The organism is Desulfovibrio sp. SGI.230 (assembly GCF_050313065.1).
GTDB lineage: Bacteria > Desulfobacterota > Desulfovibrionia > Desulfovibrionales > Desulfovibrionaceae > Desulfovibrio.
This window is the reverse complement of the sequence record NZ_JBNPKS010000003.1, coordinates 55,798-170,296: the sequence shown is the minus strand read 5'-3', so window position 1 is coordinate 170,296 and position 114,499 is coordinate 55,798. Positions and strand designations below refer to the sequence as shown.

At 62.9% G+C, this 114,499-nt stretch carries 91 protein-coding genes, 12 tRNA genes and 1 CRISPR repeat array (2 of these 104 running past the window's edge); of the genes, 37 read left to right on the top strand and 66 right to left on the bottom strand.

The features are described 5' to 3' along the window. Both glpX and ACQRAG_RS04590 read left to right on the top strand, forming a co-directional pair. Positions 1–470 carry the 3' portion of a class II fructose-bisphosphatase gene (glpX, locus tag ACQRAG_RS04595; protein ID WP_006006325.1) on the top strand. 514 nt of this gene lie to the left of the window's left edge, so 470 of the gene's 984 nt are visible here — the last part of the coding sequence; its start codon lies beyond the left edge, outside the window; its stop codon occupies positions 468–470. Positions 471–487: 17 nt separating this feature from the next. Next, on the top strand, positions 488–970 hold the full coding sequence (locus tag ACQRAG_RS04590) for a hypothetical protein (protein WP_168934462.1): 483 nt from the start codon (positions 488–490) through the stop codon (positions 968–970). Positions 971–1,520: 550 nt separating this feature from the next. Here the strand turns inward: ACQRAG_RS04590 and ACQRAG_RS04585 are convergent. Genes ACQRAG_RS04585 through ACQRAG_RS04570 form a run of 4 tightly spaced genes read right to left on the bottom strand, consistent with a single transcriptional unit; the run spans position 1,521 to position 7,341 of the window. Further along, positions 1,521–3,962 carry a hypothetical protein gene (locus tag ACQRAG_RS04585; RefSeq protein ID WP_427803651.1) on the bottom strand — a complete coding sequence of 814 codons (2,442 nt, stop codon included), beginning with the start codon at positions 3,960–3,962 and terminating at the stop codon, positions 1,521–1,523. Beyond that, positions 3,959–6,001 carry a hypothetical protein gene (locus ACQRAG_RS04580; protein WP_427803676.1) on the bottom strand — a complete coding sequence of 681 codons (2,043 nt, stop codon included), beginning with the start codon at positions 5,999–6,001 and terminating at the stop codon, positions 3,959–3,961. Before ACQRAG_RS04580 ends, ACQRAG_RS04585 begins: the two co-directional genes overlap by 4 nt. 32 nt (positions 6,002–6,033) lie before the next feature. After that, positions 6,034–6,831, bottom strand: coding sequence for a nucleoside triphosphate pyrophosphohydrolase (gene mazG / locus ACQRAG_RS04575; protein WP_168934459.1), 798 nt, complete (start codon positions 6,829–6,831; stop codon positions 6,034–6,036). A 21-nt stretch (positions 6,832–6,852) separates the two neighbouring features. Continuing rightward, positions 6,853–7,341 carry a CvpA family protein gene (locus tag ACQRAG_RS04570; RefSeq protein ID WP_168934458.1) on the bottom strand — a complete coding sequence of 163 codons (489 nt, stop codon included), beginning with the start codon at positions 7,339–7,341 and terminating at the stop codon, positions 6,853–6,855. Positions 7,342–7,527: 186 nt separating this feature from the next. Here ACQRAG_RS04570 and ACQRAG_RS04565 point away from each other — a divergent pair, with 186 nt between their 5' ends. From ACQRAG_RS04565 to ACQRAG_RS04485, 17 genes are all read left to right on the top strand, one after another. Further along, positions 7,528–8,310: a class I SAM-dependent methyltransferase gene (locus ACQRAG_RS04565; protein WP_204624979.1), complete on the top strand. Its 783-nt coding sequence runs from the start codon at positions 7,528–7,530 to the stop codon at positions 8,308–8,310. A gap of 315 nt (positions 8,311–8,625) precedes the next feature. Next, the gene (gene nikR / locus ACQRAG_RS04560) at positions 8,626–9,045 is read left to right on the top strand and encodes a nickel-responsive transcriptional regulator NikR (protein WP_006006341.1); all 420 of its coding nucleotides are present in this window, start codon (positions 8,626–8,628) and stop codon (positions 9,043–9,045) included. Next, a complete protein-coding gene (folE2, locus tag ACQRAG_RS04555) occupies positions 9,045–9,836 on the top strand; it encodes a GTP cyclohydrolase FolE2 (RefSeq protein ID WP_006006345.1) in 792 nt (263 codons plus the stop codon). Before nikR ends, folE2 begins: the two co-directional genes overlap by 1 nt. 275 nt (positions 9,837–10,111) lie before the next feature. Next, the gene (locus ACQRAG_RS04550) at positions 10,112–10,987 is read left to right on the top strand and encodes a C40 family peptidase (protein ID WP_289615876.1); all 876 of its coding nucleotides are present in this window, start codon (positions 10,112–10,114) and stop codon (positions 10,985–10,987) included. A 71-nt stretch (positions 10,988–11,058) separates the two neighbouring features. Then, a complete protein-coding gene (locus tag ACQRAG_RS04545) occupies positions 11,059–11,568 on the top strand; it encodes a rhodanese family protein (protein WP_006006353.1) in 510 nt (169 codons plus the stop codon). 118 nt (positions 11,569–11,686) lie between these two features. After that, complete coding sequence (gene gluQRS / locus ACQRAG_RS04540) at positions 11,687–12,781, top strand: tRNA glutamyl-Q(34) synthetase GluQRS (RefSeq protein WP_427803650.1); 1,095 nt, start codon at positions 11,687–11,689, stop codon at positions 12,779–12,781. Between the two features lie 81 nt (positions 12,782–12,862). Then, positions 12,863–13,246: a hypothetical protein gene (locus ACQRAG_RS04535; RefSeq protein ID WP_168934455.1), complete on the top strand. Its 384-nt coding sequence runs from the start codon at positions 12,863–12,865 to the stop codon at positions 13,244–13,246. A 62-nt stretch (positions 13,247–13,308) separates the two neighbouring features. Continuing rightward, positions 13,309–13,384 (top strand) — tRNA-Thr (locus ACQRAG_RS04530). Between the two features lie 773 nt (positions 13,385–14,157). Then, complete coding sequence (locus ACQRAG_RS04525; protein WP_427803649.1) at positions 14,158–14,691, top strand: very short patch repair endonuclease; 534 nt, start codon at positions 14,158–14,160, stop codon at positions 14,689–14,691. Further along, entirely contained in the window at positions 14,688–15,776 is a 1,089-nt protein-coding gene (locus tag ACQRAG_RS04520; RefSeq protein ID WP_427803648.1) for a DNA cytosine methyltransferase, read from the top strand. Before ACQRAG_RS04525 ends, ACQRAG_RS04520 begins: the two co-directional genes overlap by 4 nt. 3 nt (positions 15,777–15,779) lie before the next feature. Next, positions 15,780–18,686, top strand: coding sequence for an ATP-binding protein (locus ACQRAG_RS04515; RefSeq protein WP_427803647.1), 2,907 nt, complete (start codon positions 15,780–15,782; stop codon positions 18,684–18,686). A gap of 1 nt (position 18,687) precedes the next feature. Continuing rightward, positions 18,688–20,313 carry a response regulator receiver domain gene (locus ACQRAG_RS04510; protein WP_427803646.1) on the top strand — a complete coding sequence of 542 codons (1,626 nt, stop codon included), beginning with the start codon at positions 18,688–18,690 and terminating at the stop codon, positions 20,311–20,313. 617 nt (positions 20,314–20,930) lie between these two features. Then, complete coding sequence (locus ACQRAG_RS04505) at positions 20,931–22,217, top strand: thioesterase, FlK family (protein ID WP_427803645.1); 1,287 nt, start codon at positions 20,931–20,933, stop codon at positions 22,215–22,217. A gap of 1 nt (position 22,218) precedes the next feature. Further along, positions 22,219–22,644 (top strand): hypothetical protein, encoded by a 426-nt coding sequence (locus tag ACQRAG_RS04500; protein WP_168934454.1) that lies wholly within the window; start codon positions 22,219–22,221, stop codon positions 22,642–22,644. Positions 22,645–23,097: 453 nt separating this feature from the next. Further along, a complete protein-coding gene (gene ilvA, locus ACQRAG_RS04495; protein WP_168934453.1) occupies positions 23,098–24,639 on the top strand; it encodes a threonine ammonia-lyase, biosynthetic in 1,542 nt (513 codons plus the stop codon). A gap of 307 nt (positions 24,640–24,946) precedes the next feature. Beyond that, the gene (locus ACQRAG_RS04490) at positions 24,947–27,106 is read left to right on the top strand and encodes a RelA/SpoT family protein (RefSeq protein WP_168934452.1); all 2,160 of its coding nucleotides are present in this window, start codon (positions 24,947–24,949) and stop codon (positions 27,104–27,106) included. A gap of 338 nt (positions 27,107–27,444) precedes the next feature. Next, positions 27,445–28,203, top strand: a complete 759-nt coding sequence (locus ACQRAG_RS04485) for a carboxymuconolactone decarboxylase family protein (protein WP_427803644.1) — start codon at positions 27,445–27,447, stop codon at positions 28,201–28,203. Between the two features lie 169 nt (positions 28,204–28,372). Here ACQRAG_RS04485 and ACQRAG_RS04480 read toward each other — a convergent pair whose 3' ends face one another. Continuing rightward, positions 28,373–29,314, bottom strand: coding sequence for an AraC family transcriptional regulator (locus ACQRAG_RS04480; protein ID WP_427803643.1), 942 nt, complete (start codon positions 29,312–29,314; stop codon positions 28,373–28,375). A gap of 279 nt (positions 29,315–29,593) precedes the next feature. Between ACQRAG_RS04480 and ACQRAG_RS04475 the strand changes: the two genes are divergently transcribed. Beyond that, positions 29,594–30,001: a cupin domain-containing protein gene (locus tag ACQRAG_RS04475; protein WP_204673850.1), complete on the top strand. Its 408-nt coding sequence runs from the start codon at positions 29,594–29,596 to the stop codon at positions 29,999–30,001. A gap of 161 nt (positions 30,002–30,162) precedes the next feature. Here the strand turns inward: ACQRAG_RS04475 and ACQRAG_RS04470 are convergent, their stop codons facing one another. Together ACQRAG_RS04470 and ACQRAG_RS04465 are read right to left on the bottom strand one after the other, a co-directional pair. Beyond that, complete coding sequence (locus ACQRAG_RS04470; protein WP_427803642.1) at positions 30,163–31,677, bottom strand: outer membrane homotrimeric porin; 1,515 nt, start codon at positions 31,675–31,677, stop codon at positions 30,163–30,165. A 34-nt stretch (positions 31,678–31,711) separates the two neighbouring features. Beyond that, complete coding sequence (locus tag ACQRAG_RS04465; RefSeq protein ID WP_168934448.1) at positions 31,712–32,146, bottom strand: squalene cyclase; 435 nt, start codon at positions 32,144–32,146, stop codon at positions 31,712–31,714. A 410-nt stretch (positions 32,147–32,556) separates the two neighbouring features. Here ACQRAG_RS04465 and ACQRAG_RS04460 point away from each other — a divergent pair, with 410 nt between their 5' ends. From ACQRAG_RS04460 to ACQRAG_RS04450, 3 genes are read left to right on the top strand one after another with little or no spacing between them, the layout of a single operon-like run. Continuing rightward, the gene (locus tag ACQRAG_RS04460) at positions 32,557–33,534 is read left to right on the top strand and encodes a DMT family transporter (RefSeq protein WP_168934447.1); all 978 of its coding nucleotides are present in this window, start codon (positions 32,557–32,559) and stop codon (positions 33,532–33,534) included. 40 nt (positions 33,535–33,574) lie between these two features. Next, positions 33,575–35,263, top strand: coding sequence for a hypothetical protein (locus tag ACQRAG_RS04455; protein ID WP_320620349.1), 1,689 nt, complete (start codon positions 33,575–33,577; stop codon positions 35,261–35,263). Then, on the top strand, positions 35,253–36,260 hold the full coding sequence (locus tag ACQRAG_RS04450) for a glycosyltransferase family 2 protein (protein ID WP_303740060.1): 1,008 nt from the start codon (positions 35,253–35,255) through the stop codon (positions 36,258–36,260). Before ACQRAG_RS04455 ends, ACQRAG_RS04450 begins: the two co-directional genes overlap by 11 nt. Before the next feature lie 91 nt (positions 36,261–36,351). On the opposite strand, the gene ACQRAG_RS04445 is transcribed toward ACQRAG_RS04450, so the two are convergent. The 3 genes from ACQRAG_RS04445 to ACQRAG_RS04435 all read right to left on the bottom strand — a co-directional run bounded on the left by ACQRAG_RS04445 (position 36,352) and on the right by ACQRAG_RS04435 (position 42,272). After that, entirely contained in the window at positions 36,352–36,732 is a 381-nt protein-coding gene (locus ACQRAG_RS04445) for a GtrA family protein (RefSeq protein WP_204673845.1), read from the bottom strand. 318 nt (positions 36,733–37,050) lie between these two features. Continuing rightward, positions 37,051–41,001: an AAA family ATPase gene (locus ACQRAG_RS04440; protein WP_427805286.1), complete on the bottom strand. Its 3,951-nt coding sequence runs from the start codon at positions 40,999–41,001 to the stop codon at positions 37,051–37,053. Further along, positions 41,001–42,272, bottom strand: a complete 1,272-nt coding sequence (locus tag ACQRAG_RS04435; RefSeq protein ID WP_304019803.1) for a metallophosphoesterase family protein — start codon at positions 42,270–42,272, stop codon at positions 41,001–41,003. Before ACQRAG_RS04435 ends, ACQRAG_RS04440 begins: the two co-directional genes overlap by 1 nt. Before the next feature lie 139 nt (positions 42,273–42,411). Between ACQRAG_RS04435 and ACQRAG_RS04430 the strand changes: the two genes are divergently transcribed. Further along, positions 42,412–43,497 (top strand): glycosyltransferase family protein, encoded by a 1,086-nt coding sequence (locus ACQRAG_RS04430; RefSeq protein WP_204624989.1) that lies wholly within the window; start codon positions 42,412–42,414, stop codon positions 43,495–43,497. Positions 43,498–43,912: 415 nt separating this feature from the next. Here ACQRAG_RS04430 and ACQRAG_RS04425 read toward each other — a convergent pair whose 3' ends face one another. The 14 genes from ACQRAG_RS04425 to ACQRAG_RS04360 form a co-directional block, all read right to left on the bottom strand. Continuing rightward, positions 43,913–44,617 carry an ABC transporter ATP-binding protein gene (locus ACQRAG_RS04425; protein ID WP_006003506.1) on the bottom strand — a complete coding sequence of 235 codons (705 nt, stop codon included), beginning with the start codon at positions 44,615–44,617 and terminating at the stop codon, positions 43,913–43,915. Then, entirely contained in the window at positions 44,610–45,398 is a 789-nt protein-coding gene (locus tag ACQRAG_RS04420) for an ABC transporter ATP-binding protein (RefSeq protein WP_006003508.1), read from the bottom strand. The genes ACQRAG_RS04425 and ACQRAG_RS04420 overlap by 8 nt, the downstream gene beginning before the upstream one ends. Next, complete coding sequence (locus ACQRAG_RS04415) at positions 45,395–46,627, bottom strand: ABC transporter permease subunit (protein ID WP_168935224.1); 1,233 nt, start codon at positions 46,625–46,627, stop codon at positions 45,395–45,397. The genes ACQRAG_RS04420 and ACQRAG_RS04415 overlap by 4 nt, the downstream gene beginning before the upstream one ends. Before the next feature lie 9 nt (positions 46,628–46,636). Further along, positions 46,637–47,545 carry an ABC transporter permease subunit gene (locus ACQRAG_RS04410; RefSeq protein ID WP_320861622.1) on the bottom strand — a complete coding sequence of 303 codons (909 nt, stop codon included), beginning with the start codon at positions 47,543–47,545 and terminating at the stop codon, positions 46,637–46,639. A gap of 88 nt (positions 47,546–47,633) precedes the next feature. Beyond that, entirely contained in the window at positions 47,634–48,764 is a 1,131-nt protein-coding gene (locus tag ACQRAG_RS04405; RefSeq protein WP_297158967.1) for a branched-chain amino acid ABC transporter substrate-binding protein, read from the bottom strand. 167 nt (positions 48,765–48,931) lie between these two features. Next, positions 48,932–50,287 (bottom strand): ribosome biogenesis GTPase Der, encoded by a 1,356-nt coding sequence (der, locus tag ACQRAG_RS04400; RefSeq protein ID WP_297137499.1) that lies wholly within the window; start codon positions 50,285–50,287, stop codon positions 48,932–48,934. Between the two features lie 408 nt (positions 50,288–50,695). Further along, complete coding sequence (locus tag ACQRAG_RS04395; protein ID WP_427803641.1) at positions 50,696–51,838, bottom strand: sensor histidine kinase; 1,143 nt, start codon at positions 51,836–51,838, stop codon at positions 50,696–50,698. Between the two features lie 104 nt (positions 51,839–51,942). Further along, a complete protein-coding gene (locus ACQRAG_RS04390) occupies positions 51,943–52,416 on the bottom strand; it encodes a response regulator (protein ID WP_006003526.1) in 474 nt (157 codons plus the stop codon). A gap of 41 nt (positions 52,417–52,457) precedes the next feature. Further along, positions 52,458–53,114 (bottom strand): sensor histidine kinase, encoded by a 657-nt coding sequence (locus tag ACQRAG_RS04385; protein WP_297137492.1) that lies wholly within the window; start codon positions 53,112–53,114, stop codon positions 52,458–52,460. A gap of 1 nt (position 53,115) precedes the next feature. Continuing rightward, positions 53,116–53,526: a response regulator gene (locus tag ACQRAG_RS04380; protein WP_168935213.1), complete on the bottom strand. Its 411-nt coding sequence runs from the start codon at positions 53,524–53,526 to the stop codon at positions 53,116–53,118. 1 nt (position 53,527) lies between these two features. After that, positions 53,528–55,249 (bottom strand): sensor histidine kinase, encoded by a 1,722-nt coding sequence (locus ACQRAG_RS04375; RefSeq protein ID WP_204673840.1) that lies wholly within the window; start codon positions 55,247–55,249, stop codon positions 53,528–53,530. 43 nt (positions 55,250–55,292) lie between these two features. Beyond that, positions 55,293–55,712, bottom strand: a complete 420-nt coding sequence (locus ACQRAG_RS04370) for a DUF1634 domain-containing protein (RefSeq protein WP_168935211.1) — start codon at positions 55,710–55,712, stop codon at positions 55,293–55,295. Between the two features lie 27 nt (positions 55,713–55,739). After that, the gene (locus ACQRAG_RS04365) at positions 55,740–56,828 is read right to left on the bottom strand and encodes a sulfite exporter TauE/SafE family protein (protein WP_168935210.1); all 1,089 of its coding nucleotides are present in this window, start codon (positions 56,826–56,828) and stop codon (positions 55,740–55,742) included. Positions 56,829–57,575: 747 nt separating this feature from the next. Beyond that, on the bottom strand, positions 57,576–58,928 hold the full coding sequence (locus ACQRAG_RS04360) for an alanine/glycine:cation symporter family protein (protein WP_168935209.1): 1,353 nt from the start codon (positions 58,926–58,928) through the stop codon (positions 57,576–57,578). 207 nt (positions 58,929–59,135) lie between these two features. On the opposite strand from ACQRAG_RS04360, the gene ACQRAG_RS04355 reads away from it, so the two are divergent. Then, positions 59,136–60,089 carry an alpha/beta fold hydrolase gene (locus tag ACQRAG_RS04355; RefSeq protein ID WP_427803640.1) on the top strand — a complete coding sequence of 318 codons (954 nt, stop codon included), beginning with the start codon at positions 59,136–59,138 and terminating at the stop codon, positions 60,087–60,089. A 250-nt stretch (positions 60,090–60,339) separates the two neighbouring features. Here ACQRAG_RS04355 and ACQRAG_RS04350 read toward each other — a convergent pair whose 3' ends face one another. After that, a complete protein-coding gene (locus tag ACQRAG_RS04350; RefSeq protein WP_321032172.1) occupies positions 60,340–61,596 on the bottom strand; it encodes a competence/damage-inducible protein A in 1,257 nt (418 codons plus the stop codon). A 38-nt stretch (positions 61,597–61,634) separates the two neighbouring features. Further along, positions 61,635–62,333, bottom strand: a complete 699-nt coding sequence (locus ACQRAG_RS04345) for a glutamine amidotransferase (protein WP_427803639.1) — start codon at positions 62,331–62,333, stop codon at positions 61,635–61,637. A 153-nt stretch (positions 62,334–62,486) separates the two neighbouring features. Between ACQRAG_RS04345 and ACQRAG_RS04340 the strand changes: the two genes are divergently transcribed. Then, on the top strand, positions 62,487–64,178 hold the full coding sequence (locus ACQRAG_RS04340) for a diguanylate cyclase domain-containing protein (protein WP_427803638.1): 1,692 nt from the start codon (positions 62,487–62,489) through the stop codon (positions 64,176–64,178). Then, a complete protein-coding gene (locus tag ACQRAG_RS04335) occupies positions 64,168–65,169 on the top strand; it encodes an RluA family pseudouridine synthase (protein ID WP_168935204.1) in 1,002 nt (333 codons plus the stop codon). Before ACQRAG_RS04340 ends, ACQRAG_RS04335 begins: the two co-directional genes overlap by 11 nt. A gap of 128 nt (positions 65,170–65,297) precedes the next feature. On the opposite strand, the gene ACQRAG_RS04330 is transcribed toward ACQRAG_RS04335, so the two are convergent. The 6 genes from ACQRAG_RS04330 to ACQRAG_RS04305 form a co-directional block, all read right to left on the bottom strand. Then, on the bottom strand, positions 65,298–65,693 hold the full coding sequence (locus ACQRAG_RS04330) for a PaaI family thioesterase (protein WP_168935203.1): 396 nt from the start codon (positions 65,691–65,693) through the stop codon (positions 65,298–65,300). 90 nt (positions 65,694–65,783) lie between these two features. Beyond that, entirely contained in the window at positions 65,784–66,686 is a 903-nt protein-coding gene (locus tag ACQRAG_RS04325; RefSeq protein WP_300705791.1) for a Tim44 domain-containing protein, read from the bottom strand. A gap of 168 nt (positions 66,687–66,854) precedes the next feature. Beyond that, a complete protein-coding gene (locus ACQRAG_RS04320) occupies positions 66,855–67,838 on the bottom strand; it encodes a DUF4198 domain-containing protein (protein ID WP_427805285.1) in 984 nt (327 codons plus the stop codon). Positions 67,839–67,921: 83 nt separating this feature from the next. After that, the gene (locus tag ACQRAG_RS04315) at positions 67,922–68,680 is read right to left on the bottom strand and encodes a ComF family protein (protein ID WP_427805284.1); all 759 of its coding nucleotides are present in this window, start codon (positions 68,678–68,680) and stop codon (positions 67,922–67,924) included. 59 nt (positions 68,681–68,739) lie between these two features. Then, positions 68,740–69,327: a flavodoxin family protein gene (locus ACQRAG_RS04310; protein ID WP_427803635.1), complete on the bottom strand. Its 588-nt coding sequence runs from the start codon at positions 69,325–69,327 to the stop codon at positions 68,740–68,742. Next, the gene (locus tag ACQRAG_RS04305; protein WP_303876834.1) at positions 69,327–69,950 is read right to left on the bottom strand and encodes an MBL fold metallo-hydrolase; all 624 of its coding nucleotides are present in this window, start codon (positions 69,948–69,950) and stop codon (positions 69,327–69,329) included. The genes ACQRAG_RS04310 and ACQRAG_RS04305 overlap by 1 nt, the downstream gene beginning before the upstream one ends. Before the next feature lie 145 nt (positions 69,951–70,095). Here ACQRAG_RS04305 and ACQRAG_RS04300 point away from each other — a divergent pair, with 145 nt between their 5' ends. Then, positions 70,096–72,600 carry a tetratricopeptide repeat protein gene (locus tag ACQRAG_RS04300; RefSeq protein WP_289615861.1) on the top strand — a complete coding sequence of 835 codons (2,505 nt, stop codon included), beginning with the start codon at positions 70,096–70,098 and terminating at the stop codon, positions 72,598–72,600. 359 nt (positions 72,601–72,959) lie between these two features. Here ACQRAG_RS04300 and ACQRAG_RS04295 read toward each other — a convergent pair whose 3' ends face one another. Together ACQRAG_RS04295 and ACQRAG_RS04290 are read right to left on the bottom strand one after the other, a co-directional pair. Then, a complete protein-coding gene (locus ACQRAG_RS04295; protein ID WP_204625004.1) occupies positions 72,960–73,454 on the bottom strand; it encodes a protoporphyrinogen oxidase in 495 nt (164 codons plus the stop codon). Positions 73,455–73,524: 70 nt separating this feature from the next. After that, positions 73,525–74,454: a hypothetical protein gene (locus tag ACQRAG_RS04290; RefSeq protein ID WP_427803634.1), complete on the bottom strand. Its 930-nt coding sequence runs from the start codon at positions 74,452–74,454 to the stop codon at positions 73,525–73,527. Positions 74,455–74,717: 263 nt separating this feature from the next. Between ACQRAG_RS04290 and ACQRAG_RS04285 the strand changes: the two genes are divergently transcribed. The 3 genes from ACQRAG_RS04285 to queE all read left to right on the top strand — a co-directional run bounded on the left by ACQRAG_RS04285 (position 74,718) and on the right by queE (position 76,533). Then, positions 74,718–75,299, top strand: a complete 582-nt coding sequence (locus ACQRAG_RS04285; RefSeq protein ID WP_168935197.1) for a manganese efflux pump MntP family protein — start codon at positions 74,718–74,720, stop codon at positions 75,297–75,299. Positions 75,300–75,439: 140 nt separating this feature from the next. Beyond that, positions 75,440–75,856, top strand: a complete 417-nt coding sequence (locus ACQRAG_RS04280) for a 6-pyruvoyl trahydropterin synthase family protein (RefSeq protein WP_006003584.1) — start codon at positions 75,440–75,442, stop codon at positions 75,854–75,856. After that, positions 75,856–76,533, top strand: a complete 678-nt coding sequence (queE, locus tag ACQRAG_RS04275; RefSeq protein ID WP_303740050.1) for a 7-carboxy-7-deazaguanine synthase QueE — start codon at positions 75,856–75,858, stop codon at positions 76,531–76,533. Before ACQRAG_RS04280 ends, queE begins: the two co-directional genes overlap by 1 nt. 286 nt (positions 76,534–76,819) lie before the next feature. Here queE and ACQRAG_RS04270 read toward each other — a convergent pair whose 3' ends face one another. The 13 genes from ACQRAG_RS04270 to ACQRAG_RS04210 all read right to left on the bottom strand — a co-directional run bounded on the left by ACQRAG_RS04270 (position 76,820) and on the right by ACQRAG_RS04210 (position 84,988). After that, positions 76,820–77,755 (bottom strand): LysR family transcriptional regulator, encoded by a 936-nt coding sequence (locus ACQRAG_RS04270; protein WP_304025264.1) that lies wholly within the window; start codon positions 77,753–77,755, stop codon positions 76,820–76,822. A gap of 111 nt (positions 77,756–77,866) precedes the next feature. Further along, entirely contained in the window at positions 77,867–79,261 is a 1,395-nt protein-coding gene (locus ACQRAG_RS04265; RefSeq protein ID WP_303740048.1) for an SLC13 family permease, read from the bottom strand. A 68-nt stretch (positions 79,262–79,329) separates the two neighbouring features. After that, complete coding sequence (locus ACQRAG_RS04260) at positions 79,330–81,021, bottom strand: FAD-dependent oxidoreductase (RefSeq protein WP_300646117.1); 1,692 nt, start codon at positions 81,019–81,021, stop codon at positions 79,330–79,332. After that, entirely contained in the window at positions 81,018–81,263 is a 246-nt protein-coding gene (locus tag ACQRAG_RS04255) for a 4Fe-4S dicluster domain-containing protein (RefSeq protein ID WP_300646120.1), read from the bottom strand. The genes ACQRAG_RS04260 and ACQRAG_RS04255 overlap by 4 nt, the downstream gene beginning before the upstream one ends. A 746-nt stretch (positions 81,264–82,009) precedes the next feature. After that, positions 82,010–82,663: a GntR family transcriptional regulator gene (locus ACQRAG_RS04250; protein ID WP_427805283.1), complete on the bottom strand. Its 654-nt coding sequence runs from the start codon at positions 82,661–82,663 to the stop codon at positions 82,010–82,012. A gap of 230 nt (positions 82,664–82,893) precedes the next feature. Further along, positions 82,894–82,968 (bottom strand) — tRNA-Gly (locus tag ACQRAG_RS04245). A gap of 58 nt (positions 82,969–83,026) precedes the next feature. Then, positions 83,027–83,101: transfer RNA gene (locus ACQRAG_RS04240), tRNA-Gly, on the bottom strand. Between the two features lie 19 nt (positions 83,102–83,120). After that, positions 83,121–83,195 (bottom strand) — tRNA-Gly (locus tag ACQRAG_RS04235). A 32-nt stretch (positions 83,196–83,227) separates the two neighbouring features. Then, positions 83,228–83,302 (bottom strand) — tRNA-Cys (locus tag ACQRAG_RS04230). Between the two features lie 8 nt (positions 83,303–83,310). Beyond that, a tRNA-Gly gene (locus ACQRAG_RS04225) sits at positions 83,311–83,385 on the bottom strand. Between the two features lie 33 nt (positions 83,386–83,418). Further along, a tRNA-Cys gene (locus tag ACQRAG_RS04220) sits at positions 83,419–83,493 on the bottom strand. Between the two features lie 8 nt (positions 83,494–83,501). Continuing rightward, positions 83,502–83,576, bottom strand: a tRNA-Gly gene (locus ACQRAG_RS04215). A 107-nt stretch (positions 83,577–83,683) separates the two neighbouring features. Further along, a complete protein-coding gene (locus ACQRAG_RS04210) occupies positions 83,684–84,988 on the bottom strand; it encodes a phenylacetate--CoA ligase family protein (RefSeq protein ID WP_040368905.1) in 1,305 nt (434 codons plus the stop codon). Between the two features lie 193 nt (positions 84,989–85,181). Here ACQRAG_RS04210 and rsfS point away from each other — a divergent pair, with 193 nt between their 5' ends. The 4 genes from rsfS (at position 85,182) to ACQRAG_RS04190 (ending at position 88,846) form a co-directional block, all read left to right on the top strand. Beyond that, complete coding sequence (gene rsfS / locus ACQRAG_RS04205; RefSeq protein WP_168935194.1) at positions 85,182–85,574, top strand: ribosome silencing factor; 393 nt, start codon at positions 85,182–85,184, stop codon at positions 85,572–85,574. Continuing rightward, a complete protein-coding gene (gene gpmI / locus ACQRAG_RS04200) occupies positions 85,571–87,106 on the top strand; it encodes a 2,3-bisphosphoglycerate-independent phosphoglycerate mutase (protein ID WP_427803633.1) in 1,536 nt (511 codons plus the stop codon). The genes rsfS and gpmI overlap by 4 nt, the downstream gene beginning before the upstream one ends. Continuing rightward, positions 87,096–87,338 carry a hypothetical protein gene (locus tag ACQRAG_RS04195; RefSeq protein WP_168935192.1) on the top strand — a complete coding sequence of 81 codons (243 nt, stop codon included), beginning with the start codon at positions 87,096–87,098 and terminating at the stop codon, positions 87,336–87,338. Before gpmI ends, ACQRAG_RS04195 begins: the two co-directional genes overlap by 11 nt. A 92-nt stretch (positions 87,339–87,430) precedes the next feature. Then, entirely contained in the window at positions 87,431–88,846 is a 1,416-nt protein-coding gene (locus ACQRAG_RS04190) for a mannose-1-phosphate guanylyltransferase/mannose-6-phosphate isomerase (RefSeq protein ID WP_168935191.1), read from the top strand. 480 nt (positions 88,847–89,326) lie between these two features. Here the strand turns inward: ACQRAG_RS04190 and ACQRAG_RS04185 are convergent, their stop codons facing one another. The 19 genes from ACQRAG_RS04185 to ACQRAG_RS04095 form a co-directional block, all read right to left on the bottom strand. Continuing rightward, the gene (locus ACQRAG_RS04185) at positions 89,327–90,925 is read right to left on the bottom strand and encodes a (Fe-S)-binding protein (RefSeq protein WP_168935190.1); all 1,599 of its coding nucleotides are present in this window, start codon (positions 90,923–90,925) and stop codon (positions 89,327–89,329) included. Positions 90,926–90,935: 10 nt separating this feature from the next. Next, positions 90,936–91,859 carry a respiratory nitrate reductase subunit gamma gene (locus ACQRAG_RS04180; protein ID WP_168935189.1) on the bottom strand — a complete coding sequence of 308 codons (924 nt, stop codon included), beginning with the start codon at positions 91,857–91,859 and terminating at the stop codon, positions 90,936–90,938. Between the two features lie 676 nt (positions 91,860–92,535). Continuing rightward, positions 92,536–96,705 (bottom strand): DNA-directed RNA polymerase subunit beta', encoded by a 4,170-nt coding sequence (gene rpoC, locus ACQRAG_RS04175; protein WP_278882259.1) that lies wholly within the window; start codon positions 96,703–96,705, stop codon positions 92,536–92,538. Between the two features lie 120 nt (positions 96,706–96,825). Beyond that, a complete protein-coding gene (gene rpoB, locus ACQRAG_RS04170; RefSeq protein ID WP_300646347.1) occupies positions 96,826–100,962 on the bottom strand; it encodes a DNA-directed RNA polymerase subunit beta in 4,137 nt (1,378 codons plus the stop codon). A gap of 624 nt (positions 100,963–101,586) precedes the next feature. Beyond that, a complete protein-coding gene (gene rplL / locus ACQRAG_RS04165; protein WP_006003610.1) occupies positions 101,587–101,973 on the bottom strand; it encodes a 50S ribosomal protein L7/L12 in 387 nt (128 codons plus the stop codon). Between the two features lie 59 nt (positions 101,974–102,032). Further along, positions 102,033–102,557, bottom strand: coding sequence for a 50S ribosomal protein L10 (gene rplJ, locus ACQRAG_RS04160; protein ID WP_006003612.1), 525 nt, complete (start codon positions 102,555–102,557; stop codon positions 102,033–102,035). Positions 102,558–102,744: 187 nt separating this feature from the next. Further along, positions 102,745–103,452, bottom strand: coding sequence for a 50S ribosomal protein L1 (rplA, locus tag ACQRAG_RS04155; RefSeq protein ID WP_040368907.1), 708 nt, complete (start codon positions 103,450–103,452; stop codon positions 102,745–102,747). A 109-nt stretch (positions 103,453–103,561) separates the two neighbouring features. Beyond that, the gene (gene rplK / locus ACQRAG_RS04150; protein WP_006003616.1) at positions 103,562–103,984 is read right to left on the bottom strand and encodes a 50S ribosomal protein L11; all 423 of its coding nucleotides are present in this window, start codon (positions 103,982–103,984) and stop codon (positions 103,562–103,564) included. A gap of 50 nt (positions 103,985–104,034) precedes the next feature. Beyond that, the gene (nusG, locus tag ACQRAG_RS04145) at positions 104,035–104,610 is read right to left on the bottom strand and encodes a transcription termination/antitermination protein NusG (protein ID WP_006003618.1); all 576 of its coding nucleotides are present in this window, start codon (positions 104,608–104,610) and stop codon (positions 104,035–104,037) included. 8 nt (positions 104,611–104,618) lie between these two features. Then, positions 104,619–104,855 carry a preprotein translocase subunit SecE gene (gene secE, locus ACQRAG_RS04140; RefSeq protein WP_006003620.1) on the bottom strand — a complete coding sequence of 79 codons (237 nt, stop codon included), beginning with the start codon at positions 104,853–104,855 and terminating at the stop codon, positions 104,619–104,621. 23 nt (positions 104,856–104,878) lie between these two features. Continuing rightward, a tRNA-Trp gene (locus ACQRAG_RS04135) sits at positions 104,879–104,955 on the bottom strand. 45 nt (positions 104,956–105,000) lie between these two features. Further along, a complete protein-coding gene (rpmG, locus tag ACQRAG_RS04130) occupies positions 105,001–105,150 on the bottom strand; it encodes a 50S ribosomal protein L33 (RefSeq protein WP_072334080.1) in 150 nt (49 codons plus the stop codon). A gap of 4 nt (positions 105,151–105,154) precedes the next feature. Next, the gene (gene tuf, locus ACQRAG_RS04125) at positions 105,155–106,348 is read right to left on the bottom strand and encodes an elongation factor Tu (RefSeq protein WP_297138364.1); all 1,194 of its coding nucleotides are present in this window, start codon (positions 106,346–106,348) and stop codon (positions 105,155–105,157) included. 173 nt (positions 106,349–106,521) lie between these two features. After that, positions 106,522–106,597 (bottom strand) — tRNA-Gly (locus tag ACQRAG_RS04120). Between the two features lie 145 nt (positions 106,598–106,742). Beyond that, a tRNA-Tyr gene (locus tag ACQRAG_RS04115) sits at positions 106,743–106,828 on the bottom strand. Between the two features lie 258 nt (positions 106,829–107,086). After that, positions 107,087–108,355 (bottom strand): PqqD family peptide modification chaperone, encoded by a 1,269-nt coding sequence (locus ACQRAG_RS04110; RefSeq protein WP_427803632.1) that lies wholly within the window; start codon positions 108,353–108,355, stop codon positions 107,087–107,089. A 2-nt stretch (positions 108,356–108,357) separates the two neighbouring features. Next, complete coding sequence (locus ACQRAG_RS04105) at positions 108,358–108,762, bottom strand: hypothetical protein (protein ID WP_300646350.1); 405 nt, start codon at positions 108,760–108,762, stop codon at positions 108,358–108,360. A 353-nt stretch (positions 108,763–109,115) separates the two neighbouring features. After that, entirely contained in the window at positions 109,116–110,552 is a 1,437-nt protein-coding gene (locus tag ACQRAG_RS04100) for a sodium:solute symporter family protein (RefSeq protein WP_303740045.1), read from the bottom strand. A 48-nt stretch (positions 110,553–110,600) separates the two neighbouring features. Continuing rightward, the gene (locus ACQRAG_RS04095) at positions 110,601–111,038 is read right to left on the bottom strand and encodes a MarR family winged helix-turn-helix transcriptional regulator (RefSeq protein WP_302261277.1); all 438 of its coding nucleotides are present in this window, start codon (positions 111,036–111,038) and stop codon (positions 110,601–110,603) included. Positions 111,039–111,405: 367 nt separating this feature from the next. Here ACQRAG_RS04095 and ACQRAG_RS04090 point away from each other — a divergent pair, with 367 nt between their 5' ends. Together ACQRAG_RS04090 and ACQRAG_RS04085 are read left to right on the top strand one after the other, a co-directional pair. Next, positions 111,406–113,193: a 3'-5' exonuclease gene (locus ACQRAG_RS04090; RefSeq protein WP_303876857.1), complete on the top strand. Its 1,788-nt coding sequence runs from the start codon at positions 111,406–111,408 to the stop codon at positions 113,191–113,193. A gap of 117 nt (positions 113,194–113,310) precedes the next feature. Then, a tRNA-Thr gene (locus tag ACQRAG_RS04085) sits at positions 113,311–113,386 on the top strand. Positions 113,387–113,601: 215 nt separating this feature from the next. After that, positions 113,602–114,499: direct repeats of the CRISPR family, unit length 32 nt; unit sequence GTTTCAATCCACGCACCCGCGTGGGGTGCGAC; it runs 887 nt beyond the window's last position.

Here is a 114,499-nt window from a genome sequence, read left to right as displayed (position 1 = left end):
ACAAGAAGCTCATCGAAGACATCCGCAGCACGGGCGCCCGCATCCAGCTGCATACCGACGGTGACGTGGCCGGCGCCCTGATGGCCGTGGATCCGCGTTCCGAAGTCGACGTCATGATGGGCACCGGCGGCACCCCCGAAGGCGTGCTGGCGGCCTGCGCCATCAAGGGGATGGGCGGCCAGATCCTGGCCCGTCTGGATCCCCAGTCCTATGTGGAGAAGGAAGCCATCAACGAGGCCGGCATCGACATCCGCGAAGTGCTGACCGTGCACGACCTGGTGCGCAGCGATGATTGCTTCTTTGCCGCCACGGGTATCTCCGGCGGCGATTTCCTGCGTGGCGTGCGCTACAGCGCCCGTCATGCGGTGACCCATTCCCTGGTGCTGCGCGGCAAGACCGGGACCCTGCGCTATGTGGAATCCTACCACAATATGGACAGGCTCTCCAAGATCAGCGCCGTGCAGTACTAAGCGAGGCTTGTTGCTTGATGAGAAAAACAGGATGCCAAGGCTGGCTGGCCAGCGGGCTGCTTTGCGGCCTGCTGCTGTGCGGCCTGACCGTGGTCGCCCCGGTGGACGTGGAAGCGGCCGCCGTGACGACGGTCTATGACGGGCAGAGCCCGGTGGAAGAAAAGGAACTGCTGCGCTTTCTCGATGTGCTGCCCCAGTTCCGCAGCTGGGCCCGTGAGAACAGGATCGAGGCCCATCCCGTGGCCCGCAGGGGCAAGGCGGATTTCCTCTATCCTGAGGATGCCGCCCGCTGGGTGGAAGCCAAGGGCTGGGATGCCCGGCGCTTCTTCTGCGTCATGGGCCGTATGGCCGCAGCGCTTGTCATCGTGGAAGACGGCAATGACCTGCAGGCCCGTCCCAAGGATATGCCCGTCGTGGACAAGAGCGAAGTGGAGCTGGCCCGCAAGCATCTGGGCAGCCTGCTCAAGGTGAGCATGCCTGACGAGGGCATGTCCCACTAGCATCGCAGGCCCTGCCTGCTGTTCTGAAAAAAAGGCGTCCGTCCCGTGAGGGATGGGCGCTTTTTTCATGCCGTTTGGCTTTGTTCCGTTTGCATCCTCCCTGCTGGCAGGCGGATGTGGGACACGCTCTTCTCGCACGGCGAGGCCTTCAGAGCCTTAGCGGCGGCGACGGACGGAAGCGCCAAACGAAGGAGAGCTGTTGCCCAAACAGAGGGCCGGGACTGGTGGCCTCCCTGCTTTACAGTACGATATGGAGGCAGGTCCGGTACGTTCGCATTTGTTGGTGTGGTGTCGTGTCGCTAGGGGAGATCCGCCATATCGGACGGCATCCTTTCCGAATGTTTGCGGATACGTCGTCCGGCAGGGATATAGAGATGCTGTCACAGTCCCGCTGTCCGAAATGTGGGCGGCAGGCAGTCCGGCAGCAGACAGGTGCGGGAGTCTTTGCCGAAGCTGGCGGGTGGAGTTCCCGCTGGGCAAGGAAACAGGAAACGCAAAAGGGGAGGGCCTTGGCAGGCTCTCCCCTTGTTTTTGGTCTATGGACGGGCGCTTACTGGGCCGGAACGGCTTCCGGCGGGATGGGCGCGCCGTGTTCGGGGCCCGCGGGCAGGGTCTGCACGGCGGGCGCCTCCTGCGCGGGGTCGGCAGGCTGCGCGTTTTCCGCAGGCGCGGGCGTGCCTTCCGCGGGAGCAGGGACCGCAGCCTCCTCGGCCGGGGCAGCCTGCGTTTCCGCAGGAGCGGCGGCATCAGCCGCGGGAGCGGTGGCTTCCGGCGTTTCCGGGGCCTGGGCGGCTTCAGCCGGAGCAGCGGCCTCAGGGGCCGGGGCCGCTTCAGCAGCTGCCGCATCAGCAGCGGGCGTTTCCGGTGCGGCCGTTTCGGCAGCAGCTTCGGGGGCCGCAGGAGCCGCGCTTTCCTCAACAGCGGCCGGAGCGGCAGGGGCAGCGGCGTTCAGGGGCTGGGCGGCGGCGAGCTTGAGCTCGGCATGTCCGGCCAGCTGGGGAGCCAGCCACAGGTGGGCGGGCTGGGCCAGGAGGATGGCGAACAGGGTGCAGACCAGCAGGGAGCCGCCGGGCCAGGCGCGGCGGGTGAAGCGGGCCAGCAGCACGGCAAAGACGATGCACAGGCCGCCCAGGACGGGCAGGGCATCCAGACTTGTCAGCAGGGCCTCATACTGCTGGGGGATGGCCAGCGAGGTGGACGTACGGAGCCATTCCAGCGCCACGGGGAAGTGCAGGGCGGCCAGCAGCATGCCCGCATGCAGGAAGAGCAGGGCGATGACCAGATAGAAGAACTTGCTGCCCAGGCTGCCCATGCGGACCAGGGCGCGGCCCAGCAGGATGGCCAGCAGGCAGAGCGCGGGCGTGGCACCGGCAAGACCGGAACCCAGCAGGGACAGGGGCAGGGAGAAGAACAGGGCGATCCAGAGGAAGGAGCTGCCGCTGTTTTCCTTGCGGCTGGCCCGCAGGGTCTTCCAGCTGGTGGCGAACACGCGGCCCCAGTTGACGCCGGTGACCACGAAGAGCCAGGGCAGGAGGCCGAGCACGGCCAGCGCCGGGGCCAGCCACCAGAAGGCGGGCAGGGGCCAGGGCAGGCTGATGAACTTGCCCGACACGGCCTGGGCGTAGCCTTCGGCCTGCACCCAGAAGATGATGGCGGCGGCCCAGAGGGTACCCAGCAGCAGGAGCAGGAGGAAGCCCGCCAGCGCGTCCAGACGTTGGGCGCGACGGATGCGCCAGGTCCAGAACAGGTGGACGAGGCTGGTCAGCAGGGGCAGGATCAGGAAGACCAGGCCGCCGGTCAGCGCGGCCAGACCGGAGGTCAGGAAGGCCAGCGGCAGGGAGATCCAGGCGTGTTCCTTTTTCCAGCCCATGCAGAAAAAGGCCATGGAGAGCAGGCACAGACCGGTGGCCAGCCCCTGCGGGCCCATGAAATGCGCCAGCTGCGGGAACAGCAGGCTGGAGAGCAGGATCAGGCCGGAGGCCAGAGCGGCCTGCGGGCCGAAACCGGCGGCACGGCTCAGGGCCCAGGTGCCCCACAGACAAGCCAGCCCGCCCAGAGCGGCGCCCGCCGGCCAGACGAAGGCCGAAAGCTGTGGCACCATGCGGGCCACCAGGTCGAGGGCGGCCAGCATCCAGACGAAGACGGGCAGCTGGGCATCACCGTTATGCAGGGGCGCGAACCACTGTCCACTGGCCAGCGCTTCACGGACGGTATCCATCAGTTTCATTTCCGGCGGGCAGTACAGGCCGCCGGTCAGGAAGGTGGGCCAGAGCTGGCAGGCCAGGAGCAGGAGCAGGGCCAGGGGGCCCATCTTGGCCAGCACGGCAAAGGCCTTCTGGGCAGGCCCGGCTTCCAGCACGGCCACCGGCGCGGCAGCAGGCGCGGCGGGAGCGGCCGGGGCTTCTGCCTGCGGGGCGGGCGCCTGGCCTTCTTCCGGCAGGGGAGCTGCTTCGGCTGCCGGGATCTGTTCATCCATCGCAGCGGGCTGCATGGTGGCCAGACCGCGACGTCCGCTGCGGGGCGCTTCGGCCATGGCGGCAGCTGCGGCGGCATCGGCAGGGGCTTCGCTGCCGTCGGCCTTTTCTTCGGCGGTGACGGCAGGCTCGGTCGCGGGTACGGGCCGTGCAGTCTCGGCAGGGGCCGCAGGCGCTTCCCCGGCTTCCATGCTCAGGGGCGCTTCGGGCGTCTGGTCCGCGGCAGGGTCTTCCACCGGCGCGGCAACGGGCGCGGCGGGAGCGGCCGGGGCGTCCTCAGCCTGCACGGCCTCTGCGGCGGGCATGGGGATGGGGGCCTCTTGCTGCGGGGCGGGCGCCGGTTCCGGGGCCACAGACGCTGTGCCGGGGGCCGGGCTCTTCTGGCCGTCGGCAGGGGCGGGGCGGCTTACCCGGGCCCGGGCCTCTTCATCCAGCTGGGACCAGGGCGTCATGCCCATGGGGATCTCCTCTTCAGGGCAGGCCAGCTTGCTGGCGGCATCGGGATTTTTTTCTGTCATGATGGCTCCTTGGGCGATGCGGCGGCTCCGACCAGATAATGCCGGGCAGAACGGCCGTTCAGGGTCACGGTCAGACCTCCCTGGACAGCCAGGGACGTCTGTTCAACGATATCTTGCGCTGCCCCGGAAACGGGCAGGGGGATGCGAAGGGTGGCGCTGTCGCTGCCGAAGTTGGCGGCCAGCACCCAGCAGCTGCCGTCAGGCAGACGGGTGACGGTGGCCAGAGTCCCGGCAGGGCCGCTGACCACGCGCAAAAGCCGGCCCCGGGCCACACCGGAGACGGCGCGGGCATGCAGCAGCCGCGCCATGATGCTTGCCGGGCTCCGGGGCAGGCGCAGCTCTTCCGAAAGCGGGCCAAAGGCCAGGGGCGCGGGCTCCACTTCTCCGGCGGCGGTCTCCGGCTCCAGCAGGGGGACGAGACCGGCGCTGGCAGCCGTGCCCGGCGTGGACTTGGGCAGGGGCAGGGCGCCCTGCAATTCCTGCGGGCTCACGAAGGCCAGACCGGGCAGGCCCACACGCCAGGCAAGCAGCAGCAGGCAGGCTTCTTCCAGCTCCGTGTCGCGCCGGTCGCGGGCGGGAACGGCATCGGGCTTGCGCCCAAGGGCTTCCCGGGCCAGTCCGGCGGGCGTGGTGGGCCAGAAATATTCGTCGTCATGCAGGCCGGCAAGACGGCAGGCACGCTGGAACAGGGCCTCGCCACCGGGCAGGTCGCGCAGGGGACGCCAGTCCACGCCCCGCCACTGGTGCAGACCGCGGGCCAGACCTTCCTGTCGGACACCGCTGCTCATGGACTGGCGCAGCAATGCGGCCAGAGGCGCGGCATCGCCGGTCAGCAGGGCATATTCGGCGGCGGGGCTGGTGACGGTATCGCGGGTCAGGTCCACGGGGGCCCGCTGGATAAGGGGCGTCAGCGACGGGGGCAGGATGTCGGCCTGCATGGCCCAGCCGCCGTAGCGGTGGATCTCGCGGGCAAGGGCATCCAGGGCCTCCAGACCGGGGGCCAGCTGGTCACGGGGGGAGGGAGCTCCGCCGTCGGGCGGCACGTCCAGGCCCATGATGGCTTCAAGGTGCAGCCCGGCCAGGGTCTGCTGCTGCAGGCCGGTATGGCGGATGACGGCGGCGGAGAGCACGCGCCGGGCCTGTCCCGAGGGATCCTGCCAGAGCAGCACGGGGCGCAGTACGTTGCCCGCATAGCGGTAGAGCCAGCGCCGGGGCTTGCCGTCGGCCCCGCGCACTTCGCCGGTGATGGCCCAGCCGCCGGGCGTGGCCCAGGGCAGGCTGTCGCGCAGCAGGGCCGGGGGCAGCAGGCCCTTGTCGGTGAGGGCGCGGCATTGCCGGGCGTTGAGGGGGAGGCATTCCCATTCCTGGGGCGAGGCGGGCAGCGTGCTCCAAAGAGAGGAGGGGGCCTCCATCATGGCGTACAGACCGCTGAAGCGGCTGGCGTGGCGGGCCTGGAGGAAAAAGTCCGGGCCCAGGCCTGTGGCGGCCGGGGGCAGGGAGCCGCCCAGCTGGAAGCCGCTGGTGGCGGCACGGGCGTTGAGCCGGGCGAACTGTTCGTCATCGCCGCTGCGGGCGTCGAAGGCCAGGGACGTGGTGCCCGTGCCGAAATCGGGGCGGAGCTGGTTGTGCCAGAGGGCGCCCTGTTCCTGGGACGGGGACAGGTAGAGGCCGGAAAAGCCCATCCGCCGGAAGGCTTCCAGGGTGCCGGAGCGGGCCAGGGACTGCATGGCCGTGGCCTTGCCCCGCAGGGTGTGGGGATTGACCTCCAGCCAGCAGGGGGCGGCGTCCAGCAGCAGGGGCAGGCGGTCATTGCTGCCGCTGTTGCCCCACAGGCGTTCCGAGCCCGAGACCTCGGCGGCCAGGTCGTCGGCATTGCCCAGCATGGACTGGCGTTCCAGCCACTGGATATAGCCGGGATCGGCGCGCAGCAGGCTGCCGGGGGCCCTGTCGGGGCGTTCCGTCCCGGACAGGAGCATCGGCTTGCGGCCGTGCGGGCCCATGACCTCCTGCGAACAGGCGCAGAGCAGCAGGGCCAGCACGACCGCCAAAAGCCGCCAAAGGGCAAAGGTCGCTAATGGGCGGCCTTTTCTTCTTCCTTGGCCGCGTTCCACAGCTCGTCCTTCTCATCCAGCGACAGGTCGGGGAAGTCCTTCCCCTGCTGCCGGGCCAGTTCTTCCATGCGGGCAAAGCGACGCAGGAAGCGGGCCGTGGCCAGGTCAAGGGCTTCGCTGGCCTTGATGCCCTTGCGGCGGCCCATCTCGGTGATGCTGAAGATCAGGTCGCCCAGTTCGTGCTTCTGGGCTTCGGCGTCGTCGCCGGCGGAGGCGTCCAGCCATTCCAGCCATTCGGCTTCCACCTGCTGTTCCACTTCTTCGTCCTCGGGCCAGGTGAAGCCCACGCGGGCGGCCTTGGAGTGGATGCGGTAGGCCTTGGTCAGCGGCGGCAGGCTGGAGGGCAGGGAGTCGAACAGGCCCTGGGGCTTGCCTTCGGCATCGGTGTGCTCGGCGCGCTTGATCTTTTCCCAGGTCTTGAGCTGCTCGTCCAGATTGTCGAAGGTCACGTCACCGAACACATGGGGATGGCGGCGCACCATCTTGGCCCGGTTGTTGTTCAGGGCGTCGTCCAGGCTGAACTGGCCGCGCTTCTGGTACAGATGGGCCACGAAGAGCAGCAGGAAGGCCACGTCGCCCAGTTCTTCGCACACGTCGGCCGTGTTGCCGGAGCGGATGGCGCTGACCAGCTCGTGGCTTTCCTCGATGAGGTATTCGGTCAGGCTTTCGGGGGTCTGCTCCTTGTCCCAGGGGCAGCCGTTCTCGGCATCGGTCAGCCGTTCGATGACGGCCTGCAATTCTTCCAGAGCGCTTTTCATGAAACTGTTCCTTGTGGAGGGTTAAAGTCCGAAACGGCTGATGAGGTCAGGCGGCAGCCAGCCGCGCACCTGGCTTATCAGGGAATTGAAGTAGGGCAGGGCGCGCGAATGGCGCAGGAACTCGGCATCGCCGAAGAGCTTTTGCAACAGCAGCAGGACCACGGCGCAGAGCAGCACGCCCTTGGCCAGGCCCAGCAGGCCGCCGGTGAGCTTGTCGATCCAGCCCACGAAGGAGAAGGCCAGCAGCTTTTGCAGCAGCCGCGCCAGCAGGCCCACGGCGATGAGCACGCCCAGGAAGAGCAGCACATAGCTGGCGATGTTGCGCCAGGCCGGTTCGGTGATGAAGGTGAGGTGCGGGGCCAGCACGGTGTGGAAATGGTGGGAGACCCAGAAGCCGCCCACGATGGAGATCAGCCCGGCGACCTCGCCCACGAAGCCGGTCCAGAACCCGCGGGCCGCGAAGGCCGTGAGGACCAGCACGATGATGACGTCGAAAATATCCTGTCCCATAAGCTTCCTGTAGGAAAAGATCCTCCTGCGGCCGACGGGGCGGCGGGTCGCGGGGCGCCGGGATCTCCGGCAGCCTGCGGCGGGCCGCATCCGTGCGTGCAGGTACGGGCGCAGCATAGCAAAAGGGGGGGCAGGACACAATCCGTCCGTCTGTACAGATGGGGGCCGATACGCTATGCTTGCGGGATGGATACGCGATTGGGAAACTTGCTGGAACAGGCCGGACTGGCCTGCAACAGTACGGAAGCTCCGGCGGCGGAGACCGCTCCCGGAGCCGAAGAGGAAAGCCACGGCCTGACGGCCTATACGCCCTTCATCTCCGTGCGGGCCTGCGGCCGTTTGTGGCGCCTGCAGCGCGCCGCCGACCTGGAGACCCTGTGGAACGCCATGCTGGACGATCCGCAGAACTTCGAGGACGAACGCCTGCCTTACTGGACGGAACTGTGGCCGTCCAGCATCGCCCTGTGCCGCTGGCTGGAAGAGCGCCGCGCCGAGATCGCCGGGCGTCCCTGCCTCGACCTGGGCTGCGGCCTGGGCCTCACGGCCATGGTGGGCCAGTGGCTGGGCGCGCAGGTCATCGGCATGGACTATGAGGAAGAGGCCCTGCACTTCGCCAGCCTCAACGCCCGGCACAACGGGGTGACCTCGCCCCTGTGGACCGTCATGGACTGGCGGCAGCCCGCCGTGCGGCCCCGCAGCATCTTCCGCCTGTGGGGCGGCGACATCATGTACGAAAAGCGCTTCGTGGCGCCGGTGATGCACTTCCTTTCCCACGTGCTGGCCGACGACGGCGCGGCCTGGGTGGCCGAGCCCGGGCGCGGCGTGTACGAGGCCTTCTTGCAGGCCCTGCACGGCGGCGGTCTGGAAGGGCGGCGCGTGTTCACCGAGCGTGTGGAACCCCTGTATGCCCAGCCCGTGCCCGTTACGGTGGCCGTATGGGAGATACGCCGCCGCGTCCGGCCCGCGTAGGCCCGGATCGTGGGCCCTGGAGCCCTCCCGCCCCGGTAGCCGGCCCCCGTTGCCTGCGTGAGGGGCTTGTCCCCGCAAGGCATACGGCAACATGCGCAGGCAGGGGCCTTTTGTATCCCTTGCCGCAGCGGCCCGGCATGACGGGCGTGCACCTGTGCCGACATCCGGCCTGTCCGCCCCTTTCCCGGCACGTTTTTTCGTGAAAGGCGCCCCTCCGGCGGGCAGGGGGGGAAAGGCCTCTGGATTTTCAGGAAGATTTTGCTAGATTCACCACCGGGCACCGCCGGACGGTGTCCCGGCCGCATGAGGCGAACAATGGGAAAACTGACACGTTTTGGTGTTTCTCTGGATGAAGAGCTGCTGGAACCTTTCGACGCCCTGTGCGCCGTCAAGGGCTACAGCAACCGCTCCGAAGCCATCCGTGACCTCATCCGCAAGGCCCTTGTGGCCGAGGAGTGGCAACAGGCCGACGGCCAGGGCGCAGGCACGCTGACCCTGGTCTATGACCATCACAAGAACGACCTGGCCCGCCGCCTGACCCAGATGCAGCACGACGAGCATGACATCATCATCGCCACCCTGCATGTGCATCTGGACCATCATAACTGCCTTGAGGTGCTCATCCTCAAAGGCGAGGCCGCCCGCGTGCGGGCGCTGGCCGACAAGCTCATTTCCTGCAAGGGTGTCAAGCACGGCACCTTCAGCGGTACAACTACAGGACAGGATCTCGCATAATGGAAGACGTGCAACGCCATGCCCCCAAGGTTCCCATCAATATCGACCGCGTCGGCATCCGCGGCATCACCGTGCCCCTGCTGGTGCGCGACCGCGCCCAGGGCAGCCGCCAGACCGTGGCCCGGGTGGACCTTGGTGTGGATCTGCCCGCCTCGTTCAAGGGCACGCACATGAGCCGCTTCATCGAAGCGCTGGAAGAATGGAACGACGAAATCAACTACCAGTCGGTGCGCCGCCTGCTGGCCACGGTCAAGGAACGTCTGGAAGCGCGCCGTTCCTATGTGCGCTTCTGCTTCCCCTATTTCGTGCACAAGCCCGCGCCCTCGTCGGGCATCAAGAGCATCATCTCGTATGAATGCCGTTTGACCGGCGAGCTGGACGAGAAGGGCCAGTCCTTCCTGCTGGAAGTGGACGTGCCCGTGATGACCGTGTGCCCCTGTTCCAAGGCCATCAGCCGCGAGGGAGCGCACAGCCAGCGCACCATGATCCATCTGGCCGTGCGCATGTCGGGTTTCAGCTGGATCGAGGAATTCATCGAGATGGCCGAGGCTTCGGGCTCGTCCGCCGTCTACACCCTGCTCAAGCGCGAGGACGAGAAATACGTCACCGAGCACGCCTTCGCCCAGCCTACCTTCGTGGAGGACGTGGTGCGCAACGTGGCCCAGCGCCTGACGGAGCACGAGCATGTGCGCTGGTTCCGCGTGGAAGTGGAGAGCATGGAATCCATCCACAGCCACAATGCCTTTGCCTGCATCGAACGCGACCTGCGAACGCAGGACGAACAGGCCTAGCCCACACCTGAGGAAGCCGGGAGAGCCCCGGCTTCCTTTTTTTGCACGATACTGCGGTCAAAAAATTTTTCCCAAAAAGTTTTTTACACTTGACAGCAGCCTGTGCTAATACTCTCAAGCCCAAGTTTCGTATGGCCTTGGGGCAGGGCAGGCTGTCCGGCCGTCGTCCTGTCCCCCTCAGGGACTGTCCCTTTGCCGGCGGCATGCGGGGCTTTTCCCTGCCGCCCGGGCCCTTTCCCCCGTTTTTGGTTGCGATTTCTTACCCCGGAGAAAGCATGCGTCTTGTCCCAAGACTGCTGATACCCCTTGCCATGGGCCTGCTGGCCCTGAGCGCCGGTTGCGCCTCCCATTCCGGGTCCGGCTCTTCCGGTTATCCTGAAGAATCCTGGTATGCGCAGCGCCAGCGCGCGGCGCAGGAAGCCCGCTTCCGCCGCTCCTATGAAGCCGTTTTCGATGAAAGCGCCGAGGAGGGCGGTCCCCGGCAGGCCAAGGCCGTGCAGGTGGCCCGTTCCGCCATCGGTACCCCCTATGTGCCCGGCGGGCGCAATCCCGGCGGCTTCGACTGCTCCGGCCTCGTCCAGTGGGCCTACAAGAGCGTGGGCATCAACCTGCCGCGCACGGCCCGGGAACAGTCGGCCGTAGGCAAGCGCATCACCCGCGTGGAAGACATGCGCGCCGGTGACATCGTGGCCTTCCACCATCCCCGCCGCGGCTACCATACCGGCATCTATGTGGGGGACGGGAAATTCGTCCACAGCCCCCGTCGCCGGACGCGCGTGCGCATCAACAGCCTTGACGACCCGTATTTCAGAACTACCTTCATGGGAGCCCGGCGCGTGGAAGGCAGCGACGCCTTCAGTGCCGAGGAACTGCGCATGGCCGCCTATGCCGAAGAGCAGGCCGTGCGCGAGATCTCGCACAGCCGCAGCAAGAGCAAGGCCGGTGTCAGCCAGAAGAGCTCGCGGGACAAGAAGAGCAGCGTCAAGAAGAACAACAGCCGCAACAAGAGCAAGAGCAGCGTCAGCCGGAAGGACAGCAGCAAGAAGAGCAGCGTCAAGAAAAGCAGTCGCAGCAAAAGCAAGAGCAGCGTCCAGAAAAAGAGCAGCAGCAAGAAGAGCTCCGGCAAGCAGGGACGCAATACCAAGAAATAGTTCGTCCTTTCGTCCGCAACGGGAGGGCGGCATGACCCGGGCCCCGGGCCCGGCATATACGGGAGTCGATCATGCTTCCTCTCATGAGCCCCCAGGATGTCAAAAGGAAACTGGAAGCCGGCGAGATCCGGCTCGTGGACATACGCGAACCTGATGAAGTGGAGTCCCTGCGCATCGAAGGCGCGGAGATCGCCCCCCTGTCGGTCATCCGCTGGCAGGATTTCCGCCCCGTGACGGACAAGCCCGTGGTCTTCACCTGCAACTCGGGCCGCCGCACCAAGAACAACAGCGACCTTCTGGAACAGCTGGCCGCCGGTGAGGCCTGGCAGATGGAAGGCGGGGCCACGGCCTGGGACAAGGCCGGTCTCCCCGTGGTGCGCAGCCGCCGCAGCCTGCCCATGTTCCGCCAGATCCAGATCGGCGCGGGCGGCATGGTGCTGCTGGGCCTGGCCCTGAGCCTTGCCTGGCCCCAGTGGCTCTGGCTGAGCGCTTTCGTGGGCGCGGGCCTGGTCTTTGCCGGGGTGACGGGCTTCTGCGGCTTGGGTCTTTTGCTGGCCCGCATGCCGTGGAACAAGAAATAGTCTCCGCGCAGACAGATTTTCCCAAAGGGGAAGGGCGCTCCTGTCAGGGGGCCCTTCCCCTTTCGTTCATATCCTTCATGATACACAGACGGCCCGTACGGGCGTTTTCGGAGGCGGCATGACCATCCCCTGCGCACTGCCCCGCAGCCTGCAAGCCTATCGTTACCATCCTGCGCCGTCAGCCTCTTCCCGTCCCGTGCGGGGACGGCTGGCCCCCAGCCCCACGGGCTACATGCATCTGGGCAATGCCTGGGCCTTCCTTCTGGCCTGGCTGGCGGTGCGCAGCGCCGGAGGGACGCTGGTCCTGCGTATGGAGGACATCGACCCCCAGCGTTCGCGTCCCGAATATGCCCGGGCTCTGGTGGAGGATCTGCGCTGGCTGGGGCTGGACTGGGACGAAGGCCCGGCCGTGGACGGTGCCATCCCGGACGCGGGCGACATGGCGGAGGAGGGCCCGTGCGGCCCTTATTTCCAGAGCGCCCGCGCGGCCCTGTATGATGCGACGCTGGATGCCATGGACCGTGCCGGGCTGGTCTATCCCTGTTATTGCACCCGCAAGGAGCTGCGCCAGCTGGCCGGAGCCCCCCATGTGGATGATGCCGGGGCCCCCTATCCCGGAACCTGCCGTCATCTGAGCCCGGAAGAACGGCGCCAGCGCGAGGCACAGGGGCGGCGTGCCTGCCTGCGCCTGCGCTGCCCCGAGGGACGTTTCCATTTTCAGGACGGCCTGCTGGGTGAGCAATCTTTCACTCTGGAGGACTGCGGCGGCGATTTTGCCCTGCGCCGTTCCGACGGCGTGGTGGCCTACCAGCTGGCCGTGGCCCTGGACGACGCCCTGATGGGCATCACCCAGGTGGTGCGGGGCCGCGACATACTGACGTCCACGCCGCGCCAGCTGGCCCTGCTGCGTCTGTGGGGCTTCGAACCGCCCGCCTATGCGCACATCCCGCTGCTGCTGGACGGACAGGGGGAGCGGCTGGCCAAGCGCCATCAGAGCCTGGGGGTGCGCGAGCTGCGCCGCCAGGGCGTCGCGGCGGCGGAGATCGTGGGCGTGCTGGCCCGTCTGGCAGGCCTGCGCCCGGACATGCGACCGCTGGCGGCAGCGGATCTGCTGGCGGATTTCCGGCTGGAGCGCTTGCCCCGGCAGGACGTCTGCCTGCGGGACCTGCCCTGTGTGCCGGACTGGCTGCGGCCCCTGTGCCTGCCCTGCTGACGGGCGGATTTGTCTTTTATGAAAAAAAACGCTATCTTTAGCTTTTGAAATTTTCTTGCCCGTTGTCGGGCTGGAGGCAATATGAGCAAGGTTCTTGATAAGGCCTTTCTTGAAAGTGTGTTCCCTCCGGAACGCACTGAGGCTTTTTTCGACGCACTGTTCGGCGGCGCTGAGGAAGGCGCTTATGACATCGTTCTGGTCTGCCGCTCCGAAGGAGAAGGGAAGGCGGAACTGGCCTTTGAGCTGCATCAGCGTCCCGGAAAATGTCTTGCCTGCAATCTGACCTATGGACTGCCGCAGGTCTTCCAGCGCCATCCCATCCTCAATGTGGCGGGCGTGGCCCGTGCCGTGGCGGAAAAACTGGGCTGGCCCGGCGACAAGGTCCGCTGGTGGCTGGGCCATACCGAGGAAGTCAGCCGCAGCCTGCACGTCATCCCCCTGTATCTGGAAAGGACTGCGGACTGATCCCGGGGCCGGGCATATTTCCGCTTGACAGTCCGGCCATATTTTGACACAACAAGCCGTCCGCCAGCTTAGCTCAGTTGGTAGAGCAGCTGATTCGTAATCAGCAGGCCAAGAGTTCAAGTCTCTTAGCTGGCTCCATAAAAAATAAGCCCTTACGGAAATCTCCGTGAGGGCTTTTTCGTATTCGCGGGATTGTCCCCAACGAGTGTAGCCGAGAGTTGCCCGGCGCGGCAAACGGCAGCAATTTGCACGCTAGATTGTAATTGTAAGATATGGCAGATTTTTGGGGCTTTGCCCCCCGGCTTCGTTCGGCGTTATCGGCCCGGACCGGCAGGGAGTCTGCGGAATTCAGGCGTGTGCCGCAGTCGATCTTCCCCTGTGGGATTTTGTATCCGTCTGCGGGTGCACGATTTTCACTTCCTCGGGCGTCTGGCCTACGAATTGGGGCGTATCCGCATATACATACTCCCAATGGGAGAGGGGTAGTTTTAGACTTGATTCGACGGTTGTCAGTTGGCCCTCTCCGTACGATTCGTCAGGCTCAGAGAAGTGCAGAGACTCGTGAGGCTGCCGGAAAACGGACAATACGGTTCGGGCGAATAAATAGGGCATCGGCGTGAGGGATACGGGCCGATGGCGGAAGTCGAAAAGCCGTTCCTTGCGTAATGGCTACGAGGAGCGGCTGTCTTTGTGGATTCGATAACCGCATAATCCGTCTTTTCCATCGATGTGTTATAGAACGGCGGTAGCTTGTTGCCGTGCGTTTTTAGTATCCGTTGGATAGGCTCTTCGGCTGCGATGTCGACAGAGGGCCTTCACATGAGGTAACTCCGGAGGTGGTCCGTATACCCCGGCATTCTGTCGATGTCGTAGGTTCCCTACCGGTGTTGGCGGCACGGCCGATAAAAGGCATGGCGGAATCGTGGATACGCCGGTCTCTCTCCTCGGGAACGATTCTTGCTTCAACTTGCGGTCATCGGTATGGTGGCGTTATGGATAGATTTTCGCCTCAAAAACGAAGTTCCGTTATGGCGTGCGTCAAAAGCAGGGATACCGGGCCGGAAAAGTTCGTACGTTCTCTTCTGCATGCGATGGGATATCGTTTTCGCCTCTACCGCAGGGACTTGCCGGGTACGCCGGATATCATCCTCCCCAAGTATAGGACCGTGATATTCGTTCATGGTTGTTTTTGGCATCAGCATGACGGTTGCAAGCGGGCGAAACTTCCGACAACGAATACGGATTTTTGGCAAAAGAAATTGACGGCGAACAAAAAGAGGGATGCCCACATTGCAGAGGAGTTGGCAGAACTCGGCTGGAGGGTCCTCGTCATTTGGGAATGCGAGCTGAAAAATCGGGAAGCCTTATGCGAATACATCAGACAATGCCTGCCGAACGAGCGGAAATACTCTCTTGCGCCGCATATGGGGGAATCTCACCGATGAAATCCACCGGAGACGCCGCGTGCCGTCGGATTACGGCCATAGATCTTTTTTGCGGCGCCGGGGGCTTTTCGCTTGCCGCCCGCAATTTGGGCATCCATGTGCTTGCGGCGCTTGAAAACGACCCGAACGCCTGTAGCTCCTATTGTAAATATTTTTCCAGATTTCCGTCGCCTCCCGTGATGTTAGAGGGGGACATCCGCGATATTTCGCCGGAAAAAATGCTGGCGGTTCTTCCGGAGGGAGCCGTGCCGGACATCCTGATGGGAGGGCCGCCGTGTCAGGGCTTTTCTTCTTTGCGCCTTAAGGATTCCGGCGTCAAGGATCCCCGCAATGAGTTGCTGATACGTTATTTCGATTTCGTTCGCGCTCTGCGTCCCACGGCGTTTCTTGTGGAGAACGTCGTCGGTCTGTTGTGGCCGCGGCACAAGCACCATCTTGAAAAATTTTATGCGGAAGCCGCGTCGGCCGGCTACGACGTTTGTCCGCCCGTCGTACTTAATGCGTGCGATTACGGTGTTCCGCAACGCAGAAAACGCGTCTTTATTCTCGGGTGGAAGGATAAAATGCCGTGCAACCCGACGTGGCCGCCCGCGCCCACCCATTGCAACCCGGCCTCTCCTATTCCCGGCCTGGCGCCTTGGCATCCCGCTGCGGAAGCGTTTCTCCATCCGGCGCCGCAGGGTGATGCCAACGACGTCCATATGAACCATGGAGAGGCGCTGCTGAAGGTTTTTCGCTCCACGCCTCCCAACGGGGGCAGCAGAAAGGATTCCTGCCGAGTTCTCCCGTGTCACGAAAATCATGACGGGCACAAGGACGTATACGGACGCATCGATCCCTCGAAACCCGCGCCCACCATGACCACGGCTTGCATCAATCCTTCCAAGGGGAGATTTCTGCACCCAACGGAGCATCATGGCATAACGGTGCGTCAGGCCGCACGCCTGCAGACTTTTCCCGATGACTTCATTTTCACCGGGGGGGTGATGAGCGCCGCCAGACAGGTAGGCAACGCCGTTCCCATAAGGCTCGGGGAGGCGGTTTTGCGGTCGATTCTTTCCATGATAACAGATAGTCGCAGGTGACATATGTCCATCTCCGCAGCATTTCAAACAAGAGCACGGGCCATCGATCATCTCGGACGCGGACAGATAGCGGATACGCCCACCGCCGTCAGCGAGTTATGGAAAAATTCCTACGATGCCTACGCCCGCAACGTGGCGCTACATATTTTTGATGGGGTTCCCCCTCTTGCCGGCATCTACGATGACGGCTGCGGCATGAGTCTCTCCGATCTTCAAGAAAAATGGCTCGTCGTGGGGACGGAAAGCAAGGTCGGAAAAAACGTGCCGCCGGAGGAAATGTTCGGGTTGTCACCGCGTGTGCGCCTCGGAGAAAAGGGCATCGGCCGTCTTTCCGCGGCCTTTCTATCGCCGGTGACGCTGATCGTCACCAAAAAAATCCGGCGTCCCTACGCCGCGCTTCTTGTGGACTGGCGTTTTTTTGAAAATCCGTTTCTGCTTATTTCGGACGTTCATTTTCCCCTCGCCGAATTCGGCGGTCTTGACGAGTTCCCCGGCATTATCAATCGGCTGACGGAGGGGATGAAAAGCAATCTGGCGGATGCGGATGTTCGCACCCGAGATGCCTGGGAGAGGTTTGCGGAACTGGAGCGCCGTAAATCTCCCGAAGAAACGACGACCGAAGAGCGCATCCTCGCCGTGCCGTCCGATCTTCATCTCACGTGGGATCATGTGCTGCCCTGGTGGCGTTTGTTGCAGGCGAATCCGGATTCGGACAAACACGGTACGGCGCTGTTCTGTTTCGACTGCAACAACGAGCTGCGCAGCTGGACTTATCAAGGTCTGGACAATCCGGATATCGAGGCGACCAGAGGCAGCATGCGGGAGACGCTCGTCAACTTCGTCGATCCTTACGATGTCGCAAAAAACGACTTTTCCTATGAGCTGGTGAGCCATCTGGGCGACCGGGTGTTCGCCGCCGTCTCCTCTCAGGATGCCTTCACGCTGGAGGAACTGCGCGAATGCGAGCATTGCATTGAGGGAGAGTTCGACAAAAACGGCGTTTTTTCCGGGTGCGTTAAGGCGTTCGGTCGGGATCGGGGCGAGATGATCGTCCCGCCGTCGGAGCTTTTGTCGTCTTCCGGAAGGGAATATGTCGGCCCCTTCAAATTTCGCTTAGCGACCATCGAGTTCGACAAGAAAAACACCACGCACTCCGACGAGCAGTTTGAAACCATTCAAGCGAAGCTCGACAGCTACGGCGGGATTTGTCTTTACCGTGACGGTTTGCGCGTCCTGCCCTACGGGCGCGCCGACGGCGATCTTTTTCTGCTGGAAGAACGCCGAACCAAACATGCCGGCCGCGAGTTCTTTTCCTATCGGCGTTGTTGCGGCGGAATTTTCATCTCCGCCGAAAACAATCCGAATCTGAAGGACAAGGCCGGTCGCGAAGGTCTTGTGGCCAACAAGGCGCGCCGGACATTCGAGCGCCTCGTCATCAACCTTCTGATGACGGTGGCACGCAAATATTTCGGCTCCGATTCGGACATCCGCAAGTCGGAGCTGCCGGGAATCCAGCAGCAGCGACAGCTGATGGCCAAGGAGGCGGAAAAGGCTCGAAAGCGCACGCGTTCCGTCTATAAAAAAGCCTTCCGTCGCGTCGCTCCGCGAATGAGCGAGGCCGAAAAACAAGCCCGGGCCCTGCAGGCGGAACTGCAGCACGCCGGAGACTCGGCGGAGCGGGAACAACTTCTGCGGCTGAAAAAAGAACTCGACGCGCTCGAAGCGTTGAAAGGAGAGCTGCGTCTCCCCGTTCGGCCGTCGCGATCCGGCATCACGGACGACGACTATCGCCGCTATCGTGATGCCTACGTGGAATTCTGCACCATCCTCTCATCCATGAAAAGTCGTATGGCCTTTTTCGAGGCCTCCGGCCTGCTGGGCAGCCCCCGCGAAGTTCTGTTCAAAAAAATCCAGAGCAACGAAGCGCGGCTCTCCTCCTTCATATCAAAAAAGTTGCAACGTATCGATCGGCTTACGGGCGACATTGCCTCTCACTGGCGCGGTCTGGGCGAAGAAGATCGCAAAGCGTACAGAAAGAGAGCCCTGCCCGTCTTTGAACGATTCGATGCGGACGGTCGTTTCGAATCTGCTTCAAGCGAACTCGACGCCGATTTTTCGAAATTGCAGACTGTTTTCCAGCAAAAATACGATCCCATCGTCGACGGCCTGGAGCAGTTGGCGGAGCATATCCGGTTGGGCGACGCCTTTCAGGCCATCGATGAGCGTAATCAGCAGCTGGAAGAAAAAATGGAGATGCTGCACTCCGTGGCGCAGCTCGGCATCACGGTGGAAATCATCGGGCACGAACTGGAAGCGTTGGAGTCCCAAGTGCGGCGTAATCTGGACGCCATGCCGCGCGAAGTGCGTAATTTGCGTACATACAGAGAGGTTCGGGAAGCGCATAATGCGCTGGTGGATCGCCTGCGCTTCCTCTCGCCTTTGAAAAAGAACTCCTATCGCAACAAGCTGGAGATAACGGGACTTGAAGTGGAAGAGTATGTACGGCGCTTCTTCGGCGGGATTTTCAACGCAGAACATATCGACTTCGCGGCGACGGACGCTTTTCGCGCAATGACCATCGTCGATCTTCCGTCCCGTATTTATCCGACCTTCATAAATCTGGTGAACAATGCTCTTTACTGGGTCGGACAAAAAAGCCGGCGCATCATTCGTCTTGATTACAGAGACGAAAAAATATTCGTCTCCGACAGCGGTCCGGGCGTGGACGAGGACGACGTCGAGCACCTTTTCCAGATGTTTTTCACGCGACGGCACAATGGCCGGGGCATAGGGCTTTATCTCTGCAGGGAAAATCTGCGCGCGGCGGGATACGATATCCGCTATGCCGGCAAAGACGATCCGCATATCCTTGAAGGCGCAAATTTTATCATTGAACGCAGGAGACGCTGAAATGTCGATGACGGGCAAGGACGCTGAAATGTCGAAGATGGATGATGCCCCTGAAACGCCGATGGCGGATGAGGTCGGAAGCAAAATCAGGGAGCTGACACGCGAGTTCCATATCGCTTCCATCAGGAGCGTCGTCTTCATCGACGACGAATTCCCCACTCTTGAAACGCTGCTGAAGGGGAAAAACGATACCGTTGCGGACGCTGAGGTAAAAGACGTCGCCGGGATGACGGACCCCGACGCACCGCAGTTCACGACCTCAACGACCTCCGCCACCGATACGGAGAGCGGCGCAGGTTATACGGCAACCCCGGCTGAGGATAATCGCGTTTTGCAGCTCGTCGAATCCTGTCACAGAAAAGGACTGCTCGTGGATATTCTGAACGACTATCCTGCGGGTAAAGATTTCTGGAAGCGGGCGGACTTGCTGGTGCTCGACTACCGTATCCACGACAGCGAGCAGAAAACCATCGATGCTTTGCGGGAGTTGTCCCGGGAAAAAGGCTTCAAGCCGGTAATCATCTATACTCATGACGGAGCAGAGGGGGTGGCGGAGCATATTCACAGCGAGCTGACGGGAAGAAAAAAAGATGGTGATAAGGACAACATGCCGACGGGGGAAGGAAATGATGATTGTCCTAAGCAAAACTCGCTGAACGACGTCCCATGTTTTCGGTATAACAACCTGTTCATTGTCGTTGTAAAGAAAAATAATGAGGGCGTCTCCCGGGCAGAGGAAGGCGTCCTTCGGGGCGCGACCATCGACACACTTCTCGAAAAGCTGGAAAGAGGTCTACTCAAAGATCCGCCTTCCCCCATGAATATTCTCGCATGGATCATCGCGGTCGATCTGCGACGCCATATTCACGAGAATATAGATAAAATGCTTCCGACGAATGAAGACAAGGCGTCCGCTCTTTTCGCCGCCATTCACAATGCGGGAGACACGCGGAGTCGGGAAGGAGGCCTTCTTGCGCTGGACAAGATCCTGGGAGTGCTTTTTCGCAAAGCCACCTCATCCCTGTCCGATGACACACAGACGGCGCTTACGGGACTGCTGGCATGTATCGGAAAGGAATGCGGAGGGGAAAATTTTGGCTTCGTTCATGGGCTGGAAAAGGCCTTTGCCAATAAAGGGGACGATCCCTATGCCCATTTGAACAAATTCATCTGCAACGAACCGGATATTCCCGACAAAGTCACGACAGGAACCATCTTCTCCACAGAGGATTCTTCCAACTATTATGTCTGTGTTTCTCCGGAATGCGATCTCGCCAGGGACAAATGGAAGAAGTTATGCTGCGTCAGTCTGACCCCCTGCGGCGAAAAAAAACTAAAGGATTTAAACAGCAATAGATATATACTGTTCAGCGCCGACGGTTCCGTAAAGGTTGCCCTCGTCGATCCCCTGAGCATTCAACTACATGACTTTTTTTTGCAGGAGGATGCTTCCCTCTATTACAGAATGCTTCCTCCCCAGTCGGGAGAGGATGAGCCGAAGTTTGAGGGGGTGAAAATTACTATCGTCGCGCAACTGCGGCCGGAATACGCGCATCGCCTCATGGCCAGGGTGGGAGCGTGGCACAGCCGTATAGGGCTGGACTTCATCGAGAAGCCTTCCGCCTGACGTCGAAAAAAACATGCCTCGCGCGGCGAACATGGAGACTTGCTGGACGTTTCGCCCATTTCCGGTCGCCGCCGGCACGGACGACGAACGTCGGGTCGCGGGATGGCGTACGTCTGAAAAACGCGTCAAAGGCGGAAGAAATATCCACCCGAGAGAAGGGGGGAGATGATTACGCCCCGATTCTAGGTGCATAGTCCCAATATAAGCGGGGGTGGCTCTACATGGGGAATCCAGGCTTTTCTGTTCGCGTCTTCAAATTCCACCGGCCGGTCGAACGGGCCATAGCCGGGACGGCGATCATCGGAAAGTAGAACGCAGGAAAGGTCGGGCGACTCCGAATCCATATCAATCATCGTGACCTTTTCCTTGCCGTATCAGATACCGATATGTGACAAATAGCTCTGTGCAATACCTCGCCTTCCTTTCAAAGGACATTATGGCAGAATTCCTTGGCGTATGACCATGAATATTCATAATATGTAGTTAACTCCGGATAGTACGGAAAAAACGAGCCCTGCCTCACAGATCCATCGAAAATATGGCTGTGCTACGCGGGGAATTCTCCGTCGGTCGATGTACTCGGCCATAGGCAAATAGTACTAGGAGGAAAAAAGCCTATGCTGGGAGCCATCATCGGTGACATGGTGGGCAGTCCTTACGAGTTCCATCCGTGGCAGGGGGCTGCGGAGGCCTTTCCTTTGTTTTCTCCCTGTTCCCGTTTCACGGACGATACGGTGATGACCGTGGCCGTGGCCCGGGGGCTGATGCAGGCCTACGGGCAGGAACAGGCCTGCCGGGAGGCCTTCATCGACGCCATGCACGAATATGGCCGTGCCTACAGCCGGGCGGGCTACGGTCAGCGTTTTTTCCGCTGGATCGTCACAGGCAGCCGCGAGCCGTACAACAGTTTCGGCAACGGTTCGGCCATGCGTGTCTCGCCCGTGGGCTGGGCCTGTGACAGTCTGGAAGAAACGGAGCGTTATGCGGCCCTGAGCGCCTCCGTGACGCATGACCATCCCGAAGGCATCAAGGGGGCCTGCGCCACGGCCGCAGCCATCTTCCTGGCCCGGGACGGTGCCGGGCGGGATGCCATCCGTGACTATGTCTCTTTCCGCTACGGGTATGATCTGGCCCGCAGCCTGGCCGAGATCAGGCCCGCGTACCGTCACAAGGAGAGCTGTCAGGAGTCCGTCCCCGAAGCCATCATCGCCTTTCTGGAAAGCCGTTCCTTCGAGGAGGCCGTACGCAATGCCGTCTGGCTGGGCGGCGACAGCGACACGCAGGCCGCCATCGCCGGGAGCATAGCCGAGGCTTTTTACGGCGGTGTGCCGCAGGATCTGCGGGAGGCGGCGCTGGCCCGCCTCGATGACCGTCTGCGCGGCGATGTGGCTGCCTGGTACCACTGGCTGTCGGAGCACAGGGGCATCCGGCTTGACAGGAAGGCCGATCCTGTTCAGGAACAGAAGACAGCCGTATCCGCAACAGGGAGGGACATCATGGAGACCATGCCGAAAGCCGGGATGACAGGGCAGTGGGAAACGACGGTGGAAGAAGGGCTGCTGGCCGCGCAGGTGGGCAGCGGCGAGGTCCGGGTGCTGGCCACGCCCATGATGATCATGGGCATGGAACGGGCCGCCATGGAAGCTGTGCGTCCCTGCCTGCCCGAAGGCATGACCAGCGTGGGCACCCGTGTGGACATCAGCCACATGGCGCCGACCCCCTGCGGCATGAAGGTGCGCTTTGAGGCGAAGCTGACGGCGGTCTCGGCCAACGGGCGCGGCCTGACCTTTGCCGTGGCTGCCTATGACGAAGTAGGCCCCATCGGAGAGGGCACCCACGAGCGCGTGGTGGTGGACAGGGAAAAATTCCAGAGCCGCGCCCAGACCCGCGGCAAGCATGAATAAAATGAAATATTGCGCTATCTTGCTGTGCTGCTTCCTCTGGGGGGCCGTGCCCGTCCTTGCCTCGCCCCTGGGGGCGGACAGTTTCTTCACGGTGGACATCCCCGAGGGCTGGACCATCGAGGCCCAGGACAAGGGCTCCGTGACCATGCTTTCCCCGGATGCCGGCATCATGGTGAGCCTGGTGACGGGCCTCAACGGTACGCGCAGCCGCGCCGACATCGTGGAGGAGTACCGCAAGATGCTGGATGCGCCGGATGTCCGGCCCCGGGCCGATGATGTCTACGAGATGCAGGGCCATGCGGGGAACATCCCCATGCGGGGCGTGCTGGCTCTGGGAGCTGACCGGCATGTGCTCGTCCTGCTGGCCGGGAAGGTGGATGATGCCCAGGCCCAGGCCATCGTGGATTCGCTGGCCCTGAAAAAATAGCCTGCTTCCGTACCGCTTCCTGCTGGGGCGGGACAGCGATCGCAGGCGCAGGTGGACTGCTCTTGACGGGGCAGGAAAAGACCGTTTGTGTAAAAAGACCGTCGTCCTTGGGATGGCGGTCTTTTTTTATGGCAGGAAGGCCCATGTGCGGCTGGTTCCGTCAGGTGGCGGCCCGTGGGAGAGAGGGCGGGCTCGGGCCCGGGGCATGTCTGCTGCCGTCTCATATGCAGGAGGACGTGACGGGCCTGAGGAAAGGGACGCAGCGTCTGCGGGACGGGAGCGCGTTGCAGGGATAGGGGAGGCCGCAGGGGCATCCGTGGCCGGAAAAGCCGTTGTCCTGCGGAAAGGCGGCTCCCCGGCCCCTTGTGGGGCGTGTGTAATGGGTATATGCTCCAAAGATTCCGCCTGCCTCTGGCGTGAGCAGGCGCACCGTTTTTACAAGGGATGTTTTCCATGTCGAATCATAGCGAGTACCTGAACAAGGTGTTGTTGAGCCGGGTCTACGACGTGGCCGTCGAGACCCCGCTGGATGAGGCCGTGAGCCTTTCCCGCCGCCTGGGCAACCGCGTGCTGCTCAAGCGGGACGACCTGCAGCCTGTGTTTTCCTTCAAGCTGCGCGGCGCCTACAACAAGATGGCCCGTCTTTCTCCCGAAGAGCTGCGCCGCGGCGTCATCGCCGCCTCGGCCGGCAACCATGCCCAGGGGGTGGCCCTGGCCGCCCGCCGTCTGGGATGCGAAGCCGTCATCGTCATGCCCGTGACCACGCCCGCCATCAAGGTGGATGCCGTGCGCCGTCTGGGCGGACAGGTGGTGCTGTTCGGTGAGTCTTTCAGCGATGCCTGGCGGCATACGCTGGATCTCATCAAGGAGACCGGCTACGTGTTCATCCCGCCTTTTGACGATCCCGATGTCATTGCCGGACAAGGCACCATCGGCATGGAGATCCTGCGTCAGCATCCCGACCCCATTCACGCCATTTTCGTGCCCATCGGCGGGGGCGGACTTGCCGCCGGCGTGGCCGCCTATGTGAAGAACCTGCGGCCCGAGATCCGCGTCATCGGCGTGGAACCCGTGGACTCCGACGCCATGCGCCGTTCCATCATGGCCGGGCATCGTGTGGAGCTCAAGGACGTGGGCCTGTTCGCCGACGGCGTGGCCGTGAAGCTGGTGGGCGAGGAGACCTTCGCCCTTTGCCGCGACCTGCTGGACGACATCATTACCGTGGACACGGACGCCATCTGCGGCGCCATCAAGGATATCTTTGAAGATACCCGCGTGGTGGCCGAACCGGCCGGTGCGCTGGCCCTGGCCGGTCTGCGTGCCTATGCCCGCGCGGGCAACCTGCGCGACACCACCCTGGTGGCCGTGGTCAGCGGCGCCAACATGAATTTCGACCGTCTGAGCCATGTGGCCGAACGGGCGCGCTTCGGTGCCAACCGCGAAGCCCTGCTGGGCGTGACCATCCCCGAGAAGGCGGGCAGCTTCCGCCAGCTGGTGCAGGCCATCAGCAGCCGCAACATCACCGAGCTGTGCACCCGCTTCGCCGACCCGGTCAACGCCCATGTGCTGGTGGGCATCGACATCAAGAACAGCGACGAGGTGGCCTCCGTGCTGGAAGACCTGCGGGCTGCCGGTTTCAGCGCCTGCGACCTTACGGACAACGAGCTGGCCAAGCTGCACCTGCGCCATATGGTGGGCGGCAACGCGCCCCAGGTGCACAACGAACGCCTGATCCGCTTCTTCTTCCCCGAGCGGCCCGGTGCCCTGCTCAATTTCATGGACGCCATGCGCGTGACCTACAACTTCACCCTGTTCCAGTATCGCTACCACGGGGCGGACTTCGGCCGCGTGCTGCTGGGGGTGGAAGTTCCCGAAGAGCGGCGCGAGGACTTCGAGGAGTTCCTGGCCCGCGTCGACCGTATGGGCTACCCGCATGTGGATGAGACCGACAACCCGGCCTACAAGATGTTCCTGGGCTGGCATCACGACAACTAACTGATGCCGGTCTGCACGGACAGACCATGATGCTTGTCGGGAGGCCGCTCCTTCGGGGGCGGCCTCCTGCTGTTCACAGGCTCCGGAGATCCCGGCGGCAACAAGGAGAGCACGGGAGGGCTGAGAGAGACCCGGCAGCGCGGCTCCTTTGCGGACTATCCTGATGCCTGCATCGTCCCTCCCCGGGCCGGGGGAGCTTTCTCCGCCTGTCCCTGCCTTCCGGGCCGTCGTCATTGACAAGCCGGGACAGTTGGCCGAACATGGACAAAACCGGTATCGTCAACTTTTTACCGTCTGGCAGGACGCTATGATTCGTATTCAGGAAATTCTCGACAAGGTGGCGGCCAACAACCATGATGCCAATCTGGAGCTGATCCAGAAGGCCTACGTGTTCGCCGCCACAGCTCACGCGGGGCAGACGCGCCTTTCGGGCGAGCCCTATCTGTCCCATCCGCTGGCCGTGGCCTATACCCTGGCCGACATGGGCTTTGACGAGCCCACGGTGGCGGCGGGCCTGCTGCACGATACGGTGGAAGACACCGGCACCACCATCGAAGAGATCGACGACAAGTTCGGCGAAGACGTGGCCGACATCGTGGACGGTGTCACCAAGATCAGCATGATCGTCTTCGAGAACAAGGAAGAGGCGCAGGCCGAGAACATCCGCAAGATGATCCTGGCCATGAGCCACGACATGCGCGTGCTGATGGTCAAACTGGCCGACCGCCTGCACAACATGAGCACCCTTGATTTCCAGAAGCCCCACAAGCAGCGCCGCATCGCCCAGGAGACCATGGACATCTACGCGCCCCTGGCCAACCGTCTGGGCCTGTACCTGCTCAAGCGCCAGCTGGAGGACCTGAGCTTCAAATACCTGCGGCCGGACATCTACAACCAGATCGACCACTGGCTGGACGCGCATCAGGTGGTGGAAAAGCAGATCATCGAAAAGGTGGTCTCCCTCATCCAGGATCTGCTGGCTTCCAACGGTCTGGAAGGGCAGGTCTACGGGCGCATCAAGCACAAGTACAGCATCTACAAAAAGATGCAGTCCCAGTCCCTGACCCTGGACGAGATGCACGACATCATGGCCTTCCGCGTGCTGGTCAAGGACATCCGCGACTGTTACGCGGTGCTCGGTCTGGTGCACTCGCAGTGGAAGCCGGTGCACGGGCGCTTCAAGGACTATATCTCCATGCCCAAGGCCAACGGCTACCAGAGCCTGCATACCACGGTCATCGGGCCCGAGGGCGAGCGCATCGAGATCCAGATCCGTACCGAAGAGATGCACCGGCAGGCCGAACACGGTGTGGCCGCGCACTGGCTGTACAAGGAAAAGGGCCGGGTCAACTCCAAGGACCTGGAACAATTCTCCTGGCTGCGCGAGATCTTCGAGCGCCAGGGCGACGAAGCGGACTCGCGCGAGTTCATGCATTCGCTCAAGCTGGACCTGTTCAAGGACGAGGTCTACGTCTACACCCCTGCCGGTGACGTGAAGGAACTGCCCGAAGGCGCCACGCCGCTGGACTTCGCCTTCCACATCCACAGCAAGGTGGGCCATCATTGCGCCGGGGCCAAGATCAACGGCCGCCTCATGCCGCTGGGCACGCCGCTCAAGAACGGCGACATCGTGGAGATCATCACCGATCCTTCGCGCAACCCCAATCGCGACTGGCTCAAGATCGTCAAGACGGCCCGCGCCCGCAGCCGCATCCAGCGCTACCTGCGTACCGAGGAACGCGCCCATGCCCTGGCCCTGGGCCGCGACATGCTGGAAAAGGAAGGCCGCAAGGTCAACCTCAATGTGGCGCGCGCCCTGAAGGACGGCCAGCTGGCCATCGTGGCCCAGGAGATGAACTTCGAGAACGTGGACGAGTTGGTGGCCTCGGTGGGCTATGCGCATATCACGCCGCGCCGTGTGCTCAACAAGCTCTATGCCGTCCTGCATCCCGATAATGCCGCAGCCGCGGAACCGGCCACGCCCACCATCAAGGAAAGCAAGGAAGCCGCCAAGCGCAAGAGCGACGGCGTGGGCATCTCCGGCTGTGACGGCGTGCTCATGCGTTTTGCCAAGTGCTGCAACCCGGTGCCGGGGGACCCCATCATCGGTTACATCAGCCGCGGCATGGGCGTCACCGTCCACCGTGCGGACTGTCCCAATGTGGCCAATATGGAGCCGGAGCGCCTCATCTCCGTGCATTGGGACGGCGAGGAGGAAAAGCCCTACGAGGCCGGCATCTTCATCCTGGCCCAGAACCGCAGCGGCGTGCTGGCGGGCATCGCCCAGCTCCTGGCCCTGCAGGGCATCAACATCACGGCGCTGTCTTCGCGGGCGCTGGTGGACGGCCGGGCCGAACTGCGCCTGACCGTGGAAGTGTGCAACGCCACCCAGCTCTATGATGTCATCGAGGCCATCCGCGGCCAGTCCGGCATCCTCGAAGTGGTGCGCGACACCGAAGAAGCCTAGCCCATCCCGCCCGGCTGCCGTGGCGCAGCCTTTCAGCGAACATACGCAGGGGACACCGCAAGGTGTCCCCTTTTTCGTGGGCCATCCCGCGACAGTTTTGGGCAACTATTTGCCAGGAACAGGTCTGTACCCGGCAGCCGGGGCGGCGTATCCCGGTAAGCACAGGACAAAGGTCCGTTGCCCGGACGGGATCTGCCGGAAAAGGGCGGAGCCTTCCGGCCTGCATCGGCGGGGAGCAGGAGGCATCTTTGCGTTGCGTTCCCCGGTATGCGGCAGCGGGCCGTCTTTCTCATGCCGGGGCATCCGGCACAACCGTTGAAGATATCGTGGGGAATACCATGGACAGGATGCAGAAAGCGGAAGCGTACAGGAAGGAATTGGGCAAGACGGGGGCCCCGGCACTGGCCGGGACGGATCCCGAACTGGCGGCTATCCGGGAGCGCCTGGAATACGGCGAGATCGCCGGACAGGGCTGCCTGGATGCGCGTCAGCGCCGCCTCATCACCCTGGTCGTCCTGGCCGCCATCCAGACGCCGGAGGAGATAGGGGAGGAGACACGGGCCGCCCTGCATCAGGGCGTGCGTCCCGAAGAGATCCGCGAGGCCCTGTACCAGTGCGCGCCCTATATCGGCTTCCCGCGGACGGAGGCGGCCCTGCGCCATGCGGATGCCGCCCTGGAGGCCGCCGGTATCGCCCTGCCCCTGCCTGAAGGCGGCACGGTGAGCGAAGAAGACCGCTTTGAAAAAGGCCTTGCCGTACAGACCGGTATTTTCGGGGATGCCATCAGCAAGATGCACGCTTCGGCCCCTGAAGGACAGCGGGAGATCCTCGTCCGGCATCTTTCCGCGTTCTGCTTCGGCGACATCTATACGCGCACGGGGCTTGATCTGCCGCTGCGGGAGCTGCTGACCTTCTGCATCATCAGCGCGCTGGGCGGCTGCGAGGCCCAGGTCAAGGCCCATGTGCAGGGCAATGCCGCCGTGGGCAACGGCAAGCAGCTGCTGGTGGATGCCCTGCTGCAGATGCTGCCCTGCATCGGCTTCCCCCGCACGCTCAACGCTCTTGCCTGCGTCAACAGCGTGCTGCCGGAGGCCTAGAGCACCGGGCAGGAGGATAGTGTCACCGCGCGCCCCGGCTGTGTTCCTGTTGCCGGGGCATGCGGGAATGACGGGATGGTCTTGAGGTCAGGAAGGGCGCGGCCCTACGAGGACGGGCCGCACCGGCGCGGAACAGGACCGGCCCGCAGGCGGATGACGCGGACGTATCCTAAAGGCCGCCCGCCCCGGCTTCGCCCAGAGGCGCAAGCGTGCGTTTCCGCTGGATGTCCCGGTGGGGCGGTTCGCCGAACATGCGTTTGTACTCCCTGCTGAACTGGGTCACGCTCTCATAGCCTACGGAAAGGGCCGCCGAGGCCGCGCGCATGTCTTCCATGAGCATCAGGCGCTGGGCCTCGTGCAGTCTGAGCTGTTTGAGGTATTGCAGGGGGCTCAATCCGGTGACGGTCTTGAAATGACGATGGAGCGTGGACAGGGACATGCCCACCTGCCGTGCCAGGCTCTCCATGCGTACCGGGGCCCCCAGATCCCGGCGCAGGATGGAGACGGCCTGCAAGACCTGGCTGTTCTGCGAGCCCTGGGCATAGAGTCCGCGCAGCACATGGCCCAGGGGCCCGATCAGCAGCAGATAGTGCAGCTCCTGCAGGATCATGGGGGCGCGGATGGCGATCTGCTCCGGCTTGTCCAGCAGCTCGGCCAGGCGCAGCACCGCTTCCAGGAATTCCGGTTCGGCATCCGCCACGGCGACGCCGGGGCCGTCTTCCTGCGGCGTTTTGCCCGCAGGCCGCATCCTGAGTATGAGGTCCGTCAGGATCTGCCTGTCCAGATAGAAGAAGAGGGAGAGGAAAGGCTGTCCGGGAGCCGTATCGAAAAAGGAAGACGAGCTGGGCATGTCGATGCCGGAGACCAGGAACTGGCCCCGCCGGAAGACAAATTCCTGCGAGCCGATGAGCGAGCGTTTGCTTCCCTGGACGATGACGGACACCAGCGGTCTTTCGAAGCAGCGGTCAGGTGCGGGCGGGTCCTCCCGCCGGACGAGCACCAGACCGTCGATGGGGCTGGGGCGGATCTCCGGGGCGGGGAGGTGCCGCATCAGGATGTCTTTCAGGGCGGCAAGGATATCTTCTTTGATGGACAGGGCTGAGGATGCCATGAGGACCTCCGGTTCGGGCTGCCTGTCCAGTGTAACCAAAAGACGGCAGGGAGAGAAGACGCCGCCAGTGGCGTCCGCGGGCAGACGGCACGACTGTGCAAGAGCGCCGGAGGGGATGTGTTTCCCCAGCCTCAGGAAGGCTCTGTCTTTGCCCTGCTGACGGGACAGGCACGGGGAGCGGTACACGGGCAGTCCGTCCGCGGCTGCCCGGCAGTGTGGCCGCACCTCCGGCGATACCGGCCGGGCGTGACATATAACGATCAACAAAAGGAAACGACCATGCAGGAAAACAGGGGGCCTTTCGCCCAGGGCGGTGCCAACACGGCCTATGCCCGCTACTTTGTCGGCAACAGTTACCTGAACATGCTTTCCACCGAAGGGGTCGTCATCGGTAACGTGACCTTCGAACCGGGATGCCGCAACAACTGGCATATCCATGAGGCCGCCAGCGGCGGCGGGCAGATACTGCTCTGCACCTCCGGGCGCGGCTGGTATCAGGAGTGGGGCAAGCCCGCACGCGAACTGCACGCGGGCGACGTGGTCCATATCCCCGCCGGGGTCAAGCACTGGCACGGCGCGGCCAGGGACAGCTGGTTCGTGCATCTGGCCGTGGAAGTCCCCGGTGAGGGCTGCCGCTCCCAGTGGCTGGAGCCTGTCAGCGAAGAGGAGTATGCCCGTCTGCCCTAGGCAGGAGCATCTTGCATCCGGTGCCCACGGCGCCGGATGAGCCTTCCGGCAGCCGCCGGAAAAAGGAGGCCGCCGCTGTTCCTGCAAAAACAGCGGCGGCGGAGTGCGCGCGGGAAGGAGAAGCACGCGCGGGAAAGGGGCGGATGCCCGCCCCGGGAGGACTAGAAGCTGTAGGCGAAGATCAGCTGGGCCTTCCAGGCATCCTGCTTGGACCAGTTACGATCGCTGACGTAGCTCTTGTCCCAGGTGTCCTTGTCCATCATGTTGATGATGTAGCCGAGCTCGAGATTGGCTTCCAGGTTCTCGTAGATCTGCCAGGAGTTGACCAGGTTGAATTCCAGCAGACCGTCGTTGGTGGTCAGATAGGGACCGTCCTGGGCGGCGGTGGTGTCGTTCCAGGCCACGCCGGAACCCATGTACTTGACCATGGAGGGGCTGTTGGTGCCGCCCCAGTAGGCCACACGGAAGGTGTGCTTGAGGTCTTCCACAAAGCTCACGTCCGCGATCTGCAGGCCCACGCCCCAGGTACCGGCGTAGGTCAGATTGTTGTCGTAGAAGTTGTAGCCGGTGCCCCAGGCCAGGTTGCCGTCGCCCATGAAGGACGTGAAGTTGCCCGCGCCGGCGATGGAGGGCAGGCGCTCGGAACCGTTCTTGACGTTGCCGTCGTCACCGGAGGCATACCAGCCGAAGATGCCGGGGGTGCCCCAGTCCATCTTGTATTCCACCAGGGCCTTGACCAGCCAGCCTTCACGCTTGCTGTTGCCGCGCACCCAGTCCGTACCGCGCTTGAGCACGTCGTAGCGGCCCATGGCTTCCACATAGCCGTAGTTGATGTCGAATTCGATGTTCAGGGGATCGAAGGCCGTGATGGCCACGGGCAGACCGGCCCAGAACATGGAGCCGTAGGCCTTGCTGGTCTTGCCGAGGGCAAACTCGTTCATGCCGGGCAGGTAGCCGGGCAGGGTCACGTCCAGCGCACCGTCGGCGGTCTCCACGCCGCCTTCATTGAAGCGGGTGTTCTTGCCCTGCATGCCGTACATGGCCCAGGGGGTCAGTTCCACACCGTCGAACTTCAGGGGCAGCATGAGCGCGAAGAGGTCCATGTTGTCCAGGTAGTTCTTCTGGTAATCTTCCCTGTCGCCATAGACACGGCCAGCATAATTGTCGTTGAGCGGGCGCATCCAGAGGGCGGTCAGGCCCACGTTGTCGTTGAACTGGTAGCTGGCGACCACGGCGGCGGCGTCACCGTCCATGATGGCGGAACCGCCGGCCACGTTGGGCATGGCCACGGCCTGCAGACCCATGCGGAGCTTGAGGTCGGTATTGGGCACCATCCAGTCGATGTAGGCGTTCTTGACCTTCACCTCCTTGCCGTCGGCACCCAGGGCGCCGCCGCTTTCGGCATTGCCCCACATCTGGTCGCCGATCTCGAAGAACACCGTACCGGACAGGGATTCGGAGGCCACGGCATCCAGCTGCAGGCGGACGCGCTGGCCGGCATTGAAGGTATCGTCGTGATGGTACTTCTTGTTGTCCACATCCTTGATGAGGCTGCCGTCACCAAGGCCAAAGCCCACCAGCCATTCGCCGGAGGCTTTGAAATCGATGGCTTTGGCGCCGCTGGCGGCACCCAGGAGCATGCCGGCAGCCAGCATGAGGGTAAGAATTTTTTTCATGACCTTCTTCCTTACTGTTTGAGGTTCACATCCATCAGGCAACAGCGGCGCCCCCCGACGCCACGGCCGCCCGGGCCGTATTCCGCGCCTTGGCGCGGGCCTTTTTGTCCTTGCAGCGGCAGTTGGGGCAGGTGCCCTTGCAAACATGCTTTGCCTTTTCAGGGACAATGAGGACCTTGTTGCCGCTCGTCGCCAGCTCGAAGCCGCGGGAGCCTTTGTAGTGGATGCGCTGCGGCGCGATGGAAGGCTGGGGCGCACCGCGCAGGGCGGCGGCCGCCGCCGGCTGGATGCGGGTCACATGGCGCACATCGATGAAGAATTTGTTGCAGTCGTTGCTGTGGCAGCGCATGAGGTTCAGGATGGCACGGGCCTGTTCCAGATCCAGATCCTCGCCGGTGGCGATGTGCAGGTTGTTGGCACTGCGGCGGAAAGAGATCCGGGTCTGGGGAAGGTTTTCCAATCTCGGCATGGTGGCTCCTGTGGTAATGTGTTTTGTTGAGGCAAACATGCCATGATTGAAAATTGATGTCAACAGAATTGAAAGTTGTTTTCAATTTATTTTGCCTTTGAAAAATAAAAAGACAATCATCTCAAAAAGGTAGCGAACCCGTGCCGGCCTATCTCTACGTATGACTCAAAACAGGGCCAGCATCGATCCCGGACTGCGTGCCCCTGCCGATCAGCAGGGAAGAAAAGCGGCGGTACGGGATTTGCGATACTTTTTTTAAAGGAACCGCAGCACAGCTTGCCTGCCGCCGCAGATCACGTCAACGCCGGTTCAGGATCGGGGGGACCGGCGGGGATCCTGCGTGCGGATATCTCGAAAAATCTTTTATTTTGCGCTATGGTGCGCGCACAGGAAGGCCTCTGGAGAAGATCATGACGACAGCCACAAGCCGATATTTTGCCCTGCTGGCCCTGACGGCCGCCCTGTGGGGCGCCCAGCCGCTGCTGGTCAAGATCACCATGCGGGAGCTGAACCCGTCCACCATGACCGCAGTGCGTTATCTGCTCATGAGCATCACCTTTTTCGCGCTCATGCGCTGGCGGGGGCTGCCGCTCCTGCCGCCGCTGCGCCTGATGCCGGCCCTGCTGCTCATGGGTATCACCGGTGTGGCGCTCAACAATATCGCCCAGTTCACCGGGCTGCAGCTCTCCACGGTCAGCAATGCCACTCTCATCGCCACGACCACTCCGGCCGTGACGGCACTGGTGGCCCTGATCTTCCTGCGCGAACGCCTGCTGCCCATCGAACTGCTGGGGATCCTGCTTTCCGTGGCAGGGGCGCTGTTCCTCGTCAGCAAGGGACAGATAGACGTATTGCTGCATATCTCCTTCAACAAGGGGGATCTGCTGTTCTTCACCGCCCAGTTGGGCTGGGCCGTCTATTCCCTGACGGGCTTCCGCGTCATGCGCCATCTTCCGCCCCTGACGACCACGGCCTGGGCCGGGCTGTTCGGGACGGCGGGCACCTTCATCTACGCCGCGCTGACCGGCCAGCTGGACGTGCACAGCGTGGGCGGCACGACCCTGGCCTGTATGGTCTATATCGTCTGGATCGGCGGCGTGTGCGCCATGATCTTCTGGAACATGGGGGTCAAGGTGGTGGGGGCAGGGCAGGCGGCCATCTTCCTCAACATCATGCCGCTGGTGGGCGTTGTTCTGGGTGTGACCCTGCTGGGAGAGGACTTTGCTTTCCGCGAGGCCTTCGGCGCCGTGGGCATCCTGGGCGGGGTGTACATCCTGACGCACAGCCGCCAGATCATGCGGCGCATGGACCAGCGCCTGATCCGGCGCGCCCGGGAGCTGGCGGCCGCCCGCCGGCAGGCTGCGGAAAAGGAATCCCGCCGGGACTGAGACCGGCGGGATGGCATCTATCAAGAGACGGGCTGCCGCTATGAAAGAGACTGAACACAAAAGACACCGGCTTGCGGATCTGCTTCTGGTCCTGCTGGCCGCGCTGTTCTGCTGGTGTGCCCTGCAGGGGACGCTGGACCTCAATCCCCAGGGCATCGGCATGGACAGCGACCTGCAGAACTACGCGCAGATTATGGAAGCCGGGGAATGCCCCGCGGCCTTTGCCCGTGACCCGGTGGCGTCTTTTTTCCCGCAGGATCCGGGCGTGCCCAACCTGCTGACGGCCCTGGCGGGTCTGCTCCCCGACGGGGACAATGCGGCCACGGACATGCTGCGTGTGGGCGCGCTGGGCGTCTTTTTGCACTTCCTTGCCTATTACATCCTGGGGCGCTGCCTGTTCCGCAGCCCCTCTCTGGCGGCCCTGCTCTCGATCCTGATGAGCATTGCCGTGCACTGGTCGTTCGGCACCTTCTGGGGCAGCATGCGCTCGGATCCGGTGCCGCGCATCTTCTATGCCGATCTCTGGCCCTTTCTTCTGCTGCTGGCCTGTGCGGCCGTCAAACGCCCTTCGCTGCAGCCTGTGGTCATGTTCCTGTCAGGCTGTGCCATGCTGGTGCATACGGTCAGCGCCCTCATGGGCGGAGCCATGTTCTTCATGGCCTTTTTCCTGCTCTGGCGGGACAGGGGACTGTGGCGCCACGCGGGCCTGAGCCTGCTGAATCTGTTGAGCTTCGCAGTTCCCGTTGTTATATATCTGAAAGTTTTTCTTGCGGATACACCAGCACCGCCGGTCGAGTATGCCGGGCTTTTAGCCGAGGTGCGCGCCCTGCGTTACAGCAAGGACTGGCATGATGTCTGGCAAAGCCTTGCGGACATATTGCTCTATTATACCTTCCCCGTCCCGCTCTTTCCTGCGGCGGCCGTAGCAGCCGCCATACTGGTCAAAAAAAGACAGCAGCTGGCCGGGCCGGTGCGCACCCTGCTGCGGCTCATGCCGGGCATGGTGCTGGGCATCGCGGGCGGCTGTGTGCTCTGCGCCCTGGAGATGTGGCTGGCCCGCCATCTGGGACGGCAGAACATGAGTCAGGAGATCCTGCGGGGCACGCGCTTTTTGGTGCCGCTTTCCTGGCTGCTGCTGACCTGTCTTTTGTCCCTGTACTGGCAGGGCGTAGCCCCCCTGCTGCGCCGTGGCATCGTCATCCTGCTGGCTGTCGTCCTGCTGTCGCTGGGGCAGGGCAAACAGGTGGTGGCGGCCCGGCATGCCCTGGCGGACATGGCCGGTCTGGGCTGGCTGGATACGGAAGAGGCCCGGCAGATCAAGGCGCATTCCCTAGGATTGCGGGATGCCCTGCAGGCCCTGCGCGCGCAGGCGGGACCGGAAGAGCTGGTTTTTACTGACGGAGACTGCATGGCCGTGCGCTTTGCTGCCCGCATGCCCATGCTGCCCGTACACAAGGACGGGAACGTCATCTATTATGCCGCCGACCCGGATATGGCCCGGCGCTGGCTGGCCATGCAACACCGCATGGCGGCCGATGCCACCGGCTATATGGAGGTCTGGCGTACGGAGCAGGCCGCGTTGCTGCTGACGCGCCATGTGGAGCACAAAGCCCTGTTGCTGCGTTACGGTGCCCTGCTTTTTGAGAATGAAGACTGGCTGTTGCTGCGGCGTTCGCCGGTAGCGGCGGACGCCGATGCACAGGTCACGAGGAGCGGATATGCAGACTGAGAAGAAAGGCAACAGGATCGCGGTCCTGATCCCCTGCTATAACGAGGCGCTGACCATCGGGAACGTGGTCAGGGATTACCGTCAGGCCCTGCCGGATGCCGATATCTATGTCTATGACAACAATTCCACCGACGAAACGGCCCGTCTGGCCCGTGAGGCCGGTGCCATCGTGCGCCCCGAGCCCCGTCAGGGCAAGGGCAACGTGGTGCGGACCATGTTCCGTGACATCGAGGCGGACTGTTATCTGATGGTGGACGGGGACGACACCTATCCGGCTTCGCAGGCGGCGGCCCTGTGCGCGCCCGTGCTGGAAGGACGTGCGGACATGGTCATCGGCGACCGGCTGTCCTCCACCTACTTCACGGAAAACAAGCGCCCATTCCACAACTGCGGCAACATGCTGGTGCGCCGCTGCATCAACATGTTCTGGAAGCGCGGCCGGCAGATCGAGGACGTCATGACGGGCATGCGGGCCATGTCGCCCCTGTTCGTCAAATCCTTCCCCATCCTTTCGCAGGGCTTCGAGATCGAGACGGAGATGACCATCTTTTCCCTGGCCAACAATTTCCGCATCGCTTCCATGCCCATCCAGTACCGCGACCGACCGGAAGGGAGTTTTTCCAAGCTGAGCACGTTCCGGGACGGCTTCCGCGTCCTGAAGACCATCGCCGTCCTGTTCAAGGATTACCGTCCCCTGCTGGTCTTCTGGTCGGTGGCCTGTCTGCTGGCCCTGCTTTCTCTGGGGCTGTTCCTGCCTGTGCTGGGCGAATACATGTCCAGCGGGCTCGTACCCCGCTTCCCGACCCTGATAGTGTCCGGATTCTGCATGCTGGCGGCTTTGCTGAGCTTTGTTGCCGGCCTGACCCTGGACTGCCAGCGCAAGCGGGCCCGGCAGGCCTTCGAGATCCAGCTCAATGTGCTGTCACTGCTGCTGCGGCAGGGCAGGACAGGCATGCCCTCCGGCGGGAACAGGCCGGAGCAAGACCCTCAGGCGTAAATGAAGAAAGCCGGGCAACAGCCCGGCTTTTTCCATTTGGGACAACGCTGGAAAGGACGCAACGAAAAGGCTGGGGAGCTTCCCTGCCCGGTCAGCTGAGGGCCTTGCGCTTCATGATGTAGTTCCAGATCATGACCACCCCCGTGGCCACGACCTTGGCCAGCATGTAGTGCAGGGCCAGCTTGTCCACCAGCAGCCACATGCAGATCTGATTGATGCCCAGACCGGCCAGGCTCGATCCCACGAAGACCACCTGCCGGGCAAAGCTGCGTGCCGCCTGATGGAAGACGAAGAACACGCAAAGGTAGTAATTGACGATGACGGCCACGATAAAGGCCCAGGCGGACGACCAGAGGTAATGGACGTCCAGCACGCTGGTCAGCAGGAACAGCAGGCCGTAGTCCACCAGAAAGGTCAGACCGCCCACGATGCAGAAGCGGAAAAATTCCGCGCCACGGCTGGCAAGGGACATAACGACTCCTTTGGGATTGGGCTGCCCTGACTTAGCCTGTTCCCCGCCGGGGCGCAAGCCGGATGGGCAGGTATGCGGCAAAGGGGCGAGGGCTGGCCGCTATGGTGCGTGCGCGACAGGGCACGGCATGCACGCCGGTAGGGCAGAGCAATATGCCGGAACGCGGAGGACGCCGCGAACTGTCAGACACCACACGCCGCACGACGCGCAGCGCGGAAGGGAGGGCACTCCCGTCCGCGCTGCTTCTTGTTCCGTCGTTTCCTGTAACCGGGGACGATGTTTTCTGGTCTTGCGTACGGTTTGTGAACGCCAATGTCGTCAGGGACGTAGGGGGACTTCTTCAGCTACCTCCGGCCCGGCGGGGCGGAGCTGCCCCTTGTCCAGCAGGAAGAGGGGGGCGGAGGGCTGGACCTCCCGCAGCAGGGCCGCCGTATGGGGATGGCAGGTGAAAAAGAGGATCTGCTGCCGGGGCCCGTATCTTCCCTGGCTGAGGTCCCCCAGGATACGGGCCGTGCGCCGTGCCCGGCCGGGATCGAAGTCCACCAGCACATCGTCCATGATGACCGGCAGGGGGCTGGCCTGTGCCGCGTGATCCTGGATGTAGGCCAGGCGCAGGGCCAGATAAAGCTGCTCCTGGGTGCCCCGGCTCAGCTGCTCCGGGCTGACGGGCTCGCCCTGCGGCGGCATGACCCGCAGGCTGGAATCGCCCACGACGGCGCCCACGTCCTGCCAGGCACCGGCGGTGATGTCCCGGAATATGGCCGCGGCACGGCGGATGACACGGGGCTGGCGTTCCTTCTCAAAGGCCAGTTTCGCCCGGTGGAGCAGAGCATGGGCCAGACGCAGGCGGCACCAGGCACGGGCCTGCCGCTGCAGCTCTTCCCGCTGGTCGGCTTCCTGCTGCAACAGGTCGGCCAGGGTCCCGTCCTGCCGCATGGCCTCCACGCGCACGCCCAGAGCGGCGACTTCTTCCGCCAGCGTGTCCTCTTCCTGACGCAATCCTTCCAGAAGATGCTGCTGCCCTGCGCAGGCCTGTTCCTCTTCCTCCCGGGCCTCTTCCCGGAAAGAAGCCAAAAACGTTTCCAGCGGCTGCGTCCCGGCCACCAGGCGCAGGCTGTCTTCCAGCAGCAGGCGACGCTGCTCCGTCCGGTGCCGTTCTTCCAGCAGGGCGGCCGTTTGCAAAAAATCCCCGTCGTCCCGGGCTCCGCCCTGATGCAGCAGGGCCGCCAGATCGGTACGGATGTTGTCCAGATCACTTGCCGCACGGCGGCAGGCCGTTTCCTGCTCATCCAGCAGCTGGCGCAGGCGGGCCTGCTCTGCGGCACGGTGGCGGGCGTCCTCCGCCGCCTCGCCCAGCATTTCCAGATGCCGGAGCCAGTCGGCATCCTGCGGCGGCACGGGGCGTCCCGTCTCTTCCAGCAGGGCGGCCAGCGGTGCCCGCAGGGCTTCTGTTTCGCCGTGCAGACGTTGCAGGCGCGAATCTTCCTGTTGCAGCTCTTCTTCGAGGCGCAAACAGCTCTCCATACCGTCCAGGGCCGCGTGGACGGTCCCCGGCGTCAGGTCTTCCGGCAGGCCCAGCGAATGCAGGCCGCCGGTCCAGGCGGTCCGGGCCGTCTCCAGCCGCAGGATCGCTTCCTGCGTGCGGCAACGGCTGTCCTCCAGTACCTTGCGGCAGCGTTCCAGCAGCCCGGCACTGGTCGCGGCCTCGGCAGCGGCCTGCTGATGTCCGGCACGGGCCTCTTCCGCTTCCCGGCAAAGGGCAAGGCCGCGGCGGACAGCCTCCGGCAGGCTGGGGCAGGCGGTAGCGGGAGGGAGCAGGGCCAGCAGGTCGCGCAAGGCCTGTTCCGTCTGTTGCAGGGAAGAGGTCGCATGCCCGGCATCGTCCCCGGCTGCGCTCAGTGCCTCCGTCAGTGTGGCGGCGGTGGCTGCCCGCTCGAAAAGCAGCCCTGCCGCTGCCGGGGCAAAGGCCGTCGCCGTGCCTGCGGGCAGCATGGCCTGCCAGCGGTTTTCCCCGTCCTGTATGGCGGCAAGGAGTTCCTGCTCCTGTTCGGCCAGTCGGGCCAGCGTTTGCCTGACGCGCCTCAATTCCTGCCGCAGGCTGTCGTGTTCCTGCAGGAGCTGATCCAGCTGACGGCGCGCGGCCTGCTGTTTTTCCAGACAGCTTTCCAGTTCATCGGTATCCGGGATGTCGTTGTTCATGGTGCGCGGCAGGGGCAGACGGGCAAGGCGGTGCTGCTGTTCCCGCAGGCGTCCTGTGCTTTCTTCCAGCAGCTGCCGGATGCGCGCCGCTTCTTCCCGGCGATGGCGTTCCGCCTTCCCGGCATGGGGCAGGCCGCCTGCCAGCAGGGCAAGACCGCAGACCGCTGCCAGCCCGCCTGCCCAGGGCGAGGCCGCCAGCCCGGGCCAGGGGAGCAGCTCCGGGGCCCACTGTCCGGCCAGCAGAAGGACCAGGCCGGGGAGCAGGAGCATGATGCCCATGCAGAGCAGGGGCAGGCTGCCGCCTGTCAGAGGACGCTCCAGCTGCTGGGCCTGTTGTGAAAGCCCTTCCTGCCGGACCGTCTCGGCGGCGATCCCGGAGCGGAGCGTACGGCAATGCCGCACGGCGGCAGCAAAACGATCCAGGGCTTCCTGCTCCAGGGCCGGATGCCGGTCGATGGCCTGGACAAGGGCCGTCTCGCGCTGTTGCAGCTTGTCCTGCTCCTGCCGTGCGTGCTCCTGCTGTTCCCGCAGGCTGCGCAAGCGCTCTGTCAGATGGTCGAGACGGGAGGCCAGCGAGAGGGCCTCATCCCTGTGGCGGAGCAGCCGCTCCGGCCCGGCAAGGTCATTTTCGTCCAGGCGCAGCGGCGCGCAGGCGCGTGAAAAGGCTTCCCGGGCCCGTTGCTGCCGTCGCTGCCAGCGGGGGAGGTCTCCCTGCTTTTCCTGCCAGTTTTCCAGAAGGCGTTGCAGGTGGCGTTGTTGGCCGCCGTCCAGAGGCGGCTGGCGGTCGGGCAGGGCCTCCAGACGTTGCAGGTGTGCCTGGTGGGTCTCTTCAGCCTGTGCCAGCGCGGCGGCGGCCTCGTCTTCCCGCTGGCGGGCCATCTGCAGGGCCGTCGTACAGGTCGCCAGTGTGGCGGCCTGCCGTTCCACTTCCTCCCGGCCGAAGACAGAGCGGTCCGTGGCACGGATGCGGGCGCAATCCCAGTCAGGGCCCAGACGGGAAAGCTCTTCCTGCAGACGGCGGGCGATCTGTTCCTTGCGCAGACGCGCCAGCGGCAGGTCGGTCAGGGCTTGCCGGTAGGTGGAGGTCTGTTCCGTCAGGGCGCGCAGACGGGGCAGGGCCGCCACAAGGGCCTGATCCGGGCACAGCTCCCGGAGCCGTTCGCGTGTGCGCGCGCACTGTTCCCGAAGGCCCTGCAGGGCATGCCGGCCTTCCTCCTCCCTTTCGCGCAGACGGGCCAGACGCTCGCGCCCCTGCGGCGGGAAATCCTGCGGCAGGCCGGAAAGGCGCTCCAGACGCATCCCCAGCAGATGCCACTCCCGCCACTGCTCCCAGACCGAGAGGCGCCGTTCCGTACGGCGCAGGGCGGTCTCCAGCTCCGTCTTGCGGCGGCGGAGGTCTTCCAGATCCTGTTTGCGCTGCTGCCACTGGGCGCACAGGGCGTCGTAGCTGCCGCTCCGGGCGTCGGCCTGACGGATGCGGGCCCGCAGCTCCTGCCAGCAGCCCATCTGGACATTGAGGGGCAGCTTGCGGCCCTGCGGGCGATAGATGGCGTCGGCCTGCTGTTGCAGGGCGCGCAGCACATCGGCCGGGGAACGCAGGCCCGTGCCGAAGCTGGCCCCGTAGAGGGCATGGCGCACGGCCTCGTCGTCCAGGCTCTCGAAGCGCTGCAATTCCCCCAGACTGAAGCCGAAAACATTGCTGTAGACCTGACGGTCGATGCCCCGGAAGAGCTGCTCCAGCAGGCTTTCCGGCACAGGGGCCCCGTCGGGGCCGGTGAGCTGCAAACGGCCGCTGCCCGGGCCGGGGCGGCGATGCAGATGCAGCAGGCCGTGGAGGCCGCTTTCCAGCGTCAGGCTGCCCCCGGCCTGTCCGCCGCGCAGGGGCTGGCCGGCCTGACGTTCCTTGCGCCCGGAGGGATAGCCGGTGAGCATGGCCCGCAGGAAGGCCAGACAGGTGGACTTGCCGGCTTCGTTGTCGCCCAGAAAAATGTTGATGCCCGGGCCGAGGCCCTCGGCGCCCGTTTGGGCAAGGATGCCGAAACCGTCTGCATGGAACGAGAGCAGGCGCATCACTTCCCCTCCAGCATGTCCAGGCAGAGATAGCGGGCTTCGTCCAGCAGGTCCTGGAGATCTTCCCCTTCCGGCATGTCGAGCATCCCGGCGGGGCAGTGCCGGAACAGGGGCGCCAGCTCCTCCTCGGCAAAGGCGGCCAGCGCTTCGGGCTGCTGCTCGAGCCCTTCCGCCAGACGCAGGGCCTCGCCCAGCAGATCCTGGCGTTGCAGGCAGGCGGCCATATCCACAGCGGGGGCCGTCTCCACGCACAGATCCTTGATGTGGACAGGCAGGGGCAGGGGAGCCTGATGCAGGCGCTCCCGCAGGTCGCGGCAGGTCTCCGGGCGGCGCAGCAGACTGTCCAGCGGGGTGCGTCCCTGTAGGCACAGGCGCACGACCATGAGCGTGCAGGATGCGTCAGCGCTTTCCGTGACCGTGGTCAGGGCCTCCAGCAACCTGTCCTCCACGGCGTCGAGCTGTTCCACGGCGTCCAGACCGATGACCGGACGCTGCCATTGTACCGGCCCCAGCGGCAGGAACTCTTCCCGGCAGGAGAAAGCACCGTCGCAGGCCTCGGCAGTGACCAGCAGACAGCCGCGCGGGCCGCCTTCATTGATGTGGAGTCCCTGGGTATTGCCGGGATAGGCGATGAAGGGATGGCGCGCCAGAATGCGGCGTTCGTGCACATGGCCCAGGGCCCAGGCATCCAGACCGGCGGCGCGCAGATCGTCCAGCGAGCAGGGGGCGTATCTGTCCTGCGTGGGGCTGCCTTCCACGCTGCAATGCAGCACGCCCAGCTGGAAGCAATCCGTCTCCGGCTGGCGGTGGAAGAGGAGGGCCAGGTTGCGGGCCTCCCTGATGCGGGCATGGCTGATGCCGTGGATCACGGCAAGGGGAGCCCCGTCCCGGTACAGCACATGCTGTTCGGGCTCCGGGCCGAAGATGGTCACGTTGTCGGGCCAGTCCACGGTCTTCAGCCGGGAGTCCAGCGGGTCATGGTTGCCGTGGGCCCAGAAGACCGGGATGCCGCAGGCCTGCAGGCGCACACAGCCGTCGCGCAGGGCCAGCTGGGCTTTGACGCTGTGCTCTTCCTGATTGTAGATGTCCCCGGCCAGGACAAGAAAGTCCGGCCGCAGGCGCTCGCACTGGTCGAACAGGCGTTGCAGTGCCGTGAAGGTGGCGTCGCGCAGCTGCGCTTGCAGGGCCTCTCCGGCATCGGTACGGCTCAGGCCCAGGAAGGGGGTGTCCAGATGCAGGTCGGCGGCATGGATGTATCGGAGGCTGTTCATGGCGTGTCCTTGGCGTGGGCTCCTCCGGCAGAGATATGTTTTTTCCGGCAGCAGGACAAGTTGCGCGCGTGGAGGCGTGCGCGGTTGACGCTGTCAAAGCCCGTTGGTATGACTAGCGTTTATACCACAGGGGGAAAGAATGGCGCGAATCCTTTACGGCATCCACGGGACAGGGCATGGCCATGCCATGCGCGGGCTGACCATCGCCCGCCGTCTGGGCGCACACGAATTTCTGTTCGTGGCCAATGACGACGCCCCCAAGATACTGGAGCCCGAATTCCGGGTGCACCGCATCCCCAATCTGGGCACGGTGTTCCGCAACTATCAGGTGGATGTGGGCGCCACGGTGCGCAAGGCCATCCCGCTGCTCTGGCACCGTCAGCGCTATGTGGATGAAGTGCTGCGCCTTATCGACCAGTTCAAGCCCGACGTCTGCATGACGGACCTGGAGTACTTCGTGCCGCGTGCGGCCGAGAAGGCCGGGCTGCACTGCCTGACCCTCGACCATCAGCACGTCATCACCTGCTGTCGCCACGGCTGGCTGCCGCCGCGCATGTGGTGGGATCACCTGCTGCAGGGCATCACGCCCCGCTACCTGTTCCGGCCCACGGAGCAGAACCTGCTGGTCTCCTTCTATGCGCCGCCGGTGCAGCCCCGCTACCACGCCCGCGTGGTGCCCCCCATCCTGCGTGAAAGCGTGCTGCGCCTCAATCCCCGTGATGACGGCCATGTGGTGGTCTACCAGAGCAATTCCACGCACCGCAAGCTGGTGGACTTCTTGCTCCAGGCCACGGATCGCCCCTGCTATGTCTTCGGCTATGACCGGACGGAAGGCCGCGAGGGCAACGTCATCTTCATGAAGAAGAGCGAAGAGGGCTTCCTCAAGCTGCTGGAAGGCTGTTCCTACGTCATCCAGGGCGGCGGCCATACCCTGATGACCGAGGCCCTGCACCTGGGCAAGCCCATCCTGAGCCTGCCGCTCAAGGCCATGGTGGAACAGTGTTTCAACGCCCTGTACCTCGAACGTCTGAACTACGGCATGCAGGCCGACATGATGACCCTGGAGCCCGCCTTGCTGCGCCGCTTCGAGGAACGCCTGCCCGAGTTCCGGGCCTCCATCGCGCGCGGGCATTTCTGCGGCAACGATCTGGTCTTCGGCCTGGTGGATACCTTCATCCGCACCGGTACCTTGCCGGTATCGGGCACGCCGAAGGTGGTGGAGTAGGAGAAAAAGCTCGCATCACGGCAGGGCTTCCATCCCTGTTTCCATGATAGCAAAACGCCTCTTCCGTCTCATGCGGGAGAGGCGTTTCTGCGTGGGGCGCTCCACGCGCAGGGGGGCTCTTTGTCATTCCCCTTGTCCATATGTTCGCTCGGCCATCCCCACGGGGGGAATACTGCCTTCGCCGGCAAGTCCATCGGCGCGTTCTCGGTTCATCCCCACGCATGCGGGGAATACTCTTCGACGAGATGCAAGAGATAGCAAGCTGTCAGCGGGACGGCTGCATACTGCCGAACAAGACCATGCTTGCTGCAAGCCCTGCTCCACGAGCATCAAAAAAGGGAAGGAGCTTTCGCGCAAGGCGGCTCCTTCCCTTCCAACAATACCGCCCGGCAGGGCAGTTAGGATCCATTGATTTTTACATGCCCAGATAGGCGGAACGCACGTCCTCGCTCTTGAGCAGGTTCTCGGCGCTGTCGCTGGTGACGATACGGCCGTTCTCCATCACATAGCCGCGGTGGGCGATGCGCAGGGCCTGGTTAGCGTTCTGTTCCACCAGGAAGACCGTGGTGCCGTTGGCGTTGACGCGCTGGATGATCTGGAAGATCTGCTGGATGATGATGGGTGCGAGGCCCAGCGAGGGCTCGTCCAGCAGGAGCAGCTTGGGCCGGGCCATGAGGGCGCGGCTGATGGCCAGCATCTGCTGTTCGCCACCGGACAGGGTGCCGCCGGTCTGCTTGCGGCGCTGGGCCAGGATGGGGAAGAGGTCGAACACATAGTCCATGTCTTCCTTGATGCCCTGCACGTCGTTGCGCAGGAAGGCGCCCAGGTCGAGGTTCTCGCGCACGCTCAGGTCGGGGAAGATGAGGCGGCCTTCGGGCACCTGCGAGATGCCCAGGCGGACGATCTCGTGCGGGGGCAGCTCGTGGATGGGCTCGCCGTTCCAGAGGATCTCGCCCTTGCGCGGCCGGTTGATGCCGCAGATGGTCATGAGCGTGGTGGACTTGCCGGCGCCGTTGGCACCGATGAGGGTCACGATCTCGCCGTCATCCACGCGCAGGGAAACGTCGCGCAGGGCCTGGATGTTGCCGTAGTAGGTATCAATGCCCTTGACTTCAAGCATCTTCGCTTTCTCCCAGATAGGCCTGAATGACGCGCGGGTTGCTGCGCACTTCCGCGGGAGTGCCGGCAGCGATGCGCGAACCGTATTCCATGACATAGATGCGGTCGGACAGGGACATGACCATGCCCATGTCGTGCTCGATGAGCAGGATGGAAAGATCCCGGTCCGCGCGGATCTGGAGCACCAGATCCTTGAGCTCGTTGGTCTCCTGCGGGTTCATGCCGGCGGCGGGTTCGTCCAGCAGCAGCATGCGGGGCTCGGTGGCCAGGGCGCGGGCGATCTCCAGACGGCGCTGGGCACCGTAGGCCAGGTTGCAGGCCTTTTCGTTCCACAGATCCTGCAGGTGCACGGTCTCCAGCAGGCTGTAGGAGATGTCGATGGATTCCTGCTCTTCGCGACGGGTGGCGGGGTTGCGGGTCAGCGCGCCCCAGATGCCGGCCTTGGTGCGGCAGTGACGGCCGATCATCACGTTCTCCAACACGGTCATGTCGCTGAACAGACGGATGTTCTGGAAGGTGCGGGCCATGCCCAGCGCCGTGATGAGGTGGGGCTTGCGCCCGTTGAGCAGATGCTTCTCGCCGTTGGCGCCGTACAGGTGCACGGTGCCTTCCGTGGGCTTGTAGATGCCGGTGACGCAGTTGAAGAAGGTGGTCTTGCCGGCGCCGTTGGGGCCGATGAGGGCCACGATCTCGCCTTCGTTGACGGTCAGGTCCAGCTCGTTGAGGGCGCGCAGACCGCCGAAGTCACGCGTCAGGCCCTTGACTTCAAGGACGGGTTTCATGCGCGTTCTCCTTTGTTGCCGCCCTGCAGGGCGGTGATGCGGTAGCGGCGGCGCTCACCGGTGACGAGGCCCTGGGGCCGGAAGATCATCATGATGACCATGATGGCGCCGAAGATCAGCATGCGGTACTCGGAGAAGGCACGCAGGTATTCGGGAGCCAGGATGAGGATGGTGGCGGCGATGACCACGCCCACGATGGAGCCCATGCCGCCCAGCACCACCATGGAGAGGATCATGGCCGATTCCATGAAGGTGAAGCTGGCGGGGTTGATGAAGGTGGTCTTGGCCGCGAAGATGACGCCGGCGAAACCGGCCCAGCAGGAGCTCAGGGCAAAGGCCGAGAGCTTGACGCGGGCCAGGTCGATGCCCATGGCCTCACAGGCGATCTCGTCTTCACGCAGGGCCTGCAGGGCAAGGCCCACACGGGAGTTCTTGAGGCGGCTGATGACGATGATGGTCAGGATCACGGCCAGCAGCACCAGATAGTAAATGAAGATGGTGTTGGCGGCGATCTCCAGCTCCTGGCCGAAGAAGGAGGGGCCGGGGATGTTCTTGATGCCGCCGGAACCGCCGGTGAGGCTGGTCCAGTTGAGCAGCACCAGGCGCACGATCTCGCCGAAGCCCAGGGTCACGATGGCCAGATAGTCACCGCGCAGGCGCAGCACGGGGAAGCCCAGGGCCAGGCCGAAAACGATGGCCATGAAGCCGCCCACGGGCAGACAGGCCCAGAAGCCCAGGCCGAACGCCTGGTTGAGCAGGGCGTAGGAATAGGCGCCCACGGCGTAGAAGGCCACATAGCCCAGCACCAGCTGACCGGCGATGCCCACGGCGATGTTCAGGCCCAGGGCCAGGATGACATAGAGCATGGCCGAGATCATGATGTTGGTCTGGTAGAAGGAGCTCACCAGAGGCATGACGATCATGACGGCCAGCAGCAGGCCGAGGCTGGTCAGACGGGTGGTGGTATTGCGGTTGGGCAGGGTGACCAGGCTGTGCAGGCCCTTGCCCAGGCCTTCGGGCAGGCGGATCAGCGGGATGCCGCGGGCCTTGCGGCTGAAACACCAGTTCCAGAGCATGGAAAGGAAGAAGATGGCCACGCCCAGCAGGATGACCCTGTCGAACTGCCATTCCACGGTCTGGTCAACGCTGTTGAGCTTGATGCCCATGACCGGGAAGGTCAGGAGCATGAACCAACAGGCAGCCAAAAGGGCTTTTGTAAGATATTGCATCATGATTGGCTACACCTTCTGCACTTTCGCTTTGCCGAGGATGCCGTCGGGACGGAAGATGAGGATGAGGATGAGCAGGGCAAAGGCCAGGGCATCCTCATAGTTGCCCGACAGGTAGCCGGTGGTCATGCTCTCGGCGATACCCAGCACAAGGCCGCCCACCATGGCACCGGGGATGGAACCGATGCCGCCGAGCACCGCGGCCGTGAAGGCCTTGAGGCCGGCCAGGAAGCCGATGCCGAAGTTGACCTGTCCCATGTGGGAGGCGATGAGCACGCCGCCCAGGGCCGCCAGGGCCGAGCCGACGATGAAGGTAAGCGAGATGATGCGGTCGGCATTGATGCCCAGCAGCAGGGCCATCTTGCGGTTCTGCGCGGTGGCGCGCATGGCCTTGCCCATGCGGGTATAGCGGATGAACAGGCTCAGGGAGACCATGGCCAGCGTGCTGGTGGCGAGGATCAGGAAATCACTGGGGCCCATGATGTTGCCCAGGTAATCCAGAAACTCCATCTCCGGCAGCAGGCGGGGGAAGGGGACATAGTCAGAGGTCTGCGCCAGCAGCACATAGTTCTGTAGGAAGATGGACATGCCGATGGCCGAGATGAGGGGCGACAGACGCGGGGCGCCGCGCAGGGGTTTGTAGGCCACCTTTTCCAGAGTATAGCCGTAGGCCGCGCTCCAGACCACGGCCGCGAGGGCCGCAACGATGAGGATGCCTCCGGCGGGGAAACCGACGATGCCCAGCACACCGGCTACCAGCAGGGCCGTGAAGGCGCCCAGCATGTAGATTTCGCCGTGTGCGAAGTTGATCAGTTCGATGATGCCGTACACCAGCGTATAGCCCAGGGCGATGAGGGCATAGATGCTGCCGCGTGTGAGGCCGCCGAAGAAAAGTTCGATAAAGTACTGGAAGTCCATGCCGTTACAGGGGCTGCGGTTTACCCGGGCGCAGCGGGCAAGAGGGCGCGGAGGCCATGCCTCCGCGCCCGTGCGCCATAGTATCCTATTAATGCAGAGTGACGCTGTGGTCGCTTTCGACGAACTTGCCGTCCTTCACCACGTAGACGGACAGGCCCAGACCGGTGGCGTCACCGGCCTTGTTGAAGGACATCTTGCCCAGAGGGGTGTCCACTTCGGTGCTCTTCAGAGCGGCCATGATCTTGTCGGTCTCGGTGCTGCCGGCCACTTCGATGGCCTTGATGAGGGCCTGGGTGGCGGCATAGGCGTTGTAGTAACCGAAGCCGGGCTCGCTGCCGAACTGCTTGACGTGGGCTTCGCGGGCGTGCTTGTACATGGCCAGGGTACTGGTATCCTTGGGATAGGAGGCCATGACGCCTTCGCTGTCCTTGCCGGTCATCTTGAGGAAGGTCTCGTCCTTCACGCCGTCAGGACCGATGAGGGGGGTCTTGACGCGGTCGCGGCGCATCTGCTGCACCAGCTTGGAGGCGGTGTTCTGGTAGCCGCCGAAGATCAGGACGTCGGCCTTGGCGCGACGCAGCTTGCGCACCACGGCGGAGAAGTCCACGGCGTCGGGGGTCACGGCTTCGAACAGGACGGTCTCGACGCCGGCCTTTTCGAGGATGCCGCGGTTCTGCTGGGCAAAGCCCTTGCCGTATTCGCCGTTGTCATGCAGGTAGGCGACCTTCTTGGCCTTCAGCACTTCGATGATGTAGCTGCTGGTCAGCTGGGCCTGGGCATTGTCGTTGGCCACGGTGCGCAGGAACAGGGGGTGCTTGCCTTCCAGGGTCAGGGCAGGCGTGGTGGCCGTGGGGGAGATGCTGATGATGTTGGCGCTTTCATACATGGGCAGGGAGGCGTTGGTGGCGCCGGAGCAGATGGGGCCCATGATGGCCACGACCTTGTCGGAGATCAGCTTGGTCGCGGCGTTGGTGGCCAGTTCGGGCTTACACTGGTCGTCCTGGGACACCAGTTCGATCTTTTTGCCCAGCACGCCGCCCTTGGCGTTGGCTTCTTCAATGACGATCTTGGCGGCATTGAGGCTGGGGACGCCGTACGAGGCCAGGTCGCCGGAATGGGCGCCCTGCACGCCGATTTTGATGGTGTCGGCGGCCATGGCAGGAGCCGCAACGGCAACGCTGCACAGCGCGGCCATGAGCCAGGTCATGCACTTTTTCATTTTCTCCCTCCTTGAGAGACTCCATGCACTGCCGGGCGTCGCACAACAGCAAAGCGACGTCTACCTTGCGGCAGTATAAGCCCTTTCTATTGCATCTTTATCTGATTCCTGTCAATGCGGTTTGCCGGATGGACACACAAATCCATCTCCCCCGCACGGCCACATATCTACTGTGATTTCTTGTGGCTGGAACGCAGGTGCAGGCGCATGGGCGCATGCGTGATGCCGAAGATGCGGCGCAGGGCGCGTTCCAGATAGCGGGCATAGCTTTCCGGCACGCGGTCGGCGTCACTGACGAAAAAGACGAAGGTCGGCGGCTGGGACTCGGCCTGGGTCAGATAGAAGAACTTGGCGCGCACGCGCTTGACCACCGGGGGCTGGTGGCGGGTCAGCACTTCTTCCATGGCACGGTTGAGCTGGCCGGTGGGCACGCGGATGGCGCATTCCTCATGGATCTTGCGGGCCATGGGCAGGATCTTGTTCAGGCCCGTGCCCTTGAGGGCCGAGACCGTGAGGATGGGCACATGCTTGCAGAAGGCCAGCATCTCGCTCACGTTCTGCAGCAGTTGCTTGAGCTGACCGGCGGGCACCAGGTCGCACTTGTTGACCAGCACCATGAAGGGGATCTTGCGGGTATCCAGCAGATCCATGAGGCGCTTGTCCTGCTGGCTCACGCCTTCGGTGGCGTCCAGGGTCAGCAGGGTCACGTCGGCCTTGGTGGTGGACTTGAGGGCCGCGTTGACGGAGTACTTTTCCACGATGTCCGTGATCTTGGTACGGCGGCGCACCCCGGCGGTATCCACAAAGACGTAATCCTGACCGTCGCGCTCGAAGCGCACGTCCACGCTGTCGCGGGTGGTGCCGGCCACGTCGGAGACGATCATGCGTTCCTCACCGGCCAGGGCGTTGATCATGGAGGACTTGCCCGCATTGGGGCGGCCCAGCATGGCCAGGCGCAGGGCCGGGGGCTCGTGTTCGGCTTCGTAATCATCGGGCAGCAGGTCGGCCAGTTCTTCGGTGAGGGCGCGGATGTTGTGCCCGTGCTCGGCCGAGACCGGCAGCAGGGGGAAGCCCAGGCTGTGGAACTCGGCCAGCAGCTCGTCTTCCTTTTCCAGGCCGTCCACCTTGTTGACCACGCAAAGGGTGGGCAGGCCCATGCGGCGGATGTGGGCCGCCAGATATTCGTCCAGGGGCAGCAGGCCGTCACGGCCGTCCACCACGAAGGCCACGGCACAGGCGTCCTTCATGGCCGCCTCGGCCTGGCGCAGGATGTCGGACTCGAAGCCGCGGATGCCTTCGGGGCCTGCGGTGACCATGGCATGGGCATCCAGGGTGATGCCGCCGGTATCCACGATGCCGAAATCAGGATGGCCCTTGCGGCGGACCACACCTTCCATGCGGTCGCGGGTCACGCCGGGACGGTCATGGGTGATGGCGCGGTTGCTGCGGATCAGGCGGTTGAACAGAGTGGACTTGCCCACGTTGGGGCGTCCCACCAGAACGATGCAGGGTAATGAGGACATGGGTCTCCCTTCGGCCATGACGGGCCGTTGTTGCGAAAATGGGGCCGCACGGGGCGGCGGGCATGGCGCACGGAGAAACGGGATGGAAAAAAGGCCCCTCAAAGCGGGGTGAGCGCCACACGCTGCGCTTGTGTAGCATCCTTGAGGCCGTTTGAAAAGAAAAAAATGCCCCGCGGGCGCATTTGCCGGAATCGACCGGATGCGGGCAGACAACACAGCGGGATGACAGGCGTTTTTTCAGGATGCCGTCAGGGCGGCAGAAAGCCGTGCCGGGCAGTCGTAAAAAAACAGTCCCTGCCGGTCCGAAGGGCCTGCAGGGACTGTGTGGGTGTGGCTGATCGCTGGGGCCGCCGGAGCGGCCATGGCCCGGAGAGGGGGCCTTGGGGAAAAATGCGGTGCGGGAGGCACTCACTCGTTGCCCTCGCTCCGGCTCTCGCTGACGGGCAGGGGCAGCAGCAGGCGGAACAGGGCCCCGCCTTCGGGGCGGTTGGCCGCCGTGATCTGGCCGCCCCGACCGTGGGCAAGGCCCGTGGCCACGGAAAGGCCCAGGCCCGCAGCCCGGCCCGCCTGACGGTGGGTGGTGAAGAAGGGCTCGAAAATATGGGGCATGATGTCGTCAGCGATGCCGGTACCGCTGTCGGCCACCGAAAGTTCGTACCAGGTGGTGCCGTCGTCATCGGCGGGCAGCAGCCGGGCGCCGATGTCCAGCGTGCCGCCCTCGGGCATGGCGTCCAGGGCGTTCTCCACCAGATGCAGGCAGATCTGTTCCAGCTCCAGCGCGGAGCCCAGGGGACGGGGCGCGTCCTCGCCCCATTCCGGCGGGAAGTGCAGCCGGCAGGTCACCTTGAGGCTGTCCATGCGGCCTTGCAGCAGGGTCAGGACACGGGAGACCACGGCCTGCACGTCCATGGGCGCGCTGCGGGGGTCCAGGCCCACACCGGCCATGAGCAGCTTGCGGGTGATCTCGCGCACGCGCATGCTCTGGGTCACGATGGCCTTGAGGGACTCGCGCAGGTCCTCGATGTCGGGCAGGGCCTCGGCCTCGGGGCTGTCCAGACTGTCGCCCATGAGGCCCGCGGCCTGGACGATGATGTTCAGGGGGTTGTTGACTTCGTGGGCCACGCCTTCGGCGATGCGGCCCAGACTGCGCAGGCGGGCCTCTTCGGCCAGACGCCAGGCCTGGCGCCGGGATTCGGCCCGCTCCCGGGCCTTGCGGCATTCTTCCAGCACCGCATCCAGCGAGACGGGCTTGGCAAGCCAGTTGAGCGCGCCGCGCCGCATGGCCTTGACCGCCTGGCTCATCTCCGTGGCGCCGGAGAGCATGACCACATCGGGACGCGGTTCATGTTCCTGCAGGAGCTTGAGCAGGGAGACGCCGTCCATGCCCGGCAGGCAGACATCCAGAAAGACCAGATCCCATTCCTGCCGGGAGAGCATGCCCAGGGCCGTTTCCGCATCGCCGGCCACGGCAGCCTCGATACCGCGCAGCTCCAGGCGCTGTGCCAGCGGTTCGGCAAAGGCCTGTTCGTCGTCGACGATGAGTACACGCATGACGTCTTTCCCCCTTGCGACAATGCGTCAACATGATGCACGCCCGGAGCGTGCGGGATCTTTCCTGTCCGGCGGTACTGCCGCCGGACAGGGGCAATGGCGGCCTAAAGCTTGTGCTCGGCCAGGAGGTCTTTTTCGTTGAGGACATCCTGGGCGGCGTCGAAATCACCGCCTTCGGCCAGGCTGACAGCCACCATGGCGTTCTCCACCTTGTCGCGGTAGGCCATGCGGATGCTGTTCAGCAGCTCGTCGATGTCCATGGGTTTCTTGAGGAAGTTGTAGGCGCCCATGCGGTAGGCCGTCTGTTCTTCGGCATCACCGCCGTGACCGGTCAGGATGATGACCTGCACCTGGGGGTTGCTCTTCTTGACGCTGCGCAGCACTTCGAAACCGTCCATGCCGGGCATGCGCAGGTCCAGGACGATGACGTCGGTGGGCTCTTCAACGGCTTTGAGGGCCTGCGGGCCGTCATAGGCCACGCGCGCTGAAAAACCGCGCATGGCAAGGCGCTCGGCAAGCGTGTCCACAAACTGTTTTTCGTCGTCTACCAGCAGAATCTTGATCTCTTCCTTGCTCATGCCATTCTCCTTCACCCGGTGATGCCGGGAAAAATGTCGTTCTAGTCTTCACTCCCGCAGGCGGAAATGGAGAGGAAAAAGCGCTGTGCCGGATCGCGCCAGGGCATCAGCAGGGCCTGCCAGCCGGGCCGGGGCCGGGCGTTGAGCAGGGGGCTGCCCGTCAGGGCCGCCAGGGCCATGTCGCGATTGGCGCCGTCGCAAACTTCGATGATGATGCCTTCCACCTTGTTCTGGCGACCGGCGGAAAAGCGGAGCTTCACCTGCCCGCCCACGGAGGCGCACAGGTCGAAGATGTCCAGCAGGGCGCGCAGCACCGCCAGGGCGGGCACGGCGGACCATACGGGTTCTTCGCTGTCGGCAGATTCCAGCACCATCTGCACGGCGCGGGCCCGGCGGGCCGCCATGAGGCAGAAGGTGCCGGCCACACGCGCCAGGTCGCAGGGCGCGTTCTCGTTCTCGCTATGGCTGACCTGGGCCAGGTACTCCATGCACTCGGCCAGAGCCGCGCCCCGCAGGATCTGCTGCTGGGCTTCCTTCAGGGCCTTGATGACGCGCGGGTCGGCGGGCTTGTCGGCCCCGGCGGCCAGCTGCACCATGTCCTGCGCCAGTCCGGCGGATTCGCGGATCACGGCCAGCACGTTGCGCATGTCGTGCGTGGCCGAGGCCAGCAGACGTCCCATGCATTGCGAATCGGTCATGCTACGCCCCCCTGGCCTTGTCGCTGCCGGTGCCGCCGGAACGGGCAGCGGCTTCCAGCGTTTCCAGGAACATGCCCAGGCTCAGCGGCTTGGTCAGGCAGGCGAAGGCACTGGCCACGGGGCTGTCGCCGGAATCGTCCACGGAGTCATGCCCCGTGAGCACGATGACCGGCAGGCCGGGGTACTTCCGGCGCACCTGCTGGAGGACGGCGTCCCCGGTCATGCCGGGCATGAGCAGGTCCACCACCATCACGTCGGGCAGGGCCTCCGCGGCCGCCATCTCGTCCAGGGTGGTCAGGGCCGCCTTGCCGTCCAGGGCCACCCGTACTTCGATACCGCGCAGATCCAGACGCTCGGCCAGGGTCTCCACGAATTCCTTCTCGTCATCGGCCAACAATACACGCAGTGCCATCTTAAGCCTCCACAGGACGTTCCGGCGGTGTAAGCGGCAGCGTGATGCTGACCGTCGTGCCCTTGCCTTCGGTGCTGTCCACGGTGATCTCGCCGCCGAGACGGCGCACGATACCGTAGGTGATAAACATGCCCAGACCGTTGCCCTTCTCCTTCTTGGTGGAATAGAAGGGCTCGAAGATGTGCTTGATCACTTCCGGGCTCATCCCCTTGCCGTTGTCGGTGACGCGCACCAGCAGCCCGCCGTCGGCCATCCGGCTGCAGGCGATGTCCACCTTGCCGCCGTCAGGCACCGCATCCAGGGCATTGCCCATGATGTTGAGGAAGACCTGCTGCAGCTGGCCGCGGTCGGACACAATGTCCGGCAGGCCTTCGGCAAAGTCCGTGCCGATGGTCACGCCGCGGTTCTTGGCGCCGCGTTCCAGAAAGCCCATGGTCTCGGTCAGCACTTCGGGCACGCTCAGTTCCTGGCGGTTGGCCTCCATGCGCCGGGCAAAGCCCAGCAGACGGTGGGTGATGCCGCGGGCACGTTCCACGGTGCTCTCGATGGCCTCCAGCAGGCTGATGAGCCTGTCCTTGCGCTCGAAGTTGCCGCTCATGTGCAACAGGTCGAGACCAAGGCCCGCCTTTTCATTGATGACGGCCAGGGGGTTGTTGACCTCGTGGGCCACCCCGGCTGCCAGCCGGCCGATGGAGGAGAGCTTCTGGTTGTGTTCCATCTGGGCGAAGACCGCCACGCGGCGTTCGTCGCTGGCCTGCAGGCGTCCCACCAGATGCTTCATCAGCAGGTGCGAGACCAGCACGATGATGGCGATGCCGCCGCAGAAGACCAGCAGCAGCTCGCTGCGCAGGGCCGTCCAGGGTTTGTAGATGTCCAGGGTGGGCTTGACGGCCAGGAGCATGAAGTCCGTGCCCGCCAGGCTGGTATAGGCCACCATGAGATCCTGTCCGCTGTCGTCCTTCCAGGGCCGCACCGTGGTCTCGAAGGACTGGGGCGGCAGGGTCAGGGGCAGCTTGTCCAGCACCTTGCCGTAGAAACGGGAGTTGGTCTGGAGCACGCCCCGGCTGTCACAGAGAAAGGCGTCGGTATCCTGCATCAGGCCCACGGCCGCCACCAGGCGTTCCAGCCGGGAGGTGTCGATGGTCACGCGCAGGGTCCATTCCCGGCCGCTCTCTTCCATGCGGTGCACGGCGATGACCATGTGCGGGAAGCCGCGCAGCCCCAGGAAGACGTCGCTGATGTAGCGGCCCTTGACCTGGGCCTCGCTGAGCCAGGGCTGTCCGGCGTAGTCGGCGTCCTTGAGCTTGTAGGGGCCCACATAGGCCACCTGCCGCCCGTTCACATCCACCAGGCCCATGTCCACGAAGCCCTGGAACTCGCTCTTGAGCGCCAGGAAGACGCGGTTGAGGGTCTGCTCGTTGGTCAGGTCGTCAAAGCTGTAGGCATGGGCGATCAGACTGACGGTGGAGGCCCGCTCGCCGAGGAAAAGCTCCATCGAGGCCTGCGATTTGCGCACCATGGCGTAGAGCGGGTTCTCCATCTCCCGTTCCAGGGTGCTCATGTACTGGGCGTGGTTGATACCGGTGAGGATCAGCAGCGGCGTCACCGACACCGTGACCATCAGGATGGTCATGATGCGCCGCAGTGAGCGGTAACGCGCTGGTGATACGGCGTCCGGCACTTCCAGCAGATGCCCGAAATACGCTTTGATTGCAGAAAACATGCGACCTCCCGCGCAGGAACGGCGCGGCCTGTGCTCCGTCGGCCTAATGCCCGCCGCCCACCAGGATGCCGGAGGCGGCCAGCACCAGCACCAGCACTTCGAGGATGGCGATGACGCACAGCAGCCACTGCTTGCGACGCGCCAGGGAAAGCGCCAGCTGGGCGAAGCAGACGATGGTCAGGCCCGCCAGGATGATGATGCCCACAAAGTTGCAGATGTCGCCCTTGCCGATGAGGGCCAGCCAGCCCCAGCCCTGCGGGATGCTGCCGGCGGCACGGTAATCGGCGGCGCTGCCGGTCCACAGGCGCGGCAGGTCGTCCAGGGGGATCTGCGGGGTGAGGATGCCCGTCACGTACAGGACGTAGGTGATGAGCATGATCACGAAACCGATGAGGGAACCATAGAACAGAGTATCGGCATAGCGCAATTGCGCGGGCGAAGCCTGGATGTCATTCTTGTTCATTTTTCTGTCTCCTTCATGCCCGGCAGCTTACCAGCCCAGGCCCTTCAGCAGCGCCTTGGCGCCAGAGAAAAACAGCACGGCGATGACCATGATACGGATGAACTTGGGCTTGGCCTTGGCCAGCAGGCGCACACCCACCACGGAACCGAGCATCAGGCCCACGATGGACGGGATGGCCATCAGCGGGATCACGCAGCCCTGGTTCAGGTAGACCCAGGCGGCGGAAGTATCGGTGATGGAGAGCAGGAACTTGGAGGTACCCACGCTGACCTTCAGCGGCACGCCCATGAGCAGGTTGAGCACGGGCACGTTGGCCCAGCCGGCGCCCAGGCCGAACATACCGGCCATGATGCCGATGACGATGAACAGCAGCAGACCGGCCAGGGTGCGGTGGGTCTTCCAGTCCACCACTTCACCGGTGCTGGGCTCGAGGAACACACCGTTCATGCCCAAGGCCAGGCCCACGGCGTCCTGCTTGTTGACCACGGGACGCACGGAGTTCTTGGAGAAGAAGAGCAGTACGGCGATGCCCAGGATGGTCACGCCAAGGCAGGTCTGGATGATGTCGGTGGGCAGGGCCAGGCCCAGCATGGCGCCCACGATGGAGCAGGCCGAGGCGATGAGGGCCACGGGCAGGGCCAGACGCAGGTTGGCGAAGTTACGGCGCAGCAGACCGGGACCGGCAGCCAGGGCACCGGCCAAGGCCACCAGCAGGCCCGCGCCGCGGACGAAGTCCAGATGGAAGGGGAAGAAGCCCGAGACCAGCGGCACGAAGAGCACGCCGCCGCCCACGCCGGCCATAACGGCGATGATGCCGAGGATGAAGCAGAAGAAAAGCAGCGCCACAGGCCAGAACCACCACGGATGGTTGTCCACGACCTGGGCGGTCTGCACGTCGCCCGTGGTGGCGGCCACCGGCGAAGGCGTCACGGCCGTATCCTGGGCATCGGCCACGGTGACGACGTTCGTCTGGGCGGCAGGAGCCGTAGCGGCGGCATCGGCCGCCATGCTGATGGCCGGACAGGCCAGGACGAAGGTCAGGAAAAACAGAACGAGCCACTGCCCGGCAGTGGCTTTGACGGCACGGGCCGTCGTTGCAAGTGCGTTGCGCGCCATGTGATCCCCCTTTACTGTCTGGTGGGGCGGTGCCCCACATGCATTCCTTTTGATGGCCTTACCCTACGCGTACGGCGGGGCGGCCGGTATCAGGAGAATCCTGAAATTGGCTCCATCAGCGGCCTGTGGCCGGAAGATGCGGTACAGGTGACTGCTTTTATTCGTTATTTTCTTCACAAAAAACAGCTGCCACACCCGCATGCGGACAGGAATGGCTCTCAGGAGGAAGAGCTTACATGGGGAAATCTCCCCATAGCGGCGGGGAAAGCCGCTTTTTTCCTGATGCCTGTCCGGCATCCCGGAGAGGGGCACGGAGCGCAGGCGACGCGGGCCTGAAGGACAGATAGGCAAGAGGGAGAGGTGCAGAGCCGGGAAGCGTCCTTACTCGTTGGGACGGCCTCCGAAAAGCAGGGGCAGGTGGGCGGAGGGCACAGGGCATGTGCTGCGCCCTCCGGCCCCGGCAACGACTGTGACGGACAGGCGGAGGGCAGCAGGCCAGCCTGTTTGCGGCAACAGGGGCAGGCACTCGGGATGACAAAAGGCTGCCGGGACTGAGGGCGCAGGCAGCGCGGCAGACGCCCGGTCTTCGGTCTGCCGCGACGTCCGGGAGATTTTGCAGGGCACAGGACGGAAGAAAGCCCCCGCAGAGCAGGGGCTTTCCGTTCGGAAGGCGGACAGCGGCAGGATATGACGGATGCCGCTGCGTGATGGAGCAGGCAGGAGGAGGGGGGATCCCCTGCTTCGGGTCTATCCTTCGGAGGCCGGTTCCTTCTTGAGGGAACGCAGGTAGGCCAGTGTCTCGGCCTTGACCACCGGGGTCAGCATGATGAGGCCTATAAGGTTGGGGAAGGCCATGAGGGCGTTGAAGATGTCGGACAGGGTCCAGACCAGATCCAGCTTCATGGACGCGCCCAGGCCCACGGAGATGATGAAGGCCCAGCGGTAGGGGATGATGGCCTTGCTGCCCAGCAGGTATTCGATGGCCTTTTCGCCGTAGTAGCTCCAGCCGAGGATGGTGGAGTAGGCGAAGAGGATGATGCCGATGGTCACGATAAGGCCGCCCAGTTCGCCGGGCAGGCCCGTCTCGAAAGCATAGGAGGTGAGGGGGGCGCCGTTCTTGCCGGAAGTCCAGACGCCGGTGACGAGGATGACCAGGCCGGTCATGGAACAGACCACCAGGGTGTCGATGAAGGTCTGGGTCATGGAGATGAGGGCCTGCACCACGGGCTGGCTGGTGCGGGCGGCCGCGGCGGCGATGGGAGCGGAACCCAGGCCGGATTCGTTGGAGAACAGGCCGCGGGCCACGCCCAGACGAATGGCCATCATCACCGTGGCGCCGGCAAAGCCGCCGGTGGCCGCCACAGGCTGGAAGGCGCTGGACACGACCATGGCCAGGACGCCGGGGATCTCGGTGATGTGCATGAGGATCACCGCCAGCGCGCCCAGCACATAGAGGGCGATCATGACGGGGACCAGCAGGGCGGTCACGCGGCCGATGCTGCGCACACCGCCGATGATGACGGCGGCGGTCAGGCCCATGAGCACGATGCCGGTGATGCCGGGAGCGATGGAAAAGCTGTGGTTGAGGGCGTCAGCCACGGAATTGGACTGCACCATACTGCCGATGCCGAAGGTGGCGATGGCCGCGAAGAAGGCGAAGAGCGTGGCCAGCCATTTCCAGCCCAGCCCGCGCGAGATGTAGTACATGGGGCCGCCGCTGAAGGTGCCGTTCTCGTTCTGCACGCGGTATTTCACGGCCAGCACGGCCTCGGCGTACTTGGTGGCCATGCCCACAAGGCCGGTCATCCACATCCAGAACAGCGCGCCGGGGCCGCCGATGTAGATGGCCGTGGCCACACCGGCGATATTGCCGGTGCCCACGGTGGCGGAAAGGGCCACCATCAGGGCCTCGAAGTTGGAGATGTCGCCCTGGGCCTTCCTGTCGGGGGTCTTGCGGACGATGAGGGTGAATGCGTGGATCAGATGACTGAACTGCAGGGCTCGCAGGGAAAAGGTCAGCCACAGGCCCGTGCCGACCAGAAGGATCATCAATGGCCATCCCCAGACATACCCAGAAACCGTGTTCAAGAAATCCAGCATGTTCCCTCCCGGAAAAGAGGCCGCAGCCGCGTGCCTCCCGGCGTCTTTGCATTAAACTGAATACGCCGTTGTTTATAAATATTAAACCATGCTATAAAATTTTTTTGCGACTGCAAAGGGGTTTCAGCCGCAAAAGCTCACATCTTTCACATTTCATCCAAGGCCGCTCCTGCGGGGATGATCCGGGGAGCGGACACGGGGGGAACCATGATCCGTTCACTTCTGTCCTGCCTGCTGATGCTGCAGGTGCTGCTTTTTTCCCTTCAGGTCGCCACGGTCCAGGCCCGTGCTGATGCCGCCACGGAATATCAGATCCAGACCTTCCCGCTGGAGCGCAACGGCGTCGCCCTGCATCTGCAGCGTCTGGCCGTGGCCGGGACGCAGCCCCAGCGCCAGATCCTGCTGGTGCACGGCCTGACCTATTCCTCGCATGAGTTCGACGTGAACTATGCCGACTACAGCCTGGCCCGCTACCTTGCCGCGTGCGGCTTCGCTGTCTGGACCTTCGACGTGGCCGGTTATGGTGAATCCCAGGAAGTGGAAGACGGCTTCATGCCCAATTCCGACTATGCCGCCGAGGATGCTGCGGCCGCCGCGGCCGAGATCCTCAAGGTCTCCGGCCAGAAGAAGCTGGATGTGCTGGGCTGGAGCTGGGGCACCGTCACCAGCAGCCGCTTCGTGGCCCGTCATCCCGAGATGGTGAAGAAGTTGGTGCTGTATGCGCCCATCATGGTGGGCCTGGGTGCCGCCGAAGTGAAGGTGCCCTTCAACCACAATACCTGGCTGCATGCGGCGGGCGACTTCCAGACCACCAAGGACGGCGCCATCGACTACACCATCGTGGACCCGCAGGTGGTGGCCGTGTTCCAGTCCAACTGCTGGCGCTATGACAAGGACTCCAGCCCCAACGGCGGCCGCCGCGACCTGCTGGTCTCCGCGGAGACGCCTCTCATCGACCCCGCCGCCATCCGGGTGCCCACCCTGGTCATCGGCGGTGACAAGGACCCGTACCTGAACCTCGACAGCATGCGGGCCGCCATGAGCAAGCTGCCTTCCGGCTCCAAGCTGGAGATCATGCCCGGCGCTGCCCATGCCATGATGATGGAAAAGCCCTATTACAAGGAATTCCGCCAGAAGGTGGTGGAGTTCCTGGAACACTAGTCCCGGGCTGCGACAGGCCGGGATACCGGCTTGACGGAAAAGCCCGGTCATGACATACCGCCCCGTCCATCAGCTCATGCCGATAAACGGGGCGGTATCGTTTCAGGGAAGAAAGGGAGACGGCAGCGTGTTCGACGTACCGGAGCACGGCTGTCTGCCATGCGGGCAAGCTGCCGGTCTTCACACCGGGATGGGGCGCTGTGCAGGATGTTCCGGGGAAGGACGCTCCTTCCCGGCGTTGAGCAGGCTGCTACGCCTCCATCTCCACAGGCAGGCCGAGCATGGCGCGGCGCAGCATGTCCAGGGCGTGGCTGGCGGCGCGCTGGCGGGTCCAGGCCCGGCCCATGTAGCGGCCGTGGGGGCGCATGACGCGCAGCCAGGTCTGCCGGCCGTTGCTGAGGGCGATATAGACCAGGCCCACGGGCTTGGTGGCCGTGGCGCCGCCGGGGCCCGCGATGCCGGAGATGCCCACACCCCAGGTGCTGCCGTAGCGGGTGCAGGCCTGTTCGGCCATGCAGCGGGCCACTTCGGGGCTGACGGCCCCCACGCTGGCCAGCAGCTCTTCGGGAACGCCCAGCAGCCGGGTCTTGGCTTCGTTGGCATAGGTCACGACCCCCTGATGGAAGACCGACGAGGCACCGGCCACGTCGGTGATGCGTTTGGCCAGCAGGCCGCCCGTGCAGGATTCGGCCGTGGTCAGGGTCTCGCCGCGTTGCAGCAGCAGGGGCACGACGACGCTTTCCAGATTTTCCACGTCCACGCCGTAGACGTGTTCGCCCAGACGGCGGCAGACGGCATCCCGCACGGGGGCCACCAGCCGTGCGGCCTCTTCGGCGGTGGCGGCCTTGGCCGTGATGCGCACGAACATCTCGCCATCGGTGGCATAGGTAGCCACTGTGGGGTTGGCGGCACCGGTCATGTCGCGCAGCCGCAGTTCGGCATCCCCTTCGCCCAGGGCAAAGGTGCGCACCATGCTGGAGTGGATGCAGGCCCCGGTCTTGCGGGCAAGCCAGGGCACGACCTCGTCATGCAGCATGGGCAGGAGCTCGGACGGCGGGCCGGGCAGCAGGATGACCAGCTTGCCGCCTTCCGCAGGCGCGGCGCAGCCCGGGGCCGTGCCCACGCTGTTGGCAAAGGCGTGGCTGCCGCGCGGCAACCAGGCCTGCTTGTACTGGTTCTCGCCCACGGGCCGGTCACCGAAGTATTCCCGCAGCCTGCGCAGGCTGTCCGCATCTTCTTCCAGCGGCAGGCCCAGGACGCGGGCCACGGTCTCCTTGGTGAGGTCGTCGTTGGTGGGGCCCAGGCCGCCGGTGGTGATGATCAGGTCGCTGCGCTGCAGGGCGGCGCGCAGGCATTCTTCCAGGCGGGCGGCGTTGTCGCCCACCACGCAGGCATGGTGCAGGTCGATGCCCAGGGAGGAGAGGGCGCGGGCCACATGGGCGGCGTCCGTATTGATGGTGTGGCCGAGCAAAAGCTCGGTGCCCACGGAAATGATCTCGGCTTTCATGCGATGTTCCTTATCTGTGGGGATGCGTCGGGGCGGGCTCAGGCGGTGAAGACGCCGGTCAGCCAGCGGCGGAAGAAATCTTGTCCGGCGGCCGCGGCACGGCTGCCCAGGTCGCGGGCATCCTGACGGATGGCCGCCACGTCCAGACCGGCGGCGGCCAGTTCGCAGGCATGGCCCATGAGCCAGTGCTCCATGCGGGCGGCGTCGGCCTCGGCATGGAATTGCAGGGCCAGCTGGCCTGCCCCTGCCTGAAAAGCCTGATGGGGCGTGATGTCCGTGGAGGCCAGCAGGGTGGCGGCGGGCGGCAGGTCGAAGGTATCGCCGTGCCAGTGCAGCACGGGGGCCCCGCTCAGGGCTGCCAGGGGCGAGGCTGCGCCGGCTTCCGTCAGCTGCAGGCCGCCCCAGCCGATCTCCTTGGCCTTGCCCGCATAGACCGCCGCGCCCAGGGCCTGTGCCATGAGCTGGGCGCCCAGGCAGATGCCCAGCAGGGGCCGTCCTTCGCCCAGGCGGCTGCGGACGAGCTCCAGTTCACGGGAAAGGAAGGGATAGGCCGCCCCGTCGTGGACGCCCATGGGACCGCCCAGGACGATGCACAGGTCGGCATCGCGCCAGTCCCGTGCATCCGGGAGGCCATCCGCCACATGGCAGGCCTGTATGGTCCAGCCTGTTTCAAGGAGTACGGGCGCGAATGTCCCAAGATCTTCAAAAGCCAGATGTTGCAGTACGCAGCAGCGCATGGGGACCTCCTGTGAGGGAGCGTCGTCCGGTGTCATGGAAGGTACGGGCGCTCCCGCTGCCCCCTGTCATACACGCGGAATGCCGGGAGGGAAAGGCTTGCTCCCTTCATGCGCTTTTGATAGGAAATCATGTATGATACCCGGGATGACCCTATGAGTGATGTACCTTTACCGGCTGACTGGTATGAATCCCATGTCATGGGTGCCGCAGACCCCCTTTGGCAGTGGGACGTCCACAGTGACCGCATCGTCCTGAGCCCGGAGGCCGCCAACCTGCTGCAAGGCGGGGCGGGGAATGGTTACCGGGGCGAATGCGGGGCCTTCTGTGACGGCCTTGCCGAAGACCGGCAGGAAAGTGTCCGGCAGCTCTTCGGCAGCCTGCGCCGTTCTTCCTTCGACAGTGCCATGGAGATCCTGCAGACCGTGGGCGAGGACATCATCTGCTGCCGGGCCATCGTGCTGGAGCGTTTTTCCTGCGGCACGCCCCGCCTGCTGGTCGGGGCCCTGACCAGGCTGGACGGCAGGGGCTGGTTGCATGAGACCGGCGCGGAAGGCCGGTGGGTCTATGATTGCGCCCGGGAGGAATATACGCTGGACGGGAACTGTGCCCGGCTGCTCCGCCTTCCCGGCAGCGTCGGCCTGCGTCTGCCCCGCCAGACCATCCGGGACATGCTGGGGTCCGATGCCACACGCTTTTTTTCCAGCCGTTTTTCCCGGCTCGTGAACGCCCGTGACCATGACGGCAGCTTCGTAGAGCGCGTGCTGCTGCATCTGCCGGACGGCAGCCGCAAAAATTTTCTGGTTTCCGGCACCCTTGTGGGCCATGACGATTCCGGGCAGCCCGTCTATGTGACAGGGAACCTCGTGCAGCGGGGCGGGGAAGAACCTCAGGAGGCCCTTTCCAGCAAAAGCTGCGAGATCTCCCTCATGGCCCTGTTCGGCAGCGGTGACGGCCTGTGGGACTGGAACATGGAGACCAACACCATCTACTACAGTCCCCGCTATACCGCCATGCTGGGCTATGACAGGAGCACGTTCGGCAACACCTTCGAAAGCTGGCGGGACAAGTTGCATCCCGATGAGCGTCCGGCGATCCTGAAACGGCAGATGGACATCATCATGTCGCCCCGTTACGGTGACAGTTACGAACATTCTTTCCGCATGCGCAAGGCAGACGGCACCTATTGCTGGATACTGAGCCGGGCCCGCGTCCTGCGGCGCAACGCCCACGGTCGCGCCACGCGCCTCATCGGCCTGCATACGGACATCACCACCACCCAGGGAGAGCGCGACCGGCTGGCGGAGATGATCGAATACGATCCCCTGACGGACGTCCACAGCCTGGTCTATTTCCATAACGAGCTGGACCGGCTGGACATGCAGCCGGACAAGGTGGTCAGCATCATCAGCTGCGACGTCAACGGACTGAAACTGATCAACGACTATCTGGGACACGACACCGGCAACAGCATGTTGCAGACGGCCGCCCGTCTGCTGCGGAGCTCGCTGCGTTCCACGGACTGCGTAGCCCGGCTGGGCGGTGACGAGTTCGCCGTGCTGCTGCCCCGGTGCAATCTGCGCGATGCCGCGCGGGTCCTGGAAAAGATCAGGGCGGTGTTCCGGCATTACAACGAACATTCCGGCAATGTGCCGGTCATCATGTCCTTTGGCCTTTCCGGTGCGGAGGAGGCACCCTCCCTGCGGGAGGCCCTTGCCCTTGCCGACCGCCGGATGCTCCACGAAAAGCACGGCAGCCGGCTGGTTTCCGGCCATGCCATCAAGGCCTGGATAGAAAAACGCAAGGATTGCGTGGTATCCCTGGAGGAGAGCCGATATGATGGGTGAAGCGCCCGACCCCAATACAGTCATCGTGGATCCCCGCGAAGGCGGGCAGAAGCTGCTGCAATTCCTGCAACGGCGTCTGGATCTGCCGCCGTCGCTGCTGCATCGCTGGATCCGCACGGGTCAGGTCCGCATCAATGGTGGCCGGGCAAAACCGTTCGGCCTTGTGGCCGCGGGCGACAGCGTGCGCCTGCCTCCCTTTGCTCTGGGCATGAGCCGCCGGAGCAAGGCCACGGGAGGTCAGGCCTCCCCGGAGCAGGAGCATGAGCCGCGTCAGCGGACACAGGCCCTGCCCCCTGCCCCCCGTCCATTGCAGAAGGACGGGGACCTCTGGGTCTTCTGCAAGCCGGCGGGCCTGCCCACGCATCCCGGCACCGGCCACGAGGACAGTCTGTCCAGCCGTCTGGCGGCCCGGGCAGGGGATGCCCCGTTCAAGCCCACGCCTGTCCATCGTCTGGACAAGGACACTTCGGGCATCCTGCTGGTGGCTGCCAGTTTTTCCGTCCTGCGCGAGCTGACCACGGCTCTGCGTGAACGGCGGATGAAAAAAGAATATCTGGCCTGGGTGGAAGGGCGCTGGCCCCATACGGGGGTGCGCCTGTTCCGGCACTGGCTGCGCAAGGAGGCCGATAACGGCCGGGAACAGATGCATGTCCGGCAGACCGGCGCACCGGGCAATGGGGAGACGGAAGCCCTGCTGCTGGTCCGGCCCGTACGGGTGGAGGATCGTCGCAGTCTGCTGCTGGTCCGTCTGCTGACCGGGCGCACCCACCAGATCCGGGCCCAGCTTTCCTCCCTGGGGCATCCCATCGAGGGGGACGTCAAATACGGGGCCCGCGGACGTGCCGCAGGGACGCCCATGTACCTGCATGCCATGCGGGTCATCCTGCCGGATGGACGACGTTTTGCCTGCCTGCCCGACTGGCCCGCCGACAGGCTGCCGCAGGCCGTGCCGGACGAGATCGACGAGGCGGCGGCCCGGCAGGGGAACTGAATCCTAAGATGACCATAAAGAAAGGGGACGGCATGATGCCGTCCCCTTTTTGTGTGCTTGTTGCCTTGCCGGAAGGAGAGCGCCTGCCGGTAAAGGACGCGCAGGGAAAAAGGACTTTTTCGCTCGCGTTAGCGGGGCAGGGGCACGTTGGTCTGGAAACCGGTGGCCAGACACTTGGCCACATGGGCGCCGCTGCCGTCATAGACGTTGACGTCGTAGGTGAGCACATGGGCGCCGTTGCGCACCAGACGGGCTTCGGCCTTGAGGGGGCTGACCATACCGGGGCGCAGGTACTCGATGGTGGTGGACAGGCTGACCACACCGTGGTCGTTGCCGGCATTGGCCGCACAGCCGAAGGCCACGTCGGCCAGGGAGAAGATGGCGCCGCCGTGGGCCACGCCCATGCCGTTCTTGTGGTTCTCGGTGATGGGCATGGTCACGCGGGCATATTCGCGGCTGACTTCTTCGATGCACATATCAAGATGACGCACGAGCTTGTCGTGCTTGCGGACATAACATTCCATGTGGACTCCTTGCCCCGCCGGGCGGGGGATAAAAAAGGCCGGAAGAACTTCCGGCCCCGGTTACTTAGTAATAGTTCTTCTTTGCGTATATTACGCTACTTGCTGGATGCCGTCCAGCTTCCAGGTGCCACCGTCGAGCTCACGGACGAAATGCCAGATCTCGCGCATGTTGGAAGGCGTAGGCTGATCGGGACGTTCGCGCATGAGGACATCGAAGTAGACCTGGGCGCGCTGTTCCTTGTCTTCATTGACCACGCTCAGGAGCTGGGCGTTGACCAGCAGGATCTCGGTCTTGCTGGGTTCGGTCTCTTCGGCCAGCTGCTGACGCACGGCGTCCATGACGGCCGGGCTGGCGAACTGGGCGATATCGTTGAGATCACGGCTGTCCCAGGCAGCCTGGAGGCGGTTGTAGGCCATCTTGGCGCCGCGCAGGAATTCTTCGGCATCGAAGTCGGCGGGCATGGGGATGACCACTTCGGGCTGGCTGTTGTAGGCATTGTTCTGGCCGCTCAAGGTGTCCCAGCCGGAAGCCGCGGTGTCGTTACGCTGCAGGGGGGGCTCCATGCCGCCCATGGGAGCGTTGCCGGCACCGGCGGGCGCGGGCTGGGCCTTGCTGCGGGCGCGGGCAAAAAGCTTCAGGCCCACGAAGAGCAGGATGCCGAGCAGCAGGATGTCCATGATGCCGCCACCGGAGAAGCCGCCGCCGAAGAGCAGGGAGCCGATGAGCGAACCGGCCAGAAGGCCGCCGAGCAGGCCACCCATACCGCCGAGGAAGCCCTTGCGCTGGGGCTGCTGGGCCTGGGCCGCCTGCTGGCGCTGCTGCGTGGACTGGCGCTGCATGGCGCTGGGGGCCTGGGCGGGCTGAGACATGGAAGGACGGCTGCCGAAGGAACGCCCCCCGCCCAGACGGGCCGCATCAGCGGTGTCGGGCAGGGCATACATACAGGCGCCTCCCAGCATGATGAGCATGGTCAGGATAGCTTTGATCTTCATTGATGTCTCCGTAAGGGTAAAGATGCGTTCAGGCTTCTTTTCTCAATACCATTTACTATAGCTGGCTTGGGCAAAAAGGCAAGGCCCGCAAGGCTCTCCCGGGGGGACGGCCGGGGCTGCACGGTGATAATCGCGGGAAATACCTGCTGAAAAAAGTGTATTTTCGGCCTACCGGTTTTTGTCGGGCTGTTCCGCCGCATCCACGTACAGCCAGAGGACGCTCCCCAGGATCAGGGGCGTGGGCTGGCCGTCAGGGCCCTTGAGGGGCTGGCCGGGCACTTCCACCACGCAGCACCACCAGCCGGGCGCTCCGGGGGTGAAGGTGAACTGGCCGTCGGCATCGGTGCGGGCTTCCAGATCATGCTGCCAGGGCAGGGGGCCGGTCTTTTTTTCCGTGCGGATGCGGTCCATGTATACACGGGCATTTGTCAGGGGACCGTCAGGACCCAGTGCCTTGCCCGTAAAGCTGCTGCCTGCGGTCAGGCCGAAAGGCCGGGTCAGGGGCAGGATCTCCAGGCGCAGTCCGGCGGGCCGCCCCCAGCCTTCTTCCACGCCGCAGACCGGCAGGATGCTCTTGACGTACTGCTGCTCGAAGCATTGCCGTTCCGCATTGAGGCGCGGGCGGGTCTCGGTGATGAACTGGTAGAGGCCGGGCTGGTCGATGGCCACATTGGCGCCCCAGGCCTTGGTATCCAGGTACAGGCTTTCTTCCATGTCGCCCAGCAGGTCACGGCGCTCGGGCTGGGGAGTCCCGTTGACGAAACGGGTCCCGGCATCGTGCCGCAGCACGGCGAAGAGTTGCGGCATGTCCATGGGCTGGGCGGCATGTTCTCTGGGACGCATCAGGCTGATGAGCATGTCCACCTCCGCATTGAGCGGCGGCGGGGCGGGCTGGGCGGCAGCTTGGGCCTTGCTCTCCTCACCGGCGGCTTCGGCAGGGGCCTCCTTGCCGCTGTCGGCGGTGTTCTTGGCTTCTTTGGCGGCGGGCGCTTTGGCAGCCTGGGGTTCCGTGCCTTTTTTCTCGGCGGGGACGTCGATGAAGGTATGGCTGGGGATGAGCAGGGTGACTTCGGCGCGGGCCGGGGCAGGGACAGTCAGGGAGACGGCCAGGGACAGCATACAGCCCAGCAGGGCGGCACGTGGCAGTGACATGCTTCGATCCTTATTTTATGGGTAATATAGGGCAGATGTAGCAATTTTCCCCATTTTTGTCATGCGCCATTTCCAGAGGCGCCTCAGGGACGGGGCGTCCGCGCCAAGGCCAGGACATCCACGCGCGCGGCCCCGGCCCGACGCAGTTCGGCGCTGGCGGCCCGCAGGGTGCTGCCGGTGGTGATGATGTCGTCTACCAGCCACAGGTGCAGCCCCCGGACGTCGGCAGCCTGAAAGCTCCCGGCGGCGTTGCGCTGCCGCTGGGCCGCGGTGAGGCCTGTCTGGTGAGGGCTGTCCGCCGGACGGCGCAGCAGTCCGGGACGGACAGGAAGGGAGAGCAAGAGCCCCAGCGCCACGGCCAGCTCATGCGCCTGGTTGTAGCCGCGTCGGCGCAAATGATCCTCATGCTGGGGGATGCCCAGGACGGCGTCGGGCAATGGCAGGCAGGAGGCGGCATCGGCCAGCATCCCGGCCAGCAAGAAGGCCAGGGCCGGTTTGCCGCCGTGCTTGAAACGCAAGATGAGCTGGCGCAACGGCCCGTGGTACTGGCCGTGCAGTGCCAGTCCCTGCCAGGGAGGCGGGGAAGTCAGGCAGTCTCCGCACAGCAGCGGCTGCCCGGCGGCAGGCCAGGACAGGGGGAGCCCGCAGGCCCGGCAGCGGCCCCCGACGTACGGGCCCAGGGCCCGGGCACAGGCGGGACAGAGGCCGTGGGCCAGCATCCCGGCTTCCGGGCCGGAGCCGCCTGCCCCGTCATCCTCCACAGGCGTGCCGCAGACCGGGCAGCGGTGTTCGCTGAAGCCCAGCAGACGGGTCAGGCGGAACAGGAAGGAGGAGCGCCGCAACGGCGCCTCCGGGACGGCGCCCGGTCTCCCCTCCCTGACGTGATCCCGCCCGGCAGGGCTCACGGGCGGCCCTCCGCCAGACGGACGGCCCAGTCCCGGCCCCAGCGCTCAAGATCGGCGCACAGGTCGGGACGGGAAAGCAGGTCCTCGGGACAGGCCAGGCCCCGAAGGGTGCGGGTATCCGCTATCCGGGCGCCGAAGCTGGCAAAAAAGTATTTCAGGCCCAGCAGGCTGCCGGTGAAGAGCTGTTCCCCGCGCGGACGGGCCGCCGCCAGAGCCGCCAGCACCAGAGGGCCTTTGCCTGCCGGTCGGCCCGCCTCCACCCCGGCCCAGATGCGCTGGGAACGGTCCACCAGCGCCTTGGCCTGGGCGGGCAGGCCGTAGAAGTAGACGGGGGAGGTCCAGAGGACCACGTCCGCGGCGGCGATGGCCGCAAAGACGGCCTCGGCATCGTCCGTCCGCGCCAGCGGGCAGACATGGGGCGCGGCGTCACAGCTCTGGCAGCCCCGGCAGGGACGGATGTGCTTTTCCGGCAGGGCGATCTCCTCCACGGGCCCGCCGCCGGACAGTCCCCCGGTGATGAGGCGGGCCATGCTATGGGTGGTGCCGTTGGCGCGGGGACTGCCCAGCAGGGAAAGGATGCGCATCAGACGAAGTCCCCGCAGAAGGGGTTGTTGCGGCGTTCGTTGCCGATGCTGGTGGCCGGGCCGTGACCGGGCAGGACGGCCGTTTCCTCCGGCAGGGCGAAGAGCACCTTGCGGATGGAATGCAGCAGGGTGTCGTGATCGCCGCCGGGGAAGTCCGTGCGGCCCAGGGAGCGGTAGAAGAGGGCATCACCGGTGAACACGGCCTTTTCGTCCGGGAAGTAATAGGAGACGCCGCCGGGGGTATGGCCGGGGGTGTCCAGCACGGTGCAGGCCATGCCGCCGAAGGCCTGCGGCCCCGTGGGCAGGTCACGGCTTTCGAAGGCAGGCACCGGCGGGAAGCCCCAGATGCCGCCGTCGGAGGATTCCGTACCGATCAGGCAGGCATCGTGGACCGGAGAGTAGACAGGGGCGCCGGTCTCCTTCACCAGCGTGGCCACGCCGTACATGTGATCGAAGTGGCGGTGCGTGAGGCAGATGGCGGCCAGCGTCAGACCCTTGGCGCGCAGGTCGTGCAGGATGGGGGCGGGATCGCCGCCGGCATCGATGACCACGGCCTGGCCGTCCTTGTAGACGAGGTAACTGTTGGTCTCCAGCGGACCCAGAGGATAGACGGAATACGGCATGGGATCCTTCCTTTTGCGAATGGGATTTTCTTCTAGGTAGCGCAGGAGGGTCCGGGGGGCAAGCCCGCCCGGTACCGGCATATTCGCGGACGATATTTCTTGATTTTTTCTAGACAATGCCCGGGGGGACAACTACACTGGCGGCATGAATACCGCTCCTTCCGCCTGTGACCTGACCCGCAGGGACCTCATGGATATGGACGCCCTCCTGATGCAGGAACTGGGCAAGTTCATCCAGTGTTCGCACCATGCCCTGTACTTCCCCACCACCCATGCGCCGCGCCAGCCGGAACTGCTGCCGCGCGAACGCCGTCTGCTCCTGCCCCTGTACCGGCAGGGGAGCCTTTTGGGCGTGCTGATGCTGCATGGCGTCAAGGTGAGGGATGCCCGTGTCCTGTTGCCGCAACTCCCTGCCATCGCTGACCTTTGCCTGGAACTTCTGGCCCGGGTCAAGGCCACGCGCGTGGATGCCGTCACCGGCCTTGCCACGGAGAACGTGCTCTACGGCTCCATGGAAGACGAGGCCGCCCGGGTGCGCGAGATATTCGCGGACCCCTCCCGCGGGGACGGACAGAGCTCCCCCCTGCACCGGCTGTGTATGGGGCTGGTGCTGCTGCATTTTTCCAACGGGCGCGAGATCGTGGGCCGCATGGGCTTCCGCTTTGCCGATGAGCTCATGCGCCGCGCGGCCGAAGCCTTGCAGGAGGAGCTGCCGTCGGATGTGGTGGCCGCCCGTGTGGGGCGCTTCGGCATGGCCCTGCTGCTGCCGTCGGTGAGCGGCCGCAGCGCCTGCCAGAAGATGGCCGAGGCCGCGCTGGCCCGCATGGCCGGGGCCGCTATGCCCGCCCCCCTGACGGGCAGGACCATACGTCCCCGTCTGAGCGCCGGACATGCCGTGTATCCGCAGGACATGGAGGGCGCCGAGCTGCGTCTGCCCATGTTCGAGCAGGCCCGCATGCTTATGGAACGTGCCCGGCTCGCGGCCCGCATGACCTCCCAGCCGGGAGCGCCGCGCGTCATGCCCTTTGCCCGCATCCTTCAGGACGGCGGTACCGTGCTCCGGGCCCTGCCGCAGGGCCGGGTGCGGGTGGGGCTGGGGGCCCAGGCCAAGGCCCGCGAAGGCATGCGTTTCGCGGTCTGGGGGCCGTCGGGACAGGAAGGCTCCGGCAACCAGTACAAGGGCGAAGTGGTGCTCCTGCAGGTGCGGGAATTCCACTCCGTGGCCGAGACCGTGCATCTGGCCGATGCCACGGCGCCGCTGGAAGCCGGGGACAGGCTCAGCCTGCTGGAAGTGCCCTCCCTTGCGGCGTCGCATCCCCATACGCCGGGCGGCAAGACCGCTGCCGCCGATGCATCCGGCACGCCCGGGCAGGAAGGGACGGCCGCGGCGGATAAGGAAACGGAGGAGGCTTCCGCTGCCGGGAGCGTGCAGGAGGTACGCGCCCGCATCCCCGTTCTGGAGGACGGCTCCTGCGCGGGCATCTACGGGCATGGGGACTTTTTGCATCTTTTTGCCCAGGAGAAAGAGCGCACGGGGCGCTTCGTGCTGGCCATCGTGCGGGTGGATGTCCCGCATGACGCACGGCAGGAAGCGGCGCTGGGCGAATGCCTTGCGGCATGGCGGCAGATCCCCGAACTGTGCGCCGGAGAACCGCTGGCGGGGCTCTATGGCAGCAATGCCCTGATCTTTTTCCATGCGGACAGCAGCGCCGAGACGCTGTTGCCCCACTATGCGGCCCTGTGCACCCGGCTGGAAGGGGCCGGACTGCCGGTCTCGGCCGGTCTTGCCGGGTATCCCCTCCTGCACTACCGCAAGGGCGAGATGCCCGACTGCGCCCTCAAGGCCCTGGAGTACGCCCAGCTGCTGCCTTCGCCGCGCGCGGGCCTGTGCAACTCCCTGGCCCTGAATATCAGTGCGGACCGCCGCTATGCGCTGGGGGACGTCTTCGGCGCCATCGACGAATACAAGCTGGCCCTGCTGGCGGATGCGGAAAACGTGCTGGCCCGCAATTCCCTGGGGGTCTGCATGGCCGCTCTGGGGCGTTATCACGAGGCCCGGCGGCATTTTCTGGAGGCCCTGCGCTACAAGGGCGATGCCGGGCCGGAACGGCAGGAGCGCATCGCCCAGACCCATTACAATCTGGGCACGGTCTGCCAGCAGCTGGGCGAGCGCCGTGCCGCGGCCCGCTATTACCGGGAATGCATCAAGGACGCCCCGGAACACGTCTATGCCCACCTGCGTCTGGGGCAGCTGTGCGAGGAGGGCGGACGCCGCAACGAGGCCCGGCGCTTCTATGAGCTGGCCGCCGCCATCGAGGACAGGCAGGCGGAGCAGGCCGGGGAACAGCGGCCCAGCCTTGCCCGGCGCTATCTGGCCCGGCTCGCGGCCCGGCAGCGGCATGGCGGCGAGGCCCGCGAACTGCTGCACGATACCCTGCTGCGCAATCCTTTCGATGCCGCGGCCATGCTCCTGCTGGCCCGCCTGTATCTGGACGGCGACGAGGATCCGGCCATGGCCGAGCTGCTGGCCCGAAAGAGCGTGGGCCTGCGCGACACGCCCGAAGGCTGGCAGGTACTGGCCCGGGCCCTGCGCGCCCTGGGCCGTGAAGAGGAAGCCAGTCTGGCCGAGGCGCATGCCTCCGTGGGCTAGCGGCAACGTACGGGCAGAGAAGGAAAAGGCCCTTGCCTCGTTCTTCTGTCTGTGCTCGTGAGGGCAAGGGGACGCCCGCGCCTTTGGGGCGCTGCCGGCGGCCCGGCAACTCTTCCTCCGGACGGGCCGGGAAGGAAAAAGGATGGGCGGCCCTCCCTTTATCCGGGAGGGCGGGAAGATATTTCTCCGCTTCGTGTGTCCGGCGGAGAGGATGCGGGACGGATCAGCCGTACCGTGCATCGTGAAGAGGGGGGAGCCTGCGGGCCCCCCTCTTTTCGCATTTGCGGCGGACGGGCATGAAAAAAGGCCACCCGCATGGCGGATGGCCCCGGATGTTCGCGATGTGTGGAAGGCCAGGCCTAGCGGCCCAGCAGGGCCTTGCTGGCCGGGGTCAGGCCGCGCAGGCTTTCCACGACCTTGGCCGTGCCCAGACCGGCCGGATCCTGTTCCATGATGATGAGGATGCGGGCGTCATCGGCGCTGACGCGGGTCAGGGTCTCCATGGCCATGGCCCGGCTGCGGGGCGTGCCGCGGAAGGTCCACATGGCGCCTTCCTGCTGCAGGTCCGTGGGAGCGTCCTGCATCTCGCGCATGCGGGAAGCAAAGGTCTTGGCGTCCATCTTGTCCTTGTTGGGCAGGATGAAGATGGTGATGTGGGCCTCCACGGCTTCCTCGCCGCGCTTGCCCAGCAGGAGCATGTATTCGTCCGGGTGTCCGCTCTGGAAACCGGGACGTTCGTCACTGGTCCAGCCGTCGGGCAGGTCCACGGCGAACTGGCTGAAGGTCTTTTCGGCGGCCGGGGCACTGACGGCGGCGGTCAGCAGGAACACGAGAGCAAGAAGAATGTGGCGCATAACGGATCCTTTGGAGTGGGATAAGATGTCCTCGCCAGCATAGCCCGCAGCGGGGATGGGAGCAAGCTGGTCAGGGCCGCGGCAGCTGGGTGAGCGGTACGGCCATCCGTATGAAGAGGAAACACCAGGGCAGGAGCTGCAGCACAAGGTTGCGGGCCTTCCGGGGCCGGTACAGGAAGACGCTCCAGCTGATGATGGCCAGGGCGGCCAGCACCGACAGGATCAGGGCGTTCATCTGGGGCATGATGTCGAAGGGGACGCCGCTGTGCAGGCTGCGCAGCAGGGCGGCCAGCAGGGTGCTCCAGAAATCTATGATGGAAGGCAGATACCCCACCACGGCCCAGACCGCGCACCAGCGGACGGCCAGGGTGAACGCCCTTTCGTCCGTCAGCGGCGCGCGATGGCGCAGATACCAGAGCCAGAGCAGGGCAGCGCCGCCCGCCAGCGAGAGGTAGCGGAAGAGCAGGTGCAGGGCCTGACGGATCTGGAGCAGGATGAAGTTGCTGCGCTCCATGCCCTGCGGCGGCTCCAGCAGCAGGCCTGTGGACAGCAGGCTGCCCAGCAGGAAGAGCAGCAGGGCCAGCAGGCAGCCCCAGAGCGTCAGGCGCAGGTCAGTGGTGCGATAGGCCGTGATGGCCGGATCCGTGGCGTCGGGCCAGTGACGGGAGGCACGCAGCAGGCCCCAGAGCAGCAGGGTGGCCGGCAGCCAGGCCAGCAGGGCCACGCTGGCGGGCTGGACGAGAAGGTCGGCCAGCGGAGGCATCTGCGGTTGCCGCAGGGTTTCCAGCAGGAGCATAAGCGGGAACAGGGGCAGGGAGAGGGCGGCACAGAACAGGCCCAGACGCAGGAGCTGGCGCCCGCCCCAGAGGCACAGGGCCGCGTTGCCCTTGCGGCCGGCCAGCAGGGTCATGAGGATGAGGAAGGGCAGGGCCTGGGCCGTCTGTGCGAGCAGGGCCTGCAGGTTGCCAAGCCAGTATATGAGGATGAAAGTCATTTGCATGGGATACTCTCCTGCCCGCTATATAAGCGTTGCCCGTGCGGGCTGCAAGAGGAGGGCGCCGGGACAGCAGCCTTTGCCGCGGGCCGTCGGGATGCGGATCTGCCGTGCGGGCGCGTGATCGTGGCTGCCGCGCAGGAACGCGGACGTGGTTTCCGGCTCCGGAGCCTCCTCCCGGCCGGGGATGCTGCGGCGGAAAACTTGCCGCCGTCGTGCGCTTGGGGTATGACTCGTCTGTTTCACCTCCGTCAACCTGCGGGATAATCATGTCATTTTTTACTGTTTTTCTGCTGGCTGTGGCCCTGTCCATGGATGCTTTTGCCGTGGCGCTGGCCTCGGGATGCGCCATCCGCGAAGTCCGGCTGCGCCAGTATGTCCGGGTCAGCGCGGCCTTTGGCTTTTTCCAGTTCTTCATGCCGGTGCTGGGCTGGTTCCTGGGGCAGTCGGTGCATCATTTCATCGAGGCTTGGGACCACTGGCTGGCCTTCGTGCTGCTGGCATGGATCGGCGGCAACATGCTGCGCTCCGGTATCGGTGGCCTGCGCAAGAACGAGCCCGTGTCCTGTCCCCAGAGCGACCCCACCGCAGGCTGGAACCTGCTCCTTCTGGCCGTGGCCACCAGTATCGATGCCCTGGCCGTGGGCCTGACCTTTGCCATGACGAATACCAATGCCTTCCTGCCTTCCTGTCTTATCGGGGTGGTCTGTGCCGCCATCTCGGCCTGCGGGCTCTTTTTGGGCAAAAAGCTGTCCTCGCTGCCCATGCTCAACGGCTGGGCCGAGGTGCTGGGCGGCGTGGTGCTGCTGTGCATCGGCCTGAACATCCTGCACGAGAGCGGTGTCATCTAGCCTGCCGGGAAGGCCGCAGGCCCCTGCCGGATGGTTGCCGAGCCGCGCCAAGATGCCCTATAGTGCCGGAGGCCCGGAGACCGTCCGTGCCGCAGGCATGTCCGAAATCATCCGGCATGCCGGAGTGTTGAGAGGAGACCATGATCAGTATCTGCCGTTATCATGATATTTCCGTGGGACACCGCATCTGCGGGCACGAATCCCACTGCGCCCGTCTGCACGGGCATAATTACCGCATCCATTTCACCTGCACCGCCGACGAGCTGGACGCCCTGGGGCGCGTGCTGGACTTCCAGGTGGTCAAGGAACGCCTGTGCCAGTGGCTGGAAGACCACTGGGATCACCGCTTTCTGGTCTGGGACAAGGATCCCCTGCTGGAAGGCCTGCGGGCGCTGGATCCTTCGGTGAGCGTCCTGCCCTGCAATCCGTCCGCCGAGAACATGGCCCGCTATCTGGGCGAAGTGGTGGGGCCGGCCCAGCTGGAAGGCACCGGGGCCCGTCTGGTGGCCGTGGAAGTGGAAGAGACCGCCAAGTGCAAGGCGCGCTGGAGCCTGTGATGCGGACCCTGGCGGTCAACGAATTTTTCGTCACCCTGCAGGGCGAGGCCTCCTTTGCCGGGACGCCCGCCGTGTTCGTCCGTTTTCAGGGCTGTCCTGTGGCCTGCCCGTGGTGCGATACGCAGTACGCCGCCCGCCTGGACGGCGCGACGCTGGATTTTGCCGCCGTGCGTGCCAAGCAGGGGCCGGGAGCGGGCTATGCCGATGTGGAGCCCGAGGCGTTGCTGGCAGCCATCCGGGAGGCCGGGCCGCGCCATGTGGTGCTGACCGGCGGCGAGCCCTGCCGCCATGACCTCACGGAGCTGACCTCCCGGCTGGTGGCGGAAGGTTTTCGTGTCCAGATCGAGACCAGCGGCACCATGCCCATCCGTTGCCATGCGGATGTCTGGGTGACCCTGAGCCCCAAGCTGGACATGCCGGGGGGACTGGCAGTGCGTCAGGATGCCTGGGAGCGGGCCGGAGAGATCAAATTCCCTGTGGATACGGCCGCGGATCTGGCCCGTTTCGAACAGGCGCTGGCAGCGGCCCGCAAGGCGGCTGCCCGGCCGCTGACGGAGCTCGTCTGGCTGCAGCCCGTGAGCCAGGGGAAGGAAGCCACACGACTGTGCGTGGAGGCGGCCTTTGCCCATCAGTGGCGTGTGAGCGTCCAAGTCCACAAATATCTGGATCTGCGCTAGCTCCTGTGGCGCAGAAAAAGACATAAGGAAGATGAAAGGCGGCATGCATGGCATGTCGCCTTTTTCTTTGGGGCACTCCCTTCCGTCGGACAGGGGCGTCTGCCCCTTTGTGGGGGAACGCAAGTTTGGGGAAAAGTGCCTGCCCTCATGTGCAGGAAGTATTCCATGCAGGTTGTAAAATCTTTGCCGGCAGTTGTCCGTGTCGCTATCACCGCAGAGTGATGGAGCGTTCATGCTGCCCTGTATAGTGATGGATCGTCATGAGCATGGTGGTGGATGAAACGTATTAGGGTAACAGGGAAATACAGTTTTTGGGAGGAATGAATTCGAAAAGGAGTTCTTTGAAAGCGATGCTCTGCGGCGGGATATACCGGTTCTTTTTTGAGATCATGATATATTTACGCAGAGGAATCTCATCTATTATATTTGTTATGCAAAGATCATTGTCATCCTTTACGGCAAATGAGTCGATGATCGAGATGCCAATATTTGCTTTGACCATATTGATGAGAGTATTGAAGCTGGATATATAGGAAATGGTATTCAAACTGATATTGTTCTTGCTGATATAATTTGAAATCGTTGATCCTACAGCATATTCAGGAAAAAATGATATGAACGGGAATTTTTCTATGCTTTTTATGGATGCTTCTTTCGGAAGGGAAAAATGATTGTTGCGCGATGATATTATCTGAAGGCGCGCACCAAACAGCGGAGTGATGTCAAGAGCTGTATCTCTATGGTCTGTCATGTCAAACTGGTTTACTATCCCGAAATGAACCATACCATTTTTTACTTTTTCATAAATTTGTTTTGAGCTTCCACTGAAAAGGGAAAAGCAGACCCCTTCATGCTTGTCATGGAATTTTGAAATGACCTCAGGTAGCAGGTTCTGGGCGATGGCATGGGGCATGGCCATCGAAATGGTGCCGCTGAGGTCGTTTTTATTTGAAGAGAGCGCATGTCTTGTTCGCTCAAGCATATCGAAAAATTTTTCTGCATCTCTATAGAGGATCTCTCCTGCCTCTGTCAGGATGAGGCGATTGTTCTCTCTGTAAAACAGTATCGTATCAAATTCTTTTTCAAGATTTCGTATGTGGTGGCTTACCGCTGATTGCTTTATATTCATATGAAAAGCAGCATTACTCAAATTTCCATACAGTACGACATTATAAAAACCGCGCAGCCATTGTAACAGGTCTCCGCTTATTCTTTGGTTCATAATATTTTCTCCTTAAAATTGTAAAAAAATATATCACTTATATAAAAAAGTCCATAGGGATATTGATAATTTGCATTTATCAATATCCCTATGGACCATATCTGTATATCTCTAAAAAACGCCGACGAATTGCCAGTAAGGGTAAAGCACAAGGGCCAGGAATGCGCCGGCAAGGACCATCCGGACTGCGAATATCGTCATGAAATGGGAAAGCTTGATGTAACCGGTAGAGTAGAAATAGAGGGTCACGACGAATTCGTAGGGAAAGAGGTATTGGTCGACGCCATAGGAGAAGGAGTAGACCAGCGCCAGCGGGGACATGTTCATCTGGGAAGCCATTTCCACAAGCGGAGCGGTCATGGCCGAGAATGCGGCGATAGGTGTAAACAGGAAGTTGAGGATGATGCCGGAAACGAAGGTCGAGAATGACGTATAAAGTTCGCCACCGCTCAGGAGAGGCATCAGAAGATCGGCAATGACCTTGTCGACTCCGCTGGCCTTCGCGGCGCCTCCGATCGTCATGCAGCCCACAACAAAGAATACCTGCTGATAGGGGATGTTGCTCAGGCTCTTCTTGTCGAGCAGGGAAAAGCCGGGGAAGAAGGCGAGGGACGCGATCATCAGCATCATCCAGCCGGCATCGATCTTGTGGATCTGGTCTGTCACAAGCGAGAGAAGCAGCAGGCCGAGCAGGATAAGGGCCTTCTTTTCCCGCAGGCTCATGGGGCCAAGCGTTTCGTATTCCTCCCTGATGAAGGTCTCAAGGTCGAAGGACAGCTTGGGACGCATGATAAAAAGCAGCGTATATATGGAAAGGGCCGCATAGAGCAGGCTGGGAGGGAAGTTGTGCAGGAAGTACGCACTCCAAGATATGGGGGTGCCTGTCGCCTGCGCGTACAGGCCCATCGCCATGGCCACGTCCACGCCGGCAGAGAGGAAGGCCAGCTTGGGAATCGCCACGGCCAGCAGGGCACCGATCACCAGCGTTGCGGCCTCCTTGCTGCAGGGCTGGATATTGAAGCCCTTGCAAATGCCGACCGCCAGGATGGCGAAGATGGCCGCCTTGCCTGTGACCGTGGGGATAAAAGGCGCCATGATATAGCCGGCCAGCATGAATCCCCAGAGCAGAAAGTGGAAGGAGCCCCCGGTCAGCTTGATGGACCAGACTGCGATACGCTTGGCGATGCCCGTGCTCGACATGACCTCGGCAATGAACAGGCCGCTCAGGACAAGCCATCCGGCTGACCCGGACCAGGCCGAAAGGATTTGGCTGGGCTTCCCGACCCCGGTCACGATATAGATGATGGGCAATATCATGGCCACGAAAGGCTCGGGAAGGATATTCAGTGTCCAGATGGCAAGGGCGCAGAATGTAAAGGTCAGGAAGCGCTGTGCCTCGGGGGAAAGGTCAGTCGTACCTGTCCAGAAGTATGTGACGACGGGTATCAGGAGCGCGATGCCCCATTTGATCCAGTAAGCTCTGTCGTGATGTTGTTCCTGGTTCATGGAAATACCTCGTTCGGCTGGCTATGCCGCTATACAGGGAAAGCCTGAAAAGACGCAGCTGGGTACGGTCAGTTCCATTTTTCGCGCCATGTGGCATGGACCTTGCCCGCTTCATTTTTGAGGACGAGGAATTTGTTGCCCAGCAGCGGATTGGTCAGCGGATAATCGGAACGCACGTGGTTGCCTCTGGTCTCCTTGCGTTCGAGCGCGGCATGCATGATGGCTTCACCACAGTCGAGCAGCTCATAGACTTCAAGGGCTCGCATCAGTTCATGCGGATTGGCGGCGGAGAGTTCCTTGTCGAACCTTTTGCGCAGATCCCGAAGATAGTGCAGGCCGATGGTGAGTATCCGGGCCGAGCGTACCCGGTAGGGGGGCACGGCGGCGTAGGAGGTCATGACGGTTTGCAGCGCGATGTTGGCTTCCCTCCACGTGGCCGCATTTGCAGCCTGCCTGCGTTCATAGATCCGGCTGCAGTGATGGCAGGACTGTTCCAGGGCTTCCTGGTCCAGGCGGGAGGGGGCGGCAACCGTACGGGAACGCTTTGCGGCATTCTTTCCGCAGATCTGTCCGTAGACCGCTGCGCCGGCGACACCCACACGGAAGTTGCCCACGATGTCGCCGGCAGCGTAGACGTTGGGCACGCTGGTTTCGCCATCAATATTGATCTCGATGCCCCGCCCCTGGATATGGGGTTCATACTGCATGAACTCGATGGCATCGGCGGCAAGGTCGATATGTTCCGTCTCCATGTGGTCTGTCATGGCGGCAACGCCTTCCCAGTGGAGAGCTTCTTTCATTTCATCGAGCCAGGCAGCCTCCGCTCCGGCACAATCGACAAAAATGGGGCCCCGGCCATCGCAAAGCGCTTCTGTCAGGATCCGGTGGGATACATCCAGGGTCACGTCGCCATATTCCCGGTCGGGGCGAGTGATGAACGGGCCGACGGGCGAGCCGTCAGGATAGCGGGCAACGCCGATGAAAGAAGCCTTGCCGCAGCGGGCAAAGTGCTTGGGACCGGCATGGATATAAGGAATTTCCATATTCAGCATGTTGAACGCATGCCGCCAGGCCAGTGATATCCCGGTCCCTGTGCAGGAGGGACAGTAGGCAATGTTGAAAAGCATGCCTGGCGTCGTGGTGCTGCTGTACAAGCGTGTAGCGACGCCTGTAGCCAGGATGACTGTCTTGCCGCGGATCAGGGAAAATTCCGGGACATCAGTCCGGATATTCAAGGCAAGCACACCGGAGACATGCCCCTCATCGTCGAAAACGAAATCGACGACGGGGTGGTGGGAAAGGAACGCGACGCCGTGCTCCTTGGCCTTCTTGTACAAGACAGGCTTTTGCTGGCGCCCGTCATAGTGCAGGAAGGCCCGGGGACGGGTGGGAAAAGCGTGGCCCTTGAATTCATAGAACCCTTTGGGCTTCATGGGGATGCCCCAGCTGTCCCAGAGATGGACCATGGCTGCGGATTCTTCAAGAAAGCGGCGGGTAAGGATGGGGTCGTGGCATGTGCCGGTCTGGCTGTTCAGGATCTCCCTGGCGATGACGCCCATATCGTCACCATGGACTTCCGGGAGATAGCATCCAAAGTGGTCGCATCCTGTGGCACCCGAGCCGCTCCTGCGAGGATGGCTTTTATCCACAACAATGACTCGTGCGCCTTCTTCGGCTGCGGCTATGGCTGCCTGCAGTGCTGCGATGCCGCCACCCACACAGACCACATCATATTCACATTCATTTGTTATGGAAATCATAAGCTGAATCCTCTCATGAGATCTTCTGATTTTACATGCAACAAGCGATATGGAATCGGTATGCGTAAGGTTATGGCTCCACTCGGACAGTCCATCTTGCACGCCGTACAATGCCAACATTCTTCAGGATACATGATTTGAGGGATATTCCCGTCTTTTGGAGGAAGAAAGATGTTCATTGTACATATTTTTTCACATAAACCGCACCGTATACATTTTTTTTCATCAATAATTGGAGGCATGACATCTCCTTTATGGCATGGGCGCCTGTCAATTTTTTGATGAATAAAGTATTGTTATTCAAAAAAATTTAATCAATACATATTTTATGCATCTCAGATTATGATATTTTTTATAGCGTATTGAGGGCGATTCTCTGATGTCATTAAATACAGGCAGATAGGTATGACGGGATTTTCAGGATAAAAAGGTGATGAAAAAAATTGAAAGCAGCGTCCAAAATAATTGGATGCCTGTGACGACAGAAGTTTGAGATGTGGTGATTTATAAAATTATTACAGTGTATTATGGTTATTTCAAGGAAAGGTGTTCCTGATGGCGTCCGGGGCGGGGCAACAGTAAAAAAAAATCGCCTTGATGAAGGTGCGGGATATGGGGAGGGGGAGGAAAGGTGGGGCTGGAGCAGAGGCAGATCCCCTGCCCCAGGAATGTAGACGAGGCGTCAAAACAACAGGGATAGGGAGCTCTCTCTGTCTTCCGGCTCTGTTGGGCTGGGCATGCCGCGAGATGCTCCTGAGCCCCTCCAGGCTGGGCGAAGAACGCTCAGCGAAAGGAGGCGCTTTGTCATGCCAGGCGCATGGAGGATGCATTCACCTGGCGTACGCTACAGGGCAAAGCGTGGGATCAGGTATCCTGATGATCCGTGCGGCCCGTCGTTGCAAGGCGAGAGCGGGAAAAGCACAGGTGTGCCAGAAAAACGAAAAAAGCCACCCGAAGGTGGCTTTGTCTATCCTGTAAAGCGTGCGCCCTAGTGGCGCTTCAGGCGCTTCATCTCGTCCTGCATCAGCTCCAGGCCGACCAGGATGTTGCGGCGCATGGCTTCCATGAGTTTTTCTTCATCCTTTTCGCGCATGGCGGTCAGGATGTCCTTGTGCTGCTGGATGAAGAGCGAGATGTCTTCGGGAGAATAGCGGCGGGTATTGAGGAAACCTTCCACATAGTCCAGCAGGTGGCTGTCCACGGCCAGCAGATGGTGCATCCGCGAAAGGGAGTAGAGCTGCAGGTGGAAATCCCTGTCCTTGTGGAAGAAAAAGTCGGCATCACGGGTATCGGCCAGGTCGCTGGCCAGCTGTTCCAGCCTGTCCATGTCTTCGGCGGTCGCCTGCTGCATGGCCTCCTTGGCCAGGGCACATTCCACCTGGATGCGCAGGTTGAAGATGTGCTCGATCTCCTTGGAAGAGGGCGGCATCATGACGATGGCCCCCTTGTAGGGGATGTTCTGGACCAGACCGGATTTGTCCAGGCGCATGAGGGCATCACGGATGGGGCCGCGCCCCACGCCGAGCTTTTTTTCCAGATCAACAAGGACAAGACGGGTGCCGGGCAGGGCCTCGCCGGACAGGATCATGTCGCGGATCAAATCGTAGGCCGCCAGCGATTTGATGGTAGAAGCAGTACTCATGGAAACTCCTTCTGTAAGGTACATATTTTGATAAATAATTTATAAAATTATGTCAAATGGCCCAGAATGGCAAAAAAAGGAGCAAACTCGCCCGTATGGCACGTTTTTTTGCGGCCCGGGAGCAGGACGGGGAAGCCTTCGGACAGCCGTGCAACAGGGAAATGCTGACGGGGGATGTGTCCGGGTACGAAAAAAGGGGCTTTCTCCAAAGAGAAAACCCCTGAATTTGCTGGAGCGGGAGACGGGATTTGAACCCGCGACTTCAACCTTGGCAAGGTTGCACTCTACCACTGAGTTACTCCCGCGCGGGATGCGGAATTATCCGCTATGGAAAGGACCTCGTAAGAAGTCCGTGTCGGCTTGTGGAGCGGGAAACGGGACTTGAACCCGCAACCTTCAGCTTGGGAAGCTGACACTCTACCGTTGAGTTATTCCCGCCCGAAAGGGCAGTTTTTTGTGGAGCGGGAGACGGGATTTGAACCCGCGACTTCAACCTTGGCAAGGTTGCACTCTACCACTGAGTTACTCCCGCACACTGGCACGGTATTTTGCGATCGTTTTTTATGGAGGCGACATCCAGATTTGAACTGGAGAATGGAGGTTTTGCAGACCTCTGCCTTACCACTTGGCTATGTCGCCTTATGTTGTGGAGCGGGAGACGGGATTTGAACCCGCGACTTCAACCTTGGCAAGGTTGCACTCTACCACTGAGTTACTCCCGCGCATATGCACGGCATATCCACCGATCGTTTTTTTGGAGGCGACATCCAGATTTGAACTGGAGAGTGGAGGTTTTGCAGACCTCTGCCTTACCACTTGGCTATGTCGCCTCATTTGTTGGAGCGGGAGACGGGATTTGAACCCGCGACTTCAACCTTGGCAAGGTTGCACTCTACCACTGAGTTACTCCCGCTCAACGAAAGAGGGTTCTACGCTAGAGACCCCCTTTCTGTCAAGCAGCTTTTTTTATTTTGTCGAAAAATAAAAAATTTATTTCCCAACATGCTGCTTTTATTATCTTTATTCTGTGGGCCGCTTGTCGATGATACGCTTGGCCTTGCCCTCGGAGCGCTGGATGGAATGCGGTTCCATGAGGCGCACCTTGGTGGTGACGCCCAGGAATTCCTTGATGCTCTTCTGGATGGAGCTTTCCAGGCTCTGCAGCTTGCGGATCTCGTCGGCAAAGAGGGTCTCGTTCATCTCCACCTGGACTTCCAGGGTATCCAGGTTGTTCACGCGGTCCACGATGATCTGATAGTTGGGGCTCAGGTTCTGGTTTTCCATGAGCAGGGCTTCGATCTGCTGCGGGAACACGTTGACGCCGCGGATGATGAGCATGTCGTCGCTGCGGCCCCGGATGCGGGTCAGGCGCACATGGGTACGTCCGCAGCGGCAGGGGGTGTAATCCAGACTGGTCAGGTCGCGGGTGCGGTAGCGGATCAGCGGGATGCCTTCCTTGGTGAGCGTGGTGATGACCAGTTCGCCCACTTCGCCCTCGGGAAGCTGTTCGCCGGTGACGGGGTCGATGATCTCGGGCAGGAAGTGGTCTTCCCACAGGTGCATGCCGCACTTGGATTCCAGGCATTCCATGGCCACGCCGGGGCCCATGACTTCGGAAAGGCCGTAGATGTTCAGGGCATTGATGCCCATTTTCTGCTCGATGTCCTGGCGCATCTCTTCGGTCCAGGGCTCGGCACCGAACACGCCGGTACGCAGGGGCAGGTCACGGAAGTCGATGCCCACTTCCTGGCCGGCTTCCCACAGGTGCAGGGCGTAGGAGGGCGTACAGCACAGGGCCGTGGCGCCGAAGTCGCGCAGCAGGTAGGCCTGGCGACGCGTGGCGCCGCCCGAGGCCGGGACCACCGTGGCACCGATGCGCTCGGCACCGCCGTGGGCGCCCAGACCGCCGGTGAACAGGCCGTAGCCGTAGGCCACATGCACGATGTCCGTCTGGTTGACGCCGGCGGCGGACAGGCTGCGGCCGGCCAGTTCGGCCCAGTTGTGCAGGTCGCGGGCGGTATAGCCCACCACCACGGCCTTGCCGGTGGTGCCGCTGGAGGCGTGCAGGCGGACGATGTTGTCACGCGGCACGGCGAAAAGACCGAAGGGATAGTAATTGCGCAGGTCCTGCTTTTCGGTGAAGGGCAGGTTCTTCAGATCGGCCAGGCTCTTGATGTCGCCGGGCTTGATACCGCTCTCGTCGAAGCGTTTGCGGTAGAAAGGCACATTGGCATAGACACGGGAGCAAAGGTCCTGCAGACGGCGCAATTGCAGGGCTTCGATATCTTCGCGGGGCAGCGTTTCCTTGTCGATATTGAAAATCACGGCGTTTCTCCTTGAAATCCTGAGTAGTCTATGGATGACGCAAAAGCCCCCCAAGGTCAAGATATCTGCTTGAAAAACATGGATAACATATTGCAATGCAATGTCTTTTTTTATGCCCGGAACAATGCGCCGGGCCATCCCCGGGCCGGGCGGGATTGTTGCCCTCGGGTACGCTTTGAGGTATGGGAGGGACATGCAAAACCTTATCTCTACCCCCAAGAAATATTCGGAACTGCCTACGGCGGAAAAAATGGCCGTCATCAAGGCGTGGCTTGAGGAACACAAGGCTGTCGACGTGGCCGAGATCGACCTGGCCGGCCAGGGTGCCTTCACGGACGCCCTGCTGGTGGTCAGCGCCACCTCCGTGCGTCATGCCCAGAGCCTGGCGGACGGCGTCTCCGCCCTGTGCCATGAACAGAACTACGAATACCTGCGCATGGAAGGCTACAACACCGGCCAGTGGATCCTGGTGGACTGCAACGACATCGTGGTCAACATCTTCCAGCAGTCCGTGCGTGACCTTTATCAGCTGGAGAACCTGTGGGGCGCGGCTGCCGCTGCCCTCAACAAGGAGCCTCGTGCATGACCCCCACCCTGTTGCTCATCCTTGACGGCTGGGGCCTGACGGAAAAAGGGGAAGGCAATGCCCCCTGGGTGGCAGCCACGCCCCATCTGGATGACCTGATGGCGCGCTGCCCCCACAGCCGCCTTGCCGCCTCCGGGCGCGAAGTGGGCCTGCCTGCCGGCTATATGGGCAACTCCGAGGTGGGACACCTCAATATCGGTGCGGGACGCATCGTCTATCAGGACATGACGCGCATCGACGTGGCCCTTGAGGACGGCTCCCTGTTCCACAACCCCGTGCTGCAGGACGTGCTGGAAAAAACACGCCGCAGCGGCGGCCGTCTGCATCTGGCGGGCCTGCTCTCCGACGGCGGTGTGCATAGCCACATCAACCATCTGGTGGCCCTGTGCGCCATGGCTTTCGCCGCCGGTGTGCCGGTGCGCATCCACTGCTTCATGGACGGGCGCGATACCCCGCCCCAGAGCGGCGTCTCCTATGTGCGCAGCCTGCTGGAACAGATCGTCTCCATGAAGGACGTGCGTGTGGCCAGCCTGGCGGGGCGCTTCTATGCCATGGACCGCGACAAGCGCTGGGAGCGCGTGTCCGAGGTCTGGGATCTCATGGTCCACGGCAAGGGCCGCAAGGCCACGGATGCCGTGCAGGCTGTGGAAGATTCCTATGCCGAGGGCGTCAGCGACGAATTCATCAAGCCCGTGCTGCTGGAAGGCGAGGATGCCTCCACCCTGCAGGACGGCGACGGCCTGTTCTTCTACAATTTCCGCGCCGACCGCATGCGCGAGCTTTCCCAGGCCTTCGTGGACGCGGACTTCACCGGTTTCGAGCGGGGCAGGGTGCCGCAGCTGGCTGCCGTGGCTTCCATGACGGCCTACGACGCCCACTTCCCTCTGCCGGTGGCCTTCCCCAAGGAATCCGTGACCATGGGCCTTGGCGAAGTCGTTTCGCAGCAGGGCATGCACCAGCTGCGTCTGGCCGAAACGGAAAAATACGCGCACGTCACCTATTTCTTCAACGGCGGTGTGGAAGAGCCCCTGCCGCTGGAAGATCGCATCCTCGTGCCTTCGCCGCGCGAGGTGCAGACTTATGACCAGAAACCGGCCATGAGCGCCCGCGAGGTCACGGACAAGTTCGTGGAAGCCTGGCAGAGCGGACAGTACGACCTGGTGGTCTGCAACCTGGCCAACGGCGATATGGTGGGCCATACGGGCGTGCTCTCCGCCGCCGTGGAAGCCTGCACGGTGGTGGATGAATGCGTGGGCCGCATGGTGGCTGCCGTGGAGGCCCGCAAGGGCCGTATGCTGCTCATCGCCGACCACGGCAACTGCGAAGTCATGAAGGACGGAGAAGGCAAGCCCCAGACCGCCCATACCACCAATCCCGTGCCCTGCATCCTGCTGGATGCCTCCGGCAAGGAATGGCGCCTGCATGACGGCAAGCTGGCCGATGTGGCCCCGACCCTGCTGCGCATGTGGGGCATCGCCCAGCCCGAGGCCATGACCGGGACGCCGCTGGTGGAGGAAGCCCATGTCCGGTAGCCAGAAACCTTTGGAGCCTGTGGCTCCTGACGGCATGGAGCTGCTGTTCTTCTACCGCTGCCCCCACTGCCTGCGCCATGTACCGCTGGTCAACCCGGTGGAGCCGCGCAATGTGCGCTGCGACGGCTGCGGCAAGCAGTTCCCCATCATCCCGGTGGACGAGCACGGCCTGCATTATGTGCGCATCATGCTGGCCAACGGCAAGGCCGCTGCCAATCCCGACTATCTGTAAGCGTCGCCATACGGCCGGAGGAAAGTCCTCCGGCCGTTTTCTCTGCCGCGATGCTTTTTTCTCCACGCTACCAAATATACCGAGCAAACGACATGAAGATCTGTCCCGTCATCTTGTGCGGGGGCGCCGGTACACGCCTGTGGCCCCTGTCCCGTCGCAAGTATCCCAAGCAATTCATGGACCTGGGCGGCCATACGCTGTTCGAGGACACTCTGCAGCGTCTTGCGGCCGTGCCCGGACTGGCCGCGCCCGTGGTCATCTGCAATGAAGAGCAGCGCTTTCTTGCCGCCGCAGCCCTGCAGCGTCAGGGACTGAACGGCCGGATCCTGCTGGAACCGGAACCGCGCAATACGGCACCGGCCATCGCCGCTGCCGCGCTGGCCGTGACGGCCGCCTGTGACGTGGAAGACGGTGATCCTGTCCTGCTGGTCCTGCCTTCGGACCATGTGCTGGAGGATCTGCCGGCTTTTGCCGCTGCCGTCACACAGGCTGCGGAGTGTGCCCGCGAAGGGGCCCTGGTCACCTTCGGGGTCACGCCGGACCGCCCCGAGACCGGTTACGGCTACATCGAAAAGGGCGATGCCCTGGCTTCCGGTTTCGCGGTCCGCCGTTTCGTGGAAAAGCCCGCGCAGGAGGCTGCCGAGGCCATGCTGGCGCAGGGCGGCTATTTCTGGAACAGCGGCATGTTCGTGTTTCGCGCCTCCCAGTATCTGGCCGAGCTGGAAGCGCAGGCTCCGGCCATCATGGCCGCGGTGCGCAAGGCCTGGGCCCTGCGCCGGGCCGATTATGACTTCATCCGCCTGCATCGGGAATCTTTTGCCCACTGCCCCTCTGATTCGGTGGACTATGCCCTGATGGAGAAAAGCGCGCATGTGGCCATGGTGCCGCTGCCGTGCCGCTGGAGCGACTTGGGATCCTGGGAAGCCATCTACGAAAACAGCACGCAGGATGCGGAAGGCAATGCCTGCGTGGGCGATGTGATGGCCCAGGACAGCCGGGGATGCTACATCCATGCCGGAAGCCGCCTGGTGACGACGCTGGGCGTGAAGGATCTCGTGGTGGTGGAGACCGGCGACGCCGTCCTGGTGGCCGATAGGGCCCGCAGCCAGGAGGTCAAGACCCTGGTGGCCCGTCTTGCGGCCCAGGACCGGCACGAGCAGGAGATGCATCTGCGTGTATATCGTCCCTGGGGCTGGTATGAGACCCTGGCCCTGGGCGAGCGATTCCAGGTCAAGCGGATCCAGGTCAATCCCGGAGCCGCGCTTTCCCTGCAGCGTCACCGGCACCGGGCCGAGCACTGGGTCGTCATCGCCGGGGAAGGTCTGGTGCGCGTGGGGGACGAAGAGATGCACCTGCATGTGGACCAGTCGGTCTACATCCCCCAAAAGACCATGCATCGGCTGAGCAACGCTTCGGCACAGCCGCTGGAGATCGTGGAAGTCCAGACCGGTGATTACCTGGGCGAAGACGATATCGAGCGTTTTGACGACCGTTACGGGCGTGAATGAGCCTGAGATGGCCTGAGGCCATCACCAGATACCAAGGCTGCGGGAGATTTCCCGCGGCCTTTTTTTATTTCTGGTGTTAGCCTGGTGAGCGTCACGACGCAAAACGAAATGGCGGACGATTTGGGGGATGGCCCAGAGACAGGCATCAGGCAAACGTCCCCGATAACGTCTCGCAGTCCTTCAGAGCCCGTCTGGTATACGACGCAGCCAGATGGATGAAACGGATCTTTTTTGTAAGCATCCGGACGTTTTTTCTGGTGCCACAGGGCGATCGCCGGACACAGGACAGGCCCGAAAAAAAGTTTTTTGGCGAGGAGGGGGCGAGGGGAGGCGCAGCTTTTGTCCACCAAAGGGGCCTCTCCCTCGCCCGCAGGAAAACACGGGTGCAGACGGATGCGTCGCAGTTCTCCCGCTTTTCTGCAGGCATAAAAAAAGGGGGGAGCATCGCTGCTCCCCCCAAAGATGACACATGGTCGAAGATTACTCTTCGTCGCCTTCCCACTTGATGAAGCCGGGATTGACGTTGACCATGGCGTTGACGATCAGTTCCACCAGGCCGCCGTAGGCGAAGCTGTTCTTGGTGTACAGATCGCTGTGTTCCAGCATTTCACGGATCTGGCCCTTGCAGTTGGAGCAGGGAGCGCAGATGTACTTCTTGGTTTCGGGGCCAAGGCAGTCCTTGAAGGCCTGGGCGATCTGCCACATCTTTTTACGGCCGGAGATGTTGCCGCGCCATTCGTCGATGTTCTGACGGGTCATGATGGCGAAGCCGGAACCACCGCCGCAGCAGTAGTTGTCCACGCCGTGGCAGGGCATTTCGCGGAACTGCGGGGCGATCTTGTGCAGGATGTCGCGCTGGGGCTGCACCACACCCATCAGACGGACCACGTTGCAGGGGTCGTGCAGGGTGACGGGGAAGTTGTTGCGCGAGGGATCCAGCTTCAGACGACCGGACATGATGATGTCACGCAGGGTCACGTAGCAGGATTCGCGGGGCACCTGGTATTCGTAGGGGATGACGCGGTCGGCGATAACGGTCATGGCCTTGTGGGCGTGGCCGCATTCGCCGATGACGATCTTCTTGGCACCCAGTTCCTTGGCGGCCTGCATGTGCTGCAGGGCGATACGGGCGGTCTGGGCGTCGTCGTAGAACACGCCGTAGTTCACGCCGTCATAGGCCACGGCCTTGCTGGACAGGGTCCAGGACAGGCCGGCTTCCTGGAAGATCAGGGAGAAGCTGGCGATGTTTTCGGGCCAGGCCATGACTTCGCCGGCGTTGTGGATCAGCAGGATGTCGGCGCCCTTCACGTCGAAGGGGGTGTGGATGCCCACGCCGGTGATTTCGGTGTAGTCCTCGTCGATGAACTCCACGTTTTCTTTCACCACGTCGGGGGTCATACCGGTGGAGGAGCCCACCTTCATCTGGTTGATGGTGCCCTTTTCGTGCAGTTCGCGGGGCGAGAAGCCCAGTTCCTGGCTGAACAGCTTGCGGATTTCGCGGGCGATCAGGCCGTTATCCACACCGATGGGGCAGGTCTGGGCGCAGCGACGGCAGAGGTTGCAGCGGTAGGCCAGTTCGCCCAGGCGGGCAACGGTCTTCCAGTTCAGGCCCATGTCGCCGTAACGCCATTTGGCCAGGGGCTCTTTCTTCACATACTGCTTGTAGATGCGGCGGAAGATTTCAGAGCGGTAGTTGGGGCGGTACATCTCGTTCTTGCCGGACATCTCGTACAGATGACAGGCATCGGAACAGGAGTTGCACTGGGCGCAGTAGTCCATGCTGGTTTCCAGCATGGGCAGGAAGGTCCAGTTGTTCTCCTTGCTGAACAGCTTACGCATACCGTCCAGGAAACGGTTGACCAGCTCTTCTTCTTCCTGGGGGGTCTGGGGCTTGGGGATGTTCAGCACGCAGACTTCGTCCAGGATGCAGGCCACTTTGGCCTTCTGCTCGTCGGTAACGGGGCGCCAGGGCATCTTGACGAGGTCAAGGCCTTCCACATCGGGGATGTCCTTGAGGTCGATGCTGACCATCTGGCCTTCGGCCGTGGAAATATCAGTCAAACGCAGCGTATCTTTCATGATGTACTCCCTAGTCCTTCTTGGGGGATTCGGTAGCGATGTCGAGCCAGGTCTTGGTGCCCTGACCGTTGATGTGGTCGGCAGCCCAGCTCACCTTGAACTGCAGGGCCTGCTTCATCTTCTCGTTGTTCTTCTGGCTGAAATCGGTGGGGGTGTCGCCCCAGCGGATGTCATGGTAGGTGAAGTACTTGAAGAGCAGGTGGCCCATGTGGGTCATGGGGATCCAGATCAGCACGAAGAAGCCGAACAGCATGTGGATCACGAAAGTGGTGCTGTTGATGTCGGCAAAGTTGAAGGTGAGCAGGTTGTAGATGAAGTCACCGGACATGCGGGCAAAGGAGGGGTTGAAGGCCCAGGCCACCAGACCCACCAGGGCGAAGACGATGAACACGCCCAGGTTGAAGAAGTGTTCGGGGGTGGAGTACTTGCGCAGGCCTTCGTCGTGCAGACGACGGCAGATCAGGCCGATGCCGCCGCCGATGATGCCGAACATGCCCAGCAGGCTGATGGCATTGATGACGTTGTGCACGAAGGTCAGGAAGCCGCCGTCGGGGTTCATGCCGAACAGGCGCAGGAAGGCGGCCACGACCAGGATGATGGTGCCGCCCATCAGCATGTACAGACCCAGGTGGAAGGGGTAGGTGCGGAACCACAGCTTGAGGTTATGGGTGAAGGTGGCGTGCAGGAAGAGCACTTCTTCCAGCAGGGCCTTGAGGTCGCCCATGTGGTCGATGTGGCGGGGCTTGGTCCACCAGTCGGTCTCTTCCATGAAGCTGCCGCCGTAGGAGCCTTTGGGGCCTTCATGCGGCACGGGGTAAAGCTCCCAGCGGACGTGCAGGGGGCTGGCAGCCAGATAGCCTTTCACCTTGATGGCGGCAGTCGCCACAAAGCCGATTACTGCAAGGTAGGCCAGGATGTAGAACAGAGTTGTCATGCGTTTTCTCCCATGAGTCGAGATGCCTGCGGCATCGTGGTTTCTGCTCATGACCGAGCCAGATCCGGTCATGAGCAAGAGGTGCAGCGCACCAGGAACCAACCTCTCCAGAACAATGCGCCGGGATCCTGCGGCTCGGATCATGCCGGGGCACGACCTGTCGCCGCCTGGTCTCAGGCGCGGAACAATTCCTGCCTTCTACCGTAAAATGCAAGAAATGCAAAGATGGCACGCAGATTCCCAAAATACTCCGACCTGACTATGTTTTCTTATTTATGTAATTATTTTAATGTGTTAATATGAATGAAGCCATGCTTTGCGCGTATGAAAAATTTTTTGACCTCCTTTTCACAACACGTCGGCTCCGGCGGAGGGGGATGCGTCTTAGCCAGCAGGTCTTCCCGGCCATGGCCGGGAAATTTTTCTCTCTTATCAGGAATTAGTCACAAAAAGAAAGATGGGAAGGGCTTCTCTACATTTTGTTGCATTGGGGACGACACCACCCGGTCCCAGCCGCAGGGAGGAAGGCGCCGGGACAGCGGCGGCAAGAGAGGCAGGGCCGGCGATGGCGAGAGGGCAGGGCGTGCTGCATACGGTCCTTCGGCCGATCAGCCATACATAAAAAAAGGGCGACCGCCATATGACGGTCGCCCTGATGTTCAGCAGAGGAAAGGGCCTACTGGCCCAGATCCACCAGCACGGGGTTCTCTTCCAGATCTTCCAGGAACTTGTCCGGGCGTTCCTTCTGGTCGGGCACGGTGATGTCGCCGTGGACATACTCGCGATAGCCCGTACCGGCCGGGATGAGACGGCCCACGATGACGTTTTCCTTGAGGCCGCGCAGGTAGTCCATCTTGCCCTTGAGGGAGGCCTCGGTGAGCACCTTGGTGGTTTCCTGGAAGGAAGCCGCCGAGATGAAGGACGAGGTGGTCAGCGAAGCCTGGGTGATGCCCAGCACCAGCGGTTCGGCGGTGGCGGGCTGACGGCCTTCGGCGATGGCCTTGTGGTTCTCGGCCTTGAACTCGGCCTTGTCCACCTGTTCGCCCACCAGGAAGCTGGTGCCGCCGGAATCCAGCACGGTGACCTTCTTGAGCATCTGGCGCACGATGACTTCGATGTGCTTGTCGTCGATGCCCACGCCCTGGAAGCGGTACACTTCCTGGATCTCGTCCACGAGGTAGCGGGCCAGGTACTTTTCACCGCGGGTGCGCAGGATGTCGTGCAGTTCGGGCGAACCTTCGGTCAGCGGATCGCCGGCTTCCACGAAGTCGCCGTCGGCCACGGTGATGTGCTTGCCCTTGGGCACCAGGTATTCCTTGGAATCACCGATTTCGGGGGTCACCACCAGCTTGCGCTTGCCCTTGGATTCGCCGGCGTAGGACACGGTACCGGAGATCTCGGAGACCACGGCCATGTCCTTGGGCTTGCGGACTTCGAAGAGCTCGGCCACGCGGGGAAGACCACCCACGATGTCCTTGGTCTTGGAAGTTTCGCGGGGCTTACGGGCGATGATGTCACCGGCCTGGATGGCCTCGCCGTCCTTGACCATGATGATGGAGCCCACGGGCAGGCTGTACACGGCGGACGCCACGCTGTGCGGACGCTGCTTGACGTTGCCGTTCTCATCGCAGACCGAGATGGACGGACGGTAGTTGGTGGTACGGTATTCCATGATGGTCAGGGAGGCCTGACGCGTCACGTCGTCCACCTTTTCCTGCACGGTCTTGCCGTCCACGATGTCGGTGAAGCGGATGATGCCCTCTTCTTCGGACACGAAGGGTTCGTTGAAGGGGTCCCACTCGGCCAGCACGGTGCCCTTGGTCACTTCCTGACCGTCGGTCACATGCAGGCGGGCGCCGTTGGGCAGGATGTACTTTTCACGTTCGCGGCCCTGCGGATCCACGATGGTCAGCTGGCCGCTCTTGCCCAGCACCAGCTGGATGCCGTCACGGTTGGTAACGGCGCGCACGCGGTTGAGGATGACGCGACCGGTGTTCTGGGCTTCGAACTTGTTCTTTTCAATGGTGCTGGATGCGGTACCACCGATGTGGAAGGTACGCATGGTCAGCTGGGTACCGGGTTCACCGATGGACTGGGCGGCGATGATGCCCACGGTCTCGCCGGTGTTGACCAGGTGCCCGCGGGCCAGGTCGCGGCCGTAGCACAGGGCGCAGATGCCTCGCTCGGCCTGGCAGGTGAGGGGCGAACGCACCGTGATGGAGCTCACGCCGTGTTCACGCAGCACAGCGGCCTCGGCTTCGTCGATGAGGGTGTTCTCGGGCAGCAGCACCTTTTCCGCGTCTTCGGGATCGTAGACGGGGTAGAGCAGCACACGGCCCATGGCACGTTCCCACACCGGGGTCTTGATGTCGCCGCCTTCGCGCAGGTGGGTCAGCTCGATGCCGTCCACCGTGCCGCAGTCGTGTTCGGAGACGATCACGTCCTGCACCACGTCCACCAGACGACGGGTCAGGTAACCGGAGTTGGCCGTCTTCAGGGCGGTGTCGGCCAGACCCTTACGGGCACCGTGGGTGGAGGTGAAGTACTGCAGCACCGACAGACCTTCGCGGAAGGACGAGGTGATGGGCGTTTCGATGATTTCACCGGAAGGCTTGGCCATCAGACCGCGCATACCGGCCAGCTGACGCATCTGGTCCTGGTTGCCTCGGGCACCGGAGGTGGACATCATGAAGATGGAGTTGAAGCTCTGGTTCTTCTCTTCACGGCCGGTCTTGGGATCCTTCAGGATATCGTAAGAGATCTCCTTGATCATTTCCGTGGAGACGTCCTGGGTGGCCTTGGTCCACACATCGACGACCTTGTTGTACTTTTCGGTACGGGTGATGATACCGTCGCGGTACTGGCGTTCGATGTCGTCCACCTCGGCCTGGGAAGCGGCCAGGATGTCTTTCTTGCGGGCCGGGATGATGAGGTCCTTCACACCGATACTGACACCGGCGCGGGTAGCGAACTCATAACCCATGTTCTTCAGATTGTCGCAGAGGATGACCGTGGCCTTGATGCCGCACTGGCGGTAGCAGTTTTCCACCAGCTTGGCGATCATTTTCTTGGTCAGTACCAGGTTGACGTTCTCGAAGGACATTTCCTTGGGCAGGATGTTGCTCACCAGCACGCGGCCGGGCGTGGTGCGGTAGGTCTTGCCGTCGGGCATGCGCACGTTGATGCGGGCGTGCAGGGACACGGCATCGGCATCATAGGCGGCTTCCACTTCCCAGGGACCGCAGAAGGTCATGCCTTCGCCCTTCTCGAAGCTGCGCTCGGAGGTCATGTAGTACAGACCCAGAACGATGTCCTGGGAAGGCACGATGACGGGACCGCCGTTGGCGGGCGAGAGGATGTTGTTGGTGCTCATCATGAGCACGCGGCATTCGATCTGCGCTTCCACGGAAAGCGGGATGTGCACGGCCATCTGGTCACCGTCGAAGTCGGCGTTGTAGGCCGAGCAGACCAGGGGATGCAGACGGATGGCCTTGCCTTCCACCAGCAGGGGCTCAAAGGCCTGGATACCCAGACGGTGCAGGGTAGGGGCACGGTTGAGCATGATGGGGTATTCGCGCACCACTTCCGAGAGGATGTCCCAGACCACCAGCTCTTCACGCTCCACCATCTTCTTGGCGCTCTTGATGGTGGAGGCATAACCGCGCTTTTCCAGCTCCGAGTAGATGAAGGGCTTGAACAGCTCCAGGGCCATCTTCTTGGGCAGGCCGCACTGATGCAGCTTGAGGTAAGGACCCACGGTAATAACGGAACGACCGGAGTAGTCCACGCGCTTGCCCAGCAGGTTCTGACGGAAGCGGCCCTGCTTACCCTTGATCATGTCGGACAGGGACTTGAGCGGACGACCGTTGGTACCGGCGATGGCGCGACCGCGGCGGCCGTTGTCGAACAGGGCGTCCACGGCTTCCTGCAGCATGCGCTTTTCGTTGCGGATGATGATGTCGGGAGCGCCCAGTTCGATGAGGCGCTTCAGACGGTTGTTGCGGTTGATGACGCGGCGGTACAGGTCGTTGAGGTCGGAGGTGGCGAAACGGCCGCCGTCCAGGGGCACCAGGGGACGCAGCTCCGGCGGGATGACGGGAATGACTTCCATGATCATCCATTCGGGCTTGTTGTTGGACTCCAGGAAGGCCTCGACGATCTTCAGGCGCTTGGTGAGCTTCTTCTTTTTGGTCTGGCTCTTGGTGGTCTCGCTTTCTTCGCGCAGTTCGGTGCGCAGCTTTTCCAGATCCAGCTCTTCCAGAAGGGAGCGCACGGCTTCGGCGCCCATGCCCACGGTCAGGGCGTCTTCGGTGCCGTAGTGGTCCAGGATCTGCAGGTACTGGTCTTCAGAGATGACCTGGCGGCGCTGCAGATTGGTCTGGCCGGGATCGAGCACGATGTAGGAATCGAAGTACAGGACCTTTTCCAGATCGGCCATGGTCATGTCGAGCAGGGTACCGATCTTGGAAGGCAGGGTCTTGAGGAACCAGATGTGGGCCACGGGCGCGGCCAGTTCGATGTGGCCCATGCGCTCGCGACGCACCTTGGAGGCAATGACTTCAACGCCGCACTTTTCGCAGACGATGCCGCGGTGCTTCATGCGCTTGTACTTGCCGCAGTTGCACTCGTAGTCCTTCACGGGGCCGAAGATCTTGGCGCAGAACAGGCCGTCGCGCTCCGGCTTGAAGGTACGGTAGTTGATGGTTTCCGGTTTCTTGACCTCACCGTAGGACCATTCGCGGATGGCTTCGGGCGAGGCGATGGAAATCTGGATGGCTTTCAGGTTGCGGATGTTGGTCACATTGGCCGACGTGCCGCGTGCAGTGAAGAGATCGTCCAGGCTCATATATCTACCTTGCTTGTCAAAAGCTCGTTACAGTCGTTGTGGCGTATGGTTGACGCTCCGTCCCGGGGAATGGCGCTGCCGGGCACCGCGCGGTGGCGTGATGCCCGGCGCATCCATGAATTATTCCTCGGGTTCCTGGTCGCGCATGAAGCCGATACGCTTGGGCTTTTTCTTGCCGTCTTCCTGATGCAGGGTCACGTCGAGGCCCAGGCTCATGAGTTCCTTGACCAGAACGTTGAAGGATTCGGGCAGACCGGCTTCCAGGAAGTTGTCGCCCTTGACGATCTTCTCGTACATCTTCACGCGTCCGGTCACGTCGTCGGACTTGACGGTGAGGAATTCCTGCAGGAGATAGGCGGCGCCGTAGGCTTCCAGAGCCCAGACTTCCATTTCACCCAGACGCTGGCCACCGAACTGCGCCTTACCGCCCAGCGGCTGCTGGGTGACCAGGCTGTAGGGGCCGGTGGAGCGGGCGTGGATCTTTTCGTCGACCAGGTGGTGCAGCTTCAGGATGTACATGACACCGGTGGTCACGCGGTTCTTGAAGGGCACGCCGGTACGGCCGTCGTACAGGATGGTCTTGCCGTCGCTGTCCTTGCCGGCCTTTTCCATCCAGCCCCAGATCTCTTCTTCGGTGGCGCCGTCGAAGACCGGGGTCTTGGTCACGATGCCGTTGCGCAGCTTCTTGACCGAGGCGATGAACTCTTCGTCATCCATCTTGTCCACCAGCTCGCTGATGGCCGGGGAATCGAAGACGTCCTTGACCTCGTCACGCACCACCTGCAGGGCCGCGCCGGAATCCAGCAGTTCGGCCAGCTGGCGGCCAAGTTCCTTGGCGCCCCAGCCCAGGTGGGTTTCCATGATCTGGCCGATGTTCATTCGCGAAGGCACGCCCAGGGGGTTGAGCACGATGTCCACGGGGCGACCGTCGGCGAAGAAGGGCATGTCTTCTTCGGGCAGGATGCAGGAGACCACACCCTTGTTACCGTGACGGCCGGCCATCTTGTCGCCCACCGAGAGCTTACGCTTGATGGCGATGTGGACCTTGACCATCTTGATGACGCCGGGAGGCAGATCGTCCCCTTCGGTGACCTTCTCGCGCTTGGAGTCATAGATGGCGTGCAGGTAATCCACCTGATGGTCGTAGTCCTTGAGCTGGTCGGCCACGATGTCGTTGACTTCCTTGCTCTCGAACAGGCCCTGCAGCTTCTTCACCGGGATGGCGTCCAGCTGCTCGCGGGTCAGGGCGACACCGGCTTCCACCAGCACTTCGCCCTTCTTGTTGCCGGGGACGCTGACGGCGGTCAGCTTGCCCAGCACATGGGGGGCCAGCACTTCGCGGGTGCGGTTGCCCAGAGCGCGCATGTGATCGGATTCCTTCTGATCCAGCACGGCGGTGTCGTGGGCCTCGATGGCCAGGGTGCGATCGTCCTTTTCACCGGAACGACGGTTGAACACCTTGACGTCGATGACCGTACCTTCCACTCCCGGGGGCACCTTGAGGGAGGTATTCTTCACGTCGCGGGCCTTCTCGCCGAAGATGGCGCGCAACAGCTTTTCTTCCGGGGTCAGCTGGGTCTCGCCCTTGGGGGTGATCTTGCCGACCAGGATGTCGTCAGGCTTCACGGCCGCGCCGATGCGGATGATGCCGCTGTCGTCCAGGTTGCGCAGCATGTCTTCGCTGACGTTGGGGATGTCGCGGGTGATCTCTTCGGGTCCGAGCTTGGTGTCGCGGGCCACCACTTCGAATTCTTCGATGTGGATGGAGGTGAAGATGTCCTCTTTCACGGTACGTTCGGAAATGAGGATGGAGTCTTCGTAGTTGTAACCGCACCAGGGCATGAAGGCCACCACCAGGTTCTTGCCCAGAGCCAGCTGGCCTTCGTCGATGCCGGGACCGTCAGCGAGGATCTCGCCCTTCTTGAACACCTGACCGGGGTAGCAGGTGGGCTTCTGACCAAAGCAGGAGTTCTGGTTGGACTTGTGGAACTTCAGCAGGTCATAGGCGCGCACGCCGCCCTGTTTCTTGTACAGGTCGCCTTCGTAGGAGACCACGATGCGGTCGGCGTCGGCGTATTCCACCTTGCCGTCGGCCTGGGCCACGATGCAGGCGCCGGAGTCGCGGGCCACGTCGATTTCCATGCCGGTGCCCACCAGGGGCTTTTCGCTGCGCAGCAGCGGCACGGCCTGGCGCTGCATGTTGGAACCCATGAGGGCGCGGTTGGCGTCGTCGTGTTCCAGGAAGGGGATGAGCGCGGCCGAGATGGAGACCATCTGGCTGGGCGAGATGTCCATGAGGGTCACCTCGTCACGGGAGCGCATTTCCACTTCGCCCTTGACGCGCACGGTCACGAACTCGTCCAGGAAGTTGCCGTCGGCGTCCACGCGGGCGTTGGCCTGGGCCACCACCTGGTCGCCTTCGCGGGAAGCGTCCAGATGCACGATCTCGTCAGTCATGCGGCCATTGCGCACCACGCGGTACGGGGTCTCGATGAAACCGAAGTCGTTGACCTTGGCGAAGGTGGTCAGCGACACGATCAGACCGATGTTGGGACCTTCGGGCGTTTCGATGGGGCAGATGCGGCCATAGTGGGAGGTGTGCACGTCGCGCACTTCGAAGCCGGCACGCTCACGGGTCAGACCGCCGGGGCCCAGGGCCGACAGACGGCGCTTGTGGGTCACTTCGGACAGGGAGTTGGTCTGGTCCATGAACTGCGACAGCTGGGAAGTACCGAAGAACTCCTTGAGCACCGCGGCCACAGGCTTGGGATTGATCAGGTCGTGGGGCATGAGCGTGGAGATTTCCTGGATGCTCATGCGTTCCTTGATGGCGCGCTCCATGCGCACCAGACCGATGCGGTACTGGTTCTCCACCAGCTCGCCCACCAGGCGCACGCGGCGATTGCCCAGATGGTCGATATCGTCGGCCGGACCGTGGCTGTCCTTCAACTGCACCAGCACCTTGATGGCGGTGAGGATGTCGTTGTCGGTCAGGGTACGGGAATCTTCGGTGTCGGGCAGGCCCAGGCGCTGGTTGAGCTTGTAGCGGCCCACCGGCGACAGGTCATAGTAATCCGGGCTGCGGAACAGGTTGTCGAAGAAGCTGGCGGCGATCTCGGCGGTCGGCGGGCTGGAAGGACGCAGACGACGGTAGATCTCTTCCTGAGCCTTTTCCTGATCGGGGATGCGGTCCTGCATCAGGGTGTCGCGGATGGAGGAAGAGGTGTCGGTGCCCTTGGTGTGCAGCACGGCGATACGCTCGATGCCAGCTTCGCGCATGCGCTCCAGCAGGCCGGGAGTGATCTCGTCGGCGGCTTCGGCCAGAACTTCGCCACTGCCGGGAGCGATGACGTCTTCGGCCAGGAACATGCCGTCCAGGGTGTCGGGACGCACTTCGATGGCCTTGATGCCCGCTTCACAGACCTGACGCCAGCCACGCTTGGTGATGGGCTTGCCGGCCTTGATGAGCACGGTGCCGTCTTCGGTGGCGATGTCGGAGTAGGCGTTGTCCTTGCGGTACAGGGACTTTTCCACTTCCCACATCAGGGTGTTGTGCGGCTTCAGCAGGTAGTGCTCGCGGGTGTAGAAGTACTCCAGGATGTCCATCTTGCTCATGCCCATGGCCTTGAACAGGATGGTGGCGGGCATCTTGCGGCGACGGTCGATGCGGACATACAGGATGTCCTTGTGGTCGAAGTCGAAGTCCAGCCAGGAGCCACGCATGGGGATGACTCGGCAGGAGTAGAGCACCTTGCGGCTGGTGTGGGTCTTGCCGCCGTCGTGTTCAAAGATGATGCCGGGAGAACGCTGCAGCTGGTTGACGATGACGCGCTCGGTGCCGTTGATGATGAACGTGCCCTTTTCCGTCATCAGGGGCAGGGTGCCAAAGTAGATGCCCTGTTCCTTGATGTCGCGGATGGTGCGGTTGCCCGTGGCTTCATCGGTGTCATAGACCACCAGGCGCACCTTGATGTGCACCGGGGCTTCGTAGGTCAGGCCCTTGGAGATGCACTCGGCCTGGTCGTACTTGGGCTCGCGGATTTCGTAGCTGACGAATTCCAGGCTGGCGGTCTTGTTGAAATCTTCGATGGGGAAGACGGTGTGGAACACGCCTTCCAGACCTTCCTCCTTATTTCGATCGGCTTCGGCAACGCCTTCCTGCAGGAACTTGCTGTAGGAGTCGATCTGAAGATTGAGGAGGTGCGGAATGGGGAGAGTAACGTTGATTTTGCCGAACTGTTTGGTAAGCTGGCCCATGCGATACCTCAAGGTAGGTAGCGGTTGCGCTTCGGCTGCCGGCGTTGCACCGGAACGTCCGGTCGGCATTCTGCCCGTGCAGACCGCTGTGGACAGACTGCCAAAACGCCAGTCATGCCGCGATCCGAAGCGTACAATCTATATCTCTCAGTGGGATCCGGTTTTCACAACGCGCAAAAAGGACAAACGACACTTCCCCGCGTTGCCGGCAGGGGTTAGGCCGCTTGTCTTGAAAGAAAAGGCTATGCGCGTCGGGCGTTATCTACCAGAAAAACCAGATACTTCTCCCACAACAGTTTTGGAACGAAGAGACATACCGCAAAAGCATGGTTTTTGCAAGCACTTTTTCCGCAGCCCGGAAGCGCCCCGGAAGGGAGAGGGGCGAGGGAGGGCGGCTGCCGTTAGCAGCCTGGGCAGTATCTACCATGCCTGTGCCGCCGGGGCAACGCCGAAAAAAAGAAACTCCGTCTTTTTTGTATGGAAAAAGACGGAGCGTCAATGAAAAAAAGCAGGCTGCATCAAAAAGACACAAAAGGGAACCCGCAAGATACCGGCCGACTGTGGGCAGGCAATAAAAAAGGCGGGGTTTGCACCCCGCCTTCAAAAAGATCGGAAAAACCGAACTTACTTCACTTCGACAACAGCGCCGGCTTCGGTCAGCTGCTTCTTGGCTTCTTCGGCTTCTTCCTTGCTCACGCCTTCCTTCAGGGTGGAGGGGCAGCCGTCGACCTTTTCCTTGGCTTCCTTCAGGCCCAGGCTGGTCAGAGCGCGCACGACCTTGATGACGCCGATCTTGTTGGCGCCAGCTTCCTTCAGGATAACGTCGAATTCGGTCTTTTCTTCGGCAGCGGCAGCGGCGCCACCGTCAGCGGGGGCGGCCATCACCATGGCAGCGGCGGGAGCGGCAGCGGACACGCCGAACTTTTCTTCCAGTTCCTTGATGAATTCGGACAGTTCCAGGACGGTCATGTTGGAGATGAACTCAACAACCTGTTCTTTGGTCACGGACATGGTAAACTCCTAGCTCTTTGGCTAAAATTTGGTTGATTGCTTTTCTTGCTGCGAAAGCCTTAGGCGGCTTCGCCCTTCTTTTCTTCGATGGCCTTAAGCGCATAGAGCAGGCCGCGGAGAACGTTGGCGAACAGCGAAACAAAATTGGTGGGCACGGCGTTCATGGTGCCGAGCAGCTGACCAAGGAGCTGTTCCTTGGACGGCAGCTTGGCCAGGGCTTCAACCTGTTCGGCAGACATTTCCTTGCCTTCCAGGCTGCCGCAGCGCAGCTGGAACAGCTTGCTCTGCTTAGCAAAATCACTCAACGCCTTGGCCACCGCCACGGGGTCATCGAAACCAAGGGCAATGGCGCTGTTGTCGTGGAACTTGTCCTTGACAACGTCATGCGTGCCACCGGTAAAAGCGATACGGGCCAACGTGTTCTTGACGACGTAGAATTCGCCGCCAGCCTTGCGCAGGTTCACACGGAGGTTCGTCAGCTCTTCCACCGTCATGCCCTTGAACTCGGTCAGCACCGCAAAAGAAGCACGATCGGCATTCGCTTTGATCGCTTCAATGACGGCTGCTTTTTCAGACCTGGTCACGTGATACCTCTCACGTTCGGGGTTGCCGGGTGGAATGCCGAGCCAAAGATAAGTCTGGACAGGTGGATTAAAGGCCTTGCGGCCTGCCTGCCGTCTTCGACTCGAATTCCCTTGCCTTAGCCAGTAAATTCAAATGCGGGGATTGCTATTACTGCAATCCCCGCACGATGTCAACTAAAAAATGGGCTTAGCCTTCCAGGAATTTTTTCACCTGGGACATATCGATCTTGAAGCCGGGGCCCATGGTGGTGGACACAGCCATGGAGAGCATGTAGGTGCCCTTGGCGCCGGAGGGCTTCAGACGATTCACGGTTTCCAGCAGGGCCTTGAGGTTGCCCAGGATCTTTTCGGGACCGAAGGAAACCTTGCCCAGAGGAGCGTGCAGAACACCGGCCTTGTCGACCTTGAAGTCCACGCGACCGGCCTTCAGTTCGTTGACGGCCTTGGTCACGTCGAAGGTAACGGAACCGGTCTTGGCGTTGGGCATCAGGCCGCGGGGGCCGAGCAGACGGCCGATCTGGCCCACCAGAGCCATGACGTCAGGGGTGGCGACGGCGGCGTCGAAGTCCAGCCAGCCTTCCTTGACCTTGGCCACCAGGTCTTCAGCACCCACGAAGTCGGCGCCGGCGGCGGTGGCTTCGGCCTGCTTTTCACCCTTACAGAAAACGGCCACGCGAACGGTCTTGCCCAGGCCGTGAGGCAGGGTCACAGCGCCGCGCACCATCTGGTCGGAGTACTTGGGGTCAACACCCAGGCGGATGGCCACGTCGACGGTTTCGTCGAACTTGGCGAAGGAAGCGCCCAGGGATTTGCTCACAGCGTCTTCAACGCTCAGGCGTTCCTGCAGGTTCACGCCTTCGAGAGCTTTGCGAAAATTTTTGCCATGCTTGGGCATGTCTTTATCCTTTCGTTTTATCTCCTGCCACACATGGACTGCTCCAGGTCTGGCAGTACAATTGATCAACGAGGGGCAGCCAGGCTGCCGTCATCCGGTAAACCGGTCCCTACTTGATTTCGATGCCCATGCTGCGGGCGGTGCCGGCGATGGACTTCACAGCGGACTCAAGGGTGGCGGCGTTGAGATCGGGCAGCTTCAGCTTGGCGATTTCTTCCACCTGGGCCATGGTCAGGCTGCCAACCTTGTTACGGTTGGGTTCACCGGAGCCCTTTTCGATCTTGGCGGCCTTCATGATCAGCACCGCGGCCGGGGGGGTCTTGGTGATGAAGGTGAAGGAGCGGTCAGCGTAGACCGTGATGACCACAGGGATGATCATGCCCTTCTGGTCCTGGGTGCGGGCATTGAATTCCTTGCAGAAGCCCATGATGTTCAGGCCATGCTGACCCAGGGCGGGACCCACCGGCGGGGAGGGGTTGGCGGCGCCGGCCGGAATCTGCAGTTTGATTTTGGCAACTTCTTTTTTGGCCATGATGTTCTATCCTTATGACTGGAACAGCGCCCTGCGGCGCTGCTCCGATGCTAGCCCTTGGAAACCTGCACGAAATCCAGTTCCACCGGGGTTTGTCTTCCGAAGATGGAAACGGATACGCGCAGCTTGCCCTTTTCGTAGTTGACATCGTCCACGACGCCATTGAAGCCCTCGAAGGGGCCCTCGATAACCCGAACGTCGTCGCCGCGTTCGAAGTTGAACTTGGGCCGGGGGGTCTCCTGGCGACTTTCCATCAGCGAGAGGATGCGCGCGGCGTCGCTTTCGCTCATGGGAGTGGGGCGGTTCTTACCCCCCACAAAACCGGTGACCTTGGGGATGGACTGCACCAGATGGCAGGAAAGATCCGTCATAATCATGCGGATCATCACATAGCCGGGGTAGAATTTGCGGGTACTGGTGCGAGGCTGCGAGCCGTTCTTGGAAGGTTCGATGACCTTTTCGGTAGGCACGACCACTTCCTGGATGAGGCCATTGTCCTCGCCGGAATCCATCATCGCCTTAATGGTCTTCTGCACGCGCTGCTCGAAACCGGAGTAGGTGTGCACGATGTACCAGCGAGACTTCTTCCCCAGTTCGGAGTTCTCGTCGATAACGGGAGTGTTCATATGTGCCTTCAGGAGAGGATACTCTTGATGATGGCCGAAAGCCCCAGATCCACGAGGCCAAGCACGATCGCCATGACGGCAACAAAGCCCAGAACCGCAAACGTCGCTTTGCGCGTTTCCTTGAGCGTAGGCCACGTAACCTTACGCAGTTCGCCGCGAGAATCTTCGATATATTGCGCCAGGCGGGAGATGGGGTTGGGGGTCTGTTCGGTCTTGGAGTCGGCTTGCGCGGATTTCTTTACCATGGTGCTTCCCACAAGATAAAAAATGGCAGGGCAGGAGGGATTCGAACCCCCAACTTGCGGTTTTGGAGACCGCCGCTCTAGCCGTTAGAGCTACTGCCCTGCGTACCGTCAGGGGGGAGGGGTGCTCCCCCCTGCGGAAGTATTGTTACCTGGTTTCTCTGTGAAGCGTGTGCTTCTTGTCCCAGGGACAATATTTTTTCATTTCCAGACGCCCGGTGGTGTTCTTCTTGTTCTTCCGGGTGCTGTAGTTGCGACGCTTGCACTCAGTGCAGGCAAGGATGATATTCACTCTCATGGTACTACTCGATGATTTCGGTCACCACGCCGGAGCCCACGGTACGGCCACCTTCACGGATGGCGAAGCGCAGACCGGCTTCCATGGCGATGGGGGCGATCAGTTCCACCAGGAACTGGCTGTTATCGCCAGGCATGACCATTTCCACACCTTCGGGCAGGTTGATCACACCGGTGATGTCGGTGGTACGGAAGTAGAACTGAGGACGATAGCCGGAGAAGAACGGGGTGTGACGGCCACCTTCTTCCTTGGACAGGACGTACACTTCAGCCTTGAACTTCTTGTGGGGCGTGATGGACTTGGGAGCAGCGAGCACCTGGCCGCGTTCCACTTCGTCACGCTTGGTGCCGCGCAGCAGCACACCGATGTTGTCACCAGCTTCGCCCTGATCCAGCAGCTTGCGGAACATTTCCACGCCGGTGCAGGTGGTCTGGGCGGTGGGCTTGATACCCACGATTTCCACCACGTCGCCGACCTTGATGATGCCGCGTTCCACACGACCGGTCACCACGGTACCGCGGCCGGAGATGGAGAACACGTCTTCGATGGGCATCAGGAAGGGCTTGTCGATGTCGCGCTCGGGATCGGGGATGAAGTCGTCGCAAGCCTGCAGCAGTTCGATGATGCACTTGGCTTCAGGAGCGTCGGGATCGTCGCATTCCAGAGCCTTCAGAGCGGAACCACGGATAACGGGCACGTCGTCGCCGGGGAAGTCATAGGAAGACAGCAGTTCGCGCACTTCCAGTTCCACCAGTTCCAGCAGTTCTTCGTCGTCCACCAGGTCGCACTTGTTCAGGAACACGACCAGCTGGGGCACGCCGACCTGACGGGCGAGCAGGATGTGCTCACGAGTCTGAGGCATGGGACCGTCGGTGGCGGCCACCACCAGGATACCGCCGTCCATCTGGGCAGCACCGGTGATCATGTTCTTGATGTAGTCAGCGTGGCCGGGGCAGTCCACGTGAGCGTAGTGACGCTTTTCGGTTTCGTATTCCACGTGGGCGGTGGCGATGGTGATACCACGTTCCTTTTCTTCGGGAGCCTTGTCGATTTCGTCGTAGGAAATGAAGCTACCGGAGCCCTTCAGACCGGCGATCTTGGTGATGGCGGCGGTCAGAGTGGTCTTACCATGGTCGATGTGGCCGATGGTACCAATGTTAACGTGGGGCTTTTTGCGTTCGTATTTTTCCTTGCCCATTGTACGTCTCCCTGAGGATAAAATTTGTTGCGGTTACTGTACTTTCAACCTTGAGCATGGTTTCGAACGCCTGCTCCCGGTTTCTTGCCACTGCCCGCATAAGTCCCTGTGTTGTTGCCCAGGGAACGTGCTTTGACAGGAAAAAGGATGACTGGAAGGGAAAAATGCAGGAATGGAGCGGGAAACGGGATTCGAACCCGCAACCCTCAGCTTGGAAGGCTGATGCTCTAGCCGTTGAGCTATTCCCGCATCCTCGATGCGCGTTGTTTTGCAGGTCAGCGAACTGACCCCCGGGTTTCGGCATGGCCCGGTACTGCACCGTAGTTCCCGACAGTCTACCTGTCTCCTACAGCCAAGGCAGTTGTTAGCATGTGCCACACTTCTTATTCAGAAGTGGTGGAGGGGGGTGGATTTGAACCACCGAAGTCTTACGACGACAGATTTACAGTCTGTTCCCTTTGGCCACTCGGGAACCCCTCCACTCTGAGTTGCAAGCGATGTTGGCTTGCAAGATTTTCAGTCTGGCGTGGGCTTGTCCGGCTTTGCTTCCGGTGCCCTGCTGCCCCGTTCGGCTTTCGCTTTCGTGAGGCATTCGTCAGCAGCAAGGATGTGTTTACGGAAAACCGGCCCCTTTGGCAAGCACTTTTTTGCATTTTTTCGATTTTTTTTCGTTAAAAAATAAAAAATAAATAAAAACAATATGTTATTGATATGCCTAAAAAGCCCGTTTTCCTTGCTTCAGGGGCTTTTATGGGCTTTTTCGATCAAGAGGGCTTCAAAAAGGGCCTGAAAAAGTTGTTTCAGCTCGTGCCGGATGCGTGTTTTGGGGACGTCAGGGAAGGTCTCGGCCAGCAGGGAAAGAGCCTCGTCACGTGAAAGGGGAGCGGAAAGCAGCTGCCAGACCACGGCTCCGGTGCCATCGAGACGGAAGATGTGGTTACCGTGGCTGTCCGTGAGGAAGATGCTTTGTCCTGCCTGCCGGCAACTCAGGCCCGGGCGTTGCTGCCACAGTGTCCTGCTGTCCCCCGCGTCGCCGGGGGGCTCGGCTGCGGAAGGCCGACCGGCTGAGGGACGAGCACAAGAGGCAGAAGAATCCGGCACGGGAGGAAAATCCGCGGGCAGGGGCGCAGCCGGGGGCAGCAAGGGCGCCTGCCGTGCGAGGAGCTCTGCGGCTTCATCCAGGTCATCATAGCGGAGGATGCGGCAGGGCTGGGCATCCAGCAGTTGCGAGCCCAGCCTGAGGACCTCCGGTGCACCGCCATCGGGGATCAGGAAACGGGCCAGCACGTTGTCCATGCCGGTGGCGGCAGAGGCGGGCAGAAGAACGGCCCGGCTGCCGGGCGTGCGTTCCAGCAGGATCACGGCATCCGGGGCGTGGCGTTCGCCCCAGGGCGCCAGATCGTCCGGGGAGGGAGCCAGATAGCCATAATGGCGATCACGTATGCCCGGACGCTCGTTCATGAAGCGTTTCAGAGCAGGGGAAGAGGGCGGGGGCAGGCGCAGGCGGGGAGCTACGCCGAAGGAAAAGATTTTTCCCCGGTGGAGGCCCAGCAGGTCGTCACCGAGCCCCCGGGCTGCATCGGCCATGAGACGGGTGACCAGCGTGCTCTTCCCGGCGCGGTTGTCGCCGCAGAAAAGCAGGGTGCGCCCATGCAGGCACACGGCCGCGGCATGGAGGGAGATCAGGTGGGGGCAGGCATGGCAGCAGGCGGCCACCAGCTCGATGGCCAGGCTGCACAGCAGGCAGGCCCGGGAGGGTTCGTAGCGGGGAGCGGGCAGCCAGGGAGAGCGCAGGCGATAGCCGCGCCCCTGTGGAGTGATGGCCAGCAGGGGCGCAGTTTCGTGCAGGCCGGATGGCAGCGTCCCGGAGATGGACGGGAGCCCTGCTGGTTGCGGGGCGTACGGCCAGAGCCGGAAAAAAGCATCCAGCGCGGGCAGCAGGCCTTGGCAGTCATGCAGTCGCACGGCTCCCGGCACACCGGCAAAAAAGACGTCCTGGTGCGCCATGCCTAGTAGCGATCCGGCCGGAAGCCCCCCAGGGCGTCATTGAACGTGTCACGCAGGCGATCCCCGGCCTCACGATGCCAGCCTTCATTATAGCGGCCGTCGTAGCGACCGTCGTAACGGTCGTCATAACGGTCACGGTAATCATAGTTGCGGGAGGGGCGGGAATGGCGACGCGAGGGACGGCTGCGGCGGCTGCGTCTGGAGTAGCGGCTGCGCCGGGAATAATGGCTGCCGTGGGAAGAACGTCTGCGCCGCCGGTGCGAGGGCCGGGAGTGGGCCTCGGCTTCATTGACGCAGAGCAGGACCGGCGTGGCATAGAGCAGGCCCGTGGCGACCAGACCGGCCAGGAAGGAACGGCGCTTGTTGCGGAGGCTGTCTTCGGAAGGGGCGGACGATTCTGTCTTCATAATGCCCTCCTGCCCGGGAGCGGGTCAGGTAAAAGTATCCTGAATAGCAGACGAAAAACGGCCTGTCGGAGATTGTGCCAGCAAAGCGGGGCCTTGCCAAGGGGCGTCCGCAAGTCTGACGGAGCCAGTCTGCTGCGTCAGGCATGAGCAAAGCGTCAGGGCGTGGCATGGCCGTACGCCCTGTACCGACGTTTTTTTCGGCAGGGCATCGTCCACCACAGGATGCGGCTTTGCAGGGCATCCTTCCGGTCTGCTTCCATGTGCCGCTGCCGGTGGGGTGCCGGACATGTCGCGGTGGCCCCGCTGCGGACTGCGTCCCCGGCAGGCGCGTCACGGCACGGGGCGGCATGCCGTCAGCAGGCCTGTTGCCGGGTCCGGGCCAGAAAGGCGTCGGCCTTGTGGTATTCCGGCTCATCCAGCAGGCTGGTCACGGTAAAGACCAGCAGGGAGAGGCAGACGCCCAGGATCACCTGCAGGGCCGACTGCTGCTCCCAGAAGGCGGGCAAGGGCATCCCCAGGAAGATGGCCAGATTGTACAGGCAGTAGGCCAGGCCGCAGAGCATGGAGCACAGGGCGCCCCTGCTGGTGCCGCGCCGCCAGAAAAAGGCCAGGACAAGCGGTACGAACACGCCGGTGGTGATGATGTCCGAGGCTATCCAGGTGATCTCGAAGATGGAACGGATGCGCAGGGAGATGAGGATGCCCACGGCCACGATGACCAGCGTGGCCAGCCGGGACAGGCGCAAGCGGGTCTTTTCGTCGTAGCTGCCGGGGAGCAGGTCCATGACCAGGGTCATGGCGCCGGTGTTGATGAGGGAGTCCATGGTGGACATGATGGCCGCCGAGATGCCCACGAAGACCACCGCCGCCAGCAGGGGCGACATGGAGCTTTCCACCAGGGCGGTGACCACGCCGCCCTTGGGCAGGGTATCGAACAGGACGATGCCCGCCATGCCGGTAAGGACCACGATCAGGTACAGCGGGATGTAGACGAAGAAGCTCATGACCGTCATGCGCCGGGCGTCCCGCGTGTCGCGTGTGGCCGAGATGCGCTGCCAGACATTGGCCTGGATCATCCACGAGCAGCCGAAGGTGATGACGTACATCAGGTATTTGGGGGCGCCTGCGGTCAGGCTCATGAATTCCGGCCTGCCGCTGCGGGCCGCCGCCTCGGCGATGGGGCCCAGGCCGCCGCATTCCTGCATGGCCACCACGAAGACGGCCAGGGCGGACAGGAGCAGCAGCACGAACTGGATGATGTCCGTGAGCACCACGCCGCGAAAGCCCCCGAACATGGAATAGACCAGCACGATGAGCGTCCCGGCCAGCACGCCGCCCTCATAGCCCATGCCGAGGAAGGTCCCGAAAAAGTCCCCTACGGCCACCATCTGCGAGGCAGCGGAGAACAGCATGAAAAACAGGATCATCAGCGCCAGCAGCCGCGCCACGGGACGGGAATAGCGGGCCTCCATCATAGCCCCCTGGGTCAGATAGCCCACGCTGCGGATGGCCCGTGCCCCCAGGCCCATGAGCAGGGTGGCCACCAGCACGGGCACGCCGTAGTACCAGAAGGCCCCCATGCCGTCGGCAAAGGCCAGATCCGCCGTGGACAGGGCCGAGCCCCCGCCCCACCATGAGGCGATGAAGGTGATGGACAGGGCCCAGAACGGCAGGCTGCGCCCGGCAAAAAAATAGTCTTCCACGTCGCTGTTCTTTTTTTCCTTGAGGACGACCAGCAACAGGATGGCAAAATAGAGGACGAGCCCGATAAGGGAAGCGGTCTTGAGCATGGGGATTCCGCGAATGGCTGAAAGTGGCGGGGCGTTGGGGACAGAGGATCAGCGGGCCAGATTGCGCAGGAGGCTGTCCAGAACAGCCATGCAGGCGGCCTGATCCGCGGGCGGGACGTCCTGCCAGAGCCTGCGGTGCAGTGCCGTGGAGATGTCCGTCTGGACATGGCGCAGGGCCTCGCCCCTGTCGCTCAGGGACACGAGCTGCACCCGGGCGTCCTGCGGCGAGGGACGGCGCCGGCAGTAGCCGCGCTCCTGCAGGGTATCCACCAGGCCCGTGACCGTGTTTTTTTTGCGGCCTATGCGCCGGGCCAGCGTGCTCATGGGCTGGGGGGATTCCTCGAACAGGGCATGGAGCACGGCCCCGTGGGCGGGCAGCAGATCGGTGATGCCGCGCCGGGCAAGTTCGTCGCAGATATGCTGGTTGGCCCGTTCCCGGATACGGGAGAGCAGGTCGATGATGTCATCAGGTGAGGTGGCAGGCATGGGGCCTCCGTGCAGGAATTCGGGCGTTTTTAGTTCGTGGGCGAACTAATGTCAATGGAAGAAGGGCAGCCGTCAGAGCTGCCCGATGGAATGCATCTTTTCTTTTCCATTTTATGGAGCGGACAAGCGGGATAACAGGCAAAAAAGGAGGTCCTCATGGATAGGAACAGGCCTGTGTTTCCCTGTCCGCATTGCGGTTCCCGCCACACGACGCTGAGCCGGACAAGCCTGTCTTTTTTGCCGGAGTGGCTGCGCCGTCTGTTGCCCGTATCCGGGACCTGTCCTGCGCAGGGCAGGATCATCCTCGCTTGCAAGGATTGCGGGAAAAGGTTCGTCATGTATATCATGTAGGGGGAGGGCCCCTGCCATGGCGACCATGTTTCCTGCTGATGTGACGTCGTTCCTGACGACCGGCGAAGAAGCAACGTACAGTTTTCTGCAACGTACGGCCCGGCCGGACGGCAAATTCCTGTGCTGGTACGCGCCGGACATCGAAGAGCGCGAGCCGGACTTCATCCTGCTGTCGCCCGATTGCGGCCTGGTGGTGCTGGAGGTCAAGGACTGGCTCATCGACCAGCTGCTGGAAGTGGACGGCAAAAGCGTGCTCCTGTCGGTCAACGGCCGGGAGGAACGGCGCAAGCAGCCTTTGGCCCAGGCACGGGAATATGTGGGCAGCCTGCTCACCCTGTTGAACAAGCACGCGCCCCGCATGGCGGACGGCAAGCCTTTGCTGCCCTGTCCCGTCACCGGCGGGGCGGTGTTGCCGCACATCAGCCGTGAGGAATTCCGGGCGGCCGGTCTGGGCGAGGTCATGGAGGAGGGGCGGATCATCTTCTGGGATGAACTGCACGAGGAGTCCCCGCTGCGGCGGGATGCCTCGGGCCGCAGTTTCGCGTGCTGGCTCGCGGAGCATTTCCCGCCCCTGTTCCCCTTCCAGCTCTCGGGTTCCCAGATCGACTGGCTGCGGGCCCGGATCTTCCCCGTGGTGCGGCTGGAACTGCCCGTACGCGGCGGGACGCATGCCTCGGCCCAGGACGAGACCATCCGCGCTCTGGACCGCGACCAGGAAAATCTGGCACGCGGCATGGGCGCCGGGAAACAGCTCATCATCGGGCCGTCCGGCAGCGGCAAGACGCTCATCCTGGCGCATCAGGCCTGGAACCTGCCGCGGGTGGACAAAAAGATCCGCCGTGTGCTGGTGACCTGCTTCAATCTGTCGCTGGTGGGCTACATTCGCCGCTTGCTGGCCCGCAAGGGCGCCAGCCTTGGCCCGGACGGGGTGGAGGTGGTGCCGTTTTACAGTGTTTGCGAACGTATCCTGGGCGAACCGCTGACCCATGCCGAGGAGAGCGAGTATTACAACATCATCGTGCAGGAGGCACAGGAGCGCCTGCAAGGGGAGCATCCGCTCAAAGGGCACTGGGATGCCATCCTGGTCGATGAGGGGCAGGATTTTTCCCCGGAGATGGCGCACGTCCTGCTGGCCCTGCTGCCGCCGCATGGGGTGCTGACCGTGGCCCAGGATGAACAGCAATGCCTGTACCAGCCGGAAGACAGCGGCTGGGAGAAAATGGGCATCGCCGGTCTGCGGTTGCGCCGTCTGCAACGCCAGTACCGCAACACACGGGCCATCGCCCGGATGGCCTTGTGCCTGCTGCCGGAAGGTGAGCCCGTGCCGGATCTGGCAGGCGCGGAAGGTGAGCCTCCCTGCTGGCTGCAAAGCGCCGATGCGCCTTTGCTGGTGCGCGACGTGGCGGATGCCGTGGCCACTCTGGTGCGGGAGGGCGTACCCATGAGCGAGATAGCGATCCTCTACGCTCATTCCCGCATGGAAGGGCTGGCGTCCAGCCTGCCGGAAAGCCTGCTGGAAGCGGTGGAGGCCCGGGGCGTCATGGCCCGCTGGGTGGCCCGGGATACGACCAGCAAGCGCTATTTCGACATCACCACGGACAGCGTCTGCATCTCCACCATCCACAGCGCCAAAGGTCTGGATTTTTCCCATGTCTTCCTGCTGGGCATGGATCGCCTCCAGCCGGAGAAGCCCCGCCAGCGGCGTCTGGCTTATGTAGGAATGACGCGCGCCCGGGAGCATCTGACGCTGGCTATTTGCGGCCGGGAAGGGCTCGTCCCCGTGCTGACAGCGGCAGAGCGGTAGGCGCTTGAGAGCCGTCCGCTGTCCTTCATATGCTGAGGCAGGAGAGCCGGCCGGTGAAAAGCCCCCTGTGCGAAAGCCCTTGCCAAGCGGTCAGGATTCATCTAAAAGAGGAGAGATGCTGGTGTGGCTCAATCGGTAGAGCAGCTGATTTGTAATCTGCAGGTTATGGGTTCAAGTCCCTTCACCAGCTCCAGGAAAAAGCAAAAAGCCCTTACGGAAAACTCCGTGAGGGCTTTTTTGTTTTAGGCCAGCTTTCGGGTACTTTTTTGCAGGGAGCTTCAAGTCATGTATCCGCAACGGAGCGTCATGACATGCGGGCTTGCAACTGCGCTCGAGCCTCCCCATTTCAATCACGCACCTGTGAGGGGTGCGATCGGTGCATCTTTTCCCGCCGGAGCCGGGCAGGTAGTTTCAATCCACGCACCCGCGTGGGGTGCGACAAGGCGCTGCTGACACCGACTGGACCGTGATCCAGTTTCAATCCACGCACCCGCGTGGGGTGCGACTCAACTTGGCCGCAGATGATTCCGGGGTTGAAATTGTTTCAATCCACGCACCCGCGTGGGGTGCGACGCCAAGTCCGTAGGGCTCCCAAAATTTCAGGCGGTTTCAATCCACGCACCCGCGTGGGGTGCGACAAGATGCTGGAGCCTGAGACGTGGGCCAAGGTCGTGTTTCAATCCACGCACCCGCGTGGGGTGCGACAAGTCGCTGTCTTTCTCACAGACGAAAAAAGAGATGGTTTCAATCCACGCACCCGCGTGGGGTGCGACGGTAGAGGACGTTTGCCGGTGGTTGCTCCCAAACGGTTTCAATCCACGCACCCGCGTGGGGTGCGACTTAGCTTGAGCGATCCAGCAGGGGTCAAATCGCACGTTTCAATCCACGCACCCGCGTGGGGTGCGACATGCTGACGCGGGCAGTAACGATAGCGGCCTGGCCGGTTTCAATCCACGCACCCGCGTGGGGTGCGACTTGGGATTTTTGCGATATTCTTCCGCCCAGGTATCGGTTTCAATCCACGCACCCGCGTGGGGTGCGACCGGCTACATTGCTGACGCTTCCGACATGCCTGATGATGTTTCAATCCACGCACCCGCGTGGGGTGCGACGTGGCCTTCGCCCACGGATGGAATGCCCAATACTGTGTTTCAATCCACGCACCCGCGTGGGGTGCGACCTCCCCTCTATCTGTGTCATGTCCCCGATGTTCGGTTTCAATCCACGCACCCGCGTGGGGTGCGACCCAAGCTGGCGACGCATCTGCAAATGCCTGCTGAAGTTTCAATCCACGCACCCGCGTGGG

What these genes read in the sequence shown, in the direction of transcription:
- ACQRAG_RS04590 (WP_168934462.1), top strand. Translation starts at nt 488, where the DNA reads ATGAGAAAAACAGGATGCCAAGGCTGGCTGGCCAGCGGGCTGCTTTGC.
- ACQRAG_RS04585 (WP_427803651.1), bottom strand. Translation starts at nt 3,962, where the DNA reads ATGACAGAAAAAAATCCCGATGCCGCCAGCAAGCTGGCCTGCCCTGAA.
- mazG (WP_168934459.1), bottom strand. Translation starts at nt 6,831, where the DNA reads ATGAAAAGCGCTCTGGAAGAATTGCAGGCCGTCATCGAACGGCTGACC.
- ACQRAG_RS04570 (WP_168934458.1), bottom strand. Translation starts at nt 7,341, where the DNA reads ATGGGACAGGATATTTTCGACGTCATCATCGTGCTGGTCCTCACGGCC.
- ACQRAG_RS04565 (WP_204624979.1), top strand. Translation starts at nt 7,528, where the DNA reads ATGGATACGCGATTGGGAAACTTGCTGGAACAGGCCGGACTGGCCTGC.
- nikR (WP_006006341.1), top strand. Translation starts at nt 8,626, where the DNA reads ATGGGAAAACTGACACGTTTTGGTGTTTCTCTGGATGAAGAGCTGCTG.
- folE2 (WP_006006345.1), top strand. Translation starts at nt 9,045, where the DNA reads ATGGAAGACGTGCAACGCCATGCCCCCAAGGTTCCCATCAATATCGAC.
- ACQRAG_RS04550 (WP_289615876.1), top strand. Translation starts at nt 10,112, where the DNA reads ATGCGTCTTGTCCCAAGACTGCTGATACCCCTTGCCATGGGCCTGCTG.
- ACQRAG_RS04545 (WP_006006353.1), top strand. Translation starts at nt 11,059, where the DNA reads ATGCTTCCTCTCATGAGCCCCCAGGATGTCAAAAGGAAACTGGAAGCC.
- gluQRS (WP_427803650.1), top strand. Translation starts at nt 11,687, where the DNA reads ATGACCATCCCCTGCGCACTGCCCCGCAGCCTGCAAGCCTATCGTTAC.
- ACQRAG_RS04535 (WP_168934455.1), top strand. Translation starts at nt 12,863, where the DNA reads ATGAGCAAGGTTCTTGATAAGGCCTTTCTTGAAAGTGTGTTCCCTCCG.
- ACQRAG_RS04525 (WP_427803649.1), top strand. Translation starts at nt 14,158, where the DNA reads ATGGCGGAATCGTGGATACGCCGGTCTCTCTCCTCGGGAACGATTCTT.
- ACQRAG_RS04520 (WP_427803648.1), top strand. Translation starts at nt 14,688, where the DNA reads ATGAAATCCACCGGAGACGCCGCGTGCCGTCGGATTACGGCCATAGAT.
- ACQRAG_RS04515 (WP_427803647.1), top strand. Translation starts at nt 15,780, where the DNA reads ATGTCCATCTCCGCAGCATTTCAAACAAGAGCACGGGCCATCGATCAT.
- ACQRAG_RS04510 (WP_427803646.1), top strand. Translation starts at nt 18,688, where the DNA reads ATGTCGATGACGGGCAAGGACGCTGAAATGTCGAAGATGGATGATGCC.
- ACQRAG_RS04505 (WP_427803645.1), top strand. Translation starts at nt 20,931, where the DNA reads ATGCTGGGAGCCATCATCGGTGACATGGTGGGCAGTCCTTACGAGTTC.
- ACQRAG_RS04500 (WP_168934454.1), top strand. Translation starts at nt 22,219, where the DNA reads ATGAAATATTGCGCTATCTTGCTGTGCTGCTTCCTCTGGGGGGCCGTG.
- ilvA (WP_168934453.1), top strand. Translation starts at nt 23,098, where the DNA reads ATGTCGAATCATAGCGAGTACCTGAACAAGGTGTTGTTGAGCCGGGTC.
- ACQRAG_RS04490 (WP_168934452.1), top strand. Translation starts at nt 24,947, where the DNA reads ATGATTCGTATTCAGGAAATTCTCGACAAGGTGGCGGCCAACAACCAT.
- ACQRAG_RS04485 (WP_427803644.1), top strand. Translation starts at nt 27,445, where the DNA reads ATGGACAGGATGCAGAAAGCGGAAGCGTACAGGAAGGAATTGGGCAAG.
- ACQRAG_RS04480 (WP_427803643.1), bottom strand. Translation starts at nt 29,314, where the DNA reads ATGGCATCCTCAGCCCTGTCCATCAAAGAAGATATCCTTGCCGCCCTG.
- ACQRAG_RS04475 (WP_204673850.1), top strand. Translation starts at nt 29,594, where the DNA reads ATGCAGGAAAACAGGGGGCCTTTCGCCCAGGGCGGTGCCAACACGGCC.
- ACQRAG_RS04470 (WP_427803642.1), bottom strand. Translation starts at nt 31,677, where the DNA reads ATGAAAAAAATTCTTACCCTCATGCTGGCTGCCGGCATGCTCCTGGGT.
- ACQRAG_RS04465 (WP_168934448.1), bottom strand. Translation starts at nt 32,146, where the DNA reads ATGCCGAGATTGGAAAACCTTCCCCAGACCCGGATCTCTTTCCGCCGC.
- ACQRAG_RS04460 (WP_168934447.1), top strand. Translation starts at nt 32,557, where the DNA reads ATGACGACAGCCACAAGCCGATATTTTGCCCTGCTGGCCCTGACGGCC.
- ACQRAG_RS04455 (WP_320620349.1), top strand. Translation starts at nt 33,575, where the DNA reads ATGAAAGAGACTGAACACAAAAGACACCGGCTTGCGGATCTGCTTCTG.
- ACQRAG_RS04450 (WP_303740060.1), top strand. Translation starts at nt 35,253, where the DNA reads ATGCAGACTGAGAAGAAAGGCAACAGGATCGCGGTCCTGATCCCCTGC.
- ACQRAG_RS04445 (WP_204673845.1), bottom strand. Translation starts at nt 36,732, where the DNA reads ATGTCCCTTGCCAGCCGTGGCGCGGAATTTTTCCGCTTCTGCATCGTG.
- ACQRAG_RS04440 (WP_427805286.1), bottom strand. Translation starts at nt 41,001, where the DNA reads ATGCGCCTGCTCTCGTTCCATGCAGACGGTTTCGGCATCCTTGCCCAA.
- ACQRAG_RS04435 (WP_304019803.1), bottom strand. Translation starts at nt 42,272, where the DNA reads ATGAACAGCCTCCGATACATCCATGCCGCCGACCTGCATCTGGACACC.
- ACQRAG_RS04430 (WP_204624989.1), top strand. Translation starts at nt 42,412, where the DNA reads ATGGCGCGAATCCTTTACGGCATCCACGGGACAGGGCATGGCCATGCC.
- ACQRAG_RS04425 (WP_006003506.1), bottom strand. Translation starts at nt 44,617, where the DNA reads ATGCTTGAAGTCAAGGGCATTGATACCTACTACGGCAACATCCAGGCC.
- ACQRAG_RS04420 (WP_006003508.1), bottom strand. Translation starts at nt 45,398, where the DNA reads ATGAAACCCGTCCTTGAAGTCAAGGGCCTGACGCGTGACTTCGGCGGT.
- ACQRAG_RS04415 (WP_168935224.1), bottom strand. Translation starts at nt 46,627, where the DNA reads ATGCAATATCTTACAAAAGCCCTTTTGGCTGCCTGTTGGTTCATGCTC.
- ACQRAG_RS04410 (WP_320861622.1), bottom strand. Translation starts at nt 47,545, where the DNA reads ATGGACTTCCAGTACTTTATCGAACTTTTCTTCGGCGGCCTCACACGC.
- ACQRAG_RS04405 (WP_297158967.1), bottom strand. Translation starts at nt 48,764, where the DNA reads ATGAAAAAGTGCATGACCTGGCTCATGGCCGCGCTGTGCAGCGTTGCC.
- der (WP_297137499.1), bottom strand. Translation starts at nt 50,287, where the DNA reads ATGTCCTCATTACCCTGCATCGTTCTGGTGGGACGCCCCAACGTGGGC.
- ACQRAG_RS04395 (WP_427803641.1), bottom strand. Translation starts at nt 51,838, where the DNA reads ATGCGTGTACTCATCGTCGACGACGAACAGGCCTTTGCCGAACCGCTG.
- ACQRAG_RS04390 (WP_006003526.1), bottom strand. Translation starts at nt 52,416, where the DNA reads ATGAGCAAGGAAGAGATCAAGATTCTGCTGGTAGACGACGAAAAACAG.
- ACQRAG_RS04385 (WP_297137492.1), bottom strand. Translation starts at nt 53,114, where the DNA reads ATGACCGATTCGCAATGCATGGGACGTCTGCTGGCCTCGGCCACGCAC.
- ACQRAG_RS04380 (WP_168935213.1), bottom strand. Translation starts at nt 53,526, where the DNA reads ATGGCACTGCGTGTATTGTTGGCCGATGACGAGAAGGAATTCGTGGAG.
- ACQRAG_RS04375 (WP_204673840.1), bottom strand. Translation starts at nt 55,249, where the DNA reads ATGTTTTCTGCAATCAAAGCGTATTTCGGGCATCTGCTGGAAGTGCCG.
- ACQRAG_RS04370 (WP_168935211.1), bottom strand. Translation starts at nt 55,712, where the DNA reads ATGAACAAGAATGACATCCAGGCTTCGCCCGCGCAATTGCGCTATGCC.
- ACQRAG_RS04365 (WP_168935210.1), bottom strand. Translation starts at nt 56,828, where the DNA reads ATGGCGCGCAACGCACTTGCAACGACGGCCCGTGCCGTCAAAGCCACT.
- ACQRAG_RS04360 (WP_168935209.1), bottom strand. Translation starts at nt 58,928, where the DNA reads ATGCTGGATTTCTTGAACACGGTTTCTGGGTATGTCTGGGGATGGCCA.
- ACQRAG_RS04355 (WP_427803640.1), top strand. Translation starts at nt 59,136, where the DNA reads ATGATCCGTTCACTTCTGTCCTGCCTGCTGATGCTGCAGGTGCTGCTT.
- ACQRAG_RS04350 (WP_321032172.1), bottom strand. Translation starts at nt 61,596, where the DNA reads ATGAAAGCCGAGATCATTTCCGTGGGCACCGAGCTTTTGCTCGGCCAC.
- ACQRAG_RS04345 (WP_427803639.1), bottom strand. Translation starts at nt 62,333, where the DNA reads ATGCGCTGCTGCGTACTGCAACATCTGGCTTTTGAAGATCTTGGGACA.
- ACQRAG_RS04340 (WP_427803638.1), top strand. Translation starts at nt 62,487, where the DNA reads ATGAGTGATGTACCTTTACCGGCTGACTGGTATGAATCCCATGTCATG.
- ACQRAG_RS04335 (WP_168935204.1), top strand. Translation starts at nt 64,168, where the DNA reads ATGATGGGTGAAGCGCCCGACCCCAATACAGTCATCGTGGATCCCCGC.
- ACQRAG_RS04330 (WP_168935203.1), bottom strand. Translation starts at nt 65,693, where the DNA reads ATGGAATGTTATGTCCGCAAGCACGACAAGCTCGTGCGTCATCTTGAT.
- ACQRAG_RS04325 (WP_300705791.1), bottom strand. Translation starts at nt 66,686, where the DNA reads ATGAAGATCAAAGCTATCCTGACCATGCTCATCATGCTGGGAGGCGCC.
- ACQRAG_RS04320 (WP_427805285.1), bottom strand. Translation starts at nt 67,838, where the DNA reads ATGTCACTGCCACGTGCCGCCCTGCTGGGCTGTATGCTGTCCCTGGCC.
- ACQRAG_RS04310 (WP_427803635.1), bottom strand. Translation starts at nt 69,327, where the DNA reads ATGCGCATCCTTTCCCTGCTGGGCAGTCCCCGCGCCAACGGCACCACC.
- ACQRAG_RS04305 (WP_303876834.1), bottom strand. Translation starts at nt 69,950, where the DNA reads ATGCCGTATTCCGTCTATCCTCTGGGTCCGCTGGAGACCAACAGTTAC.
- ACQRAG_RS04300 (WP_289615861.1), top strand. Translation starts at nt 70,096, where the DNA reads ATGAATACCGCTCCTTCCGCCTGTGACCTGACCCGCAGGGACCTCATG.
- ACQRAG_RS04295 (WP_204625004.1), bottom strand. Translation starts at nt 73,454, where the DNA reads ATGCGCCACATTCTTCTTGCTCTCGTGTTCCTGCTGACCGCCGCCGTC.
- ACQRAG_RS04290 (WP_427803634.1), bottom strand. Translation starts at nt 74,454, where the DNA reads ATGCAAATGACTTTCATCCTCATATACTGGCTTGGCAACCTGCAGGCC.
- ACQRAG_RS04285 (WP_168935197.1), top strand. Translation starts at nt 74,718, where the DNA reads ATGTCATTTTTTACTGTTTTTCTGCTGGCTGTGGCCCTGTCCATGGAT.
- ACQRAG_RS04280 (WP_006003584.1), top strand. Translation starts at nt 75,440, where the DNA reads ATGATCAGTATCTGCCGTTATCATGATATTTCCGTGGGACACCGCATC.
- queE (WP_303740050.1), top strand. Translation starts at nt 75,856, where the DNA reads ATGCGGACCCTGGCGGTCAACGAATTTTTCGTCACCCTGCAGGGCGAG.
- ACQRAG_RS04270 (WP_304025264.1), bottom strand. Translation starts at nt 77,755, where the DNA reads ATGAACCAAAGAATAAGCGGAGACCTGTTACAATGGCTGCGCGGTTTT.
- ACQRAG_RS04265 (WP_303740048.1), bottom strand. Translation starts at nt 79,261, where the DNA reads ATGAACCAGGAACAACATCACGACAGAGCTTACTGGATCAAATGGGGC.
- ACQRAG_RS04260 (WP_300646117.1), bottom strand. Translation starts at nt 81,021, where the DNA reads ATGATTTCCATAACAAATGAATGTGAATATGATGTGGTCTGTGTGGGT.
- ACQRAG_RS04255 (WP_300646120.1), bottom strand. Translation starts at nt 81,263, where the DNA reads ATGCCTCCAATTATTGATGAAAAAAAATGTATACGGTGCGGTTTATGT.
- ACQRAG_RS04250 (WP_427805283.1), bottom strand. Translation starts at nt 82,663, where the DNA reads ATGAGTACTGCTTCTACCATCAAATCGCTGGCGGCCTACGATTTGATC.
- rsfS (WP_168935194.1), top strand. Translation starts at nt 85,182, where the DNA reads ATGCAAAACCTTATCTCTACCCCCAAGAAATATTCGGAACTGCCTACG.
- gpmI (WP_427803633.1), top strand. Translation starts at nt 85,571, where the DNA reads ATGACCCCCACCCTGTTGCTCATCCTTGACGGCTGGGGCCTGACGGAA.
- ACQRAG_RS04195 (WP_168935192.1), top strand. Translation starts at nt 87,096, where the DNA reads ATGTCCGGTAGCCAGAAACCTTTGGAGCCTGTGGCTCCTGACGGCATG.
- ACQRAG_RS04190 (WP_168935191.1), top strand. Translation starts at nt 87,431, where the DNA reads ATGAAGATCTGTCCCGTCATCTTGTGCGGGGGCGCCGGTACACGCCTG.
- ACQRAG_RS04185 (WP_168935190.1), bottom strand. Translation starts at nt 90,925, where the DNA reads ATGAAAGATACGCTGCGTTTGACTGATATTTCCACGGCCGAAGGCCAG.
- ACQRAG_RS04180 (WP_168935189.1), bottom strand. Translation starts at nt 91,859, where the DNA reads ATGACAACTCTGTTCTACATCCTGGCCTACCTTGCAGTAATCGGCTTT.
- rpoC (WP_278882259.1), bottom strand. Translation starts at nt 96,705, where the DNA reads ATGAGCCTGGACGATCTCTTCACTGCACGCGGCACGTCGGCCAATGTG.
- rpoB (WP_300646347.1), bottom strand. Translation starts at nt 100,962, where the DNA reads ATGGGCCAGCTTACCAAACAGTTCGGCAAAATCAACGTTACTCTCCCC.
- rplL (WP_006003610.1), bottom strand. Translation starts at nt 101,973, where the DNA reads ATGTCCGTGACCAAAGAACAGGTTGTTGAGTTCATCTCCAACATGACC.
- rplA (WP_040368907.1), bottom strand. Translation starts at nt 103,452, where the DNA reads ATGCCCAAGCATGGCAAAAATTTTCGCAAAGCTCTCGAAGGCGTGAAC.
- rplK (WP_006003616.1), bottom strand. Translation starts at nt 103,984, where the DNA reads ATGGCCAAAAAAGAAGTTGCCAAAATCAAACTGCAGATTCCGGCCGGC.
- nusG (WP_006003618.1), bottom strand. Translation starts at nt 104,610, where the DNA reads ATGAACACTCCCGTTATCGACGAGAACTCCGAACTGGGGAAGAAGTCT.
- secE (WP_006003620.1), bottom strand. Translation starts at nt 104,855, where the DNA reads ATGGTAAAGAAATCCGCGCAAGCCGACTCCAAGACCGAACAGACCCCC.
- rpmG (WP_072334080.1), bottom strand. Translation starts at nt 105,150, where the DNA reads ATGAGAGTGAATATCATCCTTGCCTGCACTGAGTGCAAGCGTCGCAAC.
- tuf (WP_297138364.1), bottom strand. Translation starts at nt 106,348, where the DNA reads ATGGGCAAGGAAAAATACGAACGCAAAAAGCCCCACGTTAACATTGGT.
- ACQRAG_RS04110 (WP_427803632.1), bottom strand. Translation starts at nt 108,355, where the DNA reads ATGGCGCACCAGGACGTCTTTTTTGCCGGTGTGCCGGGAGCCGTGCGA.
- ACQRAG_RS04105 (WP_300646350.1), bottom strand. Translation starts at nt 108,762, where the DNA reads ATGAAGACAGAATCGTCCGCCCCTTCCGAAGACAGCCTCCGCAACAAG.
- ACQRAG_RS04100 (WP_303740045.1), bottom strand. Translation starts at nt 110,552, where the DNA reads ATGCTCAAGACCGCTTCCCTTATCGGGCTCGTCCTCTATTTTGCCATC.
- ACQRAG_RS04095 (WP_302261277.1), bottom strand. Translation starts at nt 111,038, where the DNA reads ATGCCTGCCACCTCACCTGATGACATCATCGACCTGCTCTCCCGTATC.
- ACQRAG_RS04090 (WP_303876857.1), top strand. Translation starts at nt 111,406, where the DNA reads ATGGCGACCATGTTTCCTGCTGATGTGACGTCGTTCCTGACGACCGGC.